At 64.9% G+C, this 115,343-nt stretch carries 101 protein-coding genes and 1 tRNA gene (1 of these 102 running past the window's edge); 47 read left to right on the top strand and 55 right to left on the bottom strand.

What is annotated here, in order from left to right:
• Positions 1-199, bottom strand: the 5' portion of a protein-coding gene (locus tag C489_RS11610; protein ID WP_006431456.1) for a DUF7344 domain-containing protein. Its footprint begins 338 nt before the window's first position; 199 of the gene's 537 nt are visible here — the first part of the coding sequence; it begins with the start codon at positions 197-199; the stop codon falls past the left edge of the window.
• Positions 200-665: 466 nt separating this feature from the next.
• Between C489_RS11610 and C489_RS11605 the strand changes: the two genes are divergently transcribed.
• Genes C489_RS11605 through C489_RS11585 form a run of 5 tightly spaced genes read left to right on the top strand, consistent with a single transcriptional unit; the run spans position 666 to position 6,078 of the window.
• Positions 666-1,253 carry an acyltransferase gene (locus C489_RS11605; RefSeq protein ID WP_049890810.1) on the top strand — a complete coding sequence of 196 codons (588 nt, stop codon included), beginning with the start codon at positions 666-668 and terminating at the stop codon, positions 1,251-1,253.
• Positions 1,250-2,470, top strand: a complete 1,221-nt coding sequence (locus C489_RS11600; RefSeq protein WP_006431454.1) for a DegT/DnrJ/EryC1/StrS family aminotransferase — start codon at positions 1,250-1,252, stop codon at positions 2,468-2,470. The genes C489_RS11605 and C489_RS11600 overlap by 4 nt, the downstream gene beginning before the upstream one ends.
• Positions 2,467-3,504, top strand: coding sequence for a Gfo/Idh/MocA family protein (locus tag C489_RS11595; protein ID WP_006431453.1), 1,038 nt, complete (start codon positions 2,467-2,469; stop codon positions 3,502-3,504). Before C489_RS11600 ends, C489_RS11595 begins: the two co-directional genes overlap by 4 nt.
• Entirely contained in the window at positions 3,504-4,991 is a 1,488-nt protein-coding gene (locus tag C489_RS11590) for a nucleotide sugar dehydrogenase (RefSeq protein WP_006431452.1), read from the top strand. Before C489_RS11595 ends, C489_RS11590 begins: the two co-directional genes overlap by 1 nt.
• Entirely contained in the window at positions 4,984-6,078 is a 1,095-nt protein-coding gene (locus C489_RS11585; RefSeq protein ID WP_006431451.1) for a glycosyltransferase family 2 protein, read from the top strand. Before C489_RS11590 ends, C489_RS11585 begins: the two co-directional genes overlap by 8 nt.
• Positions 6,079-6,235: 157 nt before the next feature.
• Here C489_RS11585 and C489_RS11580 read toward each other — a convergent pair whose 3' ends face one another.
• Together C489_RS11580 and C489_RS11575 are read right to left on the bottom strand one after the other, a co-directional pair.
• Positions 6,236-6,442: a hypothetical protein gene (locus tag C489_RS11580; protein ID WP_006431450.1), complete on the bottom strand. Its 207-nt coding sequence runs from the start codon at positions 6,440-6,442 to the stop codon at positions 6,236-6,238.
• 106 nt (positions 6,443-6,548) lie between these two features.
• Positions 6,549-7,649 carry a DUF354 domain-containing protein gene (locus C489_RS11575; RefSeq protein ID WP_006431449.1) on the bottom strand — a complete coding sequence of 367 codons (1,101 nt, stop codon included), beginning with the start codon at positions 7,647-7,649 and terminating at the stop codon, positions 6,549-6,551.
• Between the two features lie 163 nt (positions 7,650-7,812).
• Between C489_RS11575 and C489_RS11570 the strand changes: the two genes are divergently transcribed.
• From C489_RS11570 to C489_RS11560, 3 genes are all read left to right on the top strand, one after another.
• Complete coding sequence (locus tag C489_RS11570; protein ID WP_006431448.1) at positions 7,813-8,802, top strand: glycosyltransferase; 990 nt, start codon at positions 7,813-7,815, stop codon at positions 8,800-8,802.
• 88 nt (positions 8,803-8,890) lie between these two features.
• Positions 8,891-9,478 (top strand): winged helix-turn-helix domain-containing protein, encoded by a 588-nt coding sequence (locus tag C489_RS11565; protein ID WP_006431447.1) that lies wholly within the window; start codon positions 8,891-8,893, stop codon positions 9,476-9,478.
• Positions 9,471-9,902 carry a hypothetical protein gene (locus C489_RS11560; protein ID WP_006431446.1) on the top strand — a complete coding sequence of 144 codons (432 nt, stop codon included), beginning with the start codon at positions 9,471-9,473 and terminating at the stop codon, positions 9,900-9,902. Before C489_RS11565 ends, C489_RS11560 begins: the two co-directional genes overlap by 8 nt.
• 78 nt (positions 9,903-9,980) lie before the next feature.
• Here C489_RS11560 and C489_RS11555 read toward each other — a convergent pair whose 3' ends face one another.
• The 4 genes from C489_RS11555 to C489_RS11540 all read right to left on the bottom strand — a co-directional run bounded on the left by C489_RS11555 (position 9,981) and on the right by C489_RS11540 (position 14,019).
• Complete coding sequence (locus C489_RS11555) at positions 9,981-10,952, bottom strand: NAD-dependent epimerase/dehydratase family protein (RefSeq protein ID WP_049890809.1); 972 nt, start codon at positions 10,950-10,952, stop codon at positions 9,981-9,983.
• 5 nt (positions 10,953-10,957) lie between these two features.
• Positions 10,958-11,887: a DUF362 domain-containing protein gene (locus C489_RS11550; RefSeq protein ID WP_006431444.1), complete on the bottom strand. Its 930-nt coding sequence runs from the start codon at positions 11,885-11,887 to the stop codon at positions 10,958-10,960.
• The gene (locus tag C489_RS11545; protein ID WP_049890802.1) at positions 11,884-12,993 is read right to left on the bottom strand and encodes a Gfo/Idh/MocA family protein; all 1,110 of its coding nucleotides are present in this window, start codon (positions 12,991-12,993) and stop codon (positions 11,884-11,886) included. Before C489_RS11545 ends, C489_RS11550 begins: the two co-directional genes overlap by 4 nt.
• Positions 12,994-13,086: 93 nt before the next feature.
• Positions 13,087-14,019, bottom strand: a complete 933-nt coding sequence (locus C489_RS11540; protein WP_006431441.1) for a polysaccharide deacetylase family protein — start codon at positions 14,017-14,019, stop codon at positions 13,087-13,089.
• 269 nt (positions 14,020-14,288) lie between these two features.
• Between C489_RS11540 and C489_RS11535 the strand changes: the two genes are divergently transcribed.
• Complete coding sequence (locus C489_RS11535; protein ID WP_006431438.1) at positions 14,289-15,881, top strand: alkaline phosphatase family protein; 1,593 nt, start codon at positions 14,289-14,291, stop codon at positions 15,879-15,881.
• Between the two features lie 98 nt (positions 15,882-15,979).
• Here C489_RS11535 and C489_RS11530 read toward each other — a convergent pair whose 3' ends face one another.
• Both C489_RS11530 and C489_RS11525 read right to left on the bottom strand, forming a co-directional pair.
• A complete protein-coding gene (locus tag C489_RS11530; RefSeq protein ID WP_006431437.1) occupies positions 15,980-17,377 on the bottom strand; it encodes a PAS domain-containing sensor histidine kinase in 1,398 nt (465 codons plus the stop codon).
• A 165-nt stretch (positions 17,378-17,542) separates the two neighbouring features.
• Entirely contained in the window at positions 17,543-18,850 is a 1,308-nt protein-coding gene (locus C489_RS11525; RefSeq protein WP_006431436.1) for a hypothetical protein, read from the bottom strand.
• Positions 18,851-19,228: 378 nt separating this feature from the next.
• On the opposite strand from C489_RS11525, the gene C489_RS11520 reads away from it, so the two are divergent.
• Entirely contained in the window at positions 19,229-21,022 is a 1,794-nt protein-coding gene (locus C489_RS11520) for a hypothetical protein (protein ID WP_006431435.1), read from the top strand.
• 503 nt (positions 21,023-21,525) lie between these two features.
• Positions 21,526-22,479, top strand: coding sequence for a hypothetical protein (locus C489_RS11515; protein ID WP_006431434.1), 954 nt, complete (start codon positions 21,526-21,528; stop codon positions 22,477-22,479).
• Positions 22,480-23,189: 710 nt separating this feature from the next.
• Here C489_RS11515 and C489_RS11510 read toward each other — a convergent pair.
• The 4 genes from C489_RS11510 to C489_RS11495 all read right to left on the bottom strand — a co-directional run bounded on the left by C489_RS11510 (position 23,190) and on the right by C489_RS11495 (position 29,586).
• Positions 23,190-25,253: a right-handed parallel beta-helix repeat-containing protein gene (locus tag C489_RS11510; protein ID WP_006431433.1), complete on the bottom strand. Its 2,064-nt coding sequence runs from the start codon at positions 25,251-25,253 to the stop codon at positions 23,190-23,192.
• A gap of 489 nt (positions 25,254-25,742) precedes the next feature.
• Complete coding sequence (locus C489_RS11505; RefSeq protein ID WP_006431432.1) at positions 25,743-27,206, bottom strand: flippase; 1,464 nt, start codon at positions 27,204-27,206, stop codon at positions 25,743-25,745.
• 34 nt (positions 27,207-27,240) lie between these two features.
• Positions 27,241-28,404, bottom strand: coding sequence for a Gfo/Idh/MocA family protein (locus C489_RS11500; protein ID WP_006431431.1), 1,164 nt, complete (start codon positions 28,402-28,404; stop codon positions 27,241-27,243).
• Positions 28,405-28,989: 585 nt separating this feature from the next.
• Positions 28,990-29,586, bottom strand: coding sequence for a DUF7344 domain-containing protein (locus C489_RS11495; protein WP_006431430.1), 597 nt, complete (start codon positions 29,584-29,586; stop codon positions 28,990-28,992).
• Positions 29,587-30,407: 821 nt separating this feature from the next.
• On the opposite strand from C489_RS11495, the gene C489_RS11490 reads away from it, so the two are divergent.
• Positions 30,408-31,367, top strand: coding sequence for a transcription initiation factor IIB (locus tag C489_RS11490; RefSeq protein WP_006431428.1), 960 nt, complete (start codon positions 30,408-30,410; stop codon positions 31,365-31,367).
• Here C489_RS11490 and C489_RS11485 read toward each other — a convergent pair.
• The gene (locus C489_RS11485) at positions 31,360-31,548 is read right to left on the bottom strand and encodes a hypothetical protein (protein WP_049890808.1); all 189 of its coding nucleotides are present in this window, start codon (positions 31,546-31,548) and stop codon (positions 31,360-31,362) included. The two genes, C489_RS11490 and C489_RS11485, sit on opposite strands and share 8 nt — an antisense overlap.
• Positions 31,549-31,721: 173 nt before the next feature.
• Between C489_RS11485 and C489_RS11480 the strand changes: the two genes are divergently transcribed.
• The gene (locus C489_RS11480; protein WP_006431426.1) at positions 31,722-33,644 is read left to right on the top strand and encodes a DEAD/DEAH box helicase; all 1,923 of its coding nucleotides are present in this window, start codon (positions 31,722-31,724) and stop codon (positions 33,642-33,644) included.
• A gap of 130 nt (positions 33,645-33,774) precedes the next feature.
• Entirely contained in the window at positions 33,775-35,505 is a 1,731-nt protein-coding gene (locus tag C489_RS11475) for an ATP-binding protein (RefSeq protein WP_006431425.1), read from the top strand.
• 70 nt (positions 35,506-35,575) lie between these two features.
• Here C489_RS11475 and C489_RS11470 read toward each other — a convergent pair whose 3' ends face one another.
• A complete protein-coding gene (locus C489_RS11470; protein WP_006431424.1) occupies positions 35,576-36,697 on the bottom strand; it encodes a DegT/DnrJ/EryC1/StrS family aminotransferase in 1,122 nt (373 codons plus the stop codon).
• 247 nt (positions 36,698-36,944) lie between these two features.
• Here C489_RS11470 and C489_RS11465 point away from each other — a divergent pair, with 247 nt between their 5' ends.
• Both C489_RS11465 and C489_RS11460 read left to right on the top strand, forming a co-directional pair.
• Positions 36,945-38,573, top strand: coding sequence for an alkaline phosphatase family protein (locus C489_RS11465; protein ID WP_006431423.1), 1,629 nt, complete (start codon positions 36,945-36,947; stop codon positions 38,571-38,573).
• A complete protein-coding gene (locus C489_RS11460; protein ID WP_006431422.1) occupies positions 38,570-39,580 on the top strand; it encodes a lipid II:glycine glycyltransferase FemX in 1,011 nt (336 codons plus the stop codon). The genes C489_RS11465 and C489_RS11460 overlap by 4 nt, the downstream gene beginning before the upstream one ends.
• 30 nt (positions 39,581-39,610) lie before the next feature.
• Here C489_RS11460 and C489_RS11455 read toward each other — a convergent pair whose 3' ends face one another.
• On the bottom strand, positions 39,611-39,901 hold the full coding sequence (locus tag C489_RS11455; protein ID WP_006431421.1) for a helix-turn-helix domain-containing protein: 291 nt from the start codon (positions 39,899-39,901) through the stop codon (positions 39,611-39,613).
• A gap of 391 nt (positions 39,902-40,292) precedes the next feature.
• Here C489_RS11455 and glmM point away from each other — a divergent pair, with 391 nt between their 5' ends.
• Positions 40,293-41,618: a phosphoglucosamine mutase gene (glmM, locus tag C489_RS11450; RefSeq protein WP_006431420.1), complete on the top strand. Its 1,326-nt coding sequence runs from the start codon at positions 40,293-40,295 to the stop codon at positions 41,616-41,618.
• A 169-nt stretch (positions 41,619-41,787) separates the two neighbouring features.
• On the opposite strand, the gene C489_RS11445 is transcribed toward glmM, so the two are convergent.
• Complete coding sequence (locus tag C489_RS11445) at positions 41,788-41,994, bottom strand: DUF7563 family protein (RefSeq protein ID WP_006431419.1); 207 nt, start codon at positions 41,992-41,994, stop codon at positions 41,788-41,790.
• 934 nt (positions 41,995-42,928) lie between these two features.
• Positions 42,929-44,740: a glutamine--fructose-6-phosphate transaminase (isomerizing) gene (gene glmS / locus C489_RS11440; protein ID WP_006431418.1), complete on the bottom strand. Its 1,812-nt coding sequence runs from the start codon at positions 44,738-44,740 to the stop codon at positions 42,929-42,931.
• 665 nt (positions 44,741-45,405) lie between these two features.
• Here glmS and C489_RS11430 point away from each other — a divergent pair.
• Positions 45,406-45,591, top strand: a complete 186-nt coding sequence (locus C489_RS11430; protein WP_006431416.1) for a DUF5786 family protein — start codon at positions 45,406-45,408, stop codon at positions 45,589-45,591.
• Between the two features lie 184 nt (positions 45,592-45,775).
• Here C489_RS11430 and C489_RS11425 read toward each other — a convergent pair whose 3' ends face one another.
• The 6 genes from C489_RS11425 to C489_RS11400 form a co-directional block, all read right to left on the bottom strand.
• A complete protein-coding gene (locus C489_RS11425) occupies positions 45,776-46,549 on the bottom strand; it encodes a helix-turn-helix domain-containing protein (protein ID WP_006431415.1) in 774 nt (257 codons plus the stop codon).
• A gap of 241 nt (positions 46,550-46,790) precedes the next feature.
• On the bottom strand, positions 46,791-50,054 hold the full coding sequence (locus C489_RS11420) for a bacterio-opsin activator domain-containing protein (protein ID WP_006431414.1): 3,264 nt from the start codon (positions 50,052-50,054) through the stop codon (positions 46,791-46,793).
• A gap of 262 nt (positions 50,055-50,316) precedes the next feature.
• Positions 50,317-50,739 carry a universal stress protein gene (locus C489_RS11415; RefSeq protein ID WP_006431413.1) on the bottom strand — a complete coding sequence of 141 codons (423 nt, stop codon included), beginning with the start codon at positions 50,737-50,739 and terminating at the stop codon, positions 50,317-50,319.
• Between the two features lie 376 nt (positions 50,740-51,115).
• Complete coding sequence (locus C489_RS11410; RefSeq protein WP_006431412.1) at positions 51,116-51,844, bottom strand: cytochrome c biogenesis CcdA family protein; 729 nt, start codon at positions 51,842-51,844, stop codon at positions 51,116-51,118.
• 1 nt (position 51,845) lies between these two features.
• Positions 51,846-52,436, bottom strand: coding sequence for a TlpA family protein disulfide reductase (locus tag C489_RS11405; protein ID WP_006431411.1), 591 nt, complete (start codon positions 52,434-52,436; stop codon positions 51,846-51,848).
• 1 nt (position 52,437) lies between these two features.
• Positions 52,438-53,196 carry an SCO family protein gene (locus tag C489_RS11400; RefSeq protein WP_006431410.1) on the bottom strand — a complete coding sequence of 253 codons (759 nt, stop codon included), beginning with the start codon at positions 53,194-53,196 and terminating at the stop codon, positions 52,438-52,440.
• Positions 53,197-53,375: 179 nt separating this feature from the next.
• On the opposite strand from C489_RS11400, the gene C489_RS11395 reads away from it, so the two are divergent.
• The 3 genes from C489_RS11395 to C489_RS11385 all read left to right on the top strand — a co-directional run bounded on the left by C489_RS11395 (position 53,376) and on the right by C489_RS11385 (position 57,306).
• Positions 53,376-54,479 (top strand): twin-arginine translocation signal domain-containing protein, encoded by a 1,104-nt coding sequence (locus tag C489_RS11395; RefSeq protein ID WP_006431409.1) that lies wholly within the window; start codon positions 53,376-53,378, stop codon positions 54,477-54,479.
• Between the two features lie 222 nt (positions 54,480-54,701).
• Complete coding sequence (locus tag C489_RS21885) at positions 54,702-54,878, top strand: hypothetical protein (protein ID WP_160163642.1); 177 nt, start codon at positions 54,702-54,704, stop codon at positions 54,876-54,878.
• A 1,222-nt stretch (positions 54,879-56,100) separates the two neighbouring features.
• The gene (locus tag C489_RS11385) at positions 56,101-57,306 is read left to right on the top strand and encodes an orc1/cdc6 family replication initiation protein (protein WP_006431406.1); all 1,206 of its coding nucleotides are present in this window, start codon (positions 56,101-56,103) and stop codon (positions 57,304-57,306) included.
• Between the two features lie 230 nt (positions 57,307-57,536).
• On the opposite strand, the gene C489_RS11380 is transcribed toward C489_RS11385, so the two are convergent.
• A complete protein-coding gene (locus C489_RS11380) occupies positions 57,537-58,676 on the bottom strand; it encodes a M24 family metallopeptidase (protein WP_006431405.1) in 1,140 nt (379 codons plus the stop codon).
• A gap of 182 nt (positions 58,677-58,858) precedes the next feature.
• Here C489_RS11380 and C489_RS11375 point away from each other — a divergent pair, with 182 nt between their 5' ends.
• From C489_RS11375 to C489_RS11365, 3 genes are all read left to right on the top strand, one after another.
• On the top strand, positions 58,859-60,580 hold the full coding sequence (locus tag C489_RS11375; protein WP_006431404.1) for an alpha,alpha-trehalose-phosphate synthase (UDP-forming): 1,722 nt from the start codon (positions 58,859-58,861) through the stop codon (positions 60,578-60,580).
• A gap of 3 nt (positions 60,581-60,583) precedes the next feature.
• Entirely contained in the window at positions 60,584-61,423 is an 840-nt protein-coding gene (gene otsB, locus C489_RS11370; protein WP_006431403.1) for a trehalose-phosphatase, read from the top strand.
• 339 nt (positions 61,424-61,762) lie between these two features.
• Positions 61,763-62,110 carry a winged helix-turn-helix domain-containing protein gene (locus C489_RS11365; protein ID WP_006431402.1) on the top strand — a complete coding sequence of 116 codons (348 nt, stop codon included), beginning with the start codon at positions 61,763-61,765 and terminating at the stop codon, positions 62,108-62,110.
• Between the two features lie 7 nt (positions 62,111-62,117).
• Here C489_RS11365 and C489_RS11360 read toward each other — a convergent pair whose 3' ends face one another.
• From C489_RS11360 to C489_RS11340, 5 genes are all read right to left on the bottom strand, one after another.
• On the bottom strand, positions 62,118-62,966 hold the full coding sequence (locus tag C489_RS11360) for a peptidase M10A and M12B matrixin and adamalysin (protein WP_239642052.1): 849 nt from the start codon (positions 62,964-62,966) through the stop codon (positions 62,118-62,120).
• Positions 62,967-63,125: 159 nt separating this feature from the next.
• A complete protein-coding gene (locus C489_RS11355; protein WP_006431400.1) occupies positions 63,126-63,452 on the bottom strand; it encodes a hypothetical protein in 327 nt (108 codons plus the stop codon).
• Positions 63,453-63,699: 247 nt separating this feature from the next.
• Entirely contained in the window at positions 63,700-65,811 is a 2,112-nt protein-coding gene (locus C489_RS11350) for a bacterio-opsin activator domain-containing protein (protein WP_006431399.1), read from the bottom strand.
• Positions 65,812-65,958: 147 nt separating this feature from the next.
• Positions 65,959-66,210, bottom strand: coding sequence for an MTH865 family protein (locus tag C489_RS11345; RefSeq protein WP_006431398.1), 252 nt, complete (start codon positions 66,208-66,210; stop codon positions 65,959-65,961).
• 90 nt (positions 66,211-66,300) lie between these two features.
• Positions 66,301-67,038: a hypothetical protein gene (locus C489_RS11340; RefSeq protein WP_006431397.1), complete on the bottom strand. Its 738-nt coding sequence runs from the start codon at positions 67,036-67,038 to the stop codon at positions 66,301-66,303.
• A 175-nt stretch (positions 67,039-67,213) separates the two neighbouring features.
• Here C489_RS11340 and C489_RS11335 point away from each other — a divergent pair, with 175 nt between their 5' ends.
• Positions 67,214-67,603 carry a ribbon-helix-helix domain-containing protein gene (locus C489_RS11335; protein ID WP_006431396.1) on the top strand — a complete coding sequence of 130 codons (390 nt, stop codon included), beginning with the start codon at positions 67,214-67,216 and terminating at the stop codon, positions 67,601-67,603.
• Between the two features lie 36 nt (positions 67,604-67,639).
• On the opposite strand, the gene C489_RS11330 is transcribed toward C489_RS11335, so the two are convergent.
• From C489_RS11330 to C489_RS11305, 6 genes are all read right to left on the bottom strand, one after another.
• On the bottom strand, positions 67,640-69,238 hold the full coding sequence (locus C489_RS11330; RefSeq protein ID WP_006431395.1) for a cobyric acid synthase: 1,599 nt from the start codon (positions 69,236-69,238) through the stop codon (positions 67,640-67,642).
• A gap of 52 nt (positions 69,239-69,290) precedes the next feature.
• Complete coding sequence (locus C489_RS11325; RefSeq protein WP_006431394.1) at positions 69,291-69,767, bottom strand: hypothetical protein; 477 nt, start codon at positions 69,765-69,767, stop codon at positions 69,291-69,293.
• A gap of 3 nt (positions 69,768-69,770) precedes the next feature.
• Positions 69,771-70,373 carry a winged helix-turn-helix domain-containing protein gene (locus C489_RS11320; protein WP_006431393.1) on the bottom strand — a complete coding sequence of 201 codons (603 nt, stop codon included), beginning with the start codon at positions 70,371-70,373 and terminating at the stop codon, positions 69,771-69,773.
• 100 nt (positions 70,374-70,473) lie between these two features.
• Positions 70,474-71,946 (bottom strand): hypothetical protein, encoded by a 1,473-nt coding sequence (locus tag C489_RS11315; RefSeq protein ID WP_006431392.1) that lies wholly within the window; start codon positions 71,944-71,946, stop codon positions 70,474-70,476.
• Positions 71,943-72,698 (bottom strand): ABC transporter ATP-binding protein, encoded by a 756-nt coding sequence (locus C489_RS11310; RefSeq protein ID WP_006431391.1) that lies wholly within the window; start codon positions 72,696-72,698, stop codon positions 71,943-71,945. Before C489_RS11310 ends, C489_RS11315 begins: the two co-directional genes overlap by 4 nt.
• 103 nt (positions 72,699-72,801) lie before the next feature.
• Entirely contained in the window at positions 72,802-73,491 is a 690-nt protein-coding gene (locus C489_RS11305; protein WP_049890806.1) for a cob(I)yrinic acid a,c-diamide adenosyltransferase, read from the bottom strand.
• Positions 73,492-73,620: 129 nt separating this feature from the next.
• On the opposite strand from C489_RS11305, the gene C489_RS11300 reads away from it, so the two are divergent.
• On the top strand, positions 73,621-73,980 hold the full coding sequence (locus C489_RS11300; protein ID WP_006431389.1) for a winged helix-turn-helix domain-containing protein: 360 nt from the start codon (positions 73,621-73,623) through the stop codon (positions 73,978-73,980).
• Positions 73,981-74,020: 40 nt separating this feature from the next.
• Here C489_RS11300 and C489_RS11295 read toward each other — a convergent pair whose 3' ends face one another.
• The 4 genes from C489_RS11295 to msrA all read right to left on the bottom strand — a co-directional run bounded on the left by C489_RS11295 (position 74,021) and on the right by msrA (position 77,570).
• Entirely contained in the window at positions 74,021-75,241 is a 1,221-nt protein-coding gene (locus tag C489_RS11295) for an FAD-dependent oxidoreductase (RefSeq protein ID WP_006431388.1), read from the bottom strand.
• Between the two features lie 92 nt (positions 75,242-75,333).
• The gene (locus C489_RS11290; protein ID WP_006431387.1) at positions 75,334-75,759 is read right to left on the bottom strand and encodes a CBS domain-containing protein; all 426 of its coding nucleotides are present in this window, start codon (positions 75,757-75,759) and stop codon (positions 75,334-75,336) included.
• A gap of 107 nt (positions 75,760-75,866) precedes the next feature.
• The gene (locus C489_RS11285; RefSeq protein WP_006431386.1) at positions 75,867-76,886 is read right to left on the bottom strand and encodes a hypothetical protein; all 1,020 of its coding nucleotides are present in this window, start codon (positions 76,884-76,886) and stop codon (positions 75,867-75,869) included.
• Positions 76,887-77,039: 153 nt separating this feature from the next.
• A complete protein-coding gene (gene msrA / locus C489_RS11280) occupies positions 77,040-77,570 on the bottom strand; it encodes a peptide-methionine (S)-S-oxide reductase MsrA (RefSeq protein ID WP_006431385.1) in 531 nt (176 codons plus the stop codon).
• Positions 77,571-77,690: 120 nt separating this feature from the next.
• On the opposite strand from msrA, the gene C489_RS11275 reads away from it, so the two are divergent.
• The gene (locus C489_RS11275) at positions 77,691-78,461 is read left to right on the top strand and encodes an enoyl-CoA hydratase/isomerase family protein (protein ID WP_006431384.1); all 771 of its coding nucleotides are present in this window, start codon (positions 77,691-77,693) and stop codon (positions 78,459-78,461) included.
• Between the two features lie 81 nt (positions 78,462-78,542).
• Here C489_RS11275 and C489_RS11270 read toward each other — a convergent pair whose 3' ends face one another.
• Positions 78,543-79,208 (bottom strand): 2,5-diamino-6-(ribosylamino)-4(3H)-pyrimidinone 5'-phosphate reductase, encoded by a 666-nt coding sequence (locus tag C489_RS11270; RefSeq protein ID WP_006431383.1) that lies wholly within the window; start codon positions 79,206-79,208, stop codon positions 78,543-78,545.
• 174 nt (positions 79,209-79,382) lie between these two features.
• Between C489_RS11270 and C489_RS11265 the strand changes: the two genes are divergently transcribed.
• From C489_RS11265 to C489_RS11250, 4 genes are all read left to right on the top strand, one after another.
• Positions 79,383-80,072, top strand: a complete 690-nt coding sequence (locus C489_RS11265; RefSeq protein WP_006431382.1) for a metallophosphoesterase — start codon at positions 79,383-79,385, stop codon at positions 80,070-80,072.
• A gap of 20 nt (positions 80,073-80,092) precedes the next feature.
• Positions 80,093-82,720: a polyphosphate kinase 1 gene (gene ppk1, locus C489_RS11260; RefSeq protein WP_049890805.1), complete on the top strand. Its 2,628-nt coding sequence runs from the start codon at positions 80,093-80,095 to the stop codon at positions 82,718-82,720.
• Between the two features lie 277 nt (positions 82,721-82,997).
• Positions 82,998-83,225, top strand: coding sequence for a DUF7511 domain-containing protein (locus C489_RS11255; RefSeq protein WP_006431380.1), 228 nt, complete (start codon positions 82,998-83,000; stop codon positions 83,223-83,225).
• A gap of 275 nt (positions 83,226-83,500) precedes the next feature.
• Positions 83,501-84,496: a phosphate uptake regulator PhoU gene (locus tag C489_RS11250; protein WP_006431379.1), complete on the top strand. Its 996-nt coding sequence runs from the start codon at positions 83,501-83,503 to the stop codon at positions 84,494-84,496.
• A 199-nt stretch (positions 84,497-84,695) separates the two neighbouring features.
• Here C489_RS11250 and C489_RS11245 read toward each other — a convergent pair whose 3' ends face one another.
• From C489_RS11245 to C489_RS11235, 3 genes are all read right to left on the bottom strand, one after another.
• Entirely contained in the window at positions 84,696-85,067 is a 372-nt protein-coding gene (locus C489_RS11245; protein WP_006431378.1) for a 30S ribosomal protein S8e, read from the bottom strand.
• Between the two features lie 199 nt (positions 85,068-85,266).
• On the bottom strand, positions 85,267-86,754 hold the full coding sequence (locus C489_RS11240; protein ID WP_006431377.1) for an outer membrane protein assembly factor BamB family protein: 1,488 nt from the start codon (positions 86,752-86,754) through the stop codon (positions 85,267-85,269).
• A gap of 3 nt (positions 86,755-86,757) precedes the next feature.
• Entirely contained in the window at positions 86,758-89,013 is a 2,256-nt protein-coding gene (locus tag C489_RS11235) for an NADP-dependent malic enzyme (RefSeq protein ID WP_006431376.1), read from the bottom strand.
• 153 nt (positions 89,014-89,166) lie between these two features.
• On the opposite strand from C489_RS11235, the gene C489_RS11230 reads away from it, so the two are divergent.
• On the top strand, positions 89,167-89,634 hold the full coding sequence (locus C489_RS11230) for a phosphopantetheine adenylyltransferase (protein WP_006431374.1): 468 nt from the start codon (positions 89,167-89,169) through the stop codon (positions 89,632-89,634).
• A gap of 200 nt (positions 89,635-89,834) precedes the next feature.
• Here C489_RS11230 and C489_RS11225 read toward each other — a convergent pair whose 3' ends face one another.
• Complete coding sequence (locus C489_RS11225; RefSeq protein ID WP_006431373.1) at positions 89,835-90,143, bottom strand: transcription initiation factor IIB family protein; 309 nt, start codon at positions 90,141-90,143, stop codon at positions 89,835-89,837.
• 234 nt (positions 90,144-90,377) lie between these two features.
• Between C489_RS11225 and C489_RS22185 the strand changes: the two genes are divergently transcribed.
• The 4 genes from C489_RS22185 to C489_RS11210 all read left to right on the top strand — a co-directional run bounded on the left by C489_RS22185 (position 90,378) and on the right by C489_RS11210 (position 92,706).
• Positions 90,378-90,551 carry a hypothetical protein gene (locus C489_RS22185; RefSeq protein WP_006431372.1) on the top strand — a complete coding sequence of 58 codons (174 nt, stop codon included), beginning with the start codon at positions 90,378-90,380 and terminating at the stop codon, positions 90,549-90,551.
• Positions 90,552-90,597: 46 nt separating this feature from the next.
• A tRNA-Leu gene (locus tag C489_RS11220) sits at positions 90,598-90,682 on the top strand.
• Between the two features lie 442 nt (positions 90,683-91,124).
• The gene (gene dacZ / locus C489_RS11215) at positions 91,125-91,937 is read left to right on the top strand and encodes a diadenylate cyclase DacZ (RefSeq protein ID WP_006431371.1); all 813 of its coding nucleotides are present in this window, start codon (positions 91,125-91,127) and stop codon (positions 91,935-91,937) included.
• Between the two features lies 1 nt (position 91,938).
• Positions 91,939-92,706, top strand: a complete 768-nt coding sequence (locus C489_RS11210; RefSeq protein WP_006431370.1) for a mechanosensitive ion channel family protein — start codon at positions 91,939-91,941, stop codon at positions 92,704-92,706.
• Between the two features lie 45 nt (positions 92,707-92,751).
• Here the strand turns inward: C489_RS11210 and C489_RS11205 are convergent, their stop codons facing one another.
• Positions 92,752-93,573 carry a nucleoside phosphorylase gene (locus C489_RS11205; RefSeq protein WP_006431369.1) on the bottom strand — a complete coding sequence of 274 codons (822 nt, stop codon included), beginning with the start codon at positions 93,571-93,573 and terminating at the stop codon, positions 92,752-92,754.
• A 60-nt stretch (positions 93,574-93,633) separates the two neighbouring features.
• Here C489_RS11205 and C489_RS11200 point away from each other — a divergent pair, with 60 nt between their 5' ends.
• Positions 93,634-94,068, top strand: coding sequence for a DUF488 domain-containing protein (locus C489_RS11200; protein WP_006431368.1), 435 nt, complete (start codon positions 93,634-93,636; stop codon positions 94,066-94,068).
• 60 nt (positions 94,069-94,128) lie between these two features.
• Here C489_RS11200 and cdd read toward each other — a convergent pair whose 3' ends face one another.
• From cdd to C489_RS11165, 7 genes are all read right to left on the bottom strand, one after another.
• On the bottom strand, positions 94,129-94,527 hold the full coding sequence (gene cdd, locus C489_RS11195) for a cytidine deaminase (RefSeq protein WP_049890801.1): 399 nt from the start codon (positions 94,525-94,527) through the stop codon (positions 94,129-94,131).
• Between the two features lie 75 nt (positions 94,528-94,602).
• Positions 94,603-95,649 (bottom strand): ABC transporter permease, encoded by a 1,047-nt coding sequence (locus C489_RS11190; RefSeq protein ID WP_049890804.1) that lies wholly within the window; start codon positions 95,647-95,649, stop codon positions 94,603-94,605.
• Positions 95,642-96,889 (bottom strand): ABC transporter permease, encoded by a 1,248-nt coding sequence (locus C489_RS11185; protein ID WP_006431365.1) that lies wholly within the window; start codon positions 96,887-96,889, stop codon positions 95,642-95,644. Before C489_RS11185 ends, C489_RS11190 begins: the two co-directional genes overlap by 8 nt.
• Positions 96,886-98,529 (bottom strand): ABC transporter ATP-binding protein, encoded by a 1,644-nt coding sequence (locus C489_RS11180; RefSeq protein ID WP_006431364.1) that lies wholly within the window; start codon positions 98,527-98,529, stop codon positions 96,886-96,888. The genes C489_RS11185 and C489_RS11180 overlap by 4 nt, the downstream gene beginning before the upstream one ends.
• A 4-nt stretch (positions 98,530-98,533) precedes the next feature.
• Positions 98,534-99,586, bottom strand: coding sequence for a BMP family lipoprotein (locus C489_RS11175; RefSeq protein WP_006431363.1), 1,053 nt, complete (start codon positions 99,584-99,586; stop codon positions 98,534-98,536).
• Positions 99,587-99,696: 110 nt separating this feature from the next.
• Positions 99,697-101,124, bottom strand: coding sequence for a phosphohexomutase domain-containing protein (locus C489_RS11170; RefSeq protein ID WP_006431362.1), 1,428 nt, complete (start codon positions 101,122-101,124; stop codon positions 99,697-99,699).
• Positions 101,125-101,207: 83 nt separating this feature from the next.
• A complete protein-coding gene (locus tag C489_RS11165; RefSeq protein ID WP_006431361.1) occupies positions 101,208-101,846 on the bottom strand; it encodes a MaoC family dehydratase in 639 nt (212 codons plus the stop codon).
• 265 nt (positions 101,847-102,111) lie between these two features.
• Here C489_RS11165 and C489_RS11160 point away from each other — a divergent pair, with 265 nt between their 5' ends.
• The 7 genes from C489_RS11160 (at position 102,112) to C489_RS20835 (ending at position 109,131) form a co-directional block, all read left to right on the top strand.
• A complete protein-coding gene (locus C489_RS11160) occupies positions 102,112-102,426 on the top strand; it encodes an AbrB/MazE/SpoVT family DNA-binding domain-containing protein (protein ID WP_006431360.1) in 315 nt (104 codons plus the stop codon).
• An 8-nt stretch (positions 102,427-102,434) separates the two neighbouring features.
• Entirely contained in the window at positions 102,435-102,920 is a 486-nt protein-coding gene (locus C489_RS11155; RefSeq protein ID WP_006431359.1) for a hypothetical protein, read from the top strand.
• Positions 102,921-102,962: 42 nt separating this feature from the next.
• The gene (locus C489_RS11150; RefSeq protein WP_049890800.1) at positions 102,963-103,511 is read left to right on the top strand and encodes a poly(R)-hydroxyalkanoic acid synthase subunit PhaE; all 549 of its coding nucleotides are present in this window, start codon (positions 102,963-102,965) and stop codon (positions 103,509-103,511) included.
• Entirely contained in the window at positions 103,508-105,085 is a 1,578-nt protein-coding gene (phaC, locus tag C489_RS11145) for a class III poly(R)-hydroxyalkanoic acid synthase subunit PhaC (RefSeq protein WP_006431357.1), read from the top strand. The genes C489_RS11150 and phaC overlap by 4 nt, the downstream gene beginning before the upstream one ends.
• A 105-nt stretch (positions 105,086-105,190) precedes the next feature.
• Positions 105,191-105,934 (top strand): beta-ketoacyl-ACP reductase, encoded by a 744-nt coding sequence (locus tag C489_RS11140; RefSeq protein ID WP_006431356.1) that lies wholly within the window; start codon positions 105,191-105,193, stop codon positions 105,932-105,934.
• A 344-nt stretch (positions 105,935-106,278) separates the two neighbouring features.
• Entirely contained in the window at positions 106,279-107,199 is a 921-nt protein-coding gene (locus C489_RS11135; protein ID WP_006431355.1) for an NAD-dependent epimerase/dehydratase family protein, read from the top strand.
• A gap of 519 nt (positions 107,200-107,718) precedes the next feature.
• Positions 107,719-109,131, top strand: a complete 1,413-nt coding sequence (locus C489_RS20835) for a sugar transferase (protein ID WP_006431354.1) — start codon at positions 107,719-107,721, stop codon at positions 109,129-109,131.
• Between the two features lie 10 nt (positions 109,132-109,141).
• Here the strand turns inward: C489_RS20835 and C489_RS11125 are convergent, their stop codons facing one another.
• Positions 109,142-110,557, bottom strand: a complete 1,416-nt coding sequence (locus C489_RS11125; RefSeq protein WP_006431353.1) for a flippase — start codon at positions 110,555-110,557, stop codon at positions 109,142-109,144.
• 259 nt (positions 110,558-110,816) lie between these two features.
• On the opposite strand from C489_RS11125, the gene C489_RS20830 reads away from it, so the two are divergent.
• The 3 genes from C489_RS20830 to C489_RS11105 all read left to right on the top strand — a co-directional run bounded on the left by C489_RS20830 (position 110,817) and on the right by C489_RS11105 (position 113,517).
• A complete protein-coding gene (locus C489_RS20830) occupies positions 110,817-111,944 on the top strand; it encodes a glycosyltransferase family 4 protein (RefSeq protein WP_006431352.1) in 1,128 nt (375 codons plus the stop codon).
• Complete coding sequence (locus tag C489_RS11110; RefSeq protein WP_049890795.1) at positions 111,941-113,062, top strand: glycosyltransferase; 1,122 nt, start codon at positions 111,941-111,943, stop codon at positions 113,060-113,062. The genes C489_RS20830 and C489_RS11110 overlap by 4 nt, the downstream gene beginning before the upstream one ends.
• 86 nt (positions 113,063-113,148) lie before the next feature.
• Complete coding sequence (locus tag C489_RS11105; protein ID WP_006431349.1) at positions 113,149-113,517, top strand: hypothetical protein; 369 nt, start codon at positions 113,149-113,151, stop codon at positions 113,515-113,517.
• A gap of 23 nt (positions 113,518-113,540) precedes the next feature.
• Here C489_RS11105 and C489_RS11100 read toward each other — a convergent pair whose 3' ends face one another.
• Entirely contained in the window at positions 113,541-114,518 is a 978-nt protein-coding gene (locus C489_RS11100; RefSeq protein WP_152423149.1) for a hypothetical protein, read from the bottom strand.
• Positions 114,519-115,343: the final 825 nt, after the last annotated feature.

The following is a 115,343-nucleotide window of genomic DNA, read 5'->3' as shown; positions in this document are numbered from 1 at the left end:
ACGAGATGTAGACCCGCCGGCGCTGGGTCCGGGTCACGTCGTCGGGGTCGGTGTCGTTCTCCCAAGCGGCGACCTGCTCCACGAGCGGTGCGAGATCGCAGGAACCGCCCTGTCGTTTCAGGAACTGAACCGTGCGCCGCCTGCGTGCGTTGCTGAATACGTCGAACAGTTTGGCTTGCGTGAGTTCGCTGTCAGACATGTGTGTCCTCGTCGTCTCGGATCGGATCCCGTTCCCGTCTGACGGGTGTAGTCGAATTCCTCACACCACCGGATGCCAGCCTGTGACACTTTACTATCACTCGGCTACCCGTCCGAAAGGGAATTGTACCAGTTAGCGGCGATGACTGACTCCTACGCCGATGTTTCAACGTTCGAGACGAGTGTCAACGTACGATCACGGCTGTAGGCGGGCCGCTCCCGGTGATCGCGCTTTTCCCCCTCGGTGAGGCTGTAGTTCGCGGCTACGGGACCCTCAGGCCGGGGATAACAAAGCCTCGTTACCGGCTGTGTGAGCACGATTGCCCACGCGGGTATCGATTCACTATGAAACGAATACGCGACCGACCACGATGTCGATCAGCGGTCCGAACGGACGCGACGACGCGGTATCGCGTTCGCTCGAGCGAGGCCCGGAACGACTCCCGTCAGGACGGCGGTGGTCCGCGATGAGCGAGGCGATTCGCGACGTCGTCCGCGGCGACGACTGTACGATCGAGGACGCGACGGTCGGCTACGGCGAGTTCGACGAGCCGACGCGGATCGGCGACGACGCGACGATCAGGGCCGGATCGATTATCTACGGCGACGTGACGATCGGCGACGGCTTCGCGACGGGACACGACGTCCTCGTCCGCGAGGGGACGACGATCGGCGACGACGTGCTCGTCGGCACCAAGACGGTCATCGACGGGCAGACAACGATCGGCTCGCACGTCAGCCTCCAGACGAACGTCTACGTCCCGACCCAGACGACGATCGGCGACAACGTTTTCGTCGGGCCAGGGGCCGTGCTGACGAACGATCAGTACCCCGTCCGGACTGACGACGGGCTCGAGGGGCCGACGATCGCGGACGGCGCGTCGATCGGCGCGAACGCGACGCTGTTACCCGGCGTTACGATCGGCGAGAACGCGTTCGTCGCGGCCGGTGCCGTCGTCACGGAGGACGTGCCGGCGGACAGCATGGCCGTCGGGTCGCCGGCGACCATCCAAGCGCTACCGGACCCGCTCGAGGGGGCGAACCAACTCGCATGACCGACACCGAGACGAACGCCGAGACCGAGACGAGCATCGACGCCGGCACCGGTTCCGGTGCGGGAACCGACACGGCCGACGCCGAGATCGACCCCGACCGGGAGGCGACGACGCCGGTGCCGATCGCCGATCCCGAACTCAGCGCCGAGGCCGTGGGGCGAGTCGAATCGATCCTCGAGGACGGCCGGCTCGCCGACGGCCCGGAAGTCAGGGCGTTCGAGGAGGAATTCGCGGCCTACTGTGGGACCGAGACGGGCGTCGCGACCGCAAACGGGACGACCGCGCTCCACGCCGCGCTCGAGGCCGTCGGACTCGAGGACGGCGACGCGGTCATCACCTCGCCGTTTTCGTTCGTCGCGAGCGCGAACGCGATCCGGCTGGCGGGCGGGACACCGGTCTTCGCCGATATCGATCCCGAGACGTACACGCTGGACCCGGCCGATGTCGAACGGGTGCTCGACGAGCGGGACGATATCGTCGGCATCCTCCCGGTTCACCTCTACGGGCTGCCGGCCGACATGCCGGCGCTGTGTGACATCGCCGACGCGCGGGACCTGTTCGTCATCGAGGACGCCTGTCAGGCCCACGGGGCGAAGATCGACGGCCGGCGAGTCGGCGAGTTCGGCGACGCCGCGTGTTTCTCGTTCTATCCGACCAAGAACATGACGACCGGCGAGGGCGGGATGGTCGTCACCGACCGCGACGACGTCGCCGACCGCGCCGCGAGCTACGTCAATCACGGCCGAGATATGAGCGGTACCGGGAGCTACGACCACGTCGCCCTCGGCCACAACTACCGCATGACGAGCGTCGCGGCGGCGATCGGCCGCGTCCAACTCGAGCGGGTCGCCGAATTCAACCGCGCGCGCCGCGAGAACGCCGCGTTCTACGACGAGCGACTCGGCGATCTCCCGCTCGAGACGCCGACGGAACCGACCGGCTCCCGCCACGTCTACCACCAGTACACCGTTCGAACCGACGACCGGGACGCGCTCGCGGAGACGCTCTCCGAGCGCGAGGTCGGGACCGGCATCTACTACGAGACGCCGATCCACCGCCAGCCGGCCTACGAGACGGTCAGCACGGCCGCAGCGTCGCTGCCCGAGGCCGAACGGGCGGGCGACGAGGTTCTCTCGCTGCCGGTCCACCCCGCCCTCTCCGAGCGCGACCAACGGACCGTCGTCGAAGCAGTCCGCGATCACTTCACCACCCAATGAGCACCACCAGACGGACGGACGAGACGACCGACGAACCGATCCGAGCCGGCGTCATCGGCGTCGGCTCGATGGGCGAAAACCACGCGCGCGTCTACGACGAACTGCCGGCGGTCGAACTCGCCGGCATCACCGACCGCGACGAGGAAATCGCGCGGCGGGTCGCCGCCGAGTACGGAACCGAACCGGTCGACCTCGAGACGCTCCTCGAGCGCTGTGATGTCGTAACGGTCGCGGTGCCGACACACGCCCACTACGAGACGGTCTCGACCTGTCTCGAGGCGGGCGTCGACGTGCTCGTCGAGAAACCGATCGCGGAGACCGTCGAACAGGGCCAGCAACTCGCCGAGCAGGCCCGCGAGGGGGGACTGGTCTTACAGGTCGGCCACATCGAACGGTTCAACCCCGCGGTCCAGACGGTCGCTGACCTGATCGACGATCTGGACGTGATCAGCGTCGAAGCCGAACGACTCGGGCCGCCGATCGATCGGACCGCGCCGGGCAACGTCATCTTCGACCTGATGGTCCACGACGTCGACATCGTCGGCTCGATCCTCGGCGAGCGGCCCCACTCGGTCACCGCCATGGGGACCGAAAGCGGCCAGTACGCCACCGCGACCATCGAGTACGACGACGTCGTCGCGACGGTGACCGCGAGCCGCGTCACCCAGAAGAAGGTGCGCAAACTCACCGTCACCGCCCGCGAGTGTCTCGTCGAGGTCGACTATCTCGAGCAGTCGGTGTTGATCCACCGCGACTCCTACCCCGAGTACCTCACGGACGACGGCCAGTCCCGGTACCGCCACGAGAGCGTCGTCGAGCGGCCCCGCGTCGACACCGGCGAGCCGCTCCGGAACGAACTCGAGTCGTTCGTCGCGGCCGCTCGAGACGGCTCCGAACCGGCGGTCACCGCCGAGGACGGCATCGCCGCCCTCGAGACGGCCCAGTTGATCGACCGGCTCGCCACGGGGCCGGAAGACGAAACCGACGACGAGACCGACGACGAGACGCGCCGAGAGCCGGAGGTGGAGGCCTGATGGCGGAGTCCTCGACCGAGGGAGAGGGACTCTACGGCTCGAGCCAGTCGCCGAGCCGACAGCGCGACCGGGTAACGAGCGGTGACGTTCCGGTCGCCGTCTACGGGCTCGGCAAGATGGGGCTCCCGCTCGCGGCGGTCTACGCCGAGACGATGGGGAACGTGACCGGCGTCGACGTCGATCCGGCCGTCGTCGAGACGGTTTCGGACGGCGAGAGCCACGTCGTCGGCGAGCCCGGCCTCGACGACCTGGTCGCCGAACAGGTCGACGCCGGCCGGCTCACGGCAACGACCGACGGATCGGCGGCCGCCGACGCGGCGCGGATCCACGTCATCATCGTCCCGACGCTGCTGGACGACGACAACGAGCCGAACCTCGCGACGGTCGAGTCGGTCGCCGACGACATCGCGGCCGGCCTCGCGCCCGGCGATCTGGTGATCGCCGAGTCGACGCTCCCGCCGGGCACCTGTCGGGACGTCCTCCGGCCCCACCTCGCGAGCGAGAGCGGCCTCGAGCCCGACGAGTTCGGGCTCGCGTTCTGTCCGGAGCGGACGTCCTCTGGGACGGCGCTCCGGGACATCCGCGGCCAGTACCCCAAGGTCGTCGGCGGCGTCGACGACGAGAGCACGCGCGCGGCGGCGATCGTCTACGACGAACTCTCGGACAACGAGGTCCATCCTGTCTCGGACGCGACGACCGCGGAGTCCGTCAAGGTGTTCGAGGGGCTCTACCGCGACGTGAACATCGGGCTGGCAAACGAGTTGGGGCGGCTCGCGGACGAACTCGAGATCTCCGTTCGTGAGGCGATCGACACGGCCAACGACCTGCCGATGTGCCAGCTCCACGATCCCGGCCCGGGCGTCGGCGGCCACTGCATTCCGTACTACCCGCACTTCCTGCTCGGCCGCACCGACGAGCCGATGGCCGTGACCGAGACGGCTCGCCGGGTCAACGACGAAATGCCAGCGGTCGTCGTCGACCGCCTCGAGCGGGAACTCGCGGCGACCGGCACCGACCTCGCGGACGCCTCGGTCATCGTCCTCGGCGTGACGTATCGACCGGGCGTCGAGGAGACCCGCGCATCGCCCGCGCTGGGAATCATCGACGGCCTGCGTGAGCGGGGGGCCGATATCGCGGGCGTCGACCCGCTCGTCGATCCGGCCGATTACGGCGCTCGAGCCGTGGGAATCGACGAAATCGCCGACGAAGGGTTCGACGCCGCCGTGATCGTCACCCCGCACGCGGACTTCGATCGCATCGACTGGCCCGCCCTCGAGCCGATGGTGGTCCTCGACGGCCGGGACGCGGTCGACCTCTCGGAAACGCCACACCGCGAGTACGATCTCGGCGGCTCGAGCGACGGCCGACCGCCGCGGGGATCGCCCGATAGCGCGGGCGAGACCGGCTCGGCGGAGCCGACCGAACGAGCGGCGGCCGCCGACGGCGAACCGGCGGCCCACCGCACGGACGGAGGCAACGATGTATAAGGGCAAGCAGATCGGCGTCGTCGTGACGGCCTACGACGAGGCGGCCTTCGTCGGCCGCGTCATCGAGACGGTCCCGGACTTCGTCGACCGCATCTACGCCGTCGACGACAGGTCGCCGGACGAGAGCTGGAACGTGATCCAGCGGATCGCCGACCGGGTCAACGAGGAGACGGACGACGAGACCGCCGACTCGGAGCTGGCGGTAGCCGACGGCGGCGACGGTCGGCGCGTCGTGCCGATCCGCCACGAGGAAAACCACGGCTACGGCGCGGCGGTCAAGACCGGCTACCGGCGCGCCGCCGAGGACGGGATCGACGTCGTCGCGGTGATGAACGGCGACGGGCAGATGGACCCCGCCATCCTCGACCGGATCATCGACCCGGTCGTCACGGGCGAGGCAGACTACGCCAAGGGCAACCGGCTGCGCAGCGCCGAGGACCGCGCGGACATGTCGACGTTCCGCCTCGTCGGGAACGCGATGCTCACCGGCCTCTCGAAGTTCGCCTCGGGCTACTGGTCGATCGGCGACCCGCAGAACGGCTACACGGCCATCTCGCGCGAGGCGATCGAGGAACTCGACCTCGAGTCGATCACCGACCAGTACGGCTTCCTCAATCACCTCCTGACCCACCTCAACGTGGCGGGCTGTCGGGTCGCAGACGTACCCATGTCGGCCGTCTACGGCGACGAGGAGAGCAGCATCAAGTACGTGCCGTTCGTCCGGTTCGTCTCGCTGCTGTTGCTCCGGAGCTTCTGCTGGCGGCTGAAGACGCGGTACGTGGTCCGGTCGTTCAACCCGGCCGTTGTCTACTACGCCGCCGGGACCGCGGGGCTCGTCGGCGGCGCGGCGGGCGTTCTCGGCTCCGTCGCGCGAGCGATCGACGGCAACGACGGCTTCACGGCCGGCATCGCCTCGTTCGTCGCCGGCCTGCTCGGGTTGGTCTCGCTCGGCACCGCGATCAGGCTCGACGCCGAGGCCAACGAGGACCTCGAGGTGCAGTGTGCCGACGCGACGGAACAGGCCCGGCCCGACGAGCCCGACGGGGATCGCGACGAGCGAGTGCCGGCGCGGAGCGAGCCGCGGTAACGGGGTCCCCTTCGAGCGCGTGCGACGGCCGGACGGAAGGGCGCTATTTTCGGGGGTAGTGTGCGGCTGTGAGCAACCGGAGACGTTTCTGCTGCGAGGTTCGAACGGCCGAACGATCCCTCTCCCGATGGACCGAGCGATCGCCGTCGGCCGTCGATCACTCGATCGAGTACGTCACGATGTCATCGCCCTCGCAGGCGGGACACTGCGTCGTGCCGGCCGAGACGTTCGTCCCGCAGTTTCGACACTCGTGGACGACCGTGACCGAGGGCACGTTCTCGCCGCCCTCCGGGGCTGTATCGGGTGATTCAGCGGCTGTCTCATCGCCGGAGAACAGCTCACTGAGGAGTGTAGAGAGACTCATAGAACGGGGGGACTAGTCGGCTCTTTTCCGGAGATGGCCAAAAGTGTTTCGTGACCGGCGAACCGACGGAATCGTCGATATCGCCGCGAAAGCCGGTCGAGCGCCGCTACATCGACCGCGAACGGGGTTGCAACACGCGCTTCGTCGAGCGGTCGAGTCGCTCGAGTTCCCCACGGGAGGTGGCTACGTCAACGAGCAGGTCGGTGAGGTTCACGAGATCGGCCGCGTACTCCCGCCGTTTGCGTTGCCACCGGGCGTCCGCGTCGTCGGCAGCGAGGATCTCGAGGGAGCGATCGCGGACCGCGTCGTAGCTATCGAACTGCTCGGCCAGCCCGGCGCGCTCGAGTTCCTGGAACTCGCCGTACTCGTGGTCGTCGGTGCCGCGATAGCGGAACGCGGGCGTGCCGAGCAGCGCGGCCTCGGTGGCCATCGTGCCGGTGTCGGCCACCAGCAGGTCGGCCTCGGCCATCGCGTCGTGAATCAGTGCGGGATGGAGGTCGTAGGACCGCGCGGGGAGGTCCCGCAGGTCCATCTCGCCGCCCTCGTCGGAGACGAAGACCGTCGCGTCCTCGCTCAGGCGCTCGATCAGGTCCCGTCGCTGCTCGGGACGGAACCCCTCGAGATCGGTGTCGTGGAGTGCGTCGAGGGCGTTGAAGCGGACGAGAACGTACGGTTCGTCGGGTTCGACGTCGAGGTACTCCCGGACATCGTCGTCGGCCTCGAAGACGTCGGGGTGGAGATAAGCGCACTCCTTGAAGCCGTCGAAGGTGTAGTGAGCGTCGCCGAGATCGCGGCGGGTGACTTCCGGGGAGAGGATGCAGTCGGCGAAGGGCCGCGAGACGGTGTGGTTGAAGTCGCCGGGCTCGTCGTCGAGGACGAGCACGACCGGCGACCGCGAGAGCGTGCCGGCGTAGGCCGCGTAGGGACCCCGGCCGAAGATCACGTCGGGATCGAACCGGACCGCTTCGGTCCCGATGGTGAGGAACTGGCCGCCGAGTTCGCGAGCGAACCCGAGCGCCGAGTAGCCGTCGGTTTCGTGGTCACCGTACACCCGGTAGGGCATGTCGAAATAGTCGAGTAGGTCGGTCGTACAGGCGTACTCCCGGGTCAGCACGAGCACGTCGTGTCCCGCTCGTTCGAGGCGGTCGACGGCGTGTCGATACAGGTGGACGTGTGCTGGCGTATTCGCCAAGACGAGGATCCGCATCGAGGATAGCTACCCGTCGTCGACCCTTTGTAATAGCATCGCTACGGGGGGTCTCGCACGGAAGTCGCCGGATACGGCCCGCACGTCTAGGTGTACGTGAAGAAAACTCGAGCGGGCCCTGCGGATAACAAAACGCCGCGAGGTCGTCTCTTTCCCCACCGAGATGCACGTCCTCACGCTCACCGCGAACGCCGACGCTCCCTTCATGAACCAGCAGATGGCGGCACTCGAGGAGCGAGGCGTCTCCTTTACCACGGTGCCGGTGGCCGGCGAGGTCGCCGCCGACACCGACCGGAGCCCGGCGGATTACATCCGGACGGTGCCGGAGGTCATCAGGGAGGCCGGAAACGGCTACGACCTGATCCACGCCCACTACGGGCTGACGGCACCGATGGCGCTCGCACAGCTCCGCAAGCCGGTCGTCCTCTCGCTGTGGGGGTCGGACGTTCACGGCCCCATCGCCCCCGTCAGCCGAGCGTCCGCGCCGTTCTGTGACGAGGTCGTCGTCATGTCCGAGGAGATGCGGGAGGTGCTCGGCCGCGACTGTACGGTGATCCCCGACGGGGTGGACTTGGAGATGTTCCGGCCGGAGCCACAGGAGCGAGCGAAAGAAACCGTGGGCTGGGACGAGGACGAATCTGCATACGACGTGTTGTTCCCGTACTCGCCCGCACGCGGGGTGAAAAATCATCCGCGGGCCGAACGCGTCGTGAACGTCGTCGACAACCTCCTCAAGCGTCCGGTCCGACTCCGGACTGTCTCCGGCGTCGATCACGACGCGGTCTCGGACTACATGAACGCGGCCGACGCCCTCGTCCTGACCTCCGACAGCGAGGGCTCGCCCAACTCTGTCAAGGAGGCGCTCGCCTGCAACCTCCCCGTCGTCGCCGTCGACGTCGGCGACGTCCGGGAGCGACTGGCCGGCGTCGACCCCTCCCGCGTCGCGACGAGCGACGAGGACCTCGTTCGCGGACTGATCGACGTCCTCGAGCGTAACGAACGGTCGAACGGCCGCGAGGCCGCTCACGAGGTCAGCATCGAGCGGACGGCCGACCGAATGCTCGCGGTCTACGAGCGGGTCGCCGGGACGGTGATCGAAACCGAGGCCGGCAGCGAGAAAACGCGGGTGCAGGGCGCGACCGGGCTCGAGTGAGCGGTTCGCTTTGGGCAGCGTGCCACCACCGTCTCAAAGTATAATTTTCGGCCCAAAACATATCTTTTGCCAGTGCGTGGGATGAGCTATGACGGAGAACGATTCGCGAGTCACCGATATCGATCCGTTTCCGGAATCGGATGCCGGCGACGACGCGAACGACGCGGCCGAACGCAAGTGGACGGCCGCGACGACGGCGTTCGAGCGCGTCGAAGCGGTCCTCGCTCGGACGACTGACTGGCAGAGTGCGAGCGAGATCGCCGATCGGGCGCGCGTTTCCGAACCGACCGCACGCAAACACCTCACGGCGCTCGCCGAGACGGGACGTGCAGCGACGACGGACGACGGAAACGCGACGCGATTCCGCCGCAATCCCGATCAGCGGCGGCTCGAGCGAGTGCAACGGCTCGCCGACGAGCACTCGCGCGAGGAGTTAGAACGGTCGATCCGCGAGATGAAATCGCGGATTCGGGAGTTCGAAGACGCGTACGACGCCACGAGCCCGGACGAACTCGTCGCCGGCTTGGAGCCGGACGACGAGGACGGGTGGGACGATCTCTCTCGATGGAAAACGACGCGTCGGAACTTGGCGTTCGCGAAAACCGCACTTTCGTTTACCGAAACACGACTCGTCGACTCGCGAAGTATCCGCGGAGAGCGCGCGGAGAATGTCTGAGGAGCGAGGCCCGGTCGACTGGGACGCGTTACGCGCAGTCGAGGGCGTTTTTCGGAATCGACTAAACGGGCTGGTCACCGACGTCGACTACGTTCCGAGCGCGATCGATCCGGTCGAACTGCAGGTCACGCTCGCCACCGGGTTCGAAGCGGATACCTGCCGATTCGACGTTCAGTGGTGGACGAATCACGGATACAAGTACCACTACAGCGAGCGCGATCTCGAGTTCCGGTTCGGATGGGAGATTCGACCGGACTACCCCGACAAACACTTCCATCCGCCCGAGAATCCCGCCGAGCACCGGGAGTCGTGTATCGCTCACGAGGAACCGGAACTGGTCACGCTCGCCGTCATCAAGTGCTGGTGGGACGCGCTCGAGGCCGGCGATCCGTCGACGCTGAACGGCCACGAAAACCCGCCGTAGCTGCGATCGACTCGAGACGGCCGCTGCCCGCGGCTCCGTTCCGTCTCGGCTCTTGGTCTCAGAAGCGGGGCACGACGACTACCGCACTTCCGTCCGATACCACTCCATCGCTTCCGGTACGTGGTCTTCGATCGGCCGGTACTCGTAACCCAGTTCCTCGCTCGCTTTCCGCGAGCTGTAGAACAGCCGCTGGGTCGCGAGGTCGGCCATCTGCCGGTCGAAGGGGAACATCCGGCGGTTGGCGACGGCGTCGACGGCCTCGGCGACGGGGCCGGCGGCCCGAATCGCGGTCGCCGGGACGCGGATTCGGGCGGGGGTGCCGTCGGCGGCGTTGGCGATCCGGGAGACGGCACACTCGTAGGAGAGGTTCTCGCCACCGAGGATGTAGTGCTCCCCGCTGGTCCCGTGCTCGTATGCGGCGAGAATGCCATCGATGACATCCGAGACACCGACGATGCTCAGCCCGCCCGGGAGGTGGGCTGGCATCGTCCGGTCGACGCCCATCGAGAGCAGTTGGGCGGTGAACTCCTCGTCGCCGGGGCCGAAGATCGAGGTCGGATGAACCGTGACGGCGTCCCCACCCGTGTCGGCGTACCGATCGACGAGGCCCTCCGCCTCGGCCTTCGACGCCTGATAGGCACCGATCGGCTCGGCCACATCCGTCTCGTCGGCGAGGTCGGCGTCCACCGGCGGCCGGCGCGTCCCGGCGGTGCTGGTGAAGACGACGCGACCTGTGTCGCCGTCGCGACAGGCCTCGAGCACACGCTCGGTCCCGTCGCGGTTGACGTTCCAGACGGTCTCGGGACCGGCGTTCCAGAGGCCGATCCCCGCGAGGTGGAAGACCGCATCGGCTCCGTCGACGAGATCGCGCAGCGTCTCCCGATCGGAGAGATCGCCGACGTACCACTCGACGCCCTCGAGGTCGCCCCGGTCCGAGGTCGGGCGGCTGAGCCCGCGGACGGTCCAACCCTTCGCGAGCAAGCGGTCACAGAGCCGCGAGCCGAGAAAGCCGGTGGCACCGGTGACCGCGGCCGTGCGTGCGTCGGTCATCGCGGTCATCGACCGCCCTCGAGTTGCGGCGGGACGGCGTCGCCGGCCACCGCTGCGTAGACGCGGTAGGCGGTCGAGACGGCGGGATGGGTCTCGTCCGGCGGCGGCAACTCGCCGTCGGGAACCCGTTCTCGGAGCCGGTCGAAGTCGACGTCGCCCTCGACGGAGACCGGGCCGTCGTCACCGCGGGCCGTCTCGAGGGCCGCGTCGGTCTCGAGCGAGCGCCCGAGCAACGCGGTCGCGACGGCGTCGACGTCGACGGGGGAGCCCGCGAACAGGGTATCGCCCGCAGCGGGTGCGCCGCCGTAGGCGGTCGTCGCGTCGAGGACGGCGAGCGCGGGGTCGACGGCGCGCGTCGCCGCGACCGGCACCCGCGCGGGATCGGCGTCGCAGTCGACGGTTCCGGCGAGCGTTCGCATCGCGCCCGCGACGGGCCCGTCCTCGGACGGCCGCAGCGACGGGACGACGACTGCGGTGCTCTCGGCGAGCCGGCTCGGGACCGAGACCGCGGTCGGGTTCCGATCGACTTCGCAGATGTCGTCCACGCGGCGGTCGTCCGTCAGATCGACGAGATCCGCGTCGAACCGCTCGAGCAGGCTCGCGTAGCCGAGGTACTCGGCGGTCCGATCGAAGGCGATCCGGTCGTTGCTCGCGCCGGCGACGGCGATGTCGGCGTCCGTCCGCCCCTCGAGGCGCGCGACGATCGCTCCGATCACGGCGGGGTCGGTGACCATGCCCGAGGAGGGATGAAACGGGTAGTGGGCGTCCGGGACGAGCGTGATCCGGTCGGCGTCGGCCAGCGTCTCGAGGGACGGCTCGAGGAGGTCCCGAACGGGCGGCTCGAAGGCCGCCATCCGGGCGTCGATGTCGGGAATCCAGCTGCCGCGCCGATCGGCAGCGTCGACCGCGGTCGCGCGGACCGGCGTCGCGCTCATAGGGTCACCTCCGGGGTCTCGGGTTCGGCCGCCTCGCCGTCGCTCTCGGCGGCCAGTTCGTAGGCCGTTTCGGCGAGTTCGATGGTTCGCCGGCCGTCGGCGCCGTCGACCGGTGGCCGCTCGCCCTCGCGGATCGCGTCACAGAAGTCCGCCAGCGCGTCGTAATGGGCCTGCAGGTAGAACGTCGGTCCGAAGACGTCCGGCTCGTCGTTCGTGAATCGGCCGCCGACGTTCGACAGAGCAGACTTTGCAGCGCCGGCGTAGAAGTTCTCGGGCAGGTGCTCCTGATTGCTGATCGTCCCCGTCACGCCCTCGAGGCGCAGCCGGGTGTTTACCTCCGGCAGTTGCTCCCACTGGTAGGTGCCACAGTGGAGCGTGATCGTCGTCCCCGTCTCGGGAGCCGCCATGAGCACGGTCGCGGCGTCCTCGGCCTCGGTCTCCAGCGTTCGGCCCATCGACGCGTCTTGGACCTCGAGGTCGCCGAACAGCCACTCGAGGAGGTCGAAACAGTGGACGCCGAGTTCGACGAGGGAGCCGCCGCCGGCGGCGTCGGGGTCCATCGGCCACTCCGGCGGCGCCTCGTCGGCGGGTGGCTTCCCCAGCGGATGGTCGTTGAGCCGCGTGATCGAGGCGTAGGGGACGTGGCCGACGCCGCCCTCGTCGTAGGCCGCCTTGACGCCGGCCATGTCCGGCTGGTAGCGCAGCGTGTGATCGACGCCGACGGCGATGCCCGCCTCGCGGGCGGTCTCGAGCATCTCGTCGGCCTCCTCGGTCGAGCGCGCGAGCGGTTTCTCGACGAAGACGTCGACGCCGGCCGCGGCGGCCCGTTCGACGGCCTCGGCGTGGAGGAACGGCGGCAGTGCGACGACGGCCGCGTCCAGGTCCTCGGACTCGAGCAGCGTCGCGTAGTCGTCGTAGGTGCGAGACACGCCGGCGCGTTCGGCTCGATCGCGGTTCCCGGGGACGGCGTCGGCGGCCGCGACGACCTCGACATCGGGCATCGCGACTGCGGACTTCAAGTGTACCAGGCCGATGTTGCCGACGCCGAGGATCCCGAGGGACAGTGCACTCGAGTCGGTCCATCGATTCAGAAGCGGTAGTGCCATCTGCCCGAAAACGGGTCGCCTGCGGGCTTTGTTATCGTCGTCATACCCGTTCGCGACGGCGAGTAGCACCCCCATTCGACCGCCGAGTGGCGGTTAGTTCCAACTCACCGTCGCCTGCTCCTCAAAACCCGCGGGACCGACGATCCGGTCGGCGACATCGGCTAGCGTCTCGACGGTGAGATCGGTCGCGGAGCGCCGGCGCTCGAGGTGAGAGAGGATCGCTCGCATCCGCTTGTCGTCCCGCTCGTGAGTCAGGTTGTTCGGATGGAGCCACATGTGAAAGAGCCCGTCTGTGCGTGCGGCCTCGTCGATCCCGCGGCGGGCCAACGCGACCATCGGGTCCTCCCAGATCGATTCCGCGACCGTCCGCGCCGGCCCTTCGAACCCGAAGAGGAACATCGACGCGGGGACGTTGACTAGCCCGTGCTCGTCGACGGCCGGTTCGACCAGCATCGACTGATCCCGGATGGTCGAGTCGAAGACGCCGCGAACGCCGTCTCGCGTCGGTGATTTACCGCGGTAGGCCCTGATACCCTGCTCGGCCAGCACGTCGCGGTGGCCGATATCGTTGCGCGGATAGATGAACGAGTCGACCGACTGGTTCCAGTCGGCCGCGATCTCGCGGCTGCGCTCGAGTTCGGCGACGGCGAGCTCGCGGTCGGTTTCCGGGCGGCCGAACAGGACGTGGGAAAACGAGTGGCTGGCGAACTCGTGATCGACATCGGACTCGAGGACGTCGCTGACGAGGTCGGGACCGAACCGAAGTTCCTCGCGGTCGGCCCAGTCGGTCCGCTCGTGTTCGAACCAGCCGTCGGGAGCCGGATGGTCGGTGTGGCTGCCGTCACAGGAGTCGAGCATGAGGTGGCCGACGACGGCCCACGTCGCGGGCACGTCAAATTCCTCGAGGAGTTCGACCATGACCGACCAACCGCGGCGGCCGGCGTCGACGCGGTCACTCGGCGGTTCGGCGAGGTCGTGAAATCCCCAGCCGAGTTCGGCGTCGAGGGAGATTACGACGCTGCCCACTGATCCCACCACGATTGAACGCGTTTCATATCCGAACGGTCGCGTTTGGATGGCTTTGTTATGGAGGCCTTGTCGGGACCGCGATCGGACGCCGCTGGGCACGCGTACGGGCCGCACAGCGCCGGGAGACGAGCGAGCGGCGAGCGAGCCGGTAACGTCACCGAACAGGGTCGCCTCGATCGGAGACGCCCCTGAAACCTCTCTATAACAAAGCGCTCATCGGGCGACCCACAGGACAGCAGGCGTCTTCGACGTCTCATACAATACCCATGAGCGGATCTACGACTCCCTCCGAGCGAGCGTTCGTGCTCGGACTCGACGGCGTGCCGTGGAGACTCATCGAGCGATGGAGCGACGAGGGGGAACTCCCCAACTTCGCTCGGATGCGCGAGGAAGGCGCGTCCGGAACGCTCGATAGCACTCGCCCACCGACGACGCCGCTTGCGTGGCCGTCGATCGCCACGGGGGTCTGGCCGGACAAACACGGCATATACGGGTTCCAGAACCTCTCGTCGGAATATAGCCACGAGATGTATACGAGCCAGGATCTGGCACAGCCGGCCCTGTGGGACCAGCTCGGGCCCGCCCACGTCGGGAACGTCCCGATGACGTATCCGGCCCGCGAGATCGACGGCACCATGGTCACGGGAATGATGACGCCCTCGACGGATCGGGAGTTCGCGCATCCGCCCGACCTGCAAGACGAGATCGACTCCCGGATCCCCGACTACGACATCAGCCTCGACTATCCGGAGTACGCCGATCGGCTGGACGACTTCGAGGTCGCCGTCGACGACATGCTCGCGAAGCGCCGCGAACTGATGCGGACCCAGATGGATCGGGCGGGCGACGACTGGCAGCTGTTCTTTTTCGTCTACACCGCCCCGGACCGGTTCCAACACCTCATCTGGGACATGGATCGGTTGCTGGCTCACTACAAGAAACTCGACGAGATCCTCGGCGAGGTCATGGACTATACGGACGATCACGACGCGGACCTCTACGTCGTCTCCGACCACGGCTTCGGCCCGATCGAGGAGCTCGTCTACGTCAACCGCATCTTAGAACAGGAGGGCTACCTGTTCCGGCGCGAGGACGACGGCACCCGCGGCGCGCTCGCGAGCCTCGGCATCTCCCGGGACGCCATCACCGGGGCACTCAATCGGGTCGGGATCACCGAGGAGACGCTCGTCCAATCGCTGCCCCGACGGCTGGTCGACTCCGTCGCCGAACAGATCCCCGGCGATCACGCCCTCTACGACGTCGACTACGACCGGACCGTCGCCTTCGTCCACGACACGGGTAACTGTTATATCAACGACACCGAGCGCTTCGACAGCGGCGTCGTCTCGCCGAGCGAAGTGCCACAGGTGAAAGCCGACATCCGCGCCGCCTTCGAGTCGGCGACCGACGACGACGGCGAGGCGCTGCTCGAGGTCCACGACGGCGACGAGCTGTTCCCGACGGACGAGGACTCGCCGGATCTGGTGGTCGGCGGCCGCGGCGTCTACGAGTCCCGCAGCGGGATGGCAGACGAGGTGCTCGGCGACACGGGGACCTACGACGCGAGCCACCGCAGCGAGGGGATCGTCCTCTGTCGCGGGCCGTCGATCGCCCCCGGCGCGGAACTCCGCGGGGCTCGAGTGGTCGACGTCGCCCCGACGCTGCTCCACGGGATCGGCGAGCCGGTCCCGGAGAACGCCGACGGGCGGGTACTGTTCGACGCCTTCGACGAGGCGGGCACGCCCGCGCGGACCAAAGTCGAGCGCACGACGCTGACGCGGATCGAGAACGACGAGGAGGTCGACGAGGACTTCGACGATGTCGAGGATCGGCTGAAGGGCCTCGGCTACATGGAGTAACGCGGCCGATTGGCGACCGCGACCGGTCCGAGCACTGTTCTACGCCCCCGCTGTCGGGGTCCGTGTCCGGCTCTTCGGTGGGAGCCACTGGACTGCGACTACGGCTGGCCGCGGGGCAGCGTCACGGTGATCTCGTTTCCCGTCTCGGTGCGCTCGAACGCGATGTGGCCGTCCGAGAGGTCGACGACCCAGTAGACGAGCCACAGCCCGAGCCCCGATGTGTGATAGACGTCGTTCATTGCCCAGTCGCCGGTCAGGACGCGAAACTCGACTTCCGGAACCGGCGGACAACTGTCCCGGATCTCGATATCGACCGTTTCAGGCCGAGATCGAACGGTAACCGAGATGTCCGACGATTCGTCCGGCGCGTGGTCGATGGCGTTCTCGAGCAGTTCCGTCACGGCCAGTTGAATCTCGTACAGCGCGGTGGCGGTGGCCGAGGCGGGAAGCACCGCCTCGATCGTCGCGTTCGGAGACGCCTCGCGGACCGTTTCGACCGCGTCGGCGACGAGGGGCACGAGATCGATCTCGTCGGGGACCGCCCGCGCCGTGAGCAGATCGATGATTTCGCGTTGCTTGTCGGCGCTCTCGAGGAGGTCCGCTCCCTGCTGGCGGATGATTTCCGCGCGCCCGCGGGACGGCTCCTCGGCCTCGCGGGCGATACACTCGGCGTTGCCGAGGATGACCGCCAGATCGTTCCGCAGGTTGTGCCGGAGGAGGTTGTCCATGACGGCCAACTGGCGCTCCCGCCGCCGCCGATCGGTAATGTCTCGAGTGAAGCCGACGATCCGGACGACCTCGCCGTCCTCGACGATCGGTTCGGCCTGCACCCAGACCCAGCGGCCGTAGTCGGTGGTCGGATCGACGCGGTACTCGACGTCGACCGACTCACCGCTCGAGGCGCGGCCCATCGCCTCGCGAACGCAGGACACGTCGTCAGGATGGACGACCTCGAGAAACTGCTGTGGATCGGCCTCGAGGGCCGCGACGGATTGGCCGAAGATGTCCTCGTAGGCCGGGTTGACGAACAGGACCTCGGCCCAGTCGCCGTCGAACATCCAGAGGACGTCGCCGACAGTGCCGGCGATTGTTCGGAGCCGGCTCTCGGCGTCCCGGCGGTCTTGCTCCGCGGCCACCTGCTCGGAGATGTCGCGCGAACTGACGGCGTAGCCGTCGAGGGCATCGTCTGGCAGGACGGTAAAGCGACTCTCGAGCCACACCCACCCGCCGCTCCGTGTCGCGTGACGATACCGGACCGTCGACGACCGGTTGCCCGATGCGTTGAGCTGTGCGAATCGATCCGCGACCGCCTGCTTGTCGTCGGGATGAACGAAGTCCTGTGCACGCTCGCCGACGAGTTGGTGGGGCTCGTAGCCGAGAATGGGCGCGCTCGCGTCGTTGACGTAGAGGTACTCCCCTGACTCGTCGACCACGGCGAGTTTGTCCTGGGCGTGCTCGAGCAGGATCGAGGCCAGATCGCCGATGTCAACGTGCATCGTCTCACTGCGGGATACGTTCACACAGCGCGGAGAAAAGCGTGGCGGGCAGTATACGGACTCGGCCCGTCGGAAACAATCGGTCGCCCGTCGACCCAGGGGCTGGCAGGGAGACTCGGACCGCGAGACGACGACAGCGGACCAGTTCCGGGCCGAGCCAACCGGTTACCGATCTGATCGGACATGGCGGAGGCCGGTTTTCGCCGTGAGCCAGGCCGGGTAGACGGTGTTGTAGACGGTAGTCGGCGCGTTCCTCGCGCCGGCCCGGAGGAGCCGATGGGAGAGCGGCGGCTCCGAGGCCGAGATCAGTTCGTCCAGTTCGGCGGTCTCGAGCCACTCGAAGAACATCCGTTCGGCCGGCGTCGCGGGCTCGGTCTCGCTGGCGCGCTCGCGGATGTCCGCCCACATGTGTCGCTCGTCCTCGCCGAGCACCCAGTCGCCGCGCTCGAGGGAGCGGCGGAGTCGGTGGTAGTCCGAGTCGGCGAACGGGTAGCCGTGATCGGCGGGCTCGAGCCCGGCGAGGCGGAGTCCGACGGCGGTGCGGTAGCACTTCTCGCACTCGCCGCAGTTGCCCGCCATCTGCTCGTTGCAGGTCTGCAGCTGGAGGTCGGGGTCTTCGGTACGGACGTAGTCGGCGATGACATCGATCCGCTCCTGTCGGGTGAGTTCGTAGGCGTCGTGGTGACACTGCGTGCCGGCCCACCGGACGTGGTCGTCGATGTCGGGTCGGGACCCCCACTCGAGGTCGATCCCGTCCCAGTGAGTCGCGGCGACGTAGAGGTCGTCCATGCCGCGGGCGTAGGCCATTGGAGCGCAGAGACCGAGCAGCCCGAGCCCGTGGCCGACGGAACTGTACCAGCCGCCGTCGACGTGGCGCTTGTAGTGGGCCAACAGCATGGGATGGTCGAGAAAGGAGAGCATGTTCGACTCGACGAACGCGGTCTCGCAGTCGTGATCGGCGGCGAAGCTCGAGACGCGCGATCGCAGGGCGTCCCACTTCTCGTCGTCCGCGGAATCGGGAGTGATCGTCCAGCCGCGGATACTGACCAGCGTTGGCGATTCCTCGCGGTGGCGGACGTACGAACACGTTGAATCGACGCCGCCGGTAAAGAGCAGGCCGCTCTCGTCGCCCGTCGTCGGCTCCGGCTCGATCGTCCGCCGCGCGTAGAGGGTTCCCCCCTCGAGGAAGTCGTGCATCTCACACAGCGACTCCTTGACCTCTTCGAGCGCTCGAGCGAACGTCGCGTCGACCTCGTCGACGTAGACGTCCGCGCCGTTGGCCCACGCGACTGGACAGACCTGTGCGAGGACCGGGATCGCGAGCACCCCATCGGGCACGTCTGCGATCGAGACATCGTAGCTGGTCCGAAACGATTCGTCGCTGAAGAACCGCTCGAGGTCGGCCGAGGTACGCACCGAGCACTCGAGGGTCCCGTCATCGGCGGAGATCCGATCAATGATAATCGATGACATAGGTGAAAGGCGTGTAGCTCTCGAGTGAGCGGATCACGACCGGCTACAAAAACCACCAGAACCGTTGATCGGTACGGAATCGAGAATGCAATCCATAGCCGACTGTTCGGAATCGATAGGAACGGCATACCTCGGTTGTGGCGGAGAGTGACGCCAGCCCGGTCCGGTTACGGGCAGTCGCTTCCGGTTAGGGGACGAATCGCCGCTCGAGTCGCGGAACCCGCGGGGATCGACACCGATTGGTACTCGGATTTGCGATCGGAGGCCGCTGCCGCCCGGCGATTTCGACGGTAGGAGCCGTATAACAAACCACGCCAGCGCCGACCTCACGGGCAAGATGTATCTCGAGACTGGCCCGGACGAGCACGGTGAGAGGACATGAGACGGGCGACGCTCAACGCGACGATCGCGGCCGGGTTTCTCGCGGTCGCGGCGGGCGTTCTCGTGGCGAGAGCGAACCCGGCGACGGCCTATGAGTCCTCGGTCTACGTGGGGTCGCCGACGGTCGTCTGGGCCGGATTCGCGCTCGCGTTAGCCATCGCGGTCGGGACGGCCCTCTCGTGTCGCGGCCGCCAGCAGGGGCTCGGAATCGCACTCGGCGCGATGACGGTGACGGCCATCGTGAGTCTGCCCGTGATCCGGAACTACCGGTTTGCCGGCATGGGCGACGCGCTCACGCATCTGGGCTGGACGCGGGACATCGTCAGCGGTGGGACCGCACCGCACGAACTGTTCTATCCGGGACTCCACGCCATCGCGACCGTGCTGCACTTCCTCGGGGGTGTGCCGATCGAACGCGGCCTCCTGATCGGGATGGTCGTCCTGTTCGTCCCGTTCGCCATCTTCGTCCCGCTGACCGTCCGCGGCATGGCCGGCGGCGGACTGGCGGTCGGCCTCGCCGCGATCGTCTCGTGGATGGTGTTACCGGTCAACAATATCGCGACGTTCATGGGCGTCCACACCAACTCGAACGCGCTGTTTCTCGTCCCGCCCGTCGTCTTCGCGCTCGTCGCCTACCTCCGGCGGCGGTCGACGCTCGAGGGGCTCCCGTTCGGACTGTCGCCGTTCAGCGCGCTCGTCTATCTGACCGCGCTCGCGCTCCTGTTGGTCCATCCCCAGCAGATGTTCAATATCGTCATCCTCGTCGGCGCGATCAGCGGCGTCCAGTTCCTCGCCCGGTGGCGGTTCGACGACCACCCGATGCTCGAGCACCCGACGACGTACGCGCACACGATCACCCTCGGGGGGATGTTCGGGCTCTGGGCGCTCGGCAACGAACGGTTCAGAAGCGCCGCGAGCGGGCTCATTTCTGGCCTGCTGATGCAGGATATCGGTGCCGGGACCGAGGTCGACCAGCGGGGCGGGTCGCTTACTGATATCGGCGGCAGTCTCACCGAACTGTTCGTCAAACTCTTCCTCGACGCGGCGATCATCGGCCTCATCGTCGGCCTGTTCGTGCTGGCCGTCTGGCTCGGCCGGACGAGACTCGACGGCGAGACGAGGTCGTTCGTCAACTACATCGCGCTGGCGCTCGTCCCGCTTGGCGGGCTGTTCGCCGTCTACTTCGTCGGGACCCCGACGATGGCGTTCCGACAGGTCGGCTTCATCTACGTGCTCCTGACGATCCTCGCCGGGGTCGCGCTCGCACAGTTCATGGGGGGGCTCTCGGGCGTGATCTCGAGACCGGGCGCGAACGCGGTCACGGCACTGGTCCTCGGGGCCTGTCTCGTCCTCGGGCTGATGACGGTGTTCGCCTCGCCGCTGATCTACAATCCGGGCCAGCACGTGACCCCCGAAATGATGAGCGGCTACGAAAGCGGGTTAGACCACGGGGCTGAGGACGTTCCCTACGCCGGCATGGGGTACGACCCCTACCGGTACGATCACGGGATCAACGGTATCTCCGGCGGCGGCGACCGAATCGGCGGCGCGTCGGCGGCCACCGGCTCCGTCAACGCCACCGTGTTTTCCCAGGGCAACTACAGCGGGGCCTATCCGACCGACGAGTACTACTTCACCGTCACCGAGTGGGACAAGACGAAAGAGATCGCCGTCTACGAGGAACTCAACTACCGCAACGCCGCCCTCGAGGGCCTCAATACTGAGCCGGGCGCGAACAAGGTGATCTCGAACGACGAGTTCGAGATGTACGCGGTCAGCAGCGAGCCGTAGCGTTTCCCGCCCGCTCGAGGCCCGCGATTCGCTGTCAGCGCTGATTCGTCTCCGTTCGTCGAGACGAGCGCTCGGTCGTCCCACTCGTCGTCTTTCTCCCTCGAGTCGATATCTGAATCCAACCAGTCCACAGGCGACACTCTCCTCGAGGCGTGCCAATCGACCGCGGATCGATCAAAACAGAGTAAACCGGCCGGTAAAAGACGATTACGACTCGAGAAACACGATACTGTCCGGTCGAAACGGCCGCGTCGCTGCCGGACGGCCGATTACACCGACACTGGCGAATGCCGCGTCGAACACGGTTCTCCGGGCGATATTCTCGTATTTCCTCGGAAATTACGTGATTACGGGGCAGACGTTTGTCATCAATTCGTTCGTATCTTCGTGAGTGATTGCCGGTAGATTGTGTCCGATCCTACAGTGTTAGAAACACATTCTGTAAATTTAAGCAATATGTCCAAGGAAAAGTTTATGGGTATAAGTTGGTGTTACGGAATTGTATGGCGCAGAATCCCCGTACGTCCGACACGGAAGCGACCCCGACTGCAGGCCGTAACAGCGGATTAACCCGCCGGAACTACGTTCGCTCGCTCGCCGCGGTGGCGACCGCGGCAACTGCGATCGGCGGTGCCGGCACCGCCGCCGCTGCCCAGGACGACTACGAGGTCATCGAAGCCGAGGGCCAGACGATCACCATCGACGCCGGTGAGACCTGGGAGAACAAACTCATCGACATGACGACCGGCCAGGACATCATCGTCACCGCCCACAGCAGCGACTGGACGATTCGGAACGTCGGTTTCAAAGGCGAGAACACCTCCGGCTCCGGGACCGCCACGTTCGGCATCTCCGATACGGGCAACGGCACGTCCACCGTCGAAAACGTCTACCTCGGCGACGGCGCGAGCACGGGCAACACCAATCCGAACGGCCACGGGCAGACCGCCTTCTGGGTCGCCCCGGATCACAACGGCCACATCGACTTCGAGAACGTCAACATCCAGAACTTCTCGGACAACGCGATCTACGGCTCCGCCCCCGGCAACAAGGGCGGCGGCACGATCCACATCGACAGCAGCTTCGCCGCGAACTGTTACGTCTCGCACTTCCGTCTCGGCACCGAAGGGAGTAAGGTCACCAACTCGAGCGTCTACGTTGACGCCAGCGAGGGCTACGTGGGCCGCGGTATCTGGGCGTGGGCCCCCGGCACGGTCGAGGTCGAGGGCTGTCAGATCCAGATGAACGGCCAGAACAACGCCATCGTCGCCGGTGCGAACGGCAACCCGACGGAGGTCACCGTCGCGGAAACCGAGTACGACGAACAGGCCGGGATTTCCGAAGAGGCCGGCTCGAGCGTCCAACTCGGCGACAGCGTCGGCACCGACCCCGAGGCGGTCATCCCCGAGGGCGTGCCGACTAGCCCCGAAGAAGCGGCCGCCGGCTCCCAGAACTAACGCGACCGTCGCCGCGATCCCGCTGACGTCCCCTCCACCGATCCGCTGACGCCTCCCCCGCTGACGCCACCACCCCTCCGCTGACGTCCCTCCCTCCACGCCGTTGCAGTCCCCCGCTGACGCACCCTCCGCCGCGTGATGATGTGCACGCGGCTTCACCGCGCGATCGCGGACTCGTTTTTCGTACTTTGTACTGCTTTGCTTCGTTCGATCGGTGTGTCGACACCCATCAAGGAGAGCGAGAATTGTAGCCCAGCGTTCGTCGAGACCGTGGTATCGACCCGACTGTATGCAGCGCGGAGTGGGGAGTAGTGCTCAGTTGCAGTCCTCGAGTTCGATACTCGAGGCCGTCGGTCCGCTCGAGTCGGCCGTACGGCGAATCGCCATGCTCGTCCGGGGTCCGTAAGAGCCCAAAACCGGACTGACTGCTTGGCGAACTGCCGGCAACGACTCGACCCGTCAGCGTGTGGAATCCCACTACTCGAGCCACGTCGAGAAACGGGCCGGTTTGGAAAATCGGAGCGGAAGCGAGGGTGGAAATGAGTCTTGGCAGTCGGAGAGAACCCCACCCTCGTCCGGTCGGTGAACAGGAGGAAACCGTTTATTCGAGTCGGAAATCGGGACGTATCAGGTTCTCACGGGTCGAGAATCGAGAGGAAGCGCCGAAATAGACCGAACCGATCCGAACCGTCGTCGAAACCGCGACGGAATTACTGCTCGCGTGCGTTGTACTGGACGTCGACCGTGGCGTCGCCGAGGATCTTGAAGTCCTCGATGTCGCCGTCGAACCAGTAGGCGTCGAGCCAGCCGTCGACGCCGCCGCGGACCGTCGTGTCCTCGATGACGTCGGCGTCGTTGATCGATGCGTCTCGGTACTGAGCCTTGATGACCTTGCCCGTCACGCGGAACGAGTACGTACTCGGTCCGGCACCGGTGCCGTCGAAGACGATCGCGTGCGGGAGGAGTTCGGGGTCGCCGTACTCCTCGAGGTCGATCTCCTCGCCGTCGACCGTGACCGTCGCCTTGCCGCCGGTCATCGTGACATCGGTCAACGCCCCGGAGAAACGGAAGCGGAGACTGTCGCTGGTGACGGTGCTCTGGACCGTCGAGCCCGAGATGGTCGTCGCCTCGTCCTCGGGGTCGTCGTCGCCCGCGAACTCGATCTCGCCGTCGACCGTGATCTCGAAGCCGACCGGAACGCCCGGCCCCTGTACCTCGAGGACGTGAGGGAGGTCCGCACCGAAGTCCGTGGGATCGACTCGCTCGCCGTTGACGGAGGCCGTACCGGGGCCGTCGACGGTCAACTGTTCGATCTCGCCGCTGAATTTGAAGGCGTCCTTCCAGTCGGCGACGCCGCCGTAGACGGTGCCGTCCTCGATGGCGTCCTCGTCGTCGATCGAGGCACCGTCGTAGCTGCTTCGCTCGACCTCGCCGCTGACGGAGAACTCGTAGCGAGTCGAGTCCTCGTCGCTCCCGTTGATCAGGATGATGTTCTGCAGGACATCGTCGATATCGGCGGGATCGATCTCGACGCCGTTGACGCGGACGGTCGCGTCACCGTCGACCGACAGGCGCTCGATCTGGCCGTCGAACCGGAACGCGTCGAGGTAGTCGGCGACGGTGCCGCTGGCGCGGTTGCCGTCGACCGACGCCGCTTGGTCGATGGTCGCGTTTTCGTCGGTGCTCGCCTCGACCGCGTCGCTGACGACGAACTCGTAGCTCGTGGCGTCGGCCGTGCCGTTCCCGTCGAAGACGATCGTGTTCGCCAGCGACGATTCGGATGTGTCTTGCCCCGGTTCGGGGCCGGGCGAGGGCTCGGAGGAGCCGCCGCTCGCAGCCTCTTCGGCGGAGGTCGGGACGCCCTCGGGCATCGAGAGATCGGGGTTGGACCCGAGCCCGCTCCCGCGGGAGAGTTGGACGTTCCCGCGCTGGCTGATCCCGTCGAACTGCGTGTTGTCGATGCTGATTCGGGTCGTCTCGCCGTTCCGGCCGAGGTGAATCGCGTTGTTGTAGGACCCGGAACTGAAGTCGCAGTTCGAGACCTCCATCCGTCCGGGGTTCCAGCCCCAGAAACAGCGGCCGTTGTACCGGCCGTTGCCGTCGTTGTACGCCACGGAATTCGTACACTTCGAGCCGTCGGAGCTCAGTCGGAAGCTCGAGACGTAGTTGTTCGCCGCGTAGCAACTGTCGATGTGGACGGTGCCACCGTTGCCGTTGTAGCCGGGGGCGGACGCGTAGATCCCGTTGTTGGGCCAGTCCTGGACGTTGCAGTTCCGAATGTCGATGTGGCCGCTGTGTTCCGGGGCGACCCAGATCCCACACTGCCCGTGGGAACTGTAGCTGCTCGGCCGGATACAGCCGTCTCCCATGTAGACGTTTTCGATGGTCGACGTGTTGCCGCCGACGTCGGCGACCGCAATCGCGTGCCTGTCGTGGCGGTGGGTCCCGACGAAGCCGACGTTCCGAATGGTCCAGTTCGTCGAGTCTCGAGCGTAGAGGCCGAACCAGTTGCCGTTCGAGAAGTCGATGATCTTGTTCTCGAAGACCTCGCCGTCGTCGAGGCGGTACCACTCGTTGGAGGCTTCGATGACCTCGTAGTCCTCAGCGGCGGCCGCGCTGCCGGTCGCCAGTCCGCCGCCGACCACGGACGCCGCACCCGTCAGCTTCAGGTACGAGCGTCGGTCGAGTAATCTGTTATTACCGCTCCCATCGCCGCTCTCGAGGCCGCTATCCGATGATTCGTCGTCATCCAATACCGAATTGTCGCGTGCCATGCGTTCGGGTAACGAAAGTATGCCACCATAAACTTTCTCCTTAATTCTTCATAAAATAAACAGACTATCACGGATTCGTGTCTATTTCTTATTTAATATATTGTATTATAGTACGGTTGTTTTATATTGGAATCAGCAGACGGCTCCGAGGTAAGAGTCTATTACCGGCGTTTCATCCGGATACGCGGACCGTCTACACCGGCGATAAGTTACAAAACACGGACAAAATTGAACGCCGACTGAACGCCGATTGCGGCAATCGGCGGCTATCGAGTCCATTTACGAAACATTCGAGAAATAATATATCTGCGAGCCAGAACCCGCTGTAGGTGGAAGGGGACAGTGGAACAGCGGAGCGCAGCGATCGTGGGAGTCCGACGGAACTCCCGCGAGCAGCGACTCACGTGGGTGACCGAATCAGCCGACTCGAAGAAAACGACCGTCGACGCGATGAACGCGGCGCGTTATCGCCGATAGGCGGGTGTCGGGTTAGATGTGAGCTTTGATCTCGTAAACGTCGACGAGCCCGCTCGCGACGGACAGCACCGCCCAGACCGCGACGCCGGCGGCGATGACCGCGAGCAGGGTCGCGATTCCGGTGACGAACGGCTGTAAGGCGACGACGGCGGCGGTCATCGCGAGGGTCACGCCGCCGGCGGCCCCGATCGACTTCCCGAGTCGCCGCCAGTGAAGGTCGAGTTCGCGGTCGATGAGATAGACGTTGTACACCACCATGAGGCCGTAACAGAGCGCCGTCGAGGTCGCCGCGCCGACGACGCCGATCGCGGGGATCAAGAGGAGGTTCAGCCCGAAGTTCATCCCGCCGGTGATCCCTTTCCCGACCGCGCGTTCGGTCGCCCGCCCCAGGTAATCGAGGCTGTCGTTGGTGATCTTATCGATCGCCTGAAACAGGACGTAGACGCTAAACACCTGCAAGACCGGCGCAGCGCCGGCGTAGGCCTCGCCGAAGACGAACCGGATGCCGGGATCCGCGAGGAGGACGATCCCGGCGACCGCCGGCAGGTACAACAGGAGGACGTACTCGAGGGACTGCTCGTAGACGCGGGCGGCCCGCTCGAGTTGTTCGGACGACTTGTGCTCGCCGAACGTCGGCGCGACGGTAAAGCCGAGCGAGTCCGCGGGCGCGATCACGAACGTCGAGACCTGCTTGGCGAGTTCGTAGAAGCCGACGGCCACCGGGGTCAGGAAGAAGCCGACCATCAGCGTGTCAACGCGCTTGTACAGCGTGTTCGCGCCTTGGGAGGCCGTCAGCGGCAGGCTGTACCTGATGATGCGTTTCGAGAGGCCGGGCTCACCGGCGTCGGTTGCCGGATACGACGCAAGGATCTGATAAAGGAAGTAGCTCCCGACGAGCACGGAGCCCAGATAGCCGGCGACGAAGCCGGCCAGCGCGCCGTACGCGCCGAAGCCGGCGACCACAAAGAGGACGATGAAGCCGAGTCGCCCGACGCTCGAGACCGTACTGGTCGCCGCAGTCAGGGTGACTTTGCCGAAGCCCTGGAACGCGATCAGCAGGTAGCCGTGTGCGACCTTGACGACGATGTAGATGACACCGAGCGCCAGTAGCGGTTCCAGCCCCGGCTCGCCGTAGGCGGCGGCGATCACGTCCCGGAAGAGGAAGAACAGGACGCAGACGACCGCCACGGTGAAGACGTTGAACGCGATCGACGAGCGGACGATGTGACGGATCTGGGACTCGTCGGTGTTTCGATACTCGGTGACAAACTTCGCCATCGACTTCGGGATTCCGAGGGTTCCGAACAGGGTCCCGATCGAAAAGACGGCGATGGCGAGGAATATCAGCCCGTACTCGTCGGGCGAGAGGAAAACCCGCGTGAGCAACAGGGTGATCGCCCCTTGCGCGCCGAGTCGAAGCAGTTCGGCACCGAACGTGGCCTTGACTCCGCGGACGAGACGCTGTGAGAGTGACATTGGAAACGAGGAACTGGGCGGCTATCGCCGGTCGCTACAGGTCGGCCGGAACGGACTCCTCGTCGTCGGGCGTGACGGGCTCCTCCGCCAGCACGGTGTCGGCCGCTTCCGACGGGTCCGCCGCACTCCCCTCGCGGCTCGGTCGGGCAGCGTCGCGGATGGTCTCCATGATGCGGATCGTCCATTTCGACTGCTCGAGGGGCACCGGGACCTCGGCGTCGCCCTCGATCGCGTCGACGAACTCGTCGAAGATCGCACAGTGGGAGTTCGTCTTGGTCTCCGACTCCCAGCTGTCGTCGAACCGCGAGGTCGCGACCGCCTTGACGTTCTCGAGCGTGCTGGAGGCCTGTGCGAGGGAGACATCGAGGCTCTTCTTCGAACGGGCGATGACCGAGGACGTGTAGTCCTCGTCGACCTCGTAGAGCGACTGGTTGATCTCGTCGACGATGAGCGACTTCTCGGAGCCCGTGATCACGTGAAGGCGCTGGGGCAGCGTCCCCGAGAGCATCGTCACGTTACAGAGGGCACCCTCCGCGGAGACGTACTGCGCTTGGGCTTGGTCGTACTCGAAGTCCTCCTCGTAATTAGTCGAGAGGACAGTCTGTGCGGAGATATCTTCATCGCGTTCGGGCCAGCCGCCGATGCCGAGGACCGAGTAGATCGGGTGGGGAAGCCCCTCCTCGAATTCGCCGCCGGGGAGTTCGAACACCCACGACCCCCGATTGACCTGATCTGGCGGAGTGAGCCCCGCGTAGAGCGTATCCACGGACTTAACGTGGCCGAGTTCGCCGGCGTCGATCAGCTCGCGGGCCTTGCGGACCGCCGGGTAGAACAGGTGGTTGTGGATGACCGTAACTGGCGTGTCGTGTTCGCGCGAGAGCGTCTGTAGCTGTTCGACCTCCTCGGCCGTGACGGTCGCGGGTTTTTCGATGATGACGCCGACGCCGGCCTCGATCGCCTGCCGGGCGATCTCGAAGTGGGTCTGGACCGGCGTACACACGTGCAGGCAATCGAGCTCGTCGAGGAGTTCGGTGAAGTCCGTGACGGCCATCGTCCCGAACTCTCGAGCCCGTTCCCGAGCCAGTTCCTCGTCGAGATCACAGACCGCGACCAGTTCCATGTCAGGGTTGTTCTGCGCGCCCGCGAGATGCGCTCGCGAGACCGTTCCTGCGCCGACGACTGCGGTTCGAACGACCATGACAAAGCGGACAGTACTCCGATCATTAGTTTTAGACCGATTACTTCACGACCGCTAACCATCTCGCGGCGTGCCGACCCAGTACGGACCTGTTACTGATACCAACCCACTGCTGGGACGACTCGCACAGCGGTCGCTGGTTCGTTCCGTCGACACCAGAGAAGACGACTCGGCGTTGCGATTCGAGACCTGCCGGCTCGAGCGGGGTCACGATCGGTCAGAGACGGCTCTCGAAGGACACGCGTGGGACACTCGAAAAGCGGCTCCCGCGCCAGGAACAGCTGCTGGCACGCGACTGTTCCGGTAGTGGATGACGGTCGTCGGGAGCCGTCTGACCGTAGGGAATCAGGTAATAAAAAGCCTTCTTAGCGATCCGACACCAGCGGCCGTCGGTTGCCCCACCCGACTGGGGCGACCGGGACGCCTGCGCCGCTTGCGGGACGAAGGGTGAGACGCGGTCGGGTGGGTCGAGACGTTCGAGCGGCTCGAGGACCGAACAACCGTCACAGGACTCGAGACGAACGAGAGGAGTACTCCGGCCGGACGTTTGTAGTTAAGAGATGGACCGTCGGCGTGATCCTCGGATCACTCGATCCGGGAGAGCTTGCCGTCGACGTTGCGTTCTTGGGAACGGTTTCGGACGACGTGTGCGGTCGAGAGACAGAGGAAGGCGGCGACGACGACGCCCGCGAGGGCGGCAAGCGGCACGGCCGAAAGCAGCGGCGCGCCGAGAAGCGCCGCGCCGAGGAGGGTGGCACCGACCACGCTGAGTCCGGCGTACCACCGATCCCAGCGGTCCTGTCGGTGGGTGTCGGTGTCGAGGTACATCATGAGCAGGTCGGCGTTGTCCGCGAGCGAGATCAGCCCGCGGTCCTGATCGTACTCGACGATCCCGGCGTCGTCCATCTTCGGCAGGTGGGTCTGATAGAGGGCGACGTAGACCCGTTTGCGCTGGTCGGAGCTGAGCGCGTTGACCTCGGTGTCGTTTTCCCATGCCGCGATCTGTTCGGCGAGCTCCCCGAGGGTGACCGTTTCGTCGGCTTCCAGCAAGTACGCGAGGACTTCCCGGCGACGGCGATTCTTTAAGAGCTCGAAAATAACGTCCTTGGAGAGCCGTTCGTCCTCGTCGGCGTCGGCGACCGACGCGATCTCGTCCGGGAGCGACGTATCGATCGAGGACATTATGCCGCCCCTCCGGCTGTATAGACTCCATTCGAGCTGGGGGTCCCCTGACACCGAGCCTTCGTCGTCCCGAAGCGTCGGCCCAACGGCGACCGCTGTACGTTCGAACGGCAGGTCGAAATCACGATTGACACACCAAGTTGAACACCAACAGAGATACTCTTAAGCACAGCCACGTTTCGCACCGGCTGCAAAGGAGGTACGGGACGGCTTCTAGACGGTGTCGCCACACCGTCTGACCGCCGCTGTGACGGGCGGTTCCGGCCGCCGTCGAAGCCGCTCGGTATCACCTGATTGCGGTCGTATATCGGCGGCGTACGCCCACCCCGTCTGCGGGGGAACTCGACGCTAGTGCGGTCCGACGGACTGTTTTCAAACACGGCACTGGTACCGAACGTTCGAACCGATCACGATAAAGTCGAACGACAGTTCACAGCCGAACGACGGATTTACTCCGTGAACCATCGGTTTACGGGCCCGGCCCGGGACAACGATCGCCAGCTTTCATGTGTCATGCCCACATTGGCCATGATGGGTCGAAACGACCGGCTGACGGCCGTTTCGCCCGGACACGACCGATGGGACACGGTCGCGATACGACCGTCGTAGCTGTTCGCTCGAGGCAGTTGACGGTCGTATCGCTCTCTACCTCTCTTCGGAGCTATCGACCGGAACAGACCGGCGATTCCCGGTATATGAGTCGCCGTGATCGGTCCGGTGAATCGACACACTGACCGATACCCGGTGGGCTCGTAAGTCGGTGTTTCCCGCGAAACCATGTGAACCCCTTACAGTGGCAGCATGACTTTCCTCCGGTACTGATGACGCGGTCTATCATCGATCAACACAGCACCGAATCACAGTCCGAGGAGGTCGAGACCGGTCTGTGTCCCGACTGCGAGACCGACACGATCGTTCACGATCCGGACCGCGGGGAACAGGTCTGTGCGGAGTGTGGTCTCGTCCTTACCGAAGATCCCATCGATTACGGGCCGGAGTGGCGCGCGTTCAACGCACAGGAACACGACGAACTCTCCCGGGTCGGCGCGCCGCTGACCCAGTCGATGCACGACCGGGGGCTGACGACGACCATCGACTGGCGCAACAAGGACGCAAACGGCCACTCGATGTCGGCCGATAAACACGGCCAACTCCATCGACTCCGGGTCTGGCAGGAACGAATCCGAACGAAAAACGCGGGCGAACGCAACCTCAAGTACGCCCTCTCCGAGATCGACCGCATGGTAAGCGCGTTAGGCGTCCCCAAGCCAGTAAAAGAGACTGCAAGCGTCATCTACCGGCAGGCCCTCGAGCAGGACCTCATCCGCGGGCGCTCGATCGAGGGCGTCGCGACCAGCGCCCTCTACACGGCGTGTCGTAAGGAGGACATTCCCCGGAGCCTCGAGGAAGTAACGGCCGTTTCACGCGTCGACCAGCGGGAGATCGGCCGGACCTACCGCTACATCGCGGACGAGCTGGACATCAACTTGGAGCCGACGAACCCCCGGCAGTTCGTCCCGCGGTTTTGCTCGGAGTTAGACGTCGACAAGGACGTCGAAACCAAGGCCATCGACATCATCGATCGGACGACCGAGCAGGGGCTCCACTCCGGCAAGTCGCCGACGGGATTCGCCGCCGCAGCCATCTACGCCGCCGGCCTGCTCTGTGACGAGACCATCCCGCAGCGAGCGGTCGCCGACACCGCCCAGACGACCGTCGTCACGGTTCGGAACCGGTATCGCGAGCAACTCGAGGCGATCGATCAGCAGCCAGCTACATGATCGAGCGCTCGTCCTCGCTCGTGTCGCCGGTGTAGAGGTCCTCGTCGGCCAGCGCGTGGAGATTGGCGTAGGGCACGAAGGCGATGAACTGATCGTCTCCGTCGTAGAGATCGACGCCGTTTTCGCTCCGGTCGTACCGGTCGCATTCGATCTGTCCCTCGGGGAGGATCGCGCGGTACATACTATCACGGATGACGGCCAGTCGCATATAGGTACCACCCGTTTCGGCTTCCGGTTCGGTCTCGAGGAACCGTCGGCTCGAGCCCCCGCCGGAACGGAGCCCGGCACGGGCCGACCGCGAGCCGCCGTCGGCGAGCGAAATCCGTTTATCCGCACCGCCGTTAGGGCCGGGCAGTGACCGACGATCGTTCTCCGACCCCCGCAGACGAGCAGCGAGGCGAGCCCACAGCGTCGGGTGACGCGGCGCCGACCGACGCCGGCGACGAGGGAGCCGACGGCGACAGCGAGGCCGCCGCCGAGTTCACGATCGCCGACTTCCACGACGCCAGCCAGCGGGAGGGCCGCCCGGTCCTCACCGCCGCGGCCGTCTCTCGAGCCCTCGAGATCCCTCACGAAGCGGCCACCACTCGACTCGAGGCCCTCGCCGAGCGAGGCGAGCTACAGCGCCACGCCGTCTCGACCGATCCGGTGGTCTGGTATCCGACCGAACTCGAGGACCTCACCGATCGCGAGCGGGTGGTCGTCTTCCCGAAGCGCCGGGAGATTATCGTCGACCGCCCGGACCAGTTCACGCGCGCGCAACTCTCGCAGTTCGCCCACCTCGCGGACGGCAACGGCGAGCAGGGCTATCGCTACGTCGTTCGACCGGAGGACATCTGGGGGACCCCACACGACTCCTTCGAGGATCTCGCGCGGACGATGCGGCAGGCGCTGGGCCAGCGATCCGAGAAACTCGAGGACTGGGTCGAGAGCCAGTGGGACCGGGCCCACCAGTTCCGGCTTGTGACCCACGACGACGGCTACACCGTCCTCGAGGGCCAGAGCGCGGAGATCATGGGCAACGTCGCCCGCCAGAAGTTAGACGAGGAACACGTCCACGCGCCGATCTCCGAGACCGAAGACTGGGTCCAGGAGGGCTCCGAAGCCGCGATCAAGCGCATCCTCTACGAGGCCGGCTATCCGGTCCAGGACCACCGCGAACTCGAGTCCGGCGAGGAACTGCCGATCGATCTCGAGGTGTCGCTGCGGGACTACCAGCGGACGTGGGTCGATCGCTTCGCCGAGGCCGGCGAGGGCGTCTTCGTCGGCCCGCCGGGCAGCGGGAAGACCGTCGCCGCAATGGGCGCGATGGCCCACGTCGACGGCGAGACCCTCGTCTTGGTGCCGAGCCGCGACCTCGCCCAGCAGTGGGCCGATACGATCCTCGAGTACACCTCGCTCGAGGCCCACCAGATCGGCCAGTACCACGGCGGCCGCAAGGAGGTCCGCCCGGTGACGATCGCGACCTACCAGATCGCGGGGATGGATCGGCACCGCTCGCTGTTCGACGACCGCGAGTGGGGGTTGGTGATCTTCGACGAGTGCCAGCACGTCCCTTCGGACGTCTACCGGCGCAGTACGCACCTGCAGTCCAAACACCGACTCGGACTGTCGGCCAGTCCGATTCGGGAAGACGACCGCCAGACCGAGATCTTCACCCTCGTCGGGCCGCCGATCGGCACCGACTGGGAAGCGCTGTTCGACGCGGGCCACGTCGCCGAACCCGAACTCGAGATACGCTACGTGCCGTGGGGCGACGACGAACAGGCAAACGCCTACGGCTCGGCCGACGGCCGGGAAAAGTACCGGATCGCCGCGCGCAACCGAGGCAAGATCGACGAGGTCCGCTACCTGCTGTCGGCCCACCCCGACGCGAAGGCCATCGTCTTCGTCGACTACCTCGAACAGGGCCGGGAGCTCTCCGAGGCGCTCGAGGTCCCGTTCCTCAGCGGCGAGACGCCACACCACGAGCGCCGGCGGCTGTTGGACGAGTTCCGCCGGGACGAGCGCGATCTGTTGCTCATCTCTCGGGTCGGCGACGAGGGGATCGACCTGCCGACCGCCGACTTGGCGATCGTCGCCTCCGGGCTCGGCGGCTCCCGCCGGCAGGGGACTCAGCGGGCCGGACGGACGATGCGGCCAGCGGGCGGCGCGCTCGTCTACGTGCTCGCGACGCGGGGCACACGCGAGGAGGATTTCGCCCGAAAACAGCTCCAGCATCTGGGCCGCAAGGGGATGACGGTCCGCGAACAGACGGTCGAGCGCGACGAGGACTGAGCGGCCGGTCTTGGGAGTGTCCCGCAGTCCGGCGGCTATCGAGGACGGAGCCGAGGCCAATATTGAAGGTCGCGTATTCGAACTGTACTGATAGTATGAACGAGCCGCGCGGACGCGAGGTGGTGGGCCAGTGAGCGACGAGGAATCCAAGCAGCGACAGATCCTCGTCGGTGAGACGGACAGCGGTGCCGACCTCAAACTGCCCGTCGTCGAACTGCTGACCGGTCGCGGGTTCGTGACGGGGAAATCGGGCTCCGGCAAATCGAACACCGCATCGGTGATCGCCGAGGAACTGCTCGAGGCCGGCTACCCCCTCCTCATCGTCGACACGGACGGCGAGTACTACGGGCTCAAAGAGGAGTACGAGATGCTCCACGCGGGGGCCGACGAGGAGTGTGACATCCAGATCGGGCCGGAACACGCCGAGCAGATGGCCACGATCGCCCTCGAGGAGAACGTGCCCGTCATCCTCGACGTCTCGGGCTATCTCGACGAGGACGTGGCAGACGAGTTGCTCCGGGAAGTCGCCCGCCAGCTGTTCGTCAAGGAGAAGAAGATGAAGAAGCCGTTCCTGCTGGTCGTCGAGGAGGTCCACGAGTACATCCCGGAAGGCGGCGGCGTCGGCGAGACCGGCAACCTGCTGATCAAGATCAGCAAGCGCGGGCGCAAACACGGCCTCGGCATCGTCGGGATCAGCCAGCGGCCGGCCGACGTCAAGAAGGACTTCATCACGCAGGCGAACTGGCTCGTCTGGCACCGGCTGACCTGGGACAACGACACGAAGGTCGTCGGCCGGATCATCGACACCGAGTACAAGGAACTCGTCTCCGATCTCGACGACGGCCAGGCGTTCGTCCAGACCGATTGGACCGAGGTCGACGTCCGGAAGATCCAGTTCCGCCGCAAGCGGACCTTCGACGCCGGCGCGACCCCCGGCCTCGACGATTTCGAACGGCCCGAACTCAAGTCCGTCTCCGACGCGCTGGTCGGCGACCTCCAGAACATCTCCGAGCGCAAGGAGCGCGAACAGGACCGGATCAACGAACTCGAGACCGAACTCGAGAAAAAGGAGAAACGCATCGAGACCCTCGAAGACGAACTCTCGTCGGCGCGGGACGTCTCGAGTGCGGCCAGACAGATGGCCGACGCGCTGAGCAACACGGACACCGTCCAGTCGCAACTCCCCGCCGAGGGCGAGGACCTGCGCCGGCTTCACGAGGAAATCGCCGATCTCGAGGCCGAACGGGACGAGCTACAGGAGGAGCTCGAGGCACGCGACGAGCGGATCGAGCACCTCGAAGATCGACTCGCGGGACAGTCGGCGGAAGTCGATCGGCTCCGGGCGGAAAACGAGCAGTTGCGCGAGGTCGTCCGCGACCTCGAGAGCGAGGAAAGCGAATCGGCGACCGGCGAGGACGAGAACGCTGCAAGCGACGGCGATTCGGCGTCGTCGATCGTCCAAGCCGGCGGCGACGACATCGAGTTCGGCTACACGCCCGTCGACGAGGACCCGGATCAAGAGCCGGCGGCCGACGACGAGTCGGGGTTCGTCGTCGCGGACGAGGAGCGCGAACTGTCGGAGCTGCTCGAGGTGGCGTGGATCGGCGATCGAGTCACTCGCGCGTGCGAGGGCTCGCAGTGTTCGGCCGAGACGGCCGAGACGATTCTGGAACTGTTCGCAACGGAGGGCCGCCTCCGGACGGAGACCGTCGCTGCTCGAGTCGACCGTTCGCGGGTCGCCGTCCAAAGTCTTGTCTCGGAGCTTCGCACGGAGGGGCTGCTCGAGCGGTCGGCCGAACGGGCGTACGCGCTGAGCGACGACGTCCGCGCGGAACTGCCGGCGGCGGCCGCCGATCGGTAGCGCTGGATTCGCATTCGGTCGACCGGGAAGCACTCGCGTTCGATCGGCGGACGTGACAAAAGAGACGGCTTCACCGCCGCAGTCGGTCCCCGACGGCCTCGATCGCCGACGGCCCAATACCCTGATGGACCGGCAGCGCGACGAGTTCGTCCGCGAGCCGGGTCGACGTTTCGTAGGTCTCGTCCTCGCGGACGGACTGACGGAGGATCGGCCACGTGTGGGCACCGACGACACCACAGTCCTCGAGTTCCGCGAGAAACGCCTCCGACTCGCTTGCCCGCACCGGAAACTCGTACGGGCTGATTCCCGTCGGCAGCCGATCGTAGAGCGGGGTCAGATCGTCGCGCCCGTCTAGGATCTCCTGCCACGTCCGGAAGTTCTCCCGTCGAGTGGCCCGGATCGCCTCGGGATCGGCGGCGTCCGCGACGAGCGCCGCGAACCGCGACATGGGGACTTTCGCGGCCTCGTAGCGGCCGCTCGGGTCCACGGACGACGAGTCGTCGCCGCCGTCGGAGAGGAAGGCCTCGACCGACCGGTGGAGCGACGGGCTGGTCTCGAGGACGCGTTCGGCGACCGAACCAGCCACGTACCGGCAGTCGGCGGTCGCGATCCGGCCGGAACGGCCGGCCAGCGAGGAGGGAGTGAAGTTCGATGTGACCTCGTCGTCGGTGCAGTAGAGCACCGCGCCGTCGGGGACCGGCAGCAACTTCCGCAGCGTCGTGACGCCGAGGTCACCGTGAGTGCCGAGCAGCGTTCCGTCGTGAACACTGAGCGGCGAGTGGGCGTTGTCGTCGATGTGATAGCAGTCGTACTCGTCGGAAAGCGACGCGATTCGCTCGAGGCCGGGCTGTGGGAACCCGAAGTAGTTGACCGACATCACCGCGACGGTGTCGTCGTCGATCCGGGATTCGAGGTCCCCGAAATCCGGCGCGAGGGTCTCCTCGACGGCGTAGAACCGCGACTCGAGTCCGAGGTCGTGGAACGGTTCGACGACGGCCGGCGAGAGGTAGGCGGGAACGAGGACGTTTCCGCCGGGTTCGACGAGGCCGGCGAGGCCGTCCCGGAGCGCGACTTTCCCGGCACCGTAGTACGTGTGCGTGCTGTCGGGGGCGTGTCGTTCGACGAACCGGTCGATCCCCGGCCCCGATCGCGAGACGGAAACGTCGAAGACGGATGGAGTAGCGCTGATCATGCCTGAGATCGGTCCGAGGAGACGGGAGCGGTAGCGACGGTCATCGGCGTAATACGGCGTCGAGCGGGACCTTAGTGATAGGGACGGTACAACCCGCCGATCGCGCGGAAATCGGCGCGTACACGCGTCGATCAATCCTGACTGTCACGCGGGCTGATTTGCTATCCCGATCGTAGAGCGGGCAGCGCGAGCTTACGACTCCTGAGCGGGTTGCATAACAAAGCCGACCCGACCGGACAACGCCACCATGGCAGGTTCGACCGACAATAAAGACCTTCGTCTGCTCGTCGTTGGGCTCGACGCCGGCTGTTTACCGGTGCTCGAGCCGCTATTCGAGTCGGGCGAACTTCCGACCCTTCAGGGGGTGTTCGAGGGCGGGGCGGCGGGGCCACTCGAGTCCCAGATTCCGCCGTGGACGGCGAGCGCGTGGCCGTCGCTGTACACGGGCAAGAATCCGGGCAAGCACGGCGTCTACGACTTCCTCTCGTTCGACGGCTACGACTGGAGCGTCGTCAACGGCACCCACGTCCGGGAGCGTCCCGTCTGGGAACTCCTGAGCGATCACGGTCTCTCGAGCGTCGTCGTCAACGTTCCCGTGACCCATCCCGCGCGGGCCTTCGACGGCGCGTTGATTCCTGGGCTGACCGCCCCCGAAGACCCGGACTGTCACCCGGAGGGGATCCTCGAGGACGTCAAGTTCGCCTGCGGCGGCGACTACTGGCTCTACCCACGGAGCGGGCCGGCACCGGCCCGCTCGATCGATGGGTACGAACGCACGATCGAACTCCGCGGGAAGGCGTTCCGGTATCTCTGCCGGCGGATGGAACCCGATTTCGGCTTTCTGCAGTTCCAGCAGACCGACTCCGTGTTTCACGAGCGACCCGGGGACAAGCGAGCGATCGAGGCGGTCTACCGCGCGGTCGACCGCCAGCTCGCCGAGACACTCGAGCGGACCGATCCCGACAACGTCCTCGTGGTCAGCGACCACGGCATGGGGAAAGTGTCCGGCGAGGCGTTCCGGATCAACGAACTCCTCCAGGCCGAGGGCTACGTGCAGTCCCGGAGCGGCGGCGCGGGGATGCCGAACTGGTCGACGTCCTGGGAGAACGACCTCCTCGAGGGGGCCGAAGCCGGTGAGAGCGAGGCGAGTCCGCTCGAGCGGGCGATGAACCTCGCCGCGACGGCCGGGCTCACGACCCAGCGCGTCGCGAGCGCGCTCGACCGCGTGGGCCTGAAAGAAGCCATCGGCACGCGGGTGCCAAACGACATGATCCGGGCAGCGAGCGAACAGGTCGACTTTCCGGCGTCTCGGGCCTACGTCCGCTCGAAGAGCGAACTCGGCGTCCGCATCAACCTCGCCGGCCGCGAGCCCAACGGGCAGGTGCCCGAGTCGGCCTACGAGTCCGTCCGCGAGGACCTCATCGAGACGCTCTCGGCCGTGCGGACACCCGACGGGAAGCCGGTGTTCGACGCCGTCGAGCCCCGCGAGCGGTACTTCGAGGGAGAGTACGTCGACGACGCCCCCGATATCGTGACGGTTCCGGCGGGGTTCGACAACGAACTCGACGCCGACCTCGGTAAGCCGCGGTTCGGCGAGCCGATGGACTCGTGGAATCACAAGCGAACCGGCGTCGTCGCGGCCGCCGGCCCGGCGTTCGACGAATCCGCCTCGCTCGAGGGGGCGTCGATCTTCGACGTCGCACCGACGATCTGTTCGCTGTTCGACGTGCCGATCGACGCCGCGATGGACGGCGAGGCGCTCCCGGTCGTCGACGGGAGCGCAGAGGAACCGTACCCGGCCTACGACCGGGAGCCGATCACGGCGACCGACGACGGGACCGTCGAAGACCGACTGTCCGACCTTGGCTATCTATGAGTATCGAGATACGCGTCCTTGATCCGCGCACCGATGCGGACGAGTGGAACCGCTACGTCGAGCGATCCGACGGCACGAACCCGTTCTTCCGGGCCGAAGCGCTCCGGTTGCAGGCCGAGGACACCGGATCGACGCCGCACCTGCTCGCCGGCTTCAAGGGGCAGGAACCGGTCGGCGTCTTCCCGGTTTTCGAGTACACCAAGGGGCCAGTCACCGGGGCCTTCTCGCCGCCCCCACACTCGTGGACATCGTACCTCGGCCCGTCGCTGCTGAACGTCGACAAGCTGAAACAGCGCAAGGTCGACCGCCGGACCAAGCGGTTCATCGAGGGCTGTCTCGAGTGGGTCGACGACGAGATCTCGCCGCTGTACTGCAAGTTCGTCACGGCGGAGTTCGACGACATCCGGCCGTTCGTCTGGAGCGAGTACGACGTCGAACCCGGAAACACGTACGTCGTCGACCTCGAGGGCAGCGAGGACGACCTATTGAAGCGGTTCAGCAGCGACGCGCGGAGCAACATCCGGAACGCCGACGAGGACAGTTACACGATCGAGGAGGGCGACGCCGACGACGTCGAGCGCATCGTCGAGAAGGTCAGGGAGCGCTACCAGAGCCAGGACGAACCGTTCCGGCTGAGTACCGACTTCGCTCGCTCGCTCTACGAAACGCTTCCCGACGGGGCGATCCGGCCCTACGTCTGTCGCGTCGACGGCGAGTTCCTCGGGGGGATCTTGGTCGTCGAGTCCGAGCGGACGCGGTACCGGTGGCAAGGCGGCGTCAAACCCGACGCCGACGTCGATATCGCGATCAACGATCTGCTGGACTGGCACGTCATGCGCGACGGCCTGCACGGCTCGGCCGAGGAGTACGACCTCGTCGGGGCCGGCGTGCCGAGCATCAACCGGTACAAGGCGAAGTTCAACCCGCGACTCGAGACCTACTACGAGATCACGTCCGGCTCCTTCGGGGTCGACCTGCTGGTCGATCGGTACCAGAAACACCGGTAACGGCGATCGTCACGGCGGCCGCTCCGCGCTCTACTCGGCGATCCGATACTTCGACTGCCGGGCGTCCTCGAGACAGACGCGGCTGGTGACGAGGTCCCGATCCGCTAATTTCCCGAGCGCGTAGCGAACGGTCCGGGGACAGAGCCGGGATTCGGCCGCGATCCCCTCTTGGGTCAGCGGCGCTTCGTACTCGAGGACTTTGTAGACCAGTTTCGCGCTGGGCGGGAGTTCGGCGAGCGCGTCGTCGCTGTCGCCGTCGCCGCTGTTCTCGCCGGACTCGGCCGCCTCCTCCAGTTCAGGATCCGGTTCGGTCGCGCTCATAGGTGGCGGTCGATGGAATCGGCCGGTGTAGGTTCGGATCGCGGCGCTCGAGTCGGCGATCGATCGACGCTTCTCGTCCCGGTCGGCCGGAGCCGAGTCGCGGTGCCGTCGGCTCGCGAATGCCGTCCGTCGGCGGCGTGCTGTGCCGGTTTCATTCTCACTCGAGCGTACCGGTGTAACTCATATATACGGCACTGACAGTTCAGAACGACAGGGAGGAACTAACGATGGGGCGATCGACCGGGAACGAGCGGCAGTCGCTGCGAGCGGTCGCTGTCGAATGGCACGGACGATGCCGGAGCGGCCTCGAGACCGGGATCTGGCTCCGTTTCGGACGGGGGATCGGATTAACCCGTGCATAGTAAGGCGCTCGCCGCTGTCAGAGGGAGGTATGTTCGGAACCAGCGGTATCCGCGGACGGGTCGGCAGCGAGGTGACGGCGGCCGTGGCACTGTCGGTCGGCCGCGCGGTCGCCTCGGAGGGACACGATCGGGTCGTCGTCGGTCGCGACGTCCGCGAGAGCGGATCGATGTTCGTCGACGCGGTCGGTGCGGGACTGCGCGAGTGCGGCGCGGACGTGCTGACGGTCGACATCGAGGCGACGCCGACGATCGCCCGCGCGATCGACCACCTCGAGGCCGACGCGGGCGTCGTCGTGACGGCCTCGCACAACCCGGCGACGGACAACGGGATCAAGCTCTGGAATCCCTCGGGGAAGGCGTTCGGACCCGACCAGCGTGCGGCGATCGAACGGCGGATTCGCGAGGACGACTACGAACTGGCCGATTGGGACGGCGTCGGCGACCGATACCGTCGCGAGGGCGTCCGGGATCACCACGCCGCCGCGCTCCGAGACGCGGTCGACCTCGAGCGCGAACCCAGCGTCGTCGTCGACGTAGGCAACGGGGCCGGCGGGATCACGGCGGCGGTGCTCGACGAGCTCGGCTGTCAAGTGCGGACCCTGAACGGACAGGAGGACGGCTCGTTCCCCGGACGGCCCAGCGAGCCGACCGAGGAGACCCTCGCGACGCTGTCGACACTGGTCGCGGCGACGGACGCCGAACTCGGGGTCGCCCACGACGGCGACGCCGATCGGATGCTGGCCGTCGACGGAACCGGGACGTTCGTGCCGAAAGACGCGCTCCTCGCCATCTTCGCTCGCGAGGCGGCGGGCGAGGATGACCGCGTCGCCGCGCCGGTCGATACCAGTCTCGCCGTCGACGACGCGCTGGCCGGCGTCGGCGCGTCGCTGACGCGCACGCAGGTCGGTGACGTCTACGTCGCAGAGCGGACGACCGAGCCCGATGTCGTCTTCGGCGGCGAACCGAGCGGTGCGTGGATCTGGCCCGAGGAGACCCGCTGTCCGGACGGCCCGTTCGCGGCCTGCAAGCTGGTCGAACTGGTCGCCGAACGGGGATCGCTGTCCGAACTCGTCGCCGATATCGAGCAGTATCCGATCCGGCGGACATCGATCGAAGTCGAGGACAAAGCGGAAGTGATGGCCGACGTGGCCGAGCGGGTTCGCGAGCGATACGACGACATCGAAACGCTCGACGGCGTCAGAGTCGAAACCGAGCGCGGCTGGTTCCTGCTCCGTGCGAGCGGCACGCAGCCGCTGATCCGCGTGACCGCGGAGGCGCGGTCGGCGGCCGACGCCGAGGAACTGTTCGAGACCGCACGGGCACTCGTTACCGAGACGGTCGCGGTGGACGCCTGATACGGATCGCTGTAACGGGTTTCCGGCCCGATCCCAGCGGTCGGCGTTGGGCCGGCAATGACTTACGGCGAACCGTATGAAAAGGACGTGCTGTCCCGCGAAATTCACGATTCGGCGGCGAACGAAGGCCTTGGGACGGCGCTCGAGGCGGGGTGAGCGTACGAAACGGCTATCTCGCTTCTTTCGGGATGAAATCGGAGGTCTTCATCTCGCGGTACGTCGCGCAGTCGGGACAGGCGTGGACGACATCGCGGTTGTCGCCGAAGACGCGGGCGAACTGTCGCGTCACCTGGTTGCCACAGTTGACACACCGAGGGGCGGTCGTTTGCTGGCCGGACGTCATGGGCGTCCACTTGGCGGATGGATCCGTCGACATCAACAACCCGTAGCGACAGAACGGTATTTACTATAGACCGCATAATTCACCTCGCGATGGTTAGTCGATGATTTCGGCGGTGATGGACCGGCCGGAGAGACAGTCCCGACATCGAGAGTTTCAGCGGCTCTTTCGTGAGAAATACGATATTTCGAGACGGTAACTAGATATTTCACCGGCGATAAATGGCAGGCTGACTAGAAGATCTGGGGGCGTCGACCGGGATCGGCGAGAGCGGCGACTCGAGGGTGACTCGGATTCGGGACCGACTGGAATCGAGTGGGCAGTCGATGCCGTCAGCGGCGTAGAAATCAGTCAGAAAGAAATCAATTCAGTTCTGTGCTATAACAGCCGTGTGAGCTACCCACCGCTAAAGCGGTGGGTTTCGCCTTACACGTTCTACAATTATCCGTCGGACCGAACGCGTGCGTTCGCGGCGCGACGACCGAACCCGGCGAAACAGTCGATCGAGACCGGTAGGCGCGGCTCGATCCGGTCGCGGCCGGGTCTCGCGCGACTTTCGTTTTACCTATGGTGTCTGATATACCACGGTTATCAGGTAGTCCCTTTATATCGTCTCGAACACCTAGTCCAACTGGAGGGTATCGGTCGATACCCACGAGTCCGGTGGTGCCGCCATCGGACTGTTCGATCACCGCAGTGACCCTCCACGTTCGATTCCGACATCGTTCGAGTACGGGTCGTACTACCGACGCCGTGCGGACCGGACTACGGGGGTGGTCTCGGGTCCTGCGGCCTCGCTGACCCCTACTCGAGTCCGATTGTCTTCTGCCGTAGCGCCGAGATGAACGATATCCGGGAGCGGTCGGGTTCGACCGCGAGACGAAACCGGGACTCGAGCGCAGCGGATCGAATCACGAGGACGCCGACACCCGAAAACCAGCGAGCGGCGGAACCGAACTGTGCTCCGGCGCTATTCAACAGTGACGCTCTTCGCGAGGTTTCGCGGCTTATCGATCGGTCGGTCGAGCAGGTCGGCCGCGTAGTAGGAGACCAGTTGGAGCTGGACGTTCGCGAGCAGCCCCGCCAGGTTCGGCTCGGTCTCGGGAATCGAGAGGTGCTCGTCGGCGGCCTTGACGGCCGGGTGGCCGTCCGGACAGACCGCGATGACGGGCGCGCCGCGGGTCTGGGCCTCCTCGGCGTTTTTCAGTGTCTTCTCGTCCTCTTGACCCGTGAAGATCGCGAACACCGGCGTCTCGGGCGTGACCAGCGCCAGCGGCCCGTGTTTGAGTTCGCCCGAGGCGAAGCCTTCGGCGTGCTCGTAGGTGATCTCCTTGAACTTCAGCGCCCCCTCGAGCGCCACGGGGAAGCCGAGGCCGCGGCCGATGAAGAAGTACGACTGACTGTCGCTGTACTGTTCGGCGATCGACTCGGCGGCCGACGACGCGAGCAAGTCGTCGAGCCGTCCGGGCATCGACTCGAGTTCCGGCAGCAGCGACTTGAGATCGGCCGGCGGCTCGCCCTGCAGGTCGCCGGCGATGCGCTGGCCGAGCAGCGTGAGCATGACGGCCTGGGAGGAGAACGTCTTCGTCGCGGCGACGCCGATCTCCGGCCCGGCGCGGATGAACAGCGCGTCGTCGGCCTCGCGGGCGGCCGTCGACCCGACGACGTTCGTCACCGTGAGCGTGCGAGCGCCCTCGGCGTCGGCCCGTCGAAGCGCAGTGAGCGTGTCGGCCGTCTCGCCGCTCTGGGTGACCGCGATCACCAGCGTGTCGTCATCGATCGGCGGCGCGGACACGCTGTACTCGTTTGCGAGCAGCGCGGTCGACTGCACGCCGGCCTGATTCAGCGTGAGCGAGCCGTACAGGGCGGCGTGGTAGGAGGTACCACAGGCGACGAACTGGACGCTGTCGACGTCCTCGAAGGTGTCGGGTTCGAAATCGGACAGGGCGATCCGTTCGGTCGCAGAATCAACCCGTCCCTCGATCGCTTGGGCCAGCGAGGTCGGCTGTTCGTTGATCTCCTTGAGCATGAAGTGATCGTACTCGCCTTTCCCCGCCTGCTCGGGGTCCCACTCGACCGTCTCGGGCGTGCGCACGACGGAGTCCCCCTCGAGGTCGGTGAACTCGACGCCGTCCTCGTCGACGACGACGACGTCGCCGTCCTCGAGGTAGACCACGTTGTCGGTGTACTCGAGGAAGGCCGGCACGTCGCTCGCGAGGAAGTACTCGCCGTCTTCCATGCCGACCACGAGCGGGGAGCCCTGCCGGGCGGCGTAGAGGACGTGCTCGCCCGAGACCATCGCGGTGACGGCGTAGCTGCCCTCGAGTTCGTCGATCGCCTGCCGGAACGCCGCCTCGCTGTCGAAGCCCGCGTCGAGGTAGTACTGGACGAGGTGGGGGATGACCTCGGTGTCGGTGTCGCTCGTGAACTCGTAGCCGTTTGCCGCCAGCCGTTCCCGGAGCGCGGCGTAGTTCTCGATAATCCCGTTGTGGACGACCGCGACGTCTTCGCTTTCGTCCGTGTGCGGGTGGGCGTTCGCGTCGGTCGGCGGCCCGTGGGTCGACCAGCGCGTGTGGCCGATCCCGACCTCGCCCGTGAGTGGGTCGCCGATCGATTCCTTCAGTTCCTCGACCCGCCCGGACCGTTTCTGGACCTTGATACCGGAGCCGTTCTGGACGGCGACGCCGGCCGAGTCGTAGCCCCGATACTCGAGGTTCTCCAGTCCGGTCAGAAGCGGCTCGAGGGCGTTACCGTCGCCGACGCGGCCGATGATTCCACACATCTGCTGATCACCGACCGTCGGGCCGTTCGAGACTGACGTGTGGCCCGGACACGAGAGCGGTTCCTGCAGACGACGCGTCGTTGGACCCGCCGGCCTCCGGCGGAGAGCGGGAATGGGACGGGGCGGTCCGGCGGTCCACAGCGGTCGGTCGAGAGGGTGGGCGGTACGCAACCATAATCGAATTGCAAACCTCCCGAACCCATTACTATAGACGGACTACTGAATCCCGTAGTCCGCGTGTACTCCGCCGCTGGCCGGTCGTGACGGGCGTCTCAAATACTGCGCGGTGACGATATTTCTATCGTTAATTTCCGACAGTAAATTTCTCAGAGCGGCTCACGCGTCGGATTTCCGGGCGCTGGCGCGGTCGTCGGAATCGTATGCCGACCGAACAGCCACCCGGTGTTCGAGTACGGAGCGACGAACGAGCGGTATTCGTCGCCAACCAGCGGTAGGGAGCGGGAACAAGCGCCGTTCGATCGGCGGGTCGAACGGCGACCGCGACGGTGGCCCGAACCGGCCACGAACGAGCCTCGAGCGGACTGTGAGTCCGCTACGGACGACCGGAACAGAGAGCGTCGATCGCGCGGCCGGCCGCGCAGTGCGGAGCGCGTCGAGATAGAATAAACCGCCACACCTTTTGGGGTGGGGCGAGACTACCACGTATGGGTTTTGGTAGCTACGACGAATCCGAACAAAAAGAGCAGACGACCGACGACGAGGACGTAGATGCCGTTAACGTCCACGAAAACGATCATCAGGGCGAAATGTCGTTCGAGTCCGACGTCTCGACGGACGAGCTGGTCGACCAGCTCGGCTCGATGAAAGACGACGACGAAGACGAAGAGTAAGTCGTCCGGAGGCGTCGGGACGAGCCCGGTCGCACTCGTTCGATCCCGCCTCGAGACGCCCCGTCCGGCTCCGATCGACTCGGTCCGTGGTTCGATTTTCTCATTTCAGACTCGACACGGAGCGATGGGTATGGATCGTCTCGAAGACGAGCCCGAGAAACCGGTCGACTGCAGCCGATTGCGTTCAGGAAAGCGTCGCCGCACAGAGTTCGCCGATCGCCCGCCGGAGCCGTTGGGAGACGGCCGACTTCGAGACGTCGAGCCGGTCCGCGAGTTCGTCCTGGGAGATGCCGCGGGGAACGTCGAAGTACCCCTCCTCGTGGGCGACGGCGAGTAACTCCTGTTGCTTGTCGGTCAGGGCGACGACGCCGTCGCCCTCGTCGTCGGAGACGCGGAGGTGATCGACCGTGACCGAGATATCTCGCTCGCGACAGTACTCGTTGAACGAAACGAGGCGCTCGCGGTCGGGGAACCGAAGTTGAACGAGCCACCCGTTCCGAGCGCTCGAGAGTTCGAGGACCCGGCCGCCGACGGCGGCGGTTTCGGCAGTGAAGGTGCGCGCGCAGTCGGTGACCGCGACGCGGTAGACCCGCCGGTCGGGATAGCGATCGACGAGGACCGGCTCGGCGACGGTGGGGTCCGTCTCGAGGGCGGCTTCGAAGTCGTCGAAGTCGGAGCCGTAGGCGGTGACGAAGACGAGAGTCCGCCCCGGTTCGACGGTCGTCCAGTACTCGGGCTCGACGGTGATATCCGAGGCCCGTCGCAACGTCGAGCGCAGGAACAGGTCCGGGTGGTCGAGCCGGAGTTGGGCGACGATTCCGCCCTCGGCCTCGGACGGGATTCCGGACCGACTGCCGGTTTCGGCAGCGGGTTCGGAGTCGATGTCGGTTACGTCTTCGGCCTCGGTCACACCCTCGGTATCGGCCACCTCCTCCGCGTCGGCGATATCGATACTCATCGGCACATCTGCCATCCGGAGAGATGACCGCCATAATTACTGCTTACCTCGAACGCACTCATTGAACGATGTATTACGAGCCGAGTACATGGTCGTGGACGCTATACACGGAACTCGAGCCGAACCCGACCGCTATATTGATTCATCTATCAGCGAGTCATCCGCTTTGATTGAAACGGAAAGAGTGAATTATCGGGCTCGAACGGCCGGTAAGAACGGACTACCGAGTGACCCCGACGGCTCACTCGCCGCCGCGGCCGTCGAACAGCAGCGTGAACAGCTTTCGCTGTGCGATCCGCAGATGCCGGCTGAACGTGGGCTGTGAGACGCCGAGCGACTCGGCGACTTCCTCGCCGGTGCGCTCGCGGGGCCACTCGAAAAAACCGCCGTAATAGGCCGCCTCGAGCGTGCGACGCTGTCGCTCCGAGAGATCCGCGGCGAGCGTTTCGAACGGCCGCGTCGCCCGCGGCGGCCGGTCCCGGTCCCGGCGCGCGACCAGTTCCGTGCCGGGGTGGATCGCCTCGAGCGCCCGGAGAAACGACCGGACACTGACCGGCTCCCCGAGGTCGATCGTGAGCCTGGTCCGGTCGTCGACCGGAGCGAGCGATCGGAGGACGCCGCCGTGGTCCGCGATCGTCCGCGCGACGGACGGCTCGGCGGACTCGGCCAGCCCGATCTCGAGGACGGTCTCACCGGACCCGCGGCCGGCGATCGAGAGCGAGTCGACCGCGGGCAGCGAGCCGACGGTCTCGCGAACCGCATCCCTCTCCGCGTCGACCGCGGCCTCGGGGAGCGAGCAGAACACCGTCGAGCCGCCCGACGACCGCGGGATCACGGCCCGAACGTCGACCCGTCGGCCGAGCCGGTGAGCGATCGCCGAGAGCGGCTCCGCATCGTCCCGGCAGACGACCTCGAGTTCGGTGACGCGGTCGGCGAGGAGCGCGCGTCTCGTCTCGATCGCGGCGATCGCTTCACCGGCGATCGTCGCGAGGCGGTCACAAGCGCGGCGGGTGGCGTCGTCGAACGCCGCGGACCGCCCCGCGTACGCCGTGAGCGTTCCGTACCGTCGGTCGTCTGATTCGATCGGGACGCGCAGCGCGGCCCGAAACCCGCGCTCGAGCAGGCGGTTGCGGCGATCGTCCCCGTCGCCATCCGGCGGCCGACCGGCAGCATCCGTCTCGAGGGTCTCGACAACGGCTGGGTCGCGGGTCGTCGCGGCCGTTCCGGTTGGCGAGTCGGCGGCCCGATCCAGCGGCACCGTCATCGACTCGAGGAACTCGCCGTCGCGACCGGCCCACGTCTCGGGGACGATCCGCTCGCGAGCGTCGTCCGCGCGACCGACCCACGCGAGTTCGATCCCGTCGGCTGGTTCGGTCGGCTCGAGGGAGACGACCGCCTCGCAGAGCCGCCGCTCGACCGTTTCGCGCGTGTCGGCGTCAAGCAACGTCCGCGCGTCGTCCCACACATGCTCGGCCCGCTCCGCGGCGCTCCGCACTCGATCCCGGTCGCGCTGGCACGTCCGAAGACTCTCGGCGCACTCGAGGGCCGCGAGCGCTGGCCCGGCGGCGTCGGAGAGAATCTCGAGCGACTCCGTCTCGATCCCGTCGAACGCCATCGGCTCCGTACTCGTCGCGAGGACGAGCCCCCGATCCGCGACCGGGACGGCGAGGAGTCGCTCGGCGCGGAGGCCGGCCCGGGAGAGCGCGTCGCCGAATTCCGCGCGGTCGTAGACGGTCGGCTCGCCGCTCTCGAGGAGTCCCGCAAACGGCGTGTCGGCGGGGTTGATCGGTGATGGCTCGATCCCCGGCCCGTCACCGCCGGGAGCCCGTTCCGCTGTCGTCTCTCTCGTCGTCACGGTCGCCGGTCGGAGGTGGTCGTCGTCGGCGCGGTACCAGACGGCCGCGTCGGCGTCGGCACACTCGCGGACGGCGTCGGTGACACTTTCTCGAATAGCGGCCGGCGTTTCGGCGCGGCGAAGCGTCGCGACGGTCCGCCGGATCGTCGACAGTGCGGCGGCGCGGGACTCTCGCCTGTCGCGGACGACACAGAGCGTTCGATCCGGATCGGGCAAGGGCGCGACGAACACGTCGACCGAAGCGGTCGCGTCGGTCGCGAACTCGCCCGTCACGGGGTCCATCCACCTGACGACCGGCGACTGAGCCCGCTCTCGGATCGTTGCCGCGAGGTCGTCGTCGAACACCACCTCGAGGTCCCGGCCGACGAGCGAGTCCGTCTCCGCGAGGTCCAGCAGGGCCGGATTCGCCAGCTGAACCGTCGAGCCCTCGAGGACGGCGATGCCCTCGTCTAACGCATCGACGACCGACTCGAGGAGCGCGAGGCGGTCCCGGTCAGTCGCGGCCGCGTCGGACGCGGCACCGGGTGAGGACTCCCGCACGTGGACCGAGATGCCGTCGTCGCCGGGATGGACGGCGACGAAGAGATCGGCCTCGAGTTCGGGATCGGTCGGCTCGAACTCGACGACCGACTCGGTCGTCTCGGCCTCGCGAACCCGATCGGCGAGCGTCGTACCGAACCGATCGGGCAGCAGTTCCCAGACGACCGTTCCCGTCCGAATATCGCCGTCGATCGATCGATCCGCGATGCCGGCGAGCAGTCGCTCGGCCGCTCGGTTTGCGTACCGGATCTCGCCCCGCGGGCCGAGGGTGAAAAACGCGTCTTCGAGCCGCTCGAGCCCCGCTCGAGCGTCGTCGCTGCCGGCCGTCGCGTCGGTCGCCGCTCCGGGACCGGTTCGAGTGACGACGACGCCCTCGAGGGCCGGATCAGCGAGCCGGTTCGTACAGACCAGGTCCGCGACGTGCCACGTGCCGTCGGCGTGGCCCAGCCGGCACGTGACCCGGTCGGTCGTCCCGATCGGGGCCGCCGCGGCGGACGCGATCGTCTCGCGGACCGCCTCGCGATCGTCCGGGTGGACGAGCCGGGTGATGGTCGTTCGCTCGAGTTCGGTCGGCGTGTACCCCATCCGTGACTCGACGGCCGGGCTCGCGTACTCGATTTCCCCGTTGGCGTCGCAGACCCAGACCGCCGCCGCGGCGTGCTCGAGGATCGACCGGTGGCGGCGGTCCGAGCGCTCGGCGACCAGCCGATACCGCTCCCGCTCGGCGGCGTTCCCGACGCGTGCGGCGAGCACCGCCGCGGACTCGTCGCGTCCGACGACGTCGCTCGCTCCGGCCTCGAGCGCCCGATCAGCAGCTGTCTCGTCCGTGACGGCGATGATCGGCCGGTCGTCGGCCCGGGCCGCGAGCCGCTCGAGGGTCGCGTCGGCCGGCGTCGGTCCGTCCTCGGTCGGCGCGAACGGACAGACGACGCAGTGTACCTCCCGGTCGGCGAGTCGCTGGCGGGCTCCCTCGAGCGTTCGCTCCCTGAGCAGCGAGACGCCGTCGAACCGCGCGGCGAGTGCGGCCATCGCGTCGTCGGCCGGGTCGGAGTCGCCGGCCACGAGCACGCACAGCGCGTCGCCGACGACGGTCGCGGTGCCGTCGCTCACGGGAAGAACACCTCGGACGGTCGCGTCCGGGACTCGAGTACGGCGAGACGCGTGGACGCGTAGCCAGCCGGTAGCGTCGGCCGAGGGTATCGGTCCGTCTCACCGCTCCGTGTCTGTGAGCCGGCGGGGGGACGAGCGAGACGAGCGGCCACGATAGCGGCCGCATCGGTCGCTCGCCGATTAAGTATCTGTTTCGTACTCGCGAGTAACACGGGAGTAGGAGTCCGCGTCACCGATTCGATCACGCTATCGGCCCGGGACGTCAGGGACGTTCGCGAACGGTGAGGACCGGCACCGGCGCGTTCCGGACGATTTCCTCGGCGACGCTACCCGAGATCAGGTGATCGAGCCCGGATCGGCCCGCCGTCCCGACGATGATCATATCGGTCGGGTTCGTCTCCGCGAAGTCGACGACCTGCTCCTGTGGGACGCCGTGTCGGATGTCCGCGGTCACCTCGACGCCGTTTTGCGACGCCGCGTCTCTGGCGCGTTCGGCGGCCGTTTCGGCTTCGCTCTCCGGGTCCGAACGCAGCTTGTCCTCCTTGTTCCCGGCTTGTGGCCCGTCCTCGGAGACGGACAGGACGTGCAGGGTCGCGTCGAGTCCGCTCGCCAGTTCGATCGCGTGATCGGTCGCCCGGTCGGCGGCGTCGCTCCCGTCCGTCGCGAGCAGCAAATCCTGGTACATCGCTTGCGTACTCGTTCGGGAGACGGCCGGATAGGTTCCTGACCTGCCGTTGCCTGCCGGACTCACGGCCCGATCCTCAGAAGACCACGTCCCAGACGTGCTCGCAGTTCCGACACTCGAACTGTCGCTTCAACCCATCATCTGTTACCGCTCGATCGACCTCCACTCCCGACTCCTCGAGGCAGTTCGGGCACCGATATCGGCTCACGAACCGGACCCTGTACGTGATCGGAGATAAAACAATCACACTCATGGTTTGGAGTAATAGTCGAAAATGGCAGTTTCAATACCGTCTGTCGATATCGGTTACGGGATCAGGCGGCTTCGGACGAGTCGGACGGTTGCGGACGACGAATGTGGTCTCTGCGCACCGCGATCAGGGGATGAGGACGACGATGGCGGGATACAGTTGCTTGATGATATCGATGACATTGATGACATCGAGGACGACGATGGCGAGATACAGTTGCCCGATGCCGGCGGCAATCATGACTGCACCGGCGATGCGCTTGAGCGTGCCAGTGTAGGCCGCGAGCCGGCCGGCGCTGGCGACCAGCCCCATCCCGGTCGCGACGGTCAGCGAGACCATGAGTACGACGAAACTCCCGACGTACGTTCCGAGGAGGATGGCCGCCGGAGTCGTCGGGAGCGATAACGAACGGGTGACGACGCCGAAGAAAACCGGTGCGACACAGCCCGCCGCCGCCAGCGCGTAGCCGACGCCGAAGATCGCGAACCCGAGGACGCTCGAGCGGCGCTTCGGAAGCGCGATCGACGGCGACGGCGCACGGCCGACGACGACCAGAACCCCGAACGCGATCAGGACGATCCCAGCGACGAGTTCGAACCACGTAACGGCCGACAGCGTCTCGTGTCCGATCCAGAACGTCGCCCCGAGCAAGACACCGAAGGTGACGAGCACACCGAGACCGGCGACCAACCCGCGACTCAGTGCACCGCCCAGCGACGCCCGATCGCCCTCGGTCTGGCTGACATAGAAGCCGACGTACCCCGGGAGGAGCGGATAGGAACACGGAGAGAAAAAGGTCGCAACACCGGATATCAATCCGAACGAGATCGACGTCACGAGCGCCGAATCGATCATGCTACTCGTCCCCGTCGGCAGTGTCGCCGTCCCCGAAGGCCCGTTCGATTCCGGCGACGAGTTCGTCCGCGCTCTTAACGCCGGTCTCGGCCCACCGAACGCGCCCCGAGGCGTCGATCGAGACGGCGGAGGGGTAGGGCGTCCCCCAGTAGAGGGAGGTGAGTTCCGCGGTCGGGTCGAGGCCGATCGTCCAGTCGCCGTCATGCTCGTCCCACCACGCGGCGAGTTCGCTATCGCTGATCGATTCGCTCGTCACGGACAGAAAGCGGACCTCGTCGCCGACCCGCTGGTGTGCCTCGACGAGCGCGTCCATCTGTTTCTCACAGGGCGCACACCACGTCGCGAAGAAGTCGATGAAAGTCGGCTGATCCGACGCCGGAACCCGAACGGTACCGGCCTCGCTCCCGGGCGCGTCGACCGTCTCGATCTCGAGGGGTTCGCGTCGCTTCCCGACGATACCGGACGAGTCGTCGGAGTCGTTTTCCCCGTTAGTGGAGTTGCTAGGAGACGGGATACCGAACGCGGCGACGGCACCGCCGCCGACGAGCACGCCCGCGCTGCCGATACCGGCGAGGAGGTCACGTCGCCGCATCCTATTCGTTCACCCCCACGACCGTTCGCACGTCCTCGACCATCACCTGCGTGTTGACACCGTCGCGCTGGTTGGACGCTTTCGGGTAGGCACGTTCGACGATGCCGCGATCGTTGACGAGTTGGACGAGAGCGGAGTGGGTAAACGTGTACTCGCCACCGGTATCGGACGATTCGTTCGCCGATTCATTCGTCGATTCGTTCGCCGACCCGTCCGACGTCTCGTCGTCTCGCCTGAGCGGGAGTCCGAACGTCTCTTCGAGGAGGGTTTTGGCCGTCTCGTTGTCCGACGGGCGGAGGAAGTGCCAGTGGCCCGCATCGACGTCGATCCCCATCTGCGTCCCGTACGTTCGGAGGGGTTCGGCGGTGTCTCGGTCGGGATCGAACGTCATCGCGAGCAACCCGAGTTCGTCCGCGTAGTCGCTTTCGATGGCGTCTTCCTGTATCCGATGGAGATGCTGGAGGAGCTGTTGACACATGCCGTCCGGGCAGGACGAATAGAAGTACGTGATCACGAACGGGCGTTCGCCGACGATGTCCTCGAGAGAAACAGTCTCCTCCGCGAGTGGGTCCCGAAGCGAGAACGACGGAAACTCCTCGCCGTGAATCGGATATGAGGGATCGCCTCGGTTCATCTCCGGGCTGCCGAGGGTCGTATTCGACTCGCCCGTGTTCTCCCCGCTGAGTACCCCGCCGAGGCAGCCAGCAACGCTGGTCAACCCTGCGATTCCGACTGTGCCGAGGTATGTCCGCCGGTCCATATGTGGATCGTGGGAACGCCGAATCAAAGGTTCATTGGTTCGATTCACGAAGGAGAGCGGTCACGAGACTGTGTCTCTGAGAGACTGGACCGTTCGTCGGCCAGCGAGGACGGCGGCGTTGCCGCCCGTTCGAGCGGTGAACCAACAGGCGTTTTGTCGCCGGTTCCCAACGACCACTAATGAATCGTCGGGGTTTCCTCCGTGGCGCGGCCGGGATCGGAGCCGTCGGAACCGCCGGGCTCGCCGGCTGTCTCGAGCGACTCGGATTCGAAGAAGAATCCGCGTGGGCGAACCCGCCGCTCGTGGAGAATCGCCCCGACGCCGTCTATCTCCCATCCTCGAGCGAGGAGATGCGGAGCTACGGGATGGCCGCCGACGGCGACTACGCGGTCGCGCTCTCGTATACCTTCCCGCACCGCTTTTGGCTCGTCAACGGCGACGAGACGGAACTCGTCGAGGTCGGCACCGACGACAGCCTGCACCTCATGGTTACCGTCTGGGACCGCGAGACACGAACCGTTCTGCCGACGGACATGCAACTCGAGATCCGACAAGACGGTTCCCCGATCGACGACGGCATCTCTTCGCCGTGGCCCATGATCTCCCAGCGGATGGGCTTTCACTACGGAGACAACGTCCAACTGCCCGGCGAGGGGGAGTACACGGTCCGCGTTCGAGCCGGTCCGGTCGGGGGCAGCCTCGAGCGTACCGGCGGCTTCGAGGGGCGACTGGAATCGCAGGGGTCGCTCGAGGTCGACTTCGAGTACGCCCGGTCGGACATCAATGGCCTCTCGTTCCAGACGATCGACGAGGATCGGTGGGGGGAGGAGGGCGCGCTGTCGCTGATGGACCACGGCGACGGTGGCGGCGAACTCGGCCCGCCGCCGATGGGGCAGGCCCCCGCGTTCGAGGAACTTCCCGGCGAGTCGCTGGGTACCGAGCGCAGCGGCGACGCGGCGTTTGCCGCACTCGTCACCGACGCCGATCGGTTCGCCGACGGCGGCTCGTATCTGGCGGTATCCCCTAGAACGCCGTACAACGACGTCCTGCTCCCGCTTACCTCGCTCTCTGCGACCGTCGAACGCGACGGGATGGTGGTCGGCGAGGGACCGCTTTCGCAGGCGCTCGACGACGAGATTGGGTATCACTACGGGCTCGCGGTCGACGAACTCGCGACCGGGGACCGCGTGACGATTACCGTCGACTCGCCGCCGCAGGTTTCCCGCCACGACGGCTACGAGACGACCTTTTTCGAGTTCGAAGACATCACGTACACCGTATAGTCGCACCGCGGCAGTCGATTTCGACCCGGAAAGACCGGCTTTCAGTGAGAAACGATCCACGGACGGAGTCGAACGGCCGGCGACCGGCCGAAGGGAACCGCTACTCGGTTCCGGCGTGTGGGGCGTAAATCCGATGCTATAGTGCGCGAACGATCGGAAGGGAGCGCCAGTGATTCCGTACGGCTCCGATAACTATCGGGGATCACGGCATACGCTCGAGCGATGTCTCGCACAGGTCACGCAGATATGCATATCGGCTGTCCGGAGTGTGATGCAACAGTCGACGCGTCCGTTCCCCCAGGTCCGGGGATCCACGCGGAAAGCGACTCGAACCGACTGCTGGGGAAGGAAACCCAGTGTCGGAACTGCGGTCACGAACTCGAGCTCTACTACTACTGAGCGACCCGGGGCAACCGGGACCGGATGCGGTCCGGTACGCATCGCCGAACGAGCACTATTCGGCAGAGTCGGCCGGTGAGCGGGAAAGGCCGGCCGATCACCGATCGACCGGTGAACGGTATCGCGAGTCGCCACGTCACCCAGGGAGATCTCCGGATCGGGCGTCGCGAGGCCCCCACACCGTGTTTCCGGTGAAAGTCACGCGGATCGGGAAGGAAGTAAGGCCATGACAGTGTAACACACCGGGTTTCCGGTGAAAGGTGCGCGGCGATCGGGTTCGATAGTCAAGACTGTGGTTAGCGGGACCAGAGCCAGTTGTGCGGACACCGTCTTTCCGGTGGATTCCCGTCACTGACGAACGTGTTCTCGACGGACGAGTCCGTCGCGGGCGGACACACCGTGTTTCCGGTGAATCCGGTTTTCGGCGATCGGGAGACGGAATCGAGTCTCGAGCGAACGATTCGCTCAGAGATCGTTCGGAGCGACTGCACTCACACCACGTTTCCGGTGAAACGGCACGAAGCGGGTCGGACGATAGCAGCGAGTGGGGTGAGACGGCACCCGAGAAATCTCGGGGTGTAGTGAGAGGGGAGACGGCATGTAGCGGAACCGAACCGTCAGGGCTCGTCGTTCCGCAGGGAATTCAGCGGTCACACACCGGGTTTCCGGTGAAAGCCGGCAACGGACCGCCGCTGTGAACAGCGAACTGATTGCGAGAACTCGATTCAATCGACTCCGCTCTCTAACTACCTCCGTCTTGATCGATATCCGCGAATGACGCTCCGATCACGATCTATTATAGTTACATATATGTATATGTTATGTCTATAGTCCACTAAGTAGATCAGAATAGTGGTTCGGAAAAGGGAGTCAGAATGACCGTCCACTCGAGCCGATAGCCGGATTCGATGCTGTCGTAATCGATGATTCCCGCCGCTGTCGGTGATCTCGTCTCCTATTCTCTCGGTTGGGAAGGTCAAACCCCCGTTTCAACTGCACCCCTCACCCGCCATTTTCCCGTTTCACCGGAAACACGGTGTGTGTCCACACCCGATCGATCACCGGAGGCAGTCAACACATGTGAATCCAATCGAGCAAATCAACTGAAAATTGAGCAGGCGATTCTACCCGTTTCAGGACTCAGTACTCTCCGTCTCCGTTTGGACTCGAGCCCGCGCTGCCAAACGGAAACACTATTTCACCGGAAACCCGGTGTTCGACCATGTCGAGTTCCGGCGACGACCTGTTCACGCGCGACGACCCGATCTTCGAGAACAAGGAACTACTCGAGATCAACCACCTCCCCGCGGAGGGGCGAATCGTCGGCCGGGGCGACGAGATTTCGGAACTCGCGAACGCGGTCAACCCCGCGATCTTCGGCCAGAGCCCGAGCAACCTCCTCATCTACGGCAAGACGGGGACGGGAAAGTCCCTCTGTGCGAAGTACATCTCGGAACGGGCCGTCCGCGTCGCGGGCGACGAGGACGTCACCTCGGCGTTTGCCTACGTCGACTGCGCACAGGACAACACGGAGACCCAGGCCGTCCAGACGATCGCCCACGCGCTGAACGAACCGGCGCGCACCGACGTGCGAATCCCCGATAAGGGGCTCAGCACCTCGACGTACTACAAGCGACTTTGGAAAGTACTCGACTCCCAGTACGACGTCGTCCTCGTGATTCTGGACGAGGTCGACAAACTCGACGACGACGACATTCTCATGCAACTCTCGCGTGCGGGCGAGGCCGGCAAACTCGAGTCGTGTAAGATCGGGGTGATCGGCATCAGTAACAAGATCAAGTACAAGGATCGACTGGACGAGCGGGTGAAGTCCAGCCTCTGTGAGCGTGAATTCGTCTTCCCGCCTTACGACGCAAACCAGCTCAGGGACATCATGCAGGCCCGCAGCGACGCGTTCAAGGATGGGGTCCTCGAGCCCTCGGTGATCCCCCGGGCCGCGGCGCTGGCCGCCCGGGAACACGGCGACGCGCGGAAGGCGATCGACATCCTCCGTTACGCCGGCGAGATCGCCCAGTCGAAGGGCAGCGAGACCGTCCGCGAGGAGTTCGTCGTGCAGGCCCGCGAGCGGGCCGAGACCGATCGCTTCCGCGAACTCATCCGCGGCTCGACCCCGCACTCGCGGTACGTCCTGCAGGCGCTCGCGGTGCTCTCGCTCAACGCGACCGAGGAAGACGGGTTCCGGACGACGAAGATCTACGACGTCTACGAGGAGATCTGCCGACAGGAGCGCTCCGAACCGCTCTCGCTCCGACGGGTGCGCGACCTGCTGAAAGAACACGCGTTCCTCGACATCTTGGAGCAGGCCCGCCGGAGCGGCGGCAGCGCCGAGGGGAGTTACACCGAACACCAGTTACTCGAGGATCCGGAGGTCGTGCGGACGGTCCTCGTCGAGACCGACGAGTCCTAGCGCCGCGAACCGCCGAGCCACGCCAAAGCTTGTCGAGGCATTTCGACGCGATTGCCACCGTTCAGTGGGCAACAAACCGACATTTCACCGGAAACCCGGTGTCCCCGTTCCACTGCCTCGAGTCATCGCACCGTTTCGAACACTGTCTGTCGCTCTACTCAGCAATAGTTCCTCACTCAGCGGTGGCTCCCTACTCAGCGATAACTCCTCGCTCAGCGGTAGCTTCCCATTCAGCGCCCAGTCTCCCAGCCGCGCGGCGTATCGTTCAGTCGCTCGGCACCGTCCTCGGTCACCACAACGAGGTCCTCGATCCGGACGCCAAACTCGCCCTCGAGGTAGATCCCCGGTTCGACGCTAAAGACCATGCCGGGCTCGAGCTCGCGGTCGTTGCCCGCGACGATGTATGGCGGTTCGTGGACCTCGAGACCGACGCCGTGGCCGGTCCGGTGGACGAAGGCGTCGCCATAGCCGGCGTCCTCGATGACTTCTCTGGCAGCGCGGTCGACCGAGCCGGCCGTGACACCCGGCTCGATCGCGTCGACCGCAGCTTGTTGGGCCTGCCTGACGATATCGTGGACCCGCTCGTACTCGGCGGGCGGTTCGCCGACGACGATCGTCCGCGTCTGGTCGCCGGGATAGCGGGCCGTTCCGGCCTCGAGTTCGGACTCGACGAACGCGCCGAAGTCCAAGACGATCGGATCGCCGGCCTCGATCTCCCGCGAGCCGCCGTGGTGGTGAGGCCGGGCACCGTTCGGGCCGGCGGCGACGATCGTTTCGAACGCCGGCTCCTCACCGCCGGCCGCGGCGAGCAGTCGATCGATCTCGCTCGCCAGTTCTGCTTCGGTCATCCCGAGCAGGTCGTCCCCGCGTGCGCGGATCTCGAGCGAGACGCGGTCCGCGAGGTCGCCGGCCCGCCGAAGCGCCGCGAGTTCGACGTCGTCCTTGCGGATTCGCAGCGGCTCGAGGACGGCACTCGCGAGGCCGAACTCGGCGTCGGGAAGGAGTTCCCGCAAATCCTGCGTGAACGTCGCCCACATCCGGTCGTCGACGAGGACGGTCGCCGGGCCGAGCGAATAGGCCTCCAGTACGTCTTCGGCGACCTCGAGCGGGTCGTCCGCGTCGGTCCAGCACCGCAGTCGAAGCTCCGAAAGCGGAAGCTCGGACAGCTGTTCCTCGTACATCGCCGGCGCGACCAGCGCGGGGTCGCCGGTGTCGGGAACGAACAGCAACAGGTGCCGTTCGGACGGCGACTCCTCGAAGCCGGTCAGATAGGTCAGGTTCGGACTCGGGAAGCAGACGACCAGATCGGCTCCATTGCGCTCGAGTCGGCGCTGACAGGCCGCGATCCGGCGCTCGAACGGGAATTCCATGGGGGAGAGTTCGCTCGAGCCGAAAATCAACGTTTGGTTGGGAGGTGAGTGCGGTAGCCAGCTCGGTGACTTTCACGCAGACCGAACAGTCCGGATAGCCCGGTTACTAGCGGGAACCTATTAACCCCCCGGCGATCGCAGGCCGCGAGGCAACACGTCGGGACGCTGTGCTATTTCAGCGAATGCGAGTTACCGAGCGGTTGTCGTCGACGACTGTACGCAAACGACAGCGGCGGGCCGACGGTCGCGGCCGAACGGACGAAGCATCCGGCTCGAGCGGTCCAAGCTGTCCCGGTTCGTTGATCGTGGTCTCGAACCGGCAACCGTATCGTCACGAGTACGAAGACGACGCTTCGGCGGCGGACGCCAATTCCGCGAGCGATGACGGCTCCCCGCCGACGGGGACCGACGGCGGCGCGCGCTCGACGGCCGACGCGCGATCGATCACGGTCGACGAACCGACCGGCGGCCTGACGGCGGGCCTCGATCCCGTCGTCAAGAAGACCGACGGCACGTGGATCGCGTGGGGCGACGGCGAGGCCGACTTCGACGTGACGGACGAGCGGAACTGCGTCGCCGTCCCGCCGGACGAGGAAGCCTACACGCTGCGCCGCCTCGATCTCTCCGAGGAAGCCGTCGATTCCTACTACTACGGGTTCAGCAATCGGGTCCTCTGGCCGCTCTGTCACGGCTTTCCCGACCTGATCGAGGACCGATCGAACGACTTCGAGTGGTACCGGACGGTCAACGAGCGGTTCGCCGAGGCGGTCGCCGACCACGCGACCGACGACTCGGTGATCTGGCTGCAGGACTACCACCTCGCGCTCGCGCCGCGGATGATCCGGGAGTCGGTCCCCGCCGGCGCGACCGTCGCGCAGTTCTGGCACATCCCGTGGCCGTCGCCGTCGACGTTTCGGCACTGCCCGGCCGGCGGTCCCGTCCTCGAGGGACTGCTCGGCAACGATCTGCTCGGCTTCCACGTCGAGCGGTACGCCGATCAGTTCCTGGATTGCGTCGACCGGTTCCTGGCCGGAGCAGCCGTCGATTACGCTCACCGAACGGTCCGGTACGAGGGAACGACGACCCGGGTCGTCGCGACGCCGATGGGCGTCGACGCCGAATCGTACGACCGGGGAGCGCGGTCGACCGATCCCGACCGGCTTTCCGACCTGTTCGACGAGTACGGGATTCAGCAGGGCACCATGCTCGGGTTGGGGCTCGATCGCCTCGACTACAGCAAGGGGATTCCGGAGCGGCTTGCGGCCCTCGAGCGGTTCTTCGAGCGGAACCCGGACTGGCGTGGCGACTTTACGTTCCTCCAGAAGGCGACACCGTCGCGCACGGAGATCGAGACCTACGAGCAGTACGGCGAACTCGTCCGCAGCGAAGTAACGCGGATCAACCGCCGCTTCGAGACCGACGAGTGGCAACCGATCGTCTACACCGAGGACGTGCTGCCCGAGGAAGACCTCTATGCACTCTACCGGCGCGCGGATACGATGATCGTGAGCCCGCTGATCGACGGCATGAACTTGGTGGCACAGGAGTACCTCGCCGCCAGTGTCGATGGCGACGGGACGTTGCTACTGAGTAATCGGACCGGCGCACACGATCGCTTTGGCTCCCACGCCCTGACGATCGATCCGACCGATGTCGACGGATTCGCGTCCCAACTCGAGCACGCGCTCTCGATGCCGCCGTACGAGCGCCGGCGGCGGATGAACACGCTTCGCCAGCGCGTCTTCAACGGCGACATCGAGGCGTGGATGGACACGCAGTTCGACTGGATCAGACGCGTCCACGGCGACCGCCGGACGGGCGATGCGAGTGCGGAAAACAGCGCTGGCTCCGGCTCGGACACAGATTCGGATTCAGACTCGAAAGAACCGACTCCCCCAGCATAATCGATGGCTGAAACCGAGTCACAGCCGCGGCCGCTCGAGGAGCGACGACCGCAACTCCACAATCGGCTCGCGGACGCCGCCGGACTCCTCGTCTGTCTGGACTTCGACGGAACCCTCGCGCCGATCGTCGAGGATCCCGACGCCGCGGTGCCGACCGAACGCAACCGAAACGCGGTGGCCACCCTTGCGGCGACGCCGGGGATAACGACGGCGGTCGTCAGCGGCCGCGCGCTGACGGATGTCCGCGAGCGCGTCGACGGCCCGGCGATCTACGCCGGCAACCACGGGCTCGAACTCGCCCGCAACGGATCGATCGCCGTCCACCCGGTCGCGCGCAAACGCGCCGCCCGGATCGACCGCCTCTGCTCGATCCTCGAGACCGCCCTCTCGTCGGTCCCGAACTGCCGGATCGAGAACAAGCGCCTGACGGGGACGGTTCACTTCCGGTCCGTACCGCCGGCCGCCGAACCGACCGTGCGCCGGATCACGCACGGCGTCGTCGACCGCTTCGGCGGTGATGCCGTCGAGATTTCGACCGGGAAACGGATCCTCGAGATCGGGCCGGACTTCCCGTGGGGTAAAGGGAACGCGGTCGAGTTGATCGCCGCCGACGAGCCACCGGCCACGACCGTCGTCTACATCGGTGACGACGTCACCGACGAATCGGCGTTTCGAGCGGTCGAACCGGACGGGATCGGGATCCGCGTCGGTGGTACCGGTCCCTCGAGTGCCTCCTATCGGGTCGAGTCCCCCGTCGAGGTCGCGTCGTTTCTCTCGTGGCTCGGTTCGACCGGGGCCGAACTGGCCGCCGCCGATGAGCCGCCGGCTGCGACCGCCGACTGATACCGGCGACCGGTCGTGGCAGCGCGATTCCGCCAGTGCCCGTACTGTTGGCACTCTGCTGTAATACCCGACAATTGGAGGACAGATGGGGGAGGGGTGGGAGCCGAGTAGGGGCAGGTGGCGGCCGAGCCCGATACCGGGGAGCAACGGGTGTGAACCGGGCTCGGTTCGGGTGCGACGATGGGGGATCCGTCGCGGGTTGCTCGACCCACCCGCTCGAGACCTACGTCGGACAGCAACTTAATAGTACGGATGGAAATAACCGACGAAAACAGCGGGCCTCGAGCCGAAAGTATTAGTTACCACTGGAAATATAGACCGGTACGAGAGTGAACGAGAGTGAAACTCCGCCAACCAACTGATTTCCTGATCCTCGAGGCGCTCGAGGACAAGGGACGAAACGTCGCAACGAATCTGGCTGCCCACACGGGCAAGAGCCGAAAGAACATCAACACCAGACTGCCGGTGCTCGAGGACTACGGGCTCGTCACCAAGATCGGCCCCGCCGAACGGTCCGGGCTCTACGAGATCACCTCCGCGGGAAAGGCGGCGCTGGTGTACCGAGACCAGTACGACGAGGTCGACGACTTCGAAGCGCTCATCGAAGGGCCAAACGCCGGCACGGACCAGGAGGGCGAGCCACAGGCTAGCTTCGCCCGCGGCGAGGACGACGACGCCGACGAGTAACGACGCGCTACTCGAGTACGTCCCGATCCCGTTGCCGATCGTTCGGCGCTGTGTCTCGGTCCGCGCCACCGGGAGCCTTCGGCTCGACTCTCTGCAGGGTGCCGTCCGAGAAGAGCCCGCCCTCGTAGGTCGCGAGGTCGCGGCGGGCACACGACGAAAAGGCAAGACTGAGTTTCCGTGTTCTGTTCTCCGTGTTCGGAATCGCCGCCCCGCAGTGCGGGCGGTCGGTCTCGTACGCCGGGTCCCACACGTAGCTTCCGAGCATCGGCGTCGGGATGACGGCCTCGCCGTCGCGAAACGCGACGCCGTGGTCGTGTTCCAATCCGAGCGCGTGCCCGATTTCGTGGACGAGCACCTGGATCGACCGCGTCGGCGTCGCGTACGGAACGATCGAGCGCGCGTCGTCGCCGGCCAGTTCGTCGAACGGCTCGAGGGCGGCGATGTGGCGAGCCCCGCCGACCGAGGCGATGTGGGGGATTCCGTACCCGGTCGGTGCCCGTTCCATCCCCCCGTCGGTCACCAGCAGGTTGGCATCCGCCACCGGCTCGAGGTCGCGGCGGTCGAGCGCGCCCGCCGCGACGGCCGTCGGCCACTCGCCGCGGGCGGTGAGCCGCGCGGCGTCCTCGGTCGAGACCGAGACGGAGCCGCCAAGAGAGACCTCGAGTTTCCAGTGCTCGAGGGCGAGCGTCGCCCCGAGATACTCGTGGACGCGGTCGCCGACCCCGTCGTAGCCCGCGGCCCGCTCCGAGAACCAGATCCGGACCGCGAGCGTCTCGCTCGGGTCGCGGGTCGCGTACGCCAGCGTGGTGAGCGAGGCCGCCGACCCGACCGTGCCGAGGAACACGCGACGCTTCACGGCCGATGTCGGTCGGGCGAGACCCAGTGTTCGCGGGTGAACGACGACACGTATTATCGCTCGGCTGGTGCCGTCTCGTTCCTGTCTCTTATACACATCTCTGANCGGCCGATGTCGGTCGGGCGAGACCCAGTGTTCGCGGGTGAACGACGACACGTATTATCGCTCGGCTGGTGCCGTCTCGTTCCGGTCGATGGCGGGTCTCGGGAGACACGATCTCGTTGCCGGCGATCCCTCTCGAGGGTCGACGACTCGAGCGCGATCGTCGGCGACGCGAATCTCGAGTCGGGTCGGCAACTCGGCCGGTTCGATCGGCGACAGCGAGAGCAACGCCTCGGCTTCGGTTTCGACCAGCCACCGGTCCGGCGCTCGCTGTCGCATGCAGAGCGCCCACGCGCCGGTCCGCAGCCGCCGCCTGACCTGCCAGTCGGTGTAGTATCGGTTATTCGAACCTTCGAAGAGAGTCTCGAACGGGAGTGCTACCACGGCAATCTCACCCCCACGCCTCCCCGCCATCCACGGCCGAACTGCGTCCCCCGGACGGTCGTCATTCCTACCCGATCGATCGGGCGTCGCCCGCATCGCTACTGGGGTTCATATGGGCTACTTTTAAGAAAACGTGAGAGTCACTCCAGCCTGAATTCGGTCCCGAAATCGAACCGCGAGTCCCGTGAGCCACGGATCGCCGGGCTCGTACAGCGCAATCGCCGACGACAGGACGGTTCGCGGCCGCCTAGCTGTGTCCGCCACCCTCGAAGAATTCGCCGAGGATCGCCTCGAGCCCCTTCCGAAGGTGTTGGTGCATCGTCGGCGGCGAGATGTCCATCGACTCGGCGATCTCTTCGCCGGTGCTCTCGCGGGGCCACTCGAAGAAGCCGCCGTAGTAGGCGAGTCGCAGCGTCGTGAGTTGACGGTCGGTGAGCCGGTCGAGAATTCGGCTCCGGCGCTGGGCCGCCGTCCGAACCGGTCGGTCGACTTCCCGCCGAGCGACGAGTTCGGTGTTCTCGTAGATGCGGGTCAGCGCCTCGGCGATCTCTCGAACGTCGGCATCCTGCGAGACCTCGACCAGACAGGTCCCGACGCCGTCCTCGACCACGACGTCTCGGATCGTCGCGCCGTGTTTCGTCAGCGTTCGGACGCCCGACTCCGACAGCCGCATCTCGATCGTACAGCTCTCCTCGCCGTCGTGAATGAGCCGACACTCCTCGACGGACTCGTGATCGCTCGCCGCTTTGCAGACCGTCTCGCCGTCAAGCCCGTCGATCGTGACGTACTGGAAGGTCCGTCCGTTCGCCGTGGTGCCCGCCCACTCGAGCGAGCAGGGACAGCCGTACTCCTCGGAGAGATCGAACGCGAACGTGTCGCCGCCGTCGATCCGGAACTCGAGTTCGACGACGGTGTCGGCAAAGAGCAGTTGGCGGTTCTTGACGGCCATGATCGTAAAGCCGATCGTCTCGCCGAGCAGCCTGAATCCGGCCCGTTCGCGTTCGCTGAACGCGTCATCCCGACTCGCGAGGACGGTGAGCACGCCGTAGGTCGCGTCCTCGTGGGTGATCGGAACGGCGATAGCGGACCGGACATCGTCCTCACGGGCGGCCTCCTGTAGCGGCTCCGGGATCGTCTCTGCCTCGAGAATCCGGTTCGTCGTCTGGATCTCGCCGGTTCGGATCGCCCGCGCGACCGGTCGCTCGGCTCCGCCCTCGAGGTCGCGCACGCGGTCGAGGTAGGTCTCGGCCTCGCCGGCTCCGGTCCGGACGGACAGTCGGCCGTCGCCGGTCCGTTCGGCGATCCACGAGCCGCAGTACAGCTCCGAGTCGACGAGTTGTTCACAGACCTCGTCTTCGATCGCGTCGCGGGCCGGCGCTTCGACCAGCGTCTCGATCACCTGCCGGACGACCGCGTTGATCCGGTTGAGCGTCTCGAGTTGGTCCTGTCGCGAGCGGAGTTTCCGCTCGCGCTGGACCCGTTCGGTGATGTCTCGTGCCAGCCAGACGACGGCCCGTCGGCCCTGAATTCGCTGGCCGATCGGGACGACGCGCCCCTCGAACCGACGGCGGCCCTCGGTCGTCTTCACGTCGTACTCGACCGACTGAACGTCGTCGGTCCTGATCGCCCGATCGAGACAGTCCTGTAGCTTCGCGGCGACCTGATCGGGGAACGCAGCCTCAAGTCGGGTTCCCGGAAGGTCGTCGACGGTCATCGAGTAGAGATCGGCCGAGTCGGGTCTGACCTTCGCCTCGAGATACGTGCCGTCCTCGCCGATGACGAAGGCCTCGTCGGGCAGTTCGTTGGCGAGGATGCGGCGGTATCGGCCGTCGTCGCCGTCCGACGGCGGCTGTGGCCGCGATCGAATCGTCGAGACGATCCGATCGATCGGGTCCTCGTCGCGTTCGGTCGGGACGTACTCCGTCGCATCGGCCCTGAGCGCGACCGTGGCGAGCCGTTCGCTCCCCTCCCGTGGCGCGACGATCGTCGGGACAGTCGGACCCACGGCGTGGACGCGCTGCAGGACCGTCTGTATCTCGCCGGGACAGTCGAGTTCGAGGACGACGGCACGTGGAGTCGATACCGCCTCTTCGTCGGCCGACGACGCCGCCGCTGCCGTGGTCTCGCCGGCGTCGAAGACATCCGTCTCGCTCCCCGCCGGGTTCACATCGATCGCACCGTCGCCATCGCCGTTCTCGCTCGGCGGTGCCGATCCGAGGGCACCCTCGAGATCGCCCGAGGCGGGGACCGTTCGAACGCCGTATTCGGTCGCCGTCTCGAGGCGCGGGCGGAGATAGCTCTCTCCCGCTCGCGTATCCGTCACGACCACGATCGATCCCGATCGGTCTGTCCCGGTCATCCGTTACCCTCTGTTCGCGCAGTTGCGACCGTTTTCGTCCGTCACCGTACTCCGTTCTATCAAGACGGATTCGGAATAAAAGCCTGCTGGTCATTTGTTACCCGCCAGCAGGATGCAGCCGAGAGCCGTCGTCCGGGAGCGGCCGGGTTACAACTCGCCTCGCTCTCGCAGTTGTGCGAGCAAGTCGTCGACGAGCGACTCAACGTTATCGTAGGGAAAGTCGCCGCCGGAGGTCTTGGTGTTCAGTTCCATCGCGGTCATCGAGAAGTCGCCGGATTCGAACTTCGTCCCGGGCCCGTTCGGCAGCGCCGGAACGAGGTCCATCGGCCCCGAGACCGGATAGTCGGCGTCCTCGAAGGCGTCGATCATCTGCTCGCGGAGTTCGGCTTCGTCTGCCATTACGTACCACGATTTGGGGCCCGAAATAATAAAGCTGCAGGTGGGTGCGAACGGAGCGGAGCCGCCGGTTGTGACTCGGCAGCCGGGTGATCAGAGCCGGCGCATGAACTCGGGGAGAATCCCCCGCTCGCTCGAGTCGGCGGCCGCGGCCGGTTCGCCGGCGGGACGATCGGTTCCGCCGTCGTCGCGGGCCTCGGTGAACGGGTCGGATTCCGTGCCGTCAGCACTCGCAGTGGCCGCTGTCCCGGTGTCGCTTTCAGTCGGCGTCGCGGCGTCGGTATTAGTGTCCGCCGTCGCGTGCTCGCTCGTTCCCGTCCCTGCGTCCGTTTCGGCGGCGGCTTCGACGGCGGACTCGAACGCCGCCTCGGATTCGGGGCCGAAGTAGTAGGGATCGTTCGGGGACAGGTACTCCCGGAGCTGGATGTTGCCGTAGCCCGCCAGCGCGAGTGCGGGGACGAACAGCGGCTCGATCCCGAACAGCGTCGGTCCCGCGGTCAAGATTACGAGGAAGACCGACAGCGGCGAGTAGAGCAAAAACGCGACGAGCCGAAAGGCGTTCCCGACGTAGGCGTCGATGACGTAGGCGTACACGCCGTACGCGCCGACGAGCAGGCCGATATCGGCGTAGAGCCCGACCAGGAGCCCGACTTCGCCGGCGACGAAACCGTGGATGTGGACCGCGATCGCGCCCGTCAACACCGTCGTCCGGTTGACGTAGGTCTCGTCGAGCGCCATCCCGAACACCAGCACCGCGAGCTGGACCAGCGGTGCCGCGATCCACCACGGGAGGGAGCTGAGGAGAACGCCGGGATACACGTCGATCCACACGTTCGAGTGAACCCAGTCCGATCCCTTTAACGTTCGTTCCGTTTCGAGACTCGATACGGACCCGCAGAATCGCTCGAGACCGCGGACGCTGCGCTACGTTCCATAACGTATCCGAACCGACACATACGTTGAACAGTAGAAACAATAATTAGTCAGCAGCGAGCAGTATCCGGATATGGCGAAAGATACCGTCAGGTACCCCGACGACGTGGTCGAAGAGATCGACGCGCTCGTCGAAGACGGTATGTTCGAGAGCAAATCCGAGTTCTATCGCTTCTCCGCGGAGTACGTTCTCGCCCTGATCGACTCCGAGCACGAGGTGAAGACGTTCAACTTCGACGAGATCAAGTCGGAACTCGACATCAGCGACGAAGACCACGCCAAAGCGCTCGGGGCCGACGGTGGCACGTTCTTCCTCGACGCCGTGATCAACGTCCGAAAGCACGGGCTGCGCGGCAACTACGAGGCCGCTGAACGGTTCATCGATACCCATTACGAAGAGACCGATCAGGAGTGTATCATCCTCGAGGAACTGCTCGGGACCTACCGCGGCGACTCGGCGTAATCGACCGAACGGCTGCTGTAGCCGCTGCAAACCGGCTTACTCCGCTTCTCCATCTCCCGAACCGAACGGCTCTCCGAGCGCATCCAGATCGACGTGCTCGCGAACGAGCCGTGCCGCCCGGTCGGACGGCGTCGATCCGGTTTCGTCTCCCGCCATCGACGATGCCGCCGAATCCTCGCCGGTCGGCCGGTCGACGCCCGCCCGCTCCGCAACGGCCTCGAGAAACGCCGTCCGCACCGATTCGTTGTCGAACAGGCCGTGCAGGTACGTTCCGAGTACCTGCCCGCGGGCCGCACTCGAGTCGCCGAGCGGTCGGCTCACGTCCTCGAGCGCCCGCGTTCGGCCGGCATGGATCTCGTATCCCGACGCGGTGCCGTCGGCCCCCGAAAGCAGCGGCGAGGCCGCGCCGTCGACGGGAACCGACGTCTGCTCGAGGCGCTTCTCGCCCTCGAAGCGAGTTTCGACGGGCAACAGGCCAAGTCCCTCGACGACGTCGTCCTCGCCCGTTCCCTCGAGCGCGGCGTTGGTGATCCGCTCGCCGAGCAGCTGGTAGCCGCCGCAGACGCCGACGACCGGCCCGTCGAAGGCTGCGAGCGCGTCGGCGAACCCGGCCTCGTGGAGCGCCAGCAGGTCGTCGACCGTATTCTTCGTGCCCGGCACCACGACCGCGTCAGCGTCGACGCCCGCGAGCGGATCGCCCCGCCCCTCGCCGTCGACCGGTACATAGACCACCGAGACGCCGGGTTCGGCTGCCAGCGCCTCGAGGTCAGTCGCGTTCGAAATTCGGGGGAGGCGGGGCACGGCGATCCGAATCCGTCGCTCGTCCGGGACTCCGTCGTCGTCGCCGACGACGCCCCGTTCCTCGCTGCCCGGGAGGCCGACGCTGTCTTCCTCCGGGAGTCCGGGATCGTCGTAGGGAAGGACCCCCAGAATCGGCACGCCGGTCTTCGATTCGATCTCCTCGATACCGGGCTCGAGGAGCGACGGGTCACCGCGGAATTTCGTGATGAGCGCGCCGACGATGCGGTCCCGGATAGCCTCGGGGACGAGTTCGATCGTCCCGTAGAGACTGGCGAAGGCCCCGCCGCGTTCGATGTCGACTAACAGGAGGATGTCGGCGTCCGCGAACGCGGCGGTCTCGACGTTCGCGAGGTCCCGGTCGTGGAGGTTGATCTCGCCGATACTGCCCGCGCCCTCGGCGACGATCACGTCGTTGTCGGCCGCCAGCCTGCGGTAGGACGCCTCGGCGGCCTCGCGAGCTCGCTCCCAGTACTCCTCGTAGTAGGTGCCGGCCGGGACGTGGTCGTAGGCCTCTCCTTGGAGCACCAGTTGGCTCTCGCCGTCGCCGCGGGGCTTGAGGAGCACGGGATTACAGTCCGTGGTCGGGGTGGTCCGGGCCGCTCGAGCCTGGACGAACTGGGAGACGCCGATTTCGCCCCACTGGCCGGCCGCATCGTCGTCGGCTCCCTCGCCGTCATCCGGTCGAACGACGACGCGGGCGTTGTTGCTCATGTTCTGGCCCTTGAACGGGGCGACGTCGACGCCGCGGTCGGCCAGCAGCCGACAGAGACCGGCCGCGACCGTCGACTTGCCGACGTGGCTCGCGGTTCCGGCGACGAGAAGGGTTCTGGTCATCCGCGTTGGGACGTATTCACGCGGCCGGTAGTATCGTCCTATCGGTTCGCGTTCACGGAGGGTTGGTGGCCGTATTGAGGATCGAGGGGTCGTCCTGCTCGTAGGCTCGCCGCCACAATTTCGCGACCGCTCGAGCGACCAGACGGTGTTCCTCGACCTCGATACATGATCGTGCTGCCGTCTCGGCGGGTGCGTCGGGCGGTTCGTGAAAGTGTTTCTCCGGAGAATGGGAGTTCGGATGGCGGTCGAATCGCCAGTTTACGTCGTTTCCGTCGACGTAATGGAAGCGATACGCGCCCGATTTGTACCACGTGATATCCAGTCGGCACCACTCCGCGGCCCCGATCCCGTCTCCATATTCGACACGGAGCTCTTGGGGATCGAGAACGTCGTCGAATTCAGCTGTCTCGACGAGCGGCTCCGCCTGCCGGAAGAACTCGCGGAGGCGACGCATCGTTGTGACATCGGGCGCGCCGAGATCGGTTGTTCGTTCTTCGGGCGGAATGCCACCTGACTCGTCACGATCCATCCGTTACGCCGAGAGGTCCCCGGTCTCGCCGGCGAATGCGCCTCGAGACGTATCAGTGTCGTCCGACTGCGCCGCTTCATCGCCGTGCTCACCGTCCGGATCGAAGTCGTACAGCGACAGCGCCGCCTGCGCGATTTTCAGATTCTCCTCGAGCGCCCGCCAGCGCGAGATCGCGGCCCACCCCTCGCCGTCCTCGGCCTCGAGTTCGAGCGCGAGGTCGTCCGGGTCCGTCACGCCGTATTCCTCGCGGTAGGTCTCGATCTTCCCCTTCAGGTCTCGGATGCCGTCGACGAGTTCCGCCTTGGTGAGTTCCGCGTGCAACTCGCGGATCCGACCCATCGCAACCGTTTCGCGCGAGCGTTTGTATCTCGTCCCGCGACCGGTGTCCTCGCGCTCGGCGAGGCCGGCATTGGCGAGCGTCTGCAGATGCTTGCGGGCGCTGGGCTCGCTGACACGTGCCCGTTCGGCGATTGCCCCCGCATACCGGGGTGCCGTCGTCGCCAGCAACACCTCTTTGACCCGATCGAACGGTGACGTTTCGGCCCGCCACTCCTCGATGACTGCGTCGTTTACGTCCCCGTTCCACGGGGCATCGAGATCACTCATCGCTATCGTATTAGGGACGTAACGCAAAATAGTTTGCCACAGCCACACTATAGTTTGCTATAGCCGCCCGATACATCGAACTCGAGCCCGGTTTGGATCACTATTCCGTTCTGTATCGCGCGTCCCAGCGCGGCCCGGCACGACTCGAGAGGACGATCCCGACGACGCCCAGCCCGATCCCGGCGACGCCGAGACCGGCGACGAGTTCGAGCGACGGCGGGATGACGACGAAGCCGGCGACCAGCGTCGGCACGAGCGCGACGGCGACGCCGAGGGTGAAGGTCGCGAAGCGGACGGCGTCGAAGAGGAACTCGTTGGGATCGAAGCCGGCGATGTAGACGGTCAGCCCGTAGTAGTACAGCGCGTAGCCGGCCAGCAACACCGCCCCGACGACGGCGTCAGGCAGCGTCGCGTCGAACCAGAGCACGGCCGCCAGATAGGGCACGGCGACCGTCGGCGCGCCGACCAAGACGAACGCGATCCGCTTCGCTCGGAAGACGTCCTCGATCGAGACGGGGTAGGTGAGGTAGGCCTCGAGCGAATCGAACTGAGTCAGCCAGTTGTACGTGGTAAAGGCCGAGAGGCCGAGGACGCCACCGAAGAAAATCCCCGGAGCGGGCGCGATACCGGTGATCGAGTCGACGACGCCGACGAGTGCGGCCACGAGCGCGAGCAGGATGCCGGCCGAGACGAACGGTTTCCAGACGCCGCCCGACGAGCGTGCCAGGTCGAGCAGCGACTTCGTGACGAGCGCCGCGTTGTCGATGGGGAGGGCCTCGCTGAGCGCGGCGAAGCGGTCGGTCGCGGTCCGCGAGGGGCGGCCGTAGGTCGGATCGTACAGCAGGAGCGAGCCCGCAGCGACGACGAGGGTGACGGCGGTCAGCCCGCCGGCGGTGACCGCGGAGCCGTCGATCGGGACGAGCACGGTCCGGAGCGTGCCGAGTCCGCCCGTCGCCCAGATACCGACGACGGCGACCGCGATCGCCAGTCCGATCGCCCACGGCGGCGCGCCGCGCGTGCGCACGGTGATCAGCGCGACCGTCGTCGCCATCCCGACCGCGAAGACGAGACACAGCGAGAGCCAGAACAGTCCGATCGAAAGCGGCGTCGTCGCCGAGAGGCCGTCGACGGCCACGCTCCCCAGCGCCATCGGCAACACGAACGCGACGCCGTAAAACAGCGCGTCCTTCAGGAGGAACGCGCCCAGTAACCGCCGGCGCGAGAGCGGCAGCGTCGTCGACGACGAGAGCAGCAGCGACAGCCGGCCGAACACGTTCTCGAGCATGTCCGAGCCGGCGAAGCCCGCGGTGCCGCTGTAGAGCCCGAACGCGAACGCGAGGACGTGCAGGCCGCCGATCACCGTCTCCGTCGCAGTGCCGGTCTCGACGAGCGCCACGGTCCCGCTCACGGCCAGTACGGCGATGACCAACGGGAACAGCGCGAACCGCCAGCCGCCGAACAACTGCGTGTGGAGCCGCCACTCCTCGCGGAAGAGCACCGCGAGCAGCCGCCGCGTCGAGAGGCCGGCTCCCGTCCCCGACCCGACCTGCTCAGGAGTCGTGGCCTCCGTCATGCGTCGAGGTGCTCGAGCGTCGGGGTATCTCGCGCGTCCTCGCCCTCGACGCGGTCGAGGAACACCTCGAGCAGCGACTCGTCGCCGTCGTCGTCGGTGAGCGACCGTTCGGTCACGAGTTGGCCGTCGGCGACGATGCCGACGCGGGTACAGATCTCCTCGGCGACGTCGATGTTGTGCGTCGAGACGAAGACGGCGTTGTCGCCGGCCGCATAGGAGACGAGGAACTGCTTGACCTGTTCCTGGACGAGCGGGTCGAGGTTCGCCAGCGGTTCGTCGATGAAGACCACGTCGGGCTCGTGGACGAACGCCTGCGCGATCATCACCTTCTGTTGCTGGCCCCGAGAGAGATCGGTGTGTAGCGTGTCGAGTTTACTTTCGAACCCGAGGCGGTCGGCCCACATCGCGGTCTGCTCTGCGACCCGCTCCGGCTCGAGGTCGCGCACTTCGCCGACGAACTCGAGGTACTCGCGGGGCGTGAGAAAGCTCGGTGGGGACCCCTGCTCCGGCAGGATACCGACGTTCCGACGCGTCTCGATCGGCTCCGCGACCGGGTCCGTCTCGAGGACGGAGATGTCGCCCGAGTCCGGCTGTATTTGGCCGGTTAACACTCGGATCGTGGTTGTCTTGCCGGCACCGTTCGGGCCGAGAAAACCGTACAGTTCCCCTCGATCGACGGCGAATTCCATTCCGTCCACGGCGGTGACGGAGCCGTAGGACTTCCGCAGCCCGTCTACGTGAATCGCACCCATTGAACAGCGATTCGTTCTCAGTATTTGATGTTAACTGTGTTGGTAGGGGAATAGTAACAGCTCGGCATCACCGCCGGCCGTCGCGGATTGTGTGGCGACGTGATCAGAATTCGGTCCCGCGTCGCGCCCGCTGGCCGTCGTCGATCGGGTGTTTGCCCTTGCGGACGTTCGTGATCAGGTCGGCATGGTCCTCGAGATACGCGGGTTCCGTATGACTTCCCGACAGCACTAACTCGAGGTCGTCCGGCTTCGCGTCGACGAGATCGAGAACGTCCCGCTCCGAGAGCAGACCGCGATCCGCGGCGTAGAGCACTTCGTCGAGGAGCAGCATGTGCATCCCTGCCTCCGGCGGCGCGTCGAGGTCGATCGGCGCGTCGAGGTCGGCGTCGCTCGCCGCATCGAGCAACTCGCGAGCGCGCTCGAGGCCAGCCTGGGCTTCGGCCTCGTGGTCGGCTTCGTCGCTGCCGTCTGCCATCCCGTGCCAGCCGTAGTGGCCGAGGTTCTCGTAGCTGATCCCCGGCAGCGCAGCCATTGCGTTGTACTCGCCACGGACGGCGTCGACGCTCGAGGCCCCGCCTTTCATGAACTGGAGCATGTGAACCCGGTAGCCGTGGCCCGCGGCTCGCATCCCCATGCCGAGGGCGGCCGTCGTCTTTCCCTTCCCGTCTCCCCACCAGACCTGGACGAGGCCGAACTCCTCGGGGGCGGCGGGTTCGATTCGCTCGGCCTCGGGCGTTCGGCCCTGTCCCGGCGTGTTCTCGACCGCGGATTCGGGCGGTTGATCGTCGCTCATACGGAGTCGGTCGGCCCCGTCGCACATGTAGTTGCTCCATCCGACTCTCTCGGTGTCGGGTCGCCTCCATCCAGTGACACCCCCAACCAAACGTGTCTTTAGGCCTCGCTCCTAACGTGGCGGCACCCAATGTCCCTCGAGTTCTCCTCGTCCGACGGCTCCCCGGAGTTCGGGCGCGTGATCGCCGCACTCGACGACGGTGCCTGCCGGGAGATCATCGCGGTGCTCGAGGACCCGATGACCGTCGAGGACATCGCCGAGGCGGCCGACCGCCCGCTCTCGACGACCTACCGGAAACTCGACTGTCTGACCGAGGCCGGACTGGTCGAGGAAGCCGTCGGCGTCCGCGAGGGCCGCCATCAGAAGGCCCGGTACGTCGCCAATCTCGAGCGGATCTCGATCGGCTTCGACGACGCAAACGAGTTGCGCGTCGAGATCGATCGCTCGACGGAACACGACTTCTGGTCGGAACTCAGCCGCGACTTCTGATCCGTCAGTCACTCGCTCGACTCGAGGGCCGATGTTACCGCTATTCTCCGACAATATCGGCGTCTGTCGGGCCCTGCCCGTCGAACTGCCGGACGAACTCGTCGAGTCGGGCCGGCTCCGACGCGCCCGGGAGCTGTCTGTCGGCGGTGACGCAGTCGGCGTCGACGCCGAGCCGATCGCAGACGAGATCCGTCGCGGCCTCGGCCATCCGCCGGTAGGTCGTCAGCTTCCCGCCGACGACGCTACAGCAGTTCTCGAGGCCCGCGTCGGCGTGATCGAGCAGGTGAAAGCCCCGCGAGATCCCGCGGCCGCCGCGGGCGGCCTCGTCGGGTTCGTACAGCGGGCGGACGCCCCACCACGTCCGGACGTGATCGGCGTCGGCGACCGGCGGGAGCATCGCCGCACACTCCCTCACCGTCTCCTCGATCTCCCAGTCGGCCCGTTCGTAGTCGTCTGGATCGCCGACCGGAACGCTCGTCGTCCCGAGGACGACTTCGCCGCCGTGCGGAACGATGATGTCGCCGTCGTCGGGCTCGCGACACCGGTTGCACACCGGCTCGAGGCCGTCGTATTCGACCGAGACCATGACGCCGCGGGTCGGGCGCATCTCGACGGACACGCCCGCCATCTCGGCGATCCGCTCCGCGTAGGGACCGGTCGCGTTCACGACGTAGCTCGGCCGCACCGTCTCGTCGGCGTCGCCGCCGAGCGCGACCGCCGTAATCCGGCCGTCTTCACGCCGAATCGACTCGACCGGCGCGTGGGGGCGAACGTCCGCCCCGTGCGCTCGAGCGTCGGCCGCGTTCGCGGCGACCAACCGCGACGGCAGGACCACGCCGTCGGGGACCCACATCGCGCGTTCGACGTCGTCGGAGAGGTCCGGAACCGCCTCGCGGGCGGCGTCGCCGTCGACGACTTCAGTCGGAATCCCCACGTCCTCGCAAGCCTCGCGCTTCGCGTCGAAGTAGGCCGGATCGTCATCGGCGAGTTGCACGAAGAGTCCCTCCGTCTCTCGGATGCACGCACCCGCGATCCGGCGCAGGATTCGATTTTCCGCGAGGCACTCTCGAGCCTCCGGCCCGTCGGCCTCGGCGTAGCGCGCGCCGCTGTGGAGCAACCCGTGCGAGCGGCCCGAGGTTCCCGACGTGAGCCCGTCCCGCTCGACGAGCGTGACGTCGACGCCCCTGAGCGCGAGGTCTCTGGCGATCCCCGCCCCGGTGGCCCCGCCGCCGATCACGAGAACGTCCGTTTCACTGTCCATACTCGAGCGAGGATGCCCAGACGGACGTACCTTTCACTGCTCGGGCACGAGTCCGAAGAACTGTCCGCATAGGATACCGGGACGACGGTGAACTACGGGCTGTAGTCGGGCGACTGGGCCTCGATCGTCTCGGCGACGTTGTCGAGTTCCTCGCCGATCGTGGCGACCAGATCGTCGAGCGTCGCGACGCCGGCCAGTTCGCCGTCGTCGTCGACGACCGGGAACCGGCGGACGTTGTTGTCCCGGATCGCCTCCGAGATGGTGACCGGGTCGTCGTCCTCGTGGACCGTCACCGGCCGTTCGGTCATCACGTCCGCGACCGATACCGACCCGACATCGTTGTGGTCGTGAATCGCGAGTGCGGCGTCGCGGTCGGTGAGCATCCCGATCGGTTCGTCGTTCTCGGTGACGATGACCGAGCCGACGTTTTCCGCCTCGAGCCGCTGGGTAACCTCCTCGAGCTGGCTGTCGGGACTGGTCGTGACGACGTCTTGGGGGCCGAGTTTGCCGACGGACATGGTTCGACTCGACCGATGCCCGGCTCGGTATTCAGTGGTGAGCTTTCAAGCGAAACCGTCGCGCCGGGACGAGCGGCGTTCCGACTCGAGTACGGACCGACCGCTCGTCACCGATAGCCCAGTACTCGGAGCTTTTCGGTCACCTCCTCCTCGTCCATCCGAACGGATTCGATCGGCACGTCTTCGACGATCCGTCTCCGATCGTCGCTGTCGACGATGTGCCACGGGACCCGTCGCAACTCGTCGGCCGCCAGATACTCGAAGTGGCCGTACTTTCTGTCCGTAAACGGCAGGAGCCGTTCTCCCAGAAGCTCGCCGTGGTCGGCGGAGATGACGGATTTTCCGGAGAGCTCTCGCGTCAACTGTTCGGCGTACGGGAGAACGAGATCGAGGGTTTCGGCGTACGCTTGCCGGAGGTCACCGATGTCGATATCGAACGCCTCGTCCTCGACGACGCGGTACAGTTGCACGTTCAACGCGCCGAACCGGTCCCCGCGACCGCCGCGTGACAGCGACGAGAGGTCGCCTTCGGACGCAATCTGCTGGTAGATCTCCAGTCCGGTCTCGCCGATGAGCGGAACGTGTGGCTGGAGGAAGTGGACAATCAGCCGCTTTCGCGGATGCCGCTCGTGGGCTTCGATCGCCTTCTCGACGACGGTTTCCGGACGGATCACGTAACTGTCCTCCAATATTTCGGGGTTCGTGATCGCGTCCGCGTCGACGGCTTCGGCCTCCGTGACCGGTTCGGGCGGCACCGTGTAGATCGCGTGAAACACGTCGTCGTCGATGTCGGCCGTGAACGCGTTCCCGCTGACGTAGACGGTATCGTGGTGGGTCTCTCCCGAGAAGTTCGCGTCGATCCACCCCGGGCTGCTCGAGCCGGCGGACAGCCGGGACTCGAGGGTGCCGTCGATCCGATTGCGGGCCGCGAAGGCGTCGTATCGACAGGCGTCGAGTATCAGCAGATCGTCCCAGTCTTCCGCCAGTACGTCGACCCCGTCACCGTGACGGAGTTCGTAGGCGGTCCGATGGGCCGACCAGAGGTACTTGCAGAGCTCCGTCCAGACGAGGTCGGGGTTGCGGAGCCCTCTCCGCACGCTCCCCAGCGAATACTTTGTGTGCGGCATTCCCACGTTAGGACGTTTCGGCGAAATCCGATATAGTGCAGGGGTGGACCCGCAAGCACTGAGAGAACCGCCGCGGGTCTCTCGACGAAGAGTGGAAAACTCCGTTCCCCGTTTTCGGTCACGCCACTGGGTACCCGCCTCCGCTGACGGTCTCTAGTGTTCCGCGGCGACGTTCTCGGCGAACTTCTCGCGGACCTTCTCGACCTTCGGGGCCGCGTGCATCGTACAGTAGGCGTCGTTGGGATTCTTCTCGAAGTAGTCCTGATGTTTCTCCTCGGCGCGGTAGAACGTCTCGAGCGGCTCCAACTCGGTCACTACGTCATCGTCGTATTCGGAGTCGAGCGCGTCGATGTAGGCCTCGGCTTGGGTCCGTTGGTCGTCGTCGTGATACAGCACGATGGAGCGGTACTGCGTTCCGACGTCCGGTCCCTGCCGATTGAGTTGCGTCGGGTCGTGGGTGGCGAAGAAGACCTCGAGCAGTTCGTCGTAGCCGATCGCGTCGGGATCGTACTCGACCTGGACGACCTCCGCGTGCCCGGTGTTACCCGAACAGACCTCGCGGTAGGAGGGGTCCTCGGTATGCCCGCCGGCGTAGCCGGACGTGACCGAGTCGACGCCCTCGAGTTCCTTCATCGCCGCTTCGGTACACCAGAAACACCCGCCGCCGAACGTGGCTCGTTCCATAGCCGTCCGTAGGGCGCGACCGAGGAAAGGTGTGACGGGTGGCCGTCGGGCGGCGCGCCGGCGCCGGCCGCGGTCGCCGCCGTGCCAACTGATTTCACGGTGGCTCGCAAACGGCGGGATATGTCGTGGGATACAGTCCGACTCGAGTGGGACGACGACGTGGCGACGCTGACCGTGGACCGACCCGACGCGCTCAACGCCTTGAACGTCGCGACGCTCGAGGCGATGGGCGAGGCGATCGAGGAAGCGGCCGCGGACGGCGCGCGGGCGCTCGTCCTGACGGGGGCCGGCGACGCGTTCATCGCCGGCGCGGACATCACCTACATGCAGGACCTCTCCGCGGAGGCGGCACAGGAGTGGGGCGAACTCGGCCACGACGTGGCCGACGCGCTCGAGGCGTTTCCCGCGCCGACGATCGCGGCGGTCAACGGTTACGCGTTCGGCGGCGGCTGCGAGATGGCGCTGGCCTGCGATCTCCGCGTGGCGAGCGAGTCGGCGCTGATCGGTAACACCGAGATCGATCTCGGGATCATCCCCGGCTGGGGAGCCACCCAGCGGCTGCCGCGGCTGGTCGGCGACGCGACCGCGCGCCGGATGATCTTCCTCGGCGAACGGCTCGACGCCGACTCGGCCGCCGAGGCGGGCCTGTTCGGCGAGGTCGTGGCGGACGACGAACTCGAGTCAGTCGCCGACGAATTGGCCGCTCGACTCGCCGCGAAACCGGCCTTTGCCATGCGGACCGCCAAACAGGCGCTCAATCAGGGCTACGAGGGGTCACAGGAAAGCGGCCTCGCCTACGAGAAGCGCGCCTTCGCGAGCCTCTTCGGCACGCACGACCAGCGCGAGGGAATGGACGCGTTCGTCGAGGATCGGGAGCCGGAGTTCGAGTAACTTATAGTAGCCACTGAAAGTCAATGCGCACCTGATCGCCAGACGACGTTGCGATCAGAGTGTGCATCGTTTCAGTGGCTACTACCGGTCGTCGACGCGCCACGTGAGCACGACCCCGTCGTCCAGCCGGTCGACCGCCTCGAGGTCGAGCGCCGGGAACTTGGCGACGAACCCCTCGCCGTCGGCCAGCGTCGGGGCGTCGCGGCCGCCGATGATCGTCGGGCCGACGAACACCCGGAGTTCGTCGACCAGCCCGGCCTCGAACAGCGAGAAGATGAGTTCGCCGCCGCCTTCGACCATGAGCTGCTCGATTCCCTGCTCCTGTAGCGCCGCGAACGCGCGTAGGAGGTCGACCCGATCGTCGCCGGCCGTAACCAACTCGGCCTCCTCGGCGAGTTCCATCCGTCGGTCGACGGGCGCGGCCTCGCTCAGGCAGAGGTAGGTCGTCGCCGCGTCGTCGAGGATCGCTGCGTCGGTCGGCGTGCGCCCGCTCGAGTCGACGACGACCCGCGCGGGGTTCGCCGGCCGGCTGTCCTCGCGGCGCTGGGCCCGCAACTCGTCGTCCTTGACGGTCAGGTGCGGATCGTCCGCGAGGACGGTACCGACGCCGACCGCGACGGCGTCGCTCTCGGCGCGCAACCGGTCGACGCGGGCGAAGTCGTCCGCGCCGCTGATCGCGATCTGCTCGCGCCGGCGCGAGGAGAGCTTGCCGTCCGCGCTCGCGGCGGCGTTGACGATGACGTACATATCCGTGCTGTGGTAGCGATCGTACAGAAATCCCCCGGTCTCGACACCGCGGTTCGACGCGCTGTACGCTGCGAATTCGGTGTCTCGTGACCGCTATACGTCCCTATATACCGGACAATACGGAACATATAAACGACTTATCCGGTCTCGACTGACTGTTCGAACGCATAACACGTGACGACCGCCAACTCCGCGTTCGACGACACGGTATCGTTCGACCACCGGCACATCGACCTTGAAAACCGAGACGACGTCTACGTCATCGGTGACGTTCACGGCTGTCTCGACGCCCTCGAGGAGTTGCTGGAAACGCTCGATCTCGGCGCGAACGATCTCGCCGTGTTCGTCGGTGATCTGGTCCGAAAGGGACCGGAGAGCAAGGCCGTCCTCGACCGCGTCAGGCGGTCGCCGCGGCTGATCTCGGTCCGCGGCAACAACGAGCGAAAGCTACTCGAGGGCGACGCCTCGTTGCCGGCACTCGACGCGGTCGATCACCAGTACATCGAGTCGCTTCCGACGGCGATTTCGTGGGACGGCGGACTCGTCGTTCACGGTGGGGTCGATCCGAGCCGACCGCTGTCGGGCCACTCGGGCGACGACGTGCTGACGATGCGGTCGCCGGACGGCGACGGCTACGACGGCCCGTTCTGGTTCGAGACGTACGATGGGCCGCCGCGGGTCTTTTTCGGCCACACGGTCCTCGAGGAGCCAATCGAGCGGGAGTGGGCGGTCGGACTCGATACGGGCTGTGTCTACGGCGGCGATCTCACGGCCTACGATGTCCGCCGCGACGAGTTGTGTAGCGTCTCCGGGACGGGCCACGTGGAGCGGCCGTCCGAGAAGTTCGTCACGGCAGATGACTGACTGCGATGGGGGATTTCGGGATGAACGAACGAGATTCGGGAGCAAACGACGAGACAGTGTCACCGACGGACGAACAGGCGACCGACGAGGCGGCGAGCGGATGCACGGAGTTCGCGTTCCACTCGCTGTTCGACGGCGGAGACGACGCTGAGGGCGATTCCCGCTCGCCCACTCGAGACGGGTGGGGAGGGAACGCCGAGTCCGCGGAGGAGACAGTCGAGACCGAGGAGTGCGAAGAAAGCAGAGAAGGCGAAACGGCGACGGAACCGGCGGTAGAAACGGAGACTACAGTCGAGGCGACGGCGGCTGCGGACGCCGAGTCGACGACTGGCACCGACGAGGTCGACCTGGTCTCCGATCCGAAGTCGGATCTCGAGGCGGTGCTCGATTCCGGTCCGGAGCCGGACGGGCTCGACGAATCCGAGGAAGCCGACGAATCCGACGACTCCAACGAGTCCAGCGACGCCGTCGAGATCGAGCAACCCGATGTGACCGACGGAGTCGACTCGGCGGCGGACGCCGATCGAAACGAGTTACCGGTCGTCAGGGACGACGTTTCGGAGCCGGATCGGCCGGATGTCGATCTCTCGGACCCGTCGTATTACCTGAACCGCGAACTCAGCGAACTCGCCTTTCAGCGTCGCGTCCTCCACGAGGTGCTTGACGCGGACAACCCGCTGTTAGAGCGCGTGAAGTTCCTCGCGATCGTCACGACGAACTTAGACGAGTTCTTCCGCAAGCGCGTCGGCGGGCTGAAACAGCAGATCGCGGCCGGCGTCACCGAGGAGACGCCGGACGGCCGCACGCCCCGCGAGCAGTGGGAGGCGGCCCTCGAAGAGGCCCGACCGCTGTTCGAACGGCAGGCCGAGTGCTACCGCGAGGAGATTCGGCCGGCGCTGGCCGACGCGGGAATTCACATCGTCGACTACGACGACCTCACGGTTATCGAGCGCCAGCAACTGCGCGAGTATTTCGAGAGTTCCGTCCTGCCGACCCTGACCCCGCTGACGTTCGATCCGGCCCACCCGTTCCCGTTCATCTCGAACCAGAGCCTCTCGCTTGCGGTGCTGACGCGAGAACGACCCGACGCGGAACTGACCTTCTCCCGCGTAAAGATCCCGCGCAACCAGCTCCGGTTCGTCCAGTTCGGCGACGACACCCGGTACGTCCTCTTGGAGGACATCGTCCGGGCGAACCTCGATCTGCTCTTCCCGGACGTCGACGTCGTCGACACCGCCCTCTTCCGGGTAACGCGCAACGCCGAGGTCAGACGCGACGAGGAGGTCGCCGAGGACCTGATCGAGATGATCGAGGAGGTCATCGAGGAGCGCCGTTTCGCTACCGCCGTCCGGCTCGAGATCGAGCCCGACGCGCCCGAGCGGATCCGCGAGATCCTCACGCGTGAACTGGATCTCGACGACCGGGAGGTGTTCGACCTCGAGGGGCCGCTCGACTATCGGGACTTCGCCGACCTGACCGATCTTGATCGCCCCGAGTTGAAACTGCCCGAGTGGTCCCCACAGCCCCATCCGCGATTGGGACGGGAGGACGCGACGAACGTGTTCGACGCGATCAGTAACGACGACGTGCTCGTCCACCACCCCTATCACTCCTTCGAGGCGACCGTCCAGCGGTTCCTCGAGGCGGCGGCTAACGACCCCGACGTGCTCGCGATCAAGGCGGCGATCTACCGCACCGCGAGCGATTCACAGATCATCGAGAGCCTGATCGAGGCCGCTCGCAACGGCAAGCAGGTCGCCGTTATGGTCGAGCTCAAGGCCCGCTTCGACGAGGAGAACAACCTCGAGTGGGCGAAAAAACTCGAGGAGGAGGGGATCCACGTCGCCTACGGGACGATCGGCTACAAGACCCACACGAAGACCTCGCTGGTCGTCCGCGAGGAAGACGACGGGGTGCGACTCTACTCCCATATCGGGACCGGCAACTACCACTCCGGGACCGCAAAGAGCTACGAAGATCTTGGGTTACTGACGGCCGATCGGGACATCGGTCAGGACCTCGTCAAACTCTTCAACTACTTCACCGGTCACTCGATGCCCCGAGATTACCGGGAACTGCTCATCGCGCCCGGGAACATGCGCGATCGCTTCGTCGATCTCGTCCGCGCCGAAGCCGAGCGGGCACGCAACGGCGAAGCGGCGCGCATCGTCGCCAAGATGAACCGGTTGGAGGACCCCGAACTCGTCCGGGAACTCTACGAGGCGTCGATGGCCGGCGTCGACATCGACCTGATCGTCCGGGACATCTGTCGGCTCCGGCCGGGCATCGACGGCGTCAGCGAGACGATCGACGTCTACAGCGTCGTCGGTCGCTTCCTCGAGCACTCGCGGATCTTCTACTTCCGAGCGGGCGGCGAGGGCCGATACTACATCGGCTCGGCCGACTGGATGACCCGCAACCTCGACAACCGGGTCGAGGCGATCACGCCGATCGACGAGCCGCGACTCCAGCGTCGGCTCAACGGCATCCTCGAGACGCTGCTCTCGGACGATCAGAACCGGTGGGTGATGCGATCGGACGGGAGCTACGAGCGGTGCCAACCCGCCGGAGACGGCTCGACGACGAACGTCCACGAGACGTTCATGCGGTCTGCACTCGACGATGTGCGGACCAGCGCTCGTAAGTAGCGATCGTCGAGTTGCGAGAGCGGCCCGCGACCCTGACTCAGTTTTTCGGTCCAGCGAGGTTCCGTCCCTCGGTTCGCAGCGGTAGTCGGCGGAACGCACGACCCCGCTGTCGATTCCCGCCGTTGGATCTATGGAGCGGGCGGCGACCACCGCGCGCTGGGTGAGGACCGGCACCGATAGGGAGTCCCTATGATAGGTACGGACTGCTCAATATCACAATTAGCAGTGGCTTTGTACGTGTCCTCGGTCGGTTCACACACGCGACTGCTCCTGACCCATGACCGGATCCACCACCGATTACGACGACCGTTCATCTCGCAAGCGACTGGCCGCGGCCGCGGACCACGCCGACGAGACGATCGACCTCGAGTCGATCGTCGTCCGATACGAGAACCGACCCGACCGGTGTACGATCACGCCGCGTGAGTGTCCCGAGGCGGAGCGGATGACGACGTGGCTGTCGGCGAACACCGGTGTCGTCGTCGACCTCGCTGACGCGCGGTAATCCGGCCCAGTGCCGTCTCGGAACGAGTCCGAGGACCGATCGTCGGTGCGCCGTTCTCGAGCACAACCGTACGGACTCGACTGCTTCGATCGTCGATTTCCGTCCCCCCAAATTTTGCTATATACAACTATATATGTCAACCATTGTCGATTGAGGTGTACTGACCAATGGGTACCGAAAATGCCGCTAAGAGCCCGATTTACGCGGCTAAATCGCTAGTCAATATGGCTCTATAGACTAGTGGATTTATATTGTTGCAGTCGAAAGCTGTCCGTATGGAGACGCGAAAGGTTCAGGTGACGGGAGGGTCGACCTTCACCGTCTCGTTGCCGAAGACCTGGGCGACGGACAACGACGTCAGCAGCGGAACCACAGTCGAATTCTATCCCGAAGGGGACGAACTCCTCCTGACGCCCGAACGGGAAACACACCGCGAGGAAGGGACCATCGATGTCTCGGGACTCGAGGGCGAGGAACTGATGCGAGCCGTGATGACGATGTACGTCAGCGGCTTCGACGAGATCACGCTCCAGGCCGGCCGGATCACGACCGAACAGCGCAGCGCGATCCGTGACGCGACCCAGCGACTCGTCGGCGTCGAAGTCTTAGAGGAGACGGGCGACAGCGTGGTCATTCAGGACCTGCTCGATTCCTCGGAACTGTCGATCGTCAACGCCGTCACACGTATGCGGCTGATTGCCCAATCGATGCTCGAGGACGCGGTGACCGCGCTGATCGAGAACGACGACGACATCGCGTACGACGTGATCGATCGCGACGACGACGTCGACCGGCTCTGGCTGGTCGTCTCGCGGATCTTCCGCGCGACGCTGCGCTCGCCCCGGGCCGTCGAGGAACTCGGCGTCTCCCGTGAGGACTGCTTCGACTTCCACTCGAGCGCCCGCCAACTCGAGCGGATCGCCGACCACGCCGTCAAGATCAGCGACATCGCGCTCAAGCTCGACGACCTCCCCGCCGACGTGGCCGACGCAATCCACGGGCTTCACGCCGAAGCCGCGACCGTCTTCGAGCAGTCGATGGACGCGCTGTTCGCCGAGGAGTCCGACGAAGCGAACCGGCTCGGCCACGACGCTCTTGCGGCCGTCGTCGACATCGACGAACACACGCGCCAGATCGACGATATGCTCCGCGATCTCGAGCCCGCACAGGCCCAGTCGCTGGGGCTGATCGTCGACTCGCTGTCCAGAAGCGCCGACTACGGCGGCAACATCGCCGAAACGGCGTTACAGAAGGCGGCACCGCGGCCCTGACCCGCGCTCGGAACTCGAGTGGAGCCGCAACTCGGTTCGTTTTTCGTCGTCTCAACCCGAAGAGCCCCGTCTCTGTGTCCTCCAGATCGGGACAATGACGACGACTCAAGGACACGTCTCTCGGTAACGGAATCGACGAGACGACTCGCTGGCGGACGACACGCTCACGAGTGACGGCGAATCGAAACTGGGAGCGACGTTACTCGAGGAGAACGGCGTTGACCTGACCGGTCTGGCCTGGACGGGAGGTAACGCGAGCCTGGCCTTCGCTCGTCTCGATGACGGCACCCTTCGTGATGATGTTCCGGCGGATGTAGTTCGGGTTGGCGTCGTTCTCGACGACATCTTCGATCTCCGCGGAGACCGTCTCGCCGCCCTTGTTGACGCTTGCAACGTCCGTCGCGAGCGCTCGAGTCTTCGTGACGTTTCCGCGAGCGTCGACGGTTCGGAATCGCTGGTCGCCGACCTCAGTCTCGGTCGGGAGCCGACCGAGCTCGTTCTTGCGGCGCTTCCGAACGTTCTTCAGTCGACCACCGGTTCGCTTGCGCGTAGAGCGTCCCTGATCTTGCATACCCGGTAAAAATCCGGGCGGATACTTGAATGCACTGCTACGAAATTTTACTCTGCGAGCGCGGCCAAGCCGCGCTCTCGGTAAAATTTCGATCAAAAGCACTCCTCCCTCCGTTCCGGGCCGCTTCGCGGCCCTCCACATCGGTCGTCGGCCCGCTCGCTCCCTGCGGTCGCTCGCGGTGAGTGCCAGTGGACCGCACTCATTCGTCCGGCACCAGACAGTAGGCGTGGCCGCGCTCCTCGAGCACCGTCTCCTCGTCCTCGTCGTAATGGTTCGAGAAGACGCCCCGTTCGGCGTAGTAGATGCGGCCGTCTCGCGGGATCGCGCCGCTGGTCACGTGGCCGCGGTTTTCGACCCGCCAGCGCCGTTCGCCGGTCTCTCTATCGAGGGCGTAGAGATGGGTGTCGTAGCTGCCGACGAGAATCGTCTCCGCGGTCGCGGTTATCGACCCGATGACGCGACCGCCGACGTTCGTCGCCCACAGTTCGTCGCCGGTATCGGTGTCGAGGGCGTACACGTGGCGGTCGTCGCTTCCGACGTAGACGACTCCGTCCTCGGGAACGATCGCCGGATTCGACATGACGATGTTGTCCGTCTGGAACGACCACTCCTCGCTGCCGTCTTCGAGATCGAGGCGGTAGAACCGGCCGTCCCACGAGCCGACGAACGCCGCGCCGTCGTAGACCGGGATCGTCCCCTTGATCTGCGCGCCGAGGTTGAACCGGCCGCCCGCCATGGAGTCGCCGTTCGGGCCGCCCTCGCCGCCGGCCTGAAACGACCACGCGAACTCGAGGGAGGGAAACTCCCAGCAGTAGACGACGCCGTCGTTCGAGCCGGTGACGAGCCGGCCGGCTCGACAGTCGATCGCTGGCGAGGGATGGGGCATCCCCCAGATGCGGTCGTCGCTCCACGTGGGGTTCCCGGTCGCGGCGTCGATCTCCCAGAGCGTGCCGCTGGCCGGATTCTTGTGCTCGGTGAGCAGGTACAGGTTGCCGTCGACGTAGGCGGGACTCGAGCCGATCGCGATCGCGCCGCCGAACTCGCGGGCCGACGTTCGCCAGATCACGTCGCCGGAAGCGATGTCGATGGCGTAGCAGTCGCCGTCGTAGCCGCCGATGTAGGCGGTGCCGTCGACGATCGCCGGCGTCCCGTGAAAGCCGAGGCTTCTGGACGCGCCGGTATCGATGCGCCAGCGGCGTTCGCCGGTCGGCGTGACGGCGTCGATCCGGCCGGTGTCGCTCGCGATGAGGACGGTCTCGCCGTCCGGCGTCGGCCGGGGCGTCGACTTGGCCGCGGTGTGACCGATCCCGTTGGTCGGGAACGACCAGTCGACGCGGACCGCGTCTGGAACGGTCTCCTCGGGGTAGTAGCCGTATCGGCGCAGGCCGCGCCGGAACATCGAGATGTCGTCGTCTGCCGGAAGCGGGACGTAGCCGTCCGCGTCGGCAGCGGACGCGATCGGCGAACAGTCCGGCCGCGAGCGGTACTGTCGTCCGGCACAGCCGGCGAGTCCGATCGTCCCGGCAGTTCCCGCGGTACAGAGGAGTCGCCGCCTCGAGAGCTGCCTGTCGCCGGCGCCACGGCCCTGTCGCTCCGCAACGGCCGTTGCCGAGGGGTGATCAGCCCCCGCGTCTCGGCGGCCGGGACTCGAGTCGACGTCCCGGCGGTCGGCGGCGTCCTCGCTCACGCGTTACTCCTGTTGGGCGTCAACGACCGCCACGCCCGCCAGATTCACGATGTCCTTGACCTCGTCGCCCCGCTGGAGGACGTGGACCGGCTTGTCCATGCCGACCAGCATCGGGCCGATGGCGTCCGCGCCGCCCAGCCGCTGGAGCAGTTTGTAGCCGATGTTGCCCGACTCGAGGTTGGGGAAGACCAGCACGTTCGCGGGCTCGTCGAGGTCGGAGAAGCCGTAGGTGCCCTCGAGGATGTCCTCGACGACGGCGGTGTCGGCCTGCATCTCACCGTCGACGGGGAAGTCGACCTCGGCGTCGTCCTGCAACATTGCGGCCGCCTTACGCGGCTTTCGGGTTCCCTCGTTGTCGACGCTGCCGAAGTTCGAGTACGAGAGCAGGGCCGCACGCGGTTCGATGTTGAACCGTCGCGCCAGCTTGCCGGTCTGTTTGGTGACCTCGGCGAGGACCTCCTCGTCGGGGTCCTGATTGACCGTCGCGTCAGCGATGAAGATCACGCGGTTCTTGAACGTGAGCATGTAGACGCCGGCGGCGTAGTCGACGTCGTCGTCGGTGCCGACGACCTGCAGCGGCGGTCGCAGCGCCGAGGGGTAGTGATGGGAGAGCCCGGTCAGCAAGGCGTCGGCGTCGTCCTGCTCGACCATCACGCTCCCGAAGTAGTTCGAGTCGCGCTCGATGAGTTCGCCGGCTTCGCTCCGCGTGATCCCCTTCCGGGCGCGGAGTTCGTGCAACCGGTCGGCGTACTCCTCGTAGTCGCCGACGGACGGATCGGCGACCTGGGGCTCGAAGTCCAGCCCGAGGTTAGCGGCGGTCCCCTTGATCTCGTCTTCGTCGCCGATCAGGATCGGCAGGGCGATCCCCTGCTCTTTGATCTGGTAGGCCGCCCGGATCATCTTCTCGTTTTCGCCCTCCGCGAGCGCGACCGTCTTGGGGTCGCTCTTGGCCTTGTTGAGGACGACGCGCATCATCTCGCGGGACTTGCCGAGGCGGGCCTCGAGTTGCTCTTCGTACTCCTCGAGGTCGATTTCGGTGCGTGCGGCACCGGACTCCATCGCGGCCTCGGCGATCGAGGGCGCGACGCGGAAGAGCACCCGGGGATCGACGGGCTTCGGGATGATGTAGTTGGGGCCGTACTGAATCGGCTCGTCGCCGTAGGCCTTGACGACCGCGTCGGGCACGTCCTGTCTGGCGAGTTCGGCCAGCGCCTCGGCGCAGGCGACTTTCATCTCCTCGTTGATCTCGGTCGCGCGCACGTCGAGCGCGCCCCGGAAGATGAAGGGGAACCCGAGCACGTTGTTGACCTGGTTCGGGTAGTCCGAGCGGCCGGTAGCCATGATGACGGTGTCGTCGCGGGCGTCCTTGGCCTCCTCGTAGCCGATCTCGGGATCGGGGTTGGCCATCGCGAAAATGATCGGATCGTCGGCCATCGAGCGGACCATGTCCTGCGAGACGATGCCGCCGATCGAGAGGCCGACAAAGACGTCCGCGCCCTCCATCGCGTCAGCCAGCCCGCCTTCGGGCAGGTCGCGGGCGAACTGCTCTTTGTACTCGTTGACGTCGCCCGCGTCCGCGCGTTCCTCGGTGATGATTCCTGAGGAGTCACACATCGTGATGTTTTCCTTCTGTATGCCGAGTGACTCGTAGAAGCGAGCCGACGCGATCGCGCTCGCGCCGGCACCGGAGAAGACGACCTCGAGTTCCTCGAGGCTCTTCCCGGCGATGTCGGCGGCGTTGAGTAGCGCCGCGCCCGAGATGATCGCGGTGCCGTGCTGGTCGTCGTGGAAGACCGGGATGTCGATCTCCTCGCGCAGGCGCTCCTCGATGGTGAAACAGCCCGGTGCCTTGATGTCCTCCAAGTTGACGCCGCCGAAGGTCGGCTCCATCATTTTGATGGCTTCGACGATCTTGTCAGGGTCTGCCTCGTCGAGTTCAACGTCGAAGACGTCGATATCGGCGAAGCGCTTGAATAGCACACCCTTGCCTTCCATGACGGGCTTCGAGGCCTGTGCGCCGATGTCTCCGAGACCGAGCACGGCCGAGCCGTTCGAGACGACGCCGACGAGATTGCCCTTCGCCGTGTAGCTGTAGGCGTCGGTCTCGTCCTCGTCGATCTCGAGACACGGCGCGGCGACGCCGGGCGAGTACGCGAGCGAGAGGTCCCGCTGCGTGTTCGTCGGCTTCGTGGTCGAGATTTCGATCTTTCCGGGCGGATCGGTGCGATGGTACTCCAGTGCGTCCTCGTCTAGTCCCATACCGGGTGACACTGCAGGGGACTACTAAAAACAATGCGAAGGGGAGTTTCGACAGTCGTCGAAAACTTGTGGTCGAAGCAGGAATCCGAGCCACCCCGCGAGGAAATACGGCGTTTCGACCGTTTTATACGCACCGCGGCAGTGACGTGGGGTATGGACGTCGCGCTTGGTGGGACCTTCGACCCTGTTCATGACGGCCACCGGCGGCTGTTCGAACGGGCGTTCGAACTCGGAGACGTGACGGTCGGGTTGACTAGCGACGAACTCGCGCCGAAGACGCGAGATGTCGACCGACGCGTCCGCTCCTACGACGAACGGAACGCTGACCTCGAGACCGAACTCGAGTCGATCGCGGCCGATTACGACCGCGAGTTCGAGGTCCGAAAGCTCGAGTCGCCGACGGGAATCGCGACCGAACCGCAGTACGACTACCTCGTCGTCTCCCCCGAGACCCGCGAGGGCGGCGAGCGGATCAACGAGATCCGCCGCGAGCGCGGCCACGACCCGCTCGAGGTCGTCGTCGTCCCGCACGTACTCGCCGACGACGGCGACATCATCTCGAGCACCCGGATCGTCAAGGGCGAGATCGACGAACACGGAAACATCGTCACCGACGACTGACGCGGTCGCGGACCGATACGGGTCGGTCTCCGGTTCGACGTGGACTGGCCGGCCAGTGCGGCGAGGAGCGCGATACCGCTCGAACGACGTTTCTTCTGCCAATTTCCGATAGAAACTCGCCGCTCCCTCCGTTCTCGTATCGTATACTTATGGCGACCCCAGTCCGCCACTGTGCCGGTAACGGTCCCTGTACGAGCGTCTTACCATCGCGGCGGCTCCAGTCCGGCCGACTCGAGGAGGTCCTTCCAGCGCGATTGGATCGAGAGCCGGGAGACATCTGCAGCCTCGGCGACCGCCCCTTGCGTGCGACCGTCACCGGCGACGAGCGAGCCGGCATAGAGGCTGGCGGCCAGCACCGCCCGTTTCGAGCGATCGGCCGCAGGAACGTCGGTGAGGAAGAGATCGACCGCACACGACCGCGCTTCCGATGAGAGTTCCAGTCGGTCGGCGACGGTCTCGAGTTCCTCGAGCCACGGTTCGTACTCGACGCGATCCCGGGCGCTGTGCATGCAACCGGCTACCGGAGCGGCCGGCATAAACGTACGGACCGCGGCCTCGGCGATGCCGATCGGCCGGCGCGAGACCGTGTCGTTCACCAATGGCCCACTACGGACGGCAACGTTCAGATACGAATACCTCGGAAATACGGCCGTTCTCGGTCGATTTCACTAGGAGACGACTACTAAACCAGCCGTCGGCCCAAGGTGAGACCAGCACCCGTCGGCGGCGGCGGTCCCATCTCCATGAAAGAGCCAACCTGCAAACTCGTCTGTACCGGCTGCGGGCTCGAGATGCCCTACCGGGAGCGGTCGCTGGCCGAACAGGCCGCGGAACTCCACCAGCTTCGGGACCCCGAACACGTGACGTTTATCGTCCCGCCGGACTGGTCGCCGGAGGAGCCGGTCAAACACAGTTAGCTCGGACCGACAGGTACTTACTCGATTCGTGAAAATCGGGATACGAGCGCGGGTAGCCAAGCTAGGCCAACGGCGCAGCGCTTAGGACGCTGTCCCGTAGGGGTCCGCCGGTTCGAATCCGGTCCCGCGCATTCTCACGGCGAACAATTCCGTGAGCCGTGAGTATCGCCGACCGGTTCGAACCCTGCAAGGAACGCGCAGCGACAATCGGGAGCGAGCATTTCTTGCTTCGGTTCGAATCCGGTCCCGCGCGTTTTCACAGCGAAACTCTCGAGACCCGTAAGACTCGCCGATCGGTTCGAATCCTGGTAATCACAGCACTCGAGCGGCCCCAAGAACCCAAATCTTCACCCATACTGAATCCGACCCTGACACTAAACCCAGCCTCGAGCGCTCGCGACCATGAACAGACAGAGTCGGGCACGGGTTCACGAGCGACTCGTGCCTGCACGACGATCGATCCAGCCGGTGACCGCTAATCGGTCCGAATGCCAGGCTGACTCGGAGAAGATCGGCAGACGTGCGTCAGACACTCCACAACGCTTATTCGCGCAGGCCCGGGTTGTATCACCAATGGCCGGGTTAGACGACGTGTTCGGGGAGCTCTTTGCGAGTGTCGATGCAGTCGTGCTCTTTTCTCCGAGTGGTTCATACTACGAACGGTTCACGGCCGTCGAGGATCTCGACGTGATCGTCGTCGGGACCGAAAACGCCGTCGGCGCGGAGACGTTCGTCGAACTCCCGCTCGAGTTCGAGAACATCTCCGAGCGAATCCGGTACGGCCTCGAGGGGGCCCTCGAACAGGGCGTGATCGAGGACGGCGACGAGTTGGCCTGTGCGACCAGCGTCTTCGGCGACGGGATCGATACCGTCTCGCGGGTACGGGCCGACGCGGAGACCCGGACGGGGATCTACGACCTGTTCGTCAAGTCCCGGGCGGACCCGGAAGTGGTCAAATCGGTGCTTGAGGTGGCGATCGAACTGGGACAGAAGGGCCAGAAGGGGAAACCGGTCGGCGCGCTGTTCGTCGTCGGCGACGCGGGGAAGGTGATGAACAAGTCCCGCCCGCTTTCGTACAACCCCTTCGAGAAGTCCCACGTCCACGTCGGCGATCCGATCGTGAACGTCATGCTCAAGGAGTTCTCACGGCTCGACGGCGCGTTTATCATCTCCGATGCGGGCAAGATCGTCTCGGCCTATCGCTACCTCGAGCCGTCGGCCGAGGGGGTCGACATCCCGAAGGGACTCGGTGCACGACACATGGCCGGCGGTGCGATCACGCGGGATACCAACGCGATTTCGATCGTGCTTTCCGAAAGCGACGGGCTCGTCCGGGCGTTCAAGGCCGGTGAACTTATCTTGGAGGTCGATCCGGAGGCCTACTGATATGGTAGCGTGGCAGCCGCTGTTCAACGAGCCGGCCGTGATAGCGGCAGCGGTACTGGCGCTTGGATTCGTCGTCGGCTACCTCGTCGGCCGGCTCAACGAGGAACTGCTCTCGGCGTCGGGCGTGCCCGAGGCCGTCGAGGGGACGCCGTTCGAGCGGACCGCACAGTCGATCGGTACCTCGACGGTCGAGATCGTCGCCCGCCTGAGTTCGTGGTTCATCTACGGGATCGCGGTGCTGACCGCGATCCACATCGCGCAGTTGCTCGATACCGATGCGTTCTGGCTCCGCGTTACGGAGTTCATCCCGCAGCTGTTTATCGCCGTCCTCGTGCTCATTCTCGGCTTTATCGTCGCGGACAAGTCGGAACTGATCGTCAGCGAGTACCTGCGCGGCGTCAAGCTCCCCGAGGTGTCGGTCATCCCGAAACTGGTGAAGTACTCGGTGCTGTACGTCACCTTCATCATCGCGCTCGGGCAGGTCGGCGTCCACGTGCTGGCCCTGCTGATCTTGCTGACGGTCTATGCGGTCGGCATCGTCATCGTCGGCACCGTCGCCTTCAAGGACTTCCTCGTCTCGAGTGCGGCGGGGATCTACCTGCTGCTCAACCAGCCCTACGGGATCGGCGACGAGATCCGGATCGGCGACCAGACGGGTATCGTCCAGGAGGTCGACCTGTTCGTCACCAAGATCGAGGACGACTCCGAGGAGTACATCGTCCCGAACCGGAAGGTCTTCGAGAACGGAATCGTCCGGATGCGAGACTAACGGGACGTTGTTTCTCTCGGTTTCTCGGGCGAAAAACGGCTATCGCTACTCGAGCGAGAGTCCGGCGTGCCAGCGATCGACGCCGGCCTCGCGTTTGACCGCGTCCATTTTCGCCAGGAGTTGCGTCGCGAGCGACGCCGCCTCGGCGGCGCGAGATTCGCCTTCGGTGCGAAACTCGCCGGTCTCGCGGTTGGCGTAGACAGTACAGACCGCACCCGCACGGAGTCCGTACAGGTTCGCGAGCGTCAGGACGGCGCTGGCCTCCATTTCGATGTTTTTGACGTTCGCTTCTTTGAGTTCCTCGAGCAGGTCGTCCGCGCCGGCGGCTTCGAAGCCCTCGAAGCCGGGGCGGCCCTGCCCGGCGTAGAACGAGTCCGCACTCATCGTGACGCCGGTGTGGTAGTCGTAGCCGAGGCGTTCGGCGGCGGCGACCAGCGCGGAGACGACCTCGTGATCGGCGGCGGCCGGGTAGTCCTCCCGGACGTACTCGTCGCTGGTTCCCTCTTGGCGGACCGCACCCGTGGTGATCACCAGATCACCGACAGCCATTTCGGGTTGGATCGCCCCACAGGAGCCGACCCGAACGAAGGTGTCGACGCCGACTCGAGCCAGTTCCTCGACGGCGATTGCGGCGGAGGGACTGCCGATCCCGGTCGAGGTGACCGAGATCGGCGTCCCCTCGTAGGTGCCCGTCGCCGTTCGGTACTCGCGGTGGTGGGCCCGGATCTCGTGGTCGTCCCAGAACGCGACGATCTTCTCGAGGCGCTCGGGATTGCCGGGGAGGAGCACGGTGTCGGCTACGTCCTCGGGGCGGACCTCGAGGTGGTACTGGACATCGGCGTTCGGGTCTTCGCTGTCGCGAGCCATTGAGTACCGGCGGTTCGATCCGACGGTGTATATAAATGCGGGGCGTGCGTGGCTCCCGGTATGGAACGCGGGACGCTCGCGGACACCTACGTCGCGGCGATCCAGCACGACCTCGCCGAGGTGCCGGCCGAGGCGACGCGCGTCGGCGTCGTCCGCCAGCCGACATCGTGGTTTCACACGGCCGTCGACGAGAACCGGCCCGAACTCGGGCCACCGGCCGACCTGCTCGAGTCGTTCCGCCAGCGCGAGGAGGACATGAAGATGCAGGGGCTCTGCGAGGAGGGTGCCCACAACGCCGCGTGGGATCAGGTCGGGTTCGAGGACGCGTATCGGACGTATCTCGAGGACTCGAGCGAAGCTCAAGACGCAATCGCGACGCTGGACGAACGGCTGGCCGCCGGCGAGTCGCTGGCCCTGGTCTGTTTCGAGAACACCGAGAAAAAGCGGTGTCACCGGACGATTCTCAGGGAGTTCCTCGAGGAAGCGACAGCATAGCGGAAGCGCGGTTGCGGGGCCGCTCAGGACAGATCCGGACCGCCGTCTCCGTTACTCCCGTTACTCGAGGGTTTCCTGCGTGATCGTGTTCGGCAGGAGTTCGCCGAGGGTGTACTCGGTCGGCTCTTCCCCCTCGCCTTCGTCACAGCGCACGACGAGGTCGTCGTCGCAGAACTCGGTGAGCGTCTGCCGGCACATGCCACAGGGCGTAACGGCGTCCCGGCGACCCGAGCTCACGGCGAGCCGCGAGAACTCGCGGTGGCCGTTCTTGACCGCCTCCGCCACGGCGACTTCCTCGGCGTGGAGGCTGTTGCTGAAGTTCGCGTTCTCGAGGTTACAGCCCACGAAGACCTCGCCGTCGGCGGTCTCGAGGGCGGCACCGACCGGGTACTCGGAGTAGGGGACGTGCGCTCGCTCCTGAACGTCACGAGCGGCGTCGATGAGTTCGTGTTCGGTCACGACGAGTGGTAGCTTGAGCGGATGCAAGAAGGCATCGACCGGTGCGGCTCCGACGGCCGCTGTGGCCGGCGGCGATCAGTCCTCGCCGGACTCGTAGTGGTCGCCGGCGGCGTCCGGCAGGCGGGTGCGCCCGACGAGCACGAGGACGACGATGACCGTCATGTGCGGAATCGTCCGAATGAGTTCCGTCGGAACGGAGTAGCCCGCCGTCTGCAGCATGTCCTGCATCGAATTGAGTCCCGCGAAGAGGAACGACCCGATGAGGGCACCGATCGGGTGGTAGTTCGCGAGCAGGTAGGTCGCGATCGCGATGAACCCGCGGCCGTTGATCGCGGTGTCGCCGGCACCGGAGAACGTGCCGAGGGTTCCGAGGGCAAAGCCCGCGCCCCCGAGTCCGGCGAAGACGCCCGAAAGGAGCACCGCGGCGTAGCGGACCCTGTGAACGTCGATACCGGCCGTATCCAGCGCCTTCGGATTCTCGCCGCTCGCGACCACCCATCGCCCGAAGTTCGTCCGGGAGAGGAGATACCAGCCCGCGACGGCACCGACGAGCATGATGTACACCTGCGGTTCGGTGTCGAACAGCAGATAGCCGACGAGCGGAATCTCCGACAGCACCGGGACGGTCACGTTGTCGAACCGAGCGACGTTCGCGGTGTTCGGGCTCTCGAAGAGGATCTGCGAAGCGAACGGTGCCAGCCCGAGCGAGATGAGCCAGACCGCTAGCCCGGCGATGATCTGGTCGGCCTCGAACTCGAGACAGACGATCGCGAAGACGAGTGCGAAGAGGACGCTGACGAGGACGCCGGCTAGCATTCCCCACCACAGATTCGTCAGACCGAGCGTCGCGCCCGCGTCGCCGAGCCAGTTGACGACGACGATCGAGGAGAACGCCGAGACGATCAGCAGGCCCTCGATACCGATGTTGATGACGCCGCTCTTCTCGGCGAAGATGCCGCCGATCGCCGCGAGGGCGATCGGAACGGCGAGTCGGAGCGTCGCGGTCTGCCAGCTCGCCGGCGTCAGCCAGAGCCCGAGCAGGAGGGCGGCCGCGGCACCGAGTGCCGCCGCCAGCGGCCGCCGAGCGAAGGCTTCCTGCATCCGGTAGAGCGGGTTACGCATCGCCGTCACCCCCGTCGTCGACCGCCGGGTCACCGCCGTCGGTCCGTACCGGCTCCGTCGTCCCGGGAGCGACGTATCGTCGGCCGATCAGCCGGAAGAACTCCGGCATCGCGACGAAGAGGATGATGAGTCCGGTCAGGACGCCGACCAGTTCCTTTGGAACGCTCGTGGCGGTGCTGATCGATTGCGAGCCGCTCTGGAAGACGCCGAACAGAAACGCCGCCGCGCCGACGCCGATCGGGCTGTTACCGGCAAGCACCGAGACGGCGATGCCGTCGAACCCGAGCGACGGCACGTTCTCGAGCCACTGGCCGTGGACCATCAGTACCCAGAAGGCTCCGCCAATCCCGCCGAGCGCGCCCGAGAGGGTCATGCTGGCGACGGTCATCCGCTTCTCGTCGACGCCGCCGTAGGCGGCCGCGCCCGGCTGCTCGCCGCTCGTCCGGAGCTCGTAGCCGAACGACGTCCGAGCGAGCAGCCACGCCATGCCGATCATGAGCACGACGGCGAACGCGAGCGCGAGCAGCGAGAAATTCACCTCTTCGAACCCGATCACGGGAATGTTCGGTATCTCGGCGTACTCGGGGACCGGTCTCGTCTCCGGGTTGCTACTGTCGGGGTCCTGGAACTGCCAGGAGAGCAGCGTCGACGTGATGCCGGCCGCGATGATGTTGAGCATGATCGTCGTGATGACCTCGTTGGCGTCGGCGTAGGCCTTGAGCGCGCCCGGAATCGCGCCGTAGAGCCCGCCGCCGACCGCGCCGGCGAGGACGCCGAGCGGGATGAGGACGACCGTCCCGACGAAGCCGCCGGGAACGATCGATGCCGCGTAGACGACGGTCACGGCCGTCGCGAGGCCGCCGACGACCAACTGTCCCTGCGTCCCGATGTTGAGCAGCCCGGCGCGGAACGCGACCGCGACCGACAGCCCCGCGAAGATCAGCAGGGTCGTCTGCTGGAGCGTCCGTCCGAGGCTGTAATTGGTCAGCGACCAGCCGCCCTCGAGCGGGTGGCCCAGGGCCCCGAGGAAGAGCTCGTAGTAGACCTGCATCGGGTTGTAACAGAACGTCGTGCCGCCCAGTTGGAGGCCGCTCCGACAGGAGGCAAAGGCCCCGGAGACGAAGACGAGGACCCCGCCAACGAGGACGGCGGCCAACAGCGCCGCGAGACTGATGACTATCCGGTCGAGGACCGACAGCCCAGCGAGGCGCTCGAGGAGCGACTCGAATCGGTTACTCACTGCGACTCACCCGTGTCGGGGCCGTCGTGGGTCTCCTCGTCCGGCCGTTGGCCGGCCATGCGGAGCCCGAGGTCCTCTTCGGTGATGTCGTCGGGGTCGGTGACGTCGATGAACTCGCCCTCGTAGATGACCGCCAACCGGTCCGACAGCGACCGGATTTCGTCGAGGTTCGAGGAGACGAGGAGGACCGCGACCCCCTCGCGCCGAAGCTCGAGCAGGCGGTCGTGGATGAACTCGGTCGACCCGATGTCGACCCCGCGGGTCGGATGGGTCGCGACGACGAGCGAGGGATCGCGTTCGAACTCGCGGCCGACGATGAACTTCTGCTGGTTGCCCCCGGAGAACGACTGCGCCGCCGCGTTGGCGTCCGGCGGTCGGACGTCGTAGGTCTCGATGATGTCCTCGGTGTGGTCGCGGACGCCGTCCCAGTCGATGCGGCCGCCGGCCGCGAACTGCGGCGATCGCTGGCTCCCGAGGAGGCCGTTTTCGACGAGGTCGAACGGCATCACGAGCCCGTTTTCCTGGCGGTCCTCCGGGATGTAGGCCATCCCGTTCTCGATTCGGCGGCGACGGGACCACGCCGTGATGTCCGTTCCGTCGTAGGTGATCGTCCCCTCGTCGGGGGTTCTGAGACCGGTGATCGCCTCGATCAGTTCGCTCTGTCCGTTGCCGTCGACGCCGGCGATGCCGAGTACCTCGCCCGCGTGCACGTCGAGGTCGATCCCGGAGACCGCCTCGATGCCGCGGGCGTCCTCGACGGTGACGTCTCGCGTCGAGAGGACGGCCTCGCCCGTCTCGACCGGCTCCGATTCCGCCTCGAGGATGACTTCACGGCCCACCATGCGCTCGGCCAGGGCTTCCCGATTCGTCTGCCCGGGGTCGACCGTTCCGACGGATTCCCCGTCCCGGAGGACGGTGATTGCGTCGGCGGCGTGGGTCGCCTCCTCGAGTTTGTGCGTGATGAAGATGATCGTCTTCCCCTGGTCCGTGAGTTCCTCGAGAACGTCGTAGAGACCTTCGACCTCTTGGGGTGTGAGGACGGCGGTCGGCTCGTCGAGAATGAGGACGTCCGCACCGCGAAACAGCGCCTTGAGAATCTCGACGCGTTGTTGGACGCCGACGCTTGCATCTTCGACGACGGCGTTCGGATCGACATTGAACCCGTATCGATCACAGAGGTCGCGGATCTCGCTGCGGATACGGTCGCGATCGATCGCCATCCCGAACCACTTCGTCGGTTCGTTCCCCAGGGCGATGTTCTCGGCGATCGTCATGGGATCGACCAGCATGAAGTGCTGGTGGATCATCCCGATACCGGCGTCGATGGCGTCCCGGGGCGAGTCGAACGCGCGTTCCTCGCCGTCGACGACGACCCGTCCAGCCTCGGGTTCGTAGAGCCCGTAGAGGACGTTCATCAACGTCGTCTTGCCGGCCCCGTTCTCGCCGAGCAGCGCGTGGACGGTCCCCCGTTCGACCCGGAGGTCCACGTCGTCGTTCGCCACGACACCTGGAAACCGCTTGGTGATACCGTCGAGATGGACAGCGAGGTCACTCCCCGTCTCTGAGAGACCAGCAGCGTCCCGCCCCACCCCTTCGGTCGATCTCGTCCCGTCAGTCGTTTCCACGTCCGACTCAGTCATGCGGTTACAGTTCGCTTGGGACGGAAATCTCGCCGTCGATAATTGCTTGCCGGGACTCCTCGAGCTGGTCTTTGATCTCCTGTGGGATCTCGTCGCCGAGTTGGTCACCGTAGACGGCACCGACGCCGTCTTCCTCGAGGCCGAGGGTTTCGGACTCGCCGCCCTCGAAGTTGCCGTTGACGACGGATTCGATGGCGTTGTAGACGGCGCTGTCGACGCGCTTGACCATGCTCGCGAGGATAACGTCGGCGAAGCTCTCGTTGGAGAGCGACTGGTCGTCGTCGACGCCGAGCGCGAACCGACCCTCGTCTTGGGCCGCCTGGAAGACGCCGATACCGGTTCGACCGGCCGCGTGGAAGACGATGTCCGCGTCGTTGTTCTGGTACATCGATCGGGCGGTCGACTGTCCCTGGCCCGTGTCGTTGAAGTCGCCGACGTACGAGGAGACGACTTCGGCGTCGTCGTTCGCGTACTCGACGCCGGCCCGGAAGCCGGCCTCGAACGACTGGATCAGCGGCGTTTCGGTGCCGCCGACGAAGCCGACCGTGCTGGCGTCGGGGTTCGTCTCACCGGCACCGGCGGCGAACTCGCGATCGGTTAGCAGGCCGGCCAGGTGACCGACTTGGAACGAGCCTTCGGGCTCGCCGAAGGTGTAGCTCCGGACGTTGTCTTCCTCGACGACCTCGTCGACGATGATGAAGTTCTGGTCCGGATAGTCGGGGGCGTTCTCCGAGAGCGCACCCGCTTGAGCGTAGCCGATACAGTTGATCAGATCGTAGTCGCCGGACTCGGCGAAGTCCCGCTGTGCGCCCTCGAACTGGCCTTCGTTGTCCGGTTCCGTTTCGTCGAACGACAGGTCGAACTCGTCGCGTGCGTCTCTGGCTCCCTGCTGTGCCATGTCGTTGAACGAGTCGTCGCCAGTGCCGCCGGTCGCGTACACCATCCCGACCTGATACGCCGCGTCGCCTTCGTCGCCGAACCCGCCGACGCAGCCGGCGATACCGGCGAGCCCGACCGCACTCGCGCCCTCGAGAAACCGTCGTCGATTCTGTACCATGAGCCGAAATAGCGTAGACGGTCGGTATATACCCGTCGAAACTTCGAAATTAGAGTGCCCGGCTGTCAACTATTCACTGTGATCTGTCGGTGATAACTGCTGGGGCCAGCTTACGCGGTTTCGCTGACTGCCGTCTCGATGACTGCTCGAGCCTCGGCGACGAGTTCGTCGACGGTGTCGCTCTCCGCGTAGAGGCGCACGTAGGGTTCGGTGCCGCTGGGGCGGACCAGCAGCCACGAGGCGTCCGCGAACTCGAGGCGGACGCCGTAGTCCGTGTCGACGGTCGCGTCCGGGAACGCCTCGGGGAGGTCGCCCTCGAGGGCGGCCATGACATCGGATTTGGCCGGGTCCGGACACTCGACGCTGACCTTCCGGTAGGGGCGTTCGGTGACCGGCTCCCGAAGCGACTCGGTGTTGCCGGCCTCGGCGACGAGCGCAGCGACGACCGCGGCGCTGGCGACGCCGTCGATCCAGCCGCCGAAAGCGGTGTGGATGTGTTTCCACGGCTCGGCGGCGAAGACGATCTCGGTGTCGTCGCTCCCGCGAGCGCGCTCCCGGGCGATCCCCTCGTGAAGCGACCCCAGTCGGACCCGTTCGACCCGGCCGCCGGCCACCCGGACCCGCTCGTCGATGCGCGCGGAGGCGTTCGGCGTGGTGACGACGACGGGATCGTCGGCATCACTGTCGGCCGCGTAGCGGGCCGCGACGACGGCGAGGACGGTGTCCTCGTGGATCACGTCGCCGTCGGGACCGAGGACGACGAGCCGGTCGGCGTCGCCGTCGTGTGCCAGCCCGAGGTCGAAATCGCCGCTCGCCCCGTCCCGGCCGCGTCGGGCCTCGCTCCCCCCGGCAAGGAACTCGGTGAACTCCGAGAGCGTCTCCGGGGTCGGTTTGCTCTCCCGGCCGTGGAAGTGGCCATCGACCGAGGCGTTGATCGCGACGACTTCGGCCCCGAGGCGCTCGAGAACCTGCGGCGTCGCGAGCGCGCCGACGCCGTTCCCGCAGTCGACGGCGATCCGAAGCCCCGCGAGGGGGTCGGCCAGAGCGTCGTCGTCCCGCGACCGAGCACCGAACTGCTCGCGCACGTAGGTTTCGACGGCCGAGCGGTAGCGATCGAGCACTGCGAGCCGCTCGGACTCGCCCCACTCGTCCCAGCGGGCGAGTCGGGAGTCGTCGCTCGCGACGCGGTCGTCGATCGTCTGTTCGGCGTCGCTATCGTACTCGACGCCGTCGACGAAAAGCTTGATTCCGTTGTCCTCTGGCGGGTTGTGGCTCGCGGTGAGCATCACGCCGCGACGCCCCTGCGAGGCAAAAGCGAGTGCGGGCGTCGGCACCTCCCCGACGCGGCGGACGTCCGCACCGGCGCTCTCGAGGCCGGCTTCCATCGCCGCCGCGAGCGCCGGTCCCGTTTCCCGACCGTCGCGGCCGACGACGAACGTTTCGCCGGGCTCGCCGGCGGCGCGGCCGATCGAAAGCGCCAGTGACGGCGATACCTCATCGACCGGACCGCGGATTCCCGCGGTTCCAAAGAGAGTCATGTCCGCCCGTTCCGCGAGCAGCTACTTAGCAACGTTGCAACGGCTTGCTCGGCCCCAACGCGGTCTCGAGCCGCCGAAACCGGCTATTCGGCCGGCAGGTCGTCGATCAGGACGACGGCCTCGCCGTCGATCACGGTCGCGTCGTCGTCCTCGTCGCGGACGACCGTCTCCAGTCGGTACTGGTCGTTGCCGAGGTCCTCGACGATCTCGACGCGGGCGGACACCCGATCGCCGACGCCGACGGGACCGCTGAACTCGAGGTCTTGCGAGAGGTAGATAGTGAGGCCGGGGAGCCGAGCGAGGGCGGCGCTGATGAGTCCGGAGACGAGCGTGCCGTGGACGATTCGCTCGCCGAAGCGGGTATCGGCCGCGAACTCTTCGTCGAGGTGGAGTCGGTTCGTGTCGCCGCTGACGGCGGCGAAGGCCCGGACGTCCTCGTCGGTCAGGCTCTTCTCGAAGGTGACGGTGTCGCCGACGCTGATGTGGTCCGGGTCGTCGACGGTCCGGTCGAACTGCCAGTCGAGGTCGGAGTAGTCGACCGACGGGATCGACGGCGTGACTCTGTCGGCCTCCGCGTCGTCCTTGCTGTCGGTGGAGGGGACCATTGCGGAGACGGCCGCACGATTCGCCGCGGTCGCAGTTCGAAGAAACCCGCGCGTCATCGCCGACCACGCGTCGGTCATGGCGGTCAGGTTGTCTTCGCCGGCGTTCTGGTATGGCATCTACGGGCGGTAAGAGTGGGGTGTACATTACTTCTTTGGCTGTCACAACCGGGTTTTACCGTCTCGAAATACCGGTAATAGGCTCTTGGAACGGCGCTTATCGCCAGATTCTGTCTCACATCGCGTCTCGTTCGAGCCGGGTCTAGCCGATCCTGACGGTCATCGGCTCCGTCAGTCGACGGGCCACTCCCCGTGATACCATCTTGTACCATTCAATGGTATCTAGTGGAAAGGCTTATCACGTCGGCGATCCAATGTTCTGTCGATGACGGACGACTCCGACCGATCGCCGTGGTTCCCGCCTGCGATGTTTACCGAGCAGATGCAGGAAGCCGGCGAGCAGGTCGCCGAATCCCAGCAGGAGATGATGAAACAGTTGCTGCAGGCCACGTCGGCGAACCCGCTCGAGGACACGTCGGCCTTCGGGCCGATGAACATGGGCACGGCCACGTTCAAAGCCCGCGTCCAAAGCGGCGGTCGGATCAGCATTCCCGGCCCCGAACGGGAGGCCCTCGACATCGAAGAGGGAGATATCGTCCAGACGATCGTCGTCCCCGTCAAACGCGACCGAGAGGAGTAATTACAACCATGACCCAAAACCCATTCACCGCAGTCTTCGACGCACAGCGCACCGCACTCGAACAGAGCCAATCCCTGACCCACGACGCCCTCGAGGCCCAGCAGACCTCGATCAACGCCTTCGCCGACGCGATCGAGACCTCGAGTTCGATCGCCGAATCCAACGCCGAGCTGACCAAGGGCGCGGTCCACGCCTACTTCGACGCCCTCGAGGCCTCGCTGCCCGAGGAGGCCGCCGATTTCGGCGAACTCCGCGAACTCGTCGACGAGAGCTTCGAGTCGGCCACCGAGGCCCAGTCCCAGTCGATCGACGCCTACCTCGAGGCCCTCGAGGAGTCCGAAGTCGCCTACGAGGAGTTCGCAGCGAGCTACTCCGAGGTCGTCGATACCTCCTTCGATGCAGCACTCGAGGCCCACGAGCAGGTCGAGGAGAACGTCAGCGCCGTCGCCGAAAACGTCGAAGAGGCCGCCGAAGAGTTCGACGCCTCGGCATAACTCGGGGAACCGCTTTTTACAGTACACCGTCAATTTTCACCCATGTCAGACTCACAACCCTCCATGCAAGACTGGAACGCGTTCGCCGAACAGTGGAACGAGCAATTTCTCGAGGCCCTCGAAGACAACATGGAGGCCCAGGCGCAGTTCGTCGAAAGCTGGTCGGAGACGGTCGGCGAGGTCACCGAAGAGAACGAACTCTCCGACGGCGTCGAGGGCTACGCCCGCGCCTACGAGACGTGGATGAACGCCTCCCAGCAGATGGTCGACCGGATGAACGACCAACTCGAGGGCGAAGATGTCGATATCGAAGAGTTCCGCGACATCTGGCTCAACACCGCAAACGACGCGTTCAAAGACGTCATGTCGACGACCGCCTTCGCCAAAATGACCGGCGAGACGGTCGGCGACGTGCTCGAACTCCAACAGCAGGCCGACGAAGCGGCCCAGGAAACGCTGCGAACGCTCGGTTTCGCGACCGAGGACGACGTGGTCGAGATCGGTGACCGCCTCGTCGAACTCGAGCGCCGCCAGCACGCCGTCGAGCAGAAACTCGACCGCGTCCTCGAGCATTTAGAAGACGAGCAATGAACAACCCCTTCGCAACCGCACTGAACATGCAACGGCAGGCCTGGGAGGCGACCGCTGACCTGGCCGAAAAGTCCCGGGTCGCACCCGAGCGCACCGAAACCGTCGAGAACATCGAAGTCGGACAGACGCCGAGCGAGGTCGTCTACGAGGAGAACAAACTCCGGCTCCTCCACTACGAGCCGATGACCGAGGAGCAACACGACATCCCCATCCTCGTCGTCTACGCGCTGATCAACAAGCCCTACATCCTCGATCTCCAGCCCGACCGCTCGGTCGTCCAGACGCTACTCGAGGCCGGCTTCGACGTCTACCTGATCGACTGGGGCGAGCCGTCCAAACTGGACCGCTCGCTCTCGCTCGACGACTACGTCAACCGGTACATCGACAACTGCGTCGACGAGGTTCGCGAGCGCTCCGGACGGGACTCGATCAACATCCTCGGCTACTGCATGGGCGGCACGAAGTCGGCCATGTACGCCTCGCTGTACCCCGAAAAGGTCGAGAACCTCGCGCTAATGGCCGCCGGCCTCTGCTTTGCAGGCGACGGCGGCGTCCTCGAGCTCTGGGGGGCCGAAGACTACTACGATCCCGAAACCGTCACCGAGACCTTCGACAACGTCCCCGCCGGGTTCTTAGATGTCGGCTTCGCGCTGATGGACCCCGTCGCGAACAACGTGACGAAGTACGTCCGGTTCTACGACAACATGGCGGACGAAGACTTCGTCGAGAACTTCGCGCGCATGGAGCGCTGGCTCGATGAGGGGATCGACATGGCCGGCGAGACCTACGAGGAGTTCATCGGGGACATCTACCAGGACAACAAGCTCTACGAGAACGAGCTTCGACTGGGCGGCGAACACGTCGATATCACGAACATCGACATGCCCGTCCTCCAGATCGTCGCCGAGTACGACCACCTCATCCCCCCGGAGGCCTCGAAACCGTTCAACGACGCGATCGCCTCGACCGACACCGAGATCCTCGAGTTCCCGACGGGCCACATCGGGATGTCCGTCTCCTCGCGGAGCCACGAGGAACTCTGGCCGCAGGTCTGTGAGTGGTTCGAGGAGCGCTCGAACGGAACCGAGGTCGAGTCGGAGCCGTCGACGCCCGAACCCACGGACGCGGACGCCGCCATCGCCGAGGACGTCGACGGCGACGAATCCGGTGCCGAGGATCTCGCGGACGGCGGGACGGCTGTCGAGACAGGATCCGATACCGACCTCGACGCCGAGACGAGCGAGCATCACGGTGAAGACCGCTCCGAGGCGGAAATCGTCGAACGTGGCGACGACGACGTTCAGGAGGAACCCGCAGAACCCGGCGAGATGGCCGTCGACGAGGATGTCGTCGAGGAGGTCGCAGGCGAGGACGCTGCGTCCGAAATCGAATCCGAAACCGACGATCTCACGGACCTGACCGGCGTCGGTCAAGCCTACGCCGCCGACCTCACGGCGGCCGGGATCGAGACGTTCGACCAACTCGCCGCGGCCGACGTAGCCGAACTCGCCGCCGAGACCGGTATCTCACCTAGTCGGCTCGAGGACTGGATCGAACAGGCTCGAGAACTGTAGCGCCGCTGCACTTTCTCTCGGGGACGGCCAGTCGGGTTATTATCCCCCGAATTTGATAGAATCTAACGGGTCGTTATTTATCGTCGGCCATAGAATGTGTGAACTATGTCCATGGATGGTCGTACCTGCGTAATCACGGGCTCGGCGAAGGGGATCGGTCGCGGAATCGCCGAGTACCTCGGCGAAGAGGGGGCGAACGTGGTGATCAACTACCGGACCTCCGAGGGGGACGCCTACGAGGCCGTCGACGCCATCGAGTCGGCGGGCGGCTCCGCCGTCGCGGCCCAAGCCGACGTGTCCACCCGCGAAGACGTCGAACACATGCGCGAGGTCTGTCACGAGGCGTTCGGTCAGTGCGACGTGCTGGTGAACAACGCCGGCATCACCGCCGACAAGCAGTTCACCGAGATGTCCCGCGAGGAGTGGGACCGCGTGATGGATGTCAACCTCGGCGGCATGTTCAACTGCACGCAACTGTTCTACGACGACATCTGGAACGCTGACGAGGGCCGACTGATCAACATCTCGAGCGTCGTCGGCAAGCAGGGCAACTTCGGACAGGCCAACTACGCGGCCGCCAAAAGCGGCATGTTCGGTTTCACGCGGACGATTGCCCTCGAACTCGCCAAGGGCGGGTCGACGGCCAACTGCGTCGCACCCGGCTTTACCGCCACCGACATGCTCGAGAGCGTCCCCGACGCAGTGCTCGAACGGATCGTCTCGGGCATCCCGCTCGAGCGGTTGGCGGAGGTTGAGGACATCGCCGCGGTGGTCCGATTCCTCGCGAGCGAGGATTCGTCGTACGTGACGGGGGAAGTGATCGACGTCAACGGCGGGATGGACCTCTAATCCATCGAGTTTCGGAACTTCTCAAGACTCCGCCGTAAACGGAGACCAATCGTCGCCAAGACGGCGGTAGTGAGATGGTAATAAGAGTGCTACACGGGACTCTGGAAGGAGCGGCAGTTATACTGTAATATATCGCCAAATCCGTAGTTTCTAATTCTCTTATAGGAAATCATACATGGGTTCGATCGGAGGGTAAGCATCTGCCAATACGGCGCGTTGTAATATCAGAACCTTACTTTCTGCCTCTCTTCCAGAATGTAATCTTCTGGGAAACACCATCTATCGTCTACTAGGGTGCACTCCTTATCGAACCATTTTAGTAATATCACTTATCATTCATAGCTATGGAAAACAACCATATCTTGGTGACTGGGGGAGCAGGATTTATCGGCTCGAACCTGGCGAACCACCTCACTGCGGACAATGACGTTACCGTTGTCGACGACCAGTATCTGGGCACGCCGGAGAACCTCGCCGAGGACATTAAGTTCGTCGACGCGAGCGTGCTCGAGGACGACCTGCCGACGGATGTTGACATCGTCTTCCACTTGGCAGCGCTGTCGTCGTATGCGATGCACGAGGAAGATCCGACCACGGGTGCTCGCGTGAATGTCGAAGGGTTCGTCAACGTAGTCGAACAGGCCCGACAGGACGGCTGTGACACGGTGGTCTACGCCTCGACCTCGTCGATCTACGGCAGCCGTACCGAGCTTTCGCCCGAGGACATGCCGGTCAGCGTGAACACCGGCTACGAGGCTTCGAAACTGGCCCGCGAGCGCTATGGGGAGTACTTCTCGAACCACTACGACATGTCGATGACGGCAATGCGGTTTTTCTCAGTCTACCAGGGCTACGGCGGTGCGGAGGAACACAAGGGTGAGTACGCCAATGTGATCGCGCAGTTTGCCGACGACATCGCCACCGGCGAGGCACCCGTTCTCTACGGCGACGGCACCCAGACGCGGGACTTCACGCACGTCTCTGACATCGTCCGCGGGCTCGAGGGGGCCGCGACGGCCAAGCTCGACGGGATCTACAACTTGGGAACGGGGGACGCCTACGACTTCAACACGGTCGTCGAGATGATCAACGACGAACTGGGGACGGCGGTGGAGCCGGAGTACGTTGAGAACCCGATTCCCGAGGACATTTACGTCCATGATACTTGCGCCGATACCACGAAGATCCGCGAGGCGATCGGCTGGAAACCCCAAATCGACTTCGAAGAGGGAATTCGACGGGTCTGTGCCCAATACCAGACGTAACGGTCACAGCTCCGCGGATTGATGTCTGCTAGTATCGATTGCTGATTAACAAGATATCTGTGAAAATTCAGAATTGAGTCGATGAGGGGATAAATGTCAGTCCCGTAATAAATGGGACTTGAATACCGTCTCTGCAGCGGTATTGGCTAGGGGCAGTACGTGTCTTAAAGGTCAGATTATTCGCAGCTATACGTGATGACGGGTATGAGTCAACGTTGCTCAAGGCTGCTATCGAAATCAGCAACTGGCGGCTCAGCCAGATGGTCAAGCCACATAGATTCCATAACTCAAATAATAATAATAATATTTAATTATCTAATAGTTGGGGTGGCAGACTAACCTCCAAAGGAAGGCTGCGGCGCGTTTGTTCTAATAGATTGGTGATAGATAGGGACTCCATTCTCAAGCTTTGGTAAGTACAAACCAGAGGAATGGTGTTATACTGGCCACCCAATTAACAAGCAGGATTTCACTATTAGAACAGAGAACTTATATCACTGGATACGCGCCTGTACTACGATGAAAACCGGTTGGCGCTACCGGATACTGAGCATGGCCGGTGTGTGTGTAATCACGGCAGCAGCTGCTCTAGTAGCAAATCACCGTTTCCCTCAGTCACTGTTCACTACGTACATCCCTGTTTTTAACCAGTTATCTGTAACCGTCCTGACTGGACGAGATTTAGCACAGGCACTAGGCCTCAGCATTGGGTTTACCGCTATGGCACTCTTGCCGTTATATAAACCTCGCCCCCGTAGACATGTAGACATAGTCATATTTACTCAAAAGCGGATACTAGTCGCTAGCTTGGGACTCGCGACGCTGGGCTACTTCAATTGGTCACACAGGCTTCCTCGAGCGACACTGGTCATGGTAACCGTACTCCTGGCGGTCGCCATTCCACTTTGGTTTGTGGTGATTCGACGAGCGCCGTCAACTGATCCGGACCGCATAATAATCATAGGTGATGATATTGATCAGATACGACGTATCTATCAAGAGGTATCGATGTCTTTTCTCGGTTACCTATGTCCAACCACTGTTTCAAGCCCCTCCTCCGGTTGGCAGGTTAAGACTATCTCCGATGGAGGGAATCCAGTCCATAATCTTGAACGGCTCGGTGGTCTTTCTCGACTTGACGATACACTCATTGAACGAGATATTGATACAGCTGTCCTCGCATTTCGGCATACTGATCGTGAAGACTTTTTCGGCGCTCTCAACGTCTGTTATGACCACGGTGTTAGAACCAAAGTTCATCGCGAGTATGCCGACACTATACTAACCTCGGAGAACAATTCAGGACCGCTCGTCGATGTAGATGTTGAACCTTGGGATTTCCAAGACTATCTCCTCAAACGTGGGTTTGATGTTACATTCGCTGTAGTAGGGATGATCGTGTTCGCTCCCTTACTCGCATTTATCCCAGTGCTCATCAAACTTGATAGTGAGGGGCCAGTACTGTACCGACAAGAACGGACGGCTGGGCTCGGTGGGCGTCTCACCGTATTTAAGTTCCGAACTATGTATCCACAGGGTGAGTCACCGATCCCAATAGAGGATAATGAAAACGACCGTATTACTCGGGTCGGACGTATTCTCCGCAAGACACACCTTGATGAGTTGCCCCAATTATGGTTGATACTTGTCGGGAATATGAGCACTGTTGGTCCGCGACCCGTGTGGACTGATGAGGAAACACTGCTGGAAGCCGAGACAGATGTGTGGCGGAAACGCTGGTTCGTGAAGCCCGGATTAACTGGATTAGCACAGATCCGCGGGGCAGGAAGTACATCACCCGAGGCCAAACTACGGTCGGATTTAGAGTATATACGACGGCAGTCATTTTCACTGGACTGTTACATTCTCTTTAAACAGATCTGGCTCGTCGTGATAGATATAGCTGTCTTTCTAGGAATTACTGTGGAGTAGTGACGTTACTTCATCTGAATGCTGCTTTCATATTTCTAGTAAGCTTTGAACGTATTGACGGCGATAAGAGAAGAAAGAGGCCATAGAAGATAGCGCCACTTGTGATGACACCCCCGAGTTGAGGGATGGTTTCTATCGGGATGTAGAAAGTGACGACAGAGAGGACAGCAACCATTCCAAGCGCCGAGACGATACACCAACCTATCTCACTTTGATCAACCCGAATAGTCAGAAATCTCTCTAGGTACCGAACGTGTAGATAGGAGCTAAGGGTAGCGGCGATCAGTGTCGCGACGGCGGCACCAGTGAGACCGAAAGCCCAGACGAACGAGACGTTCAAGCCTAAATTTGCGACAATACTCACCATCGTCGCTCTTGCCGCTAAATCAGGTCGGTCAATTGCCTGCAGTGAACGTCCCATAACCATGTGGATAGCCTGGAATACTTTCTCAAGCAACAGAATGATAAGAACCAGCCATGCGATCTCGAACTCGGAACCGAAGACGATCCGTAGAATGTCTCGGGAGAACAACAGAGCACCAAAAAAGGCAGGAATTACGAGCGCTAATGAAGCGGTCGTTGCGTCTGGAATGATGCGTTCGATCTTAGCTGCGGCATTTTGCGCATTCCACTTGCTTACTTGCGGGAAAATCGCAGTTGCAGTCGCTTCGCTTAATAGTACGACAGCTACGCTAATACGCCATGCGACCTCGTATGCACCGACGTGCACCTGGGTGAGGAAAATTCCAATCACAAGAACATCCATCCAACTGTAAAATAAACTTCCGATGGACGAAATAGAGTTATATTTAGAGTAACTGAGAAGATTGCGGGCGTACGTCTTTGTAGGTCGGTCGAAAGTTGTTTCACTTCGATACCAACCCCAGACAAGAAGGACGATCATACCTGCAATGAGACCGTACACAAGGGCACGTACTTGGTATCCGACCAACACTAATCCGCCACCTACGAGTAGCCAGCAGACCTTCTGTGCAGACTCAAGTACGGCCGTCTCCCCGACTCTTAATTCCCCTTTCAATACGCTAATCATCATCCTAGAAACTTCCTGAAGGAATAGCGCTACAATGAGCAAGCCTACGAGACCGGCACCGAGATATGCCGCGATATAGCCTCTAGCTACGATAAGCACTACCACCACCAGACTGATCGGGACCGTCTTGAGAAGGAGGGCCGTCGTGAATACAATATCAGGCGTGTTTCCCTCGCTTATCCTCTTCTCAACAGCCCCTCTAAGCCCAAAATCGGCTGGAACAGTAAGTATGCCGAGAAGTGCAACGAATAGAAAGTAGCTACCGATCTGTGAGGCCCCGAGTGCTCTGGCGAAGAGTGCAATCCCGAGAAACGAGATCGCGGCGTTGATGACGTTCGCAGAAAAGAGTTTGAGAGCGGCTTTGGCGAGATTCATAGGGAAACATCTTCACTGAAATCTCAAGCGATAACAGTGAATCGATGGCTCGTCCTCCGGTTGAAGACGCAATAGACAAAAACCATGCTATTCAGGATACTCATGAGTCATCGACTGCGGTCCAGAGATGCCGAGCACTGAAGGCCTGTCATTCAGCATCAGTAGAAACACCTATACACCGACTCCGGTTATCTCTCGATGATGACTGGAACGGTGGATAGTTTTTCACAATTCTTGATGTACTTCTATATCGAGTCCCATGGCTAATATCGCAGTATTCCATCCCGATCTCTCTTCACGCGGCGGTGGCGAGGCGGTTTGCATGAACGTTCTTGATGCTCTCGAAAACGAGCACACCGTTACTTTATATACACTTGTTCGGCCCGATTTCGAGAGCTTAAATGACTACTATCGAACCAGCGTTTCCGATGTCGCAATCGATCACTTTGGGACCACTGGCCGGTTGTTAGCGAAGACAGGGAGCGTCGCAGCGGAGTACGCAGACGTGACATTCGGGCGACTCCAAAGTTCTATTCTCAACCGGTATCTAGACCGTCGTAATCATGATCTTGTAGTAAGTACATATAATGAGTTCAGCTTTGAATCTCCTGCAATCCAGTATATTCATTTTCCTAACTTCGGAGTAACCCGCAATAGTCTTCTCTACCAAGTATACGATCGAATCTGTGACGCCATTGACGGGTTTAACAAAATGAAAATACGGGAAAGCGCGCTGTTGGCAAACTCTGAGTGGACGGCGGAAGTCGTTGAAGGGATCTACGGCGTTCGCCCGGATGTTGTGTATCCGCCAATCGATACCGAAGGTTTCGATAGACTACCGTGGAACGACCGAGAGTCGGGGTTCATCTCCATCGGCCGTGTCGAACCTAGCAAACACGTCCTCCGAAACATCGAGATCGTTTTGCGACTCCGTCAACGGGGACACGATGTCCATCTCCACCATGTTGGCCCAGTTTCTCACGACCGCTATGCTCAGAAAGTTCGAGCGGTCGCCGATGGTCGCGACCACATTCATCTGGAAGGCATGGTTCCTCGCCAAGAACTCGTTGATCTCATCTGTTCACACCAGTATGGCCTCCACGGAAAAGAACAGGAGCACTTCGGTATGGCGGTTGCGGAACTCGCAGCTGGACGGACACTACCATTCGTCCACGACAGCGGTGGCCAACGCGAGATCGTTGACAACCAGCCAGAATTGCTCTATGACGATACCGAGGCAGCGGTTGACACGCTTGACCGAGTTCTCGTCGATACGGATCTCCAAGAACACCTTCAGACAGTGCTCCCGGATGTCGAAGCGCGATACGGCCGAGACCGGTTCCGCGAGACTATTCGGACTGCAGTCAACCGGAGACTCGAATCATGATTTCCCAACCGACAATTCTGCAGGTCAGCAAGTACTACCCGCCAGCAGTCGGTGGCATCGAACAGGTCGTCCAAACACTCGCGGAAGGCCTCCCTTCTGACGTACGGGTCTTAGCGGCAGCCGACCGTGGAATCGGTCACCGCGAGTACGTAAACGATGTTCAGGTAACCCGTGCTGGCCGGCTTAGTGTAGTGAAATCGGTGCCGATTGCGCCGACATTTCCGATCCGACTCGCAACGATGAGCCGTGATACTGACCTCGTTCACTACCATCTGCCAAATCCACTCGCTGTCGTGTCGCACTTCCTCACTGGATCCGATACGGCTCCCCTCGTAGCCACCTATCATAGCGATGTCGTGCGGCAACGAACGGCATTACAGGCTTACCGTCCTCTGCTCAACCGCTTCCTCGAGCGACTCGACGCTATCATCGTCACGTCACCGGCGATGCTCGAACACTCCGACTGTCTCCAGGAGCACGCTGATAAGTGTACGGTTATTCCGCTCTCCGTCGACCTCGAGACTTTCGGCGGCAATACACCGAGTGTCGACCTTCCGATCGATGAGCGACCGACGCTACTGTTCGTCGGTCGGCTAACCTACTACAAGGGTGTCGACCGTCTGATCGATGCTGTCGTAGATATCGATGCGAACGTGCTGCTCGTCGGGGACGGTAACCAGCGGGAATCACTCGAACGTCGCGTTCGAGACCTTGGAATATCCGACCGAGTTCAGTTCCTCGGACGCGTCGATGATCGCACGCTCCACGCGTGTTACGATGCCGCCGACGTGTTCGTTCTCCCGTCGGTCGCCGAGAGCGAAGCGTTCGGAATCGTCCAGCTCGAGGCGATGGCGTACGGTACGCCCGTGATCAACACCGACCTACCGACCGGCGTTCCTTGGGTCAGTCGCGACGGGAAGACGGGAGTGACGGTCCCACCGGACGACTCCGAGGCACTCGCCGACGCCATCGCCGTGCTGCTCGACGACCCCAAGCGGCGAGCAACGTACGGTGAGGCCGCCCGGCGGCGTGTCGAAGCGGAATTTTCGCGCGAGCGGATGCTCGAACGGACCGAGGAACTCTACGACCGACTGCTCAACAAAGGGGAGTGGCTATAAATGCTTATAGCGAACCGAAGGAAACTACGCCGTGACCATCCCCCAACGACGGTGTTCGATTCGATGAACACAGGTCTCAGAGAACGATGACGCGAGAGACGACCGGTGACACAGTCGACTGGGAGATCCTGGGCGACATGCTTGCGCTTACTGTAGCCGCCGTACTGCTCTATCTCGCGTTCGTAATGAAGGTCGCCCTCGACGTTTCGAGCAGTCCGGCAGTTGCCGTTACAATCCTGGTGGTGTTTCTGGTCGCCTTTTCGCTTCTCGTAGAGGCCGTCTCCGATCTGGAAGTCTTCGACCGCGGACAGACGTACGCAGCGGTGCTAACGGTCGTCCTGTTGGGCAGCGTCGTGACGATCAGAGCGAGCGGTGGGCTGTACACGCTCGCGTCGTACGGCGTTCTCTCGGCCGCAGTTCTCTTATTGCTTTCAGGCGCGTGGCGCGAACGGTGAGGTGGCATCCTATCAGGGGACAGTCACCCACCACTGCTTCGGACGGATGACAGCGTCGCCGAGAGCTCCGATCGCAGAGAACGGTGGCAAACGGCATCACGATTCAGCAAGATGGCGTAGTACGCCACCGGCAGGAAGAAGATGAAGTAGTTGTATAGCGACCGGTAGTTGAACCACAGCACGAACGCCGGAGCGATCCAGACGAGCCACTTCACATGGTCGAAGAACCGTGCGTACGCGAACAGCGAGCCGAACAGTGACAGCGCCACGAGCGCGGTGAACGTGGATTTGCTCACTGCGAGCAGGTCAGTCTGAACGAGTAGTGCCGGCCCCATCCCCTCAGTCACCAGCGCTGGACCGCCCGCGACGGGTGTGAAGACGCTCGTGAGCCAGGCCATCGGGTCCCAGAGGATAAATGGCAGGTTCGGCGCGAGAAACGCACCGAGCCCGGCACCGAGTGTGATCCCAGCGTCACGGACGAACGTCCGGAGGTCATCCCTCTCGACATACAGCCAGACGGCGAGGTACGGCGTCACGATCCAGGGCGTTTGCTTGACTGCACAGGCCAGTCCAACCCAGATCGCGGCGACCATGAGTTGCTCTCGATACCAGTACCGCATCCCCAGCAAGAGCGGCAGCACCCACAGAATGTCGAAGACACCACCGGTAGTAAACCGAAGCAGGTCCGGGTTGGCGAACAGCACAAGAAACGGCAAGAACGCTAGGCGCGGAGGCGACTCGTGGAGCAGGAATCCCAGGACTAGCAGGAGCACGACGACACTCGTCCGGTTCAGGTTCGGAACCCCTAGAAGCGTCTGCGGAACGAAGTACAGCACCGAGAGTGCGGGGTACGACAGCGAGGTCACGATGTCGCCGCCGACCGTGTGTGTGCCGTACGCTGCCGGCGAGATACCGTACTTCTCAAACGCCGGCCGCATTGACGCAGCGTATGGATTCCGGCCGTCGAAGAGGAGGTCAACAGAGTACTGAGAGAACAGCATCGCGTCAGTACCGATTTGGGTGTTCCAGTTAATGATGAACGCTACAACAAGGGCTACGAAGTATCCAGTCCAAACCGTCTGCTTAGACTCGCCGTCAGAACAAACTGTGCAGTATAGGAAAATAATGGAGGTAAGAATAGGTAGAACCCCCATCTGAAAGAGAGAACTACGGAGAAACTCAATAGCGAGAAAAGCAGAAAACATCATCAATTTCCCAGCTCTGGCAGGTGGCCCAGAATATCATTCCTTGAGAGCCCACCAATACATAAATCTTTATTGTTGTAAGATATCCCCCTTATGTTTATTCACACTGCGGTATCGGCTACAGATACTTCAGCGGATTTCGATCGGAGTTGTATTCGTTGAAGAAACGCTCCTGCCACTGGCCTTCGCACTTTCCGGAAACGATGTCGTGATGCTCCCAGTGACCCTCCCGGCAGATCCCAACCAGATTGTCGAGATCGCCGTTGCGAGTGTTCTGGTCTTTATGGTGGACCTAGAACTCATCGACCTCGTCCCAGTCTCGATCGCACCATGAGCACGTGTACTCGTCTTTATCGTGGTGCTCCCAGAACTTCTCTCGGTGTCCATCTCGCTCTTTCATCGTCAGTGGATCTCATGGGGTACTCGAGCGGTGTTCGTCCTGTTCGCTTTCACGTATCGGTGCGCGGTTCCGATCTGCGCCCAGTCCATGAAGCTCTGCAACGGGAACACGTCCAGCCCACGGCCGGCGTGATATCGTAAGCGTTAGAAATAATTGCCCACTTTTGGAATCGAAAGTTGGTCTAGAGCGGTATCGATCGCGGGGGTCAGTTGCTCAAGCGA

The sequence above is a fragment of the Natrinema versiforme JCM 10478 genome (assembly GCF_000337195.1).
Lineage (GTDB): Archaea > Halobacteriota > Halobacteria > Halobacteriales > Natrialbaceae > Natrinema > Natrinema versiforme.
Note: the sequence above shows the minus strand (reverse complement) of the source record. Positions and strands in the feature narration are given on the sequence as shown.

Bases quoted from the DNA above. Each gene is read 5' to 3' on its own strand.
- glmM (WP_006431420.1), top strand. From the start codon at position 40,293: ATGTTCGGAACCAGCGGTATCCGCGGACGGGTCGGCAGCGAGGTGACG.
- C489_RS11400 (WP_006431410.1), bottom strand. From the start codon at position 53,196: ATGGACCGGCGGACATACCTCGGCACAGTCGGAATCGCAGGGTTGACC.
- C489_RS11505 (WP_006431432.1), bottom strand. From the start codon at position 27,206: ATGTCACTCTCACAGCGTCTCGTCCGCGGAGTCAAGGCCACGTTCGGT.
- C489_RS20835 (WP_006431354.1), top strand. From the start codon at position 107,719: ATGAAAACCGGTTGGCGCTACCGGATACTGAGCATGGCCGGTGTGTGT.
- C489_RS11160 (WP_006431360.1), top strand. From the start codon at position 102,112: ATGACGGACGACTCCGACCGATCGCCGTGGTTCCCGCCTGCGATGTTT.
- C489_RS11345 (WP_006431398.1), bottom strand. From the start codon at position 66,210: ATGGCAGACGAAGCCGAACTCCGCGAGCAGATGATCGACGCCTTCGAG.
- C489_RS11275 (WP_006431384.1), top strand. From the start codon at position 77,691: ATGTCGTGGGATACAGTCCGACTCGAGTGGGACGACGACGTGGCGACG.
- C489_RS11100 (WP_152423149.1), bottom strand. From the start codon at position 114,518: ATGCTGTTCTCTCAGTACTCTGTTGACCTCCTCTTCGACGGCCGGAAT.
- msrA (WP_006431385.1), bottom strand. From the start codon at position 77,570: ATGGAACGAGCCACGTTCGGCGGCGGGTGTTTCTGGTGTACCGAAGCG.
- C489_RS11170 (WP_006431362.1), bottom strand. From the start codon at position 101,124: ATGACTCTCTTTGGAACCGCGGGAATCCGCGGTCCGGTCGATGAGGTA.
- C489_RS11465 (WP_006431423.1), top strand. From the start codon at position 36,945: ATGGCAGGTTCGACCGACAATAAAGACCTTCGTCTGCTCGTCGTTGGG.
- C489_RS11405 (WP_006431411.1), bottom strand. From the start codon at position 52,436: ATGCGGCGACGTGACCTCCTCGCCGGTATCGGCAGCGCGGGCGTGCTC.
- C489_RS11305 (WP_049890806.1), bottom strand. From the start codon at position 73,491: ATGAGCGACGATCAACCGCCCGAATCCGCGGTCGAGAACACGCCGGGA.
- C489_RS11335 (WP_006431396.1), top strand. From the start codon at position 67,214: ATGGCGAAAGATACCGTCAGGTACCCCGACGACGTGGTCGAAGAGATC.
- C489_RS11375 (WP_006431404.1), top strand. From the start codon at position 58,859: ATGCGAGTTACCGAGCGGTTGTCGTCGACGACTGTACGCAAACGACAG.
- C489_RS11380 (WP_006431405.1), bottom strand. From the start codon at position 58,676: ATGGAATTCCCGTTCGAGCGCCGGATCGCGGCCTGTCAGCGCCGACTC.
- C489_RS11290 (WP_006431387.1), bottom strand. From the start codon at position 75,759: ATGTCCGTCGGCAAACTCGGCCCCCAAGACGTCGTCACGACCAGTCCC.
- phaC (WP_006431357.1), top strand. From the start codon at position 103,508: ATGAACAACCCCTTCGCAACCGCACTGAACATGCAACGGCAGGCCTGG.
- C489_RS22185 (WP_006431372.1), top strand. From the start codon at position 90,378: ATGAAAGAGCCAACCTGCAAACTCGTCTGTACCGGCTGCGGGCTCGAG.
- C489_RS20830 (WP_006431352.1), top strand. From the start codon at position 110,817: ATGGCTAATATCGCAGTATTCCATCCCGATCTCTCTTCACGCGGCGGT.
- C489_RS11595 (WP_006431453.1), top strand. From the start codon at position 2,467: ATGAGCACCACCAGACGGACGGACGAGACGACCGACGAACCGATCCGA.
- C489_RS11445 (WP_006431419.1), bottom strand. From the start codon at position 41,994: ATGTCGACGGATCCATCCGCCAAGTGGACGCCCATGACGTCCGGCCAG.
- C489_RS11520 (WP_006431435.1), top strand. From the start codon at position 19,229: ATGAGACGGGCGACGCTCAACGCGACGATCGCGGCCGGGTTTCTCGCG.
- C489_RS11550 (WP_006431444.1), bottom strand. From the start codon at position 11,887: ATGAGCGCGACGCCGGTCCGCGCGACCGCGGTCGACGCTGCCGATCGG.
- C489_RS11140 (WP_006431356.1), top strand. From the start codon at position 105,191: ATGTCCATGGATGGTCGTACCTGCGTAATCACGGGCTCGGCGAAGGGG.
- C489_RS11415 (WP_006431413.1), bottom strand. From the start codon at position 50,739: ATGTACCAGGATTTGCTGCTCGCGACGGACGGGAGCGACGCCGCCGAC.
- C489_RS11155 (WP_006431359.1), top strand. From the start codon at position 102,435: ATGACCCAAAACCCATTCACCGCAGTCTTCGACGCACAGCGCACCGCA.
- C489_RS11320 (WP_006431393.1), bottom strand. From the start codon at position 70,373: ATGAGTGATCTCGATGCCCCGTGGAACGGGGACGTAAACGACGCAGTC.
- otsB (WP_006431403.1), top strand. From the start codon at position 60,584: ATGGCTGAAACCGAGTCACAGCCGCGGCCGCTCGAGGAGCGACGACCG.
- C489_RS11255 (WP_006431380.1), top strand. From the start codon at position 82,998: ATGACCGGATCCACCACCGATTACGACGACCGTTCATCTCGCAAGCGA.
- glmS (WP_006431418.1), bottom strand. From the start codon at position 44,740: ATGTGTGGAATCATCGGCCGCGTCGGCGACGGTAACGCCCTCGAGCCG.
- C489_RS11515 (WP_006431434.1), top strand. From the start codon at position 21,526: ATGGCGCAGAATCCCCGTACGTCCGACACGGAAGCGACCCCGACTGCA.
- C489_RS11190 (WP_049890804.1), bottom strand. From the start codon at position 95,649: ATGCGTAACCCGCTCTACCGGATGCAGGAAGCCTTCGCTCGGCGGCCG.
- C489_RS11545 (WP_049890802.1), bottom strand. From the start codon at position 12,993: ATGGCACTACCGCTTCTGAATCGATGGACCGACTCGAGTGCACTGTCC.
- C489_RS11535 (WP_006431438.1), top strand. From the start codon at position 14,289: ATGAGCGGATCTACGACTCCCTCCGAGCGAGCGTTCGTGCTCGGACTC.
- C489_RS11385 (WP_006431406.1), top strand. From the start codon at position 56,101: ATGTCGAGTTCCGGCGACGACCTGTTCACGCGCGACGACCCGATCTTC.
- C489_RS11330 (WP_006431395.1), bottom strand. From the start codon at position 69,238: ATGACCAGAACCCTTCTCGTCGCCGGAACCGCGAGCCACGTCGGCAAG.
- C489_RS11410 (WP_006431412.1), bottom strand. From the start codon at position 51,844: ATGATCGATTCGGCGCTCGTGACGTCGATCTCGTTCGGATTGATATCC.
- C489_RS11495 (WP_006431430.1), bottom strand. From the start codon at position 29,586: ATGTCCTCGATCGATACGTCGCTCCCGGACGAGATCGCGTCGGTCGCC.
- dacZ (WP_006431371.1), top strand. From the start codon at position 91,125: ATGGCCGGGTTAGACGACGTGTTCGGGGAGCTCTTTGCGAGTGTCGAT.
- C489_RS11235 (WP_006431376.1), bottom strand. From the start codon at position 89,013: ATGGGACTAGACGAGGACGCACTGGAGTACCATCGCACCGATCCGCCC.
- C489_RS11395 (WP_006431409.1), top strand. From the start codon at position 53,376: ATGAATCGTCGGGGTTTCCTCCGTGGCGCGGCCGGGATCGGAGCCGTC.
- C489_RS11180 (WP_006431364.1), bottom strand. From the start codon at position 98,529: ATGACTGAGTCGGACGTGGAAACGACTGACGGGACGAGATCGACCGAA.
- C489_RS11425 (WP_006431415.1), bottom strand. From the start codon at position 46,549: ATGAGTATCGATATCGCCGACGCGGAGGAGGTGGCCGATACCGAGGGT.
- C489_RS11605 (WP_049890810.1), top strand. From the start codon at position 666: ATGAGCGAGGCGATTCGCGACGTCGTCCGCGGCGACGACTGTACGATC.
- C489_RS11210 (WP_006431370.1), top strand. From the start codon at position 91,939: ATGGTAGCGTGGCAGCCGCTGTTCAACGAGCCGGCCGTGATAGCGGCA.
- C489_RS11500 (WP_006431431.1), bottom strand. From the start codon at position 28,404: ATGGTCGTTCGAACCGCAGTCGTCGGCGCAGGAACGGTCTCGCGAGCG.
- C489_RS11470 (WP_006431424.1), bottom strand. From the start codon at position 36,697: ATGATCAGCGCTACTCCATCCGTCTTCGACGTTTCCGTCTCGCGATCG.
- C489_RS11125 (WP_006431353.1), bottom strand. From the start codon at position 110,557: ATGAATCTCGCCAAAGCCGCTCTCAAACTCTTTTCTGCGAACGTCATC.
- C489_RS21885 (WP_160163642.1), top strand. From the start codon at position 54,702: ATGTCTCGCACAGGTCACGCAGATATGCATATCGGCTGTCCGGAGTGT.
- C489_RS11510 (WP_006431433.1), bottom strand. From the start codon at position 25,253: ATGGCACGCGACAATTCGGTATTGGATGACGACGAATCATCGGATAGC.
- C489_RS11430 (WP_006431416.1), top strand. From the start codon at position 45,406: ATGGGTTTTGGTAGCTACGACGAATCCGAACAAAAAGAGCAGACGACC.
- C489_RS11135 (WP_006431355.1), top strand. From the start codon at position 106,279: ATGGAAAACAACCATATCTTGGTGACTGGGGGAGCAGGATTTATCGGC.
- C489_RS11175 (WP_006431363.1), bottom strand. From the start codon at position 99,586: ATGGTACAGAATCGACGACGGTTTCTCGAGGGCGCGAGTGCGGTCGGG.
- C489_RS11110 (WP_049890795.1), top strand. From the start codon at position 111,941: ATGATTTCCCAACCGACAATTCTGCAGGTCAGCAAGTACTACCCGCCA.
- C489_RS11250 (WP_006431379.1), top strand. From the start codon at position 83,501: ATGGAGACGCGAAAGGTTCAGGTGACGGGAGGGTCGACCTTCACCGTC.
- C489_RS11200 (WP_006431368.1), top strand. From the start codon at position 93,634: ATGGAACGCGGGACGCTCGCGGACACCTACGTCGCGGCGATCCAGCAC.
- ppk1 (WP_049890805.1), top strand. From the start codon at position 80,093: ATGAACGAACGAGATTCGGGAGCAAACGACGAGACAGTGTCACCGACG.
- C489_RS11530 (WP_006431437.1), bottom strand. From the start codon at position 17,377: ATGCACGTTGACATCGGCGATCTGGCCTCGATCCTGCTCGAGCACGCC.
- C489_RS11560 (WP_006431446.1), top strand. From the start codon at position 9,471: ATGTCTGAGGAGCGAGGCCCGGTCGACTGGGACGCGTTACGCGCAGTC.
- C489_RS11585 (WP_006431451.1), top strand. From the start codon at position 4,984: ATGTATAAGGGCAAGCAGATCGGCGTCGTCGTGACGGCCTACGACGAG.
- C489_RS11150 (WP_049890800.1), top strand. From the start codon at position 102,963: ATGTCAGACTCACAACCCTCCATGCAAGACTGGAACGCGTTCGCCGAA.
- C489_RS11590 (WP_006431452.1), top strand. From the start codon at position 3,504: ATGGCGGAGTCCTCGACCGAGGGAGAGGGACTCTACGGCTCGAGCCAG.
- C489_RS11295 (WP_006431388.1), bottom strand. From the start codon at position 75,241: ATGGACAGTGAAACGGACGTTCTCGTGATCGGCGGCGGGGCCACCGGG.
- C489_RS11105 (WP_006431349.1), top strand. From the start codon at position 113,149: ATGACGCGAGAGACGACCGGTGACACAGTCGACTGGGAGATCCTGGGC.
- C489_RS11555 (WP_049890809.1), bottom strand. From the start codon at position 10,952: ATGACCGACGCACGCACGGCCGCGGTCACCGGTGCCACCGGCTTTCTC.
- C489_RS11245 (WP_006431378.1), bottom strand. From the start codon at position 85,067: ATGCAAGATCAGGGACGCTCTACGCGCAAGCGAACCGGTGGTCGACTG.
- C489_RS11300 (WP_006431389.1), top strand. From the start codon at position 73,621: ATGTCCCTCGAGTTCTCCTCGTCCGACGGCTCCCCGGAGTTCGGGCGC.
- C489_RS11565 (WP_006431447.1), top strand. From the start codon at position 8,891: ATGACGGAGAACGATTCGCGAGTCACCGATATCGATCCGTTTCCGGAA.
- C489_RS11205 (WP_006431369.1), bottom strand. From the start codon at position 93,573: ATGGCTCGCGACAGCGAAGACCCGAACGCCGATGTCCAGTACCACCTC.
- C489_RS11310 (WP_006431391.1), bottom strand. From the start codon at position 72,698: ATGGGTGCGATTCACGTAGACGGGCTGCGGAAGTCCTACGGCTCCGTC.
- C489_RS11490 (WP_006431428.1), top strand. From the start codon at position 30,408: ATGACGCGGTCTATCATCGATCAACACAGCACCGAATCACAGTCCGAG.
- C489_RS11225 (WP_006431373.1), bottom strand. From the start codon at position 90,143: ATGCACAGCGCCCGGGATCGCGTCGAGTACGAACCGTGGCTCGAGGAA.
- C489_RS11165 (WP_006431361.1), bottom strand. From the start codon at position 101,846: ATGCCATACCAGAACGCCGGCGAAGACAACCTGACCGCCATGACCGAC.
- C489_RS11485 (WP_049890808.1), bottom strand. From the start codon at position 31,548: ATGTACCGCGCGATCCTCCCCGAGGGACAGATCGAATGCGACCGGTAC.
- C489_RS11525 (WP_006431436.1), bottom strand. From the start codon at position 18,850: ATGTCATCGATTATCATTGATCGGATCTCCGCCGATGACGGGACCCTC.
- C489_RS11325 (WP_006431394.1), bottom strand. From the start codon at position 69,767: ATGGATCGTGACGAGTCAGGTGGCATTCCGCCCGAAGAACGAACAACC.
- C489_RS11455 (WP_006431421.1), bottom strand. From the start codon at position 39,901: ATGAGCGCGACCGAACCGGATCCTGAACTGGAGGAGGCGGCCGAGTCC.
- C489_RS11600 (WP_006431454.1), top strand. From the start codon at position 1,250: ATGACCGACACCGAGACGAACGCCGAGACCGAGACGAGCATCGACGCC.
- C489_RS11315 (WP_006431392.1), bottom strand. From the start codon at position 71,946: ATGACGGAGGCCACGACTCCTGAGCAGGTCGGGTCGGGGACGGGAGCC.
- C489_RS11570 (WP_006431448.1), top strand. From the start codon at position 7,813: ATGCACGTCCTCACGCTCACCGCGAACGCCGACGCTCCCTTCATGAAC.
- C489_RS11350 (WP_006431399.1), bottom strand. From the start codon at position 65,811: ATGACCGGGACAGACCGATCGGGATCGATCGTGGTCGTGACGGATACG.
- C489_RS11575 (WP_006431449.1), bottom strand. From the start codon at position 7,649: ATGCGGATCCTCGTCTTGGCGAATACGCCAGCACACGTCCACCTGTAT.
- C489_RS11285 (WP_006431386.1), bottom strand. From the start codon at position 76,886: ATGCCGCACACAAAGTATTCGCTGGGGAGCGTGCGGAGAGGGCTCCGC.
- C489_RS11230 (WP_006431374.1), top strand. From the start codon at position 89,167: ATGGACGTCGCGCTTGGTGGGACCTTCGACCCTGTTCATGACGGCCAC.
- C489_RS11270 (WP_006431383.1), bottom strand. From the start codon at position 79,208: ATGTACGTCATCGTCAACGCCGCCGCGAGCGCGGACGGCAAGCTCTCC.
- C489_RS11460 (WP_006431422.1), top strand. From the start codon at position 38,570: ATGAGTATCGAGATACGCGTCCTTGATCCGCGCACCGATGCGGACGAG.
- C489_RS11580 (WP_006431450.1), bottom strand. From the start codon at position 6,442: ATGAGTCTCTCTACACTCCTCAGTGAGCTGTTCTCCGGCGATGAGACA.